The following is a 113,723-nucleotide window of genomic DNA, read 5'->3' on the forward strand; positions in this document are numbered from 1 at the left end:
AGTCGATGACGGCAGATTTACAGTCTGCTCCCTTTGGCCGCTCGGGAACCCCACCACGGGGTAATGCTTTTTACTGGCCTGCTCCCTTCTCGGGAAGCGGGGCGCATCATACCAAATGACGCGCCCCTGTAAAGCATTCCTTTGACAAAATTAAACTGGTTGCCTGATTTTTACGCGTAACGCCGTAAAGCTAACCAATTCATTTCGCTGTTGATTAAAGAATGATCGTCCGGTTGCCGTAAACAAAGACGCGCTGCGCCAGTACCTGATATAGCGCACGGCTTAAGACGTTTTTTTCAACGTCACGGCCCGCGCGCATCATATCTTCGGCGGTATAGGTATGATCGACGTGAATCACGTCCTGCATGATGATTGGGCCTTCATCCAGATTATCATTCACATAGTGGGCGGTGGCGCCAATGATCTTCACGCCGCGCTCATAGGCCTGGTGATACGGACGCGCGCCGATAAACGCCGGCAGGAACGAGTGGTGAATATTAATGATTTTGTTCGGGAAACGAGCGACAAACGCCGGAGTAAGCACGCGCATGTACTTTGCCAGTACCACGTAGTCCGGATCGTGGGCGGCTATCGCATCGCCCATCTGCTGGTCGTGCTCTTCGCGGCTCAATCCTTCATGGCTCACCAGCTCAAAGGGAATACCGAAACGTTCCACCAGCGTGCGCAGCGTTTCATGGTTGCCGATAACCGCGGCGATCTCGACATCCAGCCCGCCGTAGTTGGCTTTCATCAGCAGATCGCCGAGACAGTGCGCTTCTTTAGTGACCAGAATCACCACCCGGCGACGGCCGGCCGGGTTGAGTTCACGGATTGAACCTTCCGGCAGCGCGCTATCGAGGTCGGCCAGCAGAGTGGCGTCGTTAAAGATACCTTCGAGCTCGGTACGCATGAAGAAACGACCGGTACGGTGGTCGACAAACTCATTGTTCTGCACGATGTTTAACTCGTGCTTGTAGCAGATATTCGTGATACGCGCGATGAGGCCTTTCTGATCAGGGCAAATGGTGCGTAGTACTTTACGTTGTAATGAATGCATCGCGGGGGAAATCCTGTTGTGTTTGCAATTGCTGATGCCGGGCCTTATTGGCCGCAGCATTTTTTAAATTTTTTACCTGAACCGCAAGGGCAGGGGTCATTACGGCCAATTAATGGTCGGGTGCCGTCAATATAGTACCACTGTCCGTTTTCTTTTAAGAATCTGGAACGTTCAATAATCGCGCCGGGACGGTTATCTTCAGTAAAGCGAGCGATAAAGCTGACGAAGCCTTCATCGGGGCTACGCCCGTTATCGGTAGCGAAAACGGTTAAACCGAGCCACTGCGTGTTAGCAAAGCCTTTTTCGATATCGGCGCGAAAACGTGGTGCTTCACAGCCTGGATGCCAGGTTTTGATTAAATAATCGACATCTTTCATCACGAATGCGCTATAACGGGAACGCATCAGCTGTGACGGGCTCGGCGCAAGCTGACCGCCAGTCAGATATCGCTGGCAACATGAGCTATACTCGAGAGCGCTGCCACAGGGGCATAATTGCGACAAAATCGCCTCCATGGAAAAGAATAACGGCGCCAGAGCGCCAAAGTGCATTATGTTAACTGAGCGATGGCGCTAATGTCATGCTCGGAGTGGAAGGATATGTATCTGTACTAATGAGAAAGTTGAAGATTGGTTTAGCGCTAGGGGCTGGCGCCGCGCGCGGTTGGTCGCATATCGGCGTGATAAAAGCGCTGCATCGGGCAGGAATTGATGTCGATGTAGTGGCGGGATGTTCTATTGGTGCCTTAGTCGGTGCGGCATACGCCTGCAATCGTCTCCCTGCGTTGGAAAAGTGGGTTAGCTCCTTTAGCAACTGGGATGTGCTGCGATTGATGGATCTCTCCTGGCGGCGCGGCGGTTTGTTACGCGGCGAGCGGGTGTTCAATCAATACCGGCAAATTATGCCCGTTGCGCAAATTGAAGAGTGCGAACGTCGTTTTGCCGCCGTGGCGACTAACCTGAGTACCGGGCGAGAATTATGGTTTACGGAAGGTGACCTGCACATGGCGGTCCGCGCTTCTTGTAGTATGCCTGGCCTGATGTCGCCGGTGATGCATAACGGCTACTGGCTGGTAGATGGCGCGGTGGTCAATCCGGTTCCGGTCTCGCTAACGCGAGCCTTGGGGGCGGATATTGTGATTGCCGTTGACCTCCAGCATGACGCCCATCTTATGCAGCAGGACCTGTTATCAATCGAATCGCCGCGCCCGGAGCCGATAGAAGAGCTAAGTTGGCATTCCCGCCTGCGATCCCGGTTGGGGAGAATGAGCTCTCGCCGTACGACAATAACCCCCACGGCGATGGAGATTATGTCTACCTCGATTCAGGTGCTGGAAAACCGTCTGAAACGTAATCGTATGGCAGGCGATCCGCCAGATATCCTGCTACAGCCGTTTTGTCCGCAAATTTCCACTCTTGATTTTCATCGTGCTGGCGAAGCGATGGCCGCAGGACAGCTGGCCGTTGAGAAAAAAATGGATGAATTATTACCCTTGGTGCGCACTTCCGCGTAGCGCACTTGTCCAACACTTAAGTAAATTCTGACAGGCGATAGCGTGAATAGCGTGCCACTATTTAATTATCGTCAGCCAGGGGAGAGAACATGACGCAGCCATTGGCGGGAAAACAGATTCTGATAGTTGAAGACGAACCCGTTTTCCGCTCTCTTCTGGATAGCTGGCTCACTTCACTGGGGGCGACCATCCGCCAGGCGGAAGACGGCATTGAGGCGCTGCAGCAAATCGCGATTTCGAAACCGGATCTGATGATTTGTGATATCTCGATGCCGAGAATGAACGGCCTGGAGCTGGTTGAACAGGTTCGCAACCAGGGTGAACAACTTCCTATTTTGATGATTTCCGCGACCGAAAACATGGCGGACATTGCCAAAGCGCTGCGTCTTGGCGTGCAGGACGTCTTACTGAAGCCGGTAAAAGATTTTAATCGCCTGCGTGAAACGGTGTATGCATGTCTCTACCCGACAATGTTTAGTTCTCGAGTAGAAGAGGAAGAGCGATTATTTGAAGACTGGGATGCGTTAGTTAGCGATCCCCTGGCGGCGTCAAGGTTATTGCAGGAGCTTCAGCCGCCGGTACAGCAGGAGATATCTCATTGTCGCATTCATTACCGCCAGCTTATCTCTGCAGATAAACCGGGGCTGGTGCTGGATATTGCGCCGTTATCAGAAAACGATCTGGCGTTTTATTGCCTGGATGTTACCCGTGCCGGTGATAATGGCGTTCTGGCTGCATTATTATTACGCGCTTTGTTTAATGGCTTGCTGCAAGAACAGCTCGCTCATCAGGGGCAGCGCCTGCCGGAAATGGGCGCATTGTTAAAACAAGTTAACCAATTACTCCGTCAGGCCAATTTACCAGGTCAATTCCCATTGTTGGTTGGTTATTATCACAGCGGATTAAAAAATTTGATTCTGGTTTCTGCAGGTCTTAACGGCACGTTGAATACCGGTGAGCATAAAATACAAATTAGTAACGGCGTTCCGTTAGGAACGTTGGGCAACGCATACCTCAACCAAATTAGCCAGCGCTGTACTTCATGGCAGTGCCAAATTTGGGGCGCGGGGGGACGTTTACGACTGATGTTGTCTGCAGAATGAACAATTCTATCTATTTTTAGTAGGTGGGATTACCGGGCCTACATTTCCGGTGGTACTATCACTGCGTTTTATGCGTAAAAGTCCTAATTCGAGGGTATCCAAACCTTTTCAGACCAGGTTTAACTGATCAGACTGATATACTCGATGCGTTATTTATTGACGATTAAGTTCAAAAAACGAACAGTCCAGGAGATTTCAATGGCTGCCCTTAATTCTAAAGTAAGAAAAGCTGTTATCCCGGTAGCGGGATTAGGCACCAGGATGCTACCCGCCACCAAGGCTATTCCGAAAGAAATGCTGCCACTGGTAGATAAACCATTAATCCAATATGTTGTTAACGAATGTATCGCCGCTGGGATTACTGAAATTGTTCTGGTGACACACTCTTCGAAAAACTCTATTGAAAACCATTTCGATACCAGCTTCGAACTCGAAGCGATGCTGGAAAAACGTGTAAAACGTCAGCTTCTGGAAGAAGTTCAGTCTATTTGTCCGCCGCACGTTACCATCATGCAGGTACGTCAGGGGCTGGCTAAAGGTCTGGGTCATGCGGTGCTGTGCGCGCATCCCGTTGTCGGCGACGAGCCGGTTGCGGTTATTCTGCCGGACGTTATTCTGGACGAATATGAGTCCGATCTGACCCGTGATAACCTGGCGGAAATGATTGCTCGCTTTGACGAAACGGGCGCCAGCCAGATCATGGTTGAGCCAGTTGATGACGTTACGGCTTATGGTGTTGTTGATTGCAAAGGCGAAAGCCTGCAGCCTGGCGAAAGTGTGCCGATGGTTGGCGTTGTTGAGAAGCCGAAGGCAGACGTCGCGCCATCTAATCTGGCGGTTGTCGGCCGTTATGTACTGAGCGCCGATATTTGGCCGCTGCTGGCTAAAACCCCTCCGGGAGCCGGCGATGAAATTCAGCTGACTGATGCTATTGATATGCTGATCGAGAAAGAGACCGTGGAAGCCTACCACATGAAAGGCAAAAGCCATGACTGCGGTAATAAGCTCGGTTATATGCAGGCCTTCGTAGAATATGGCGTTCGCCATAAGACTTTGGGCGAAGACTTTAAAGCCTGGCTTGAGCAAGCTGTCGCGAAGTAATATTCGTCGCCAGAACAACCGGGTCGCCTGATAGCGATCCGGTTTTTTTATGCCTGATACTTTAGCGCGTAGCGATAAAAAAAATCCCGCCGAAGCGGGATTTTTATATCAAGCATAAAGCTAATTAGAGCAGGAAATCGTCCAGTGTTTTACCTTGCTCATCCATTGCTTTCTTGATGACTGCCGGAGTACGACCCTGGCCAGTCCAGGTTTTAGTTTCGCCGTTTTCATCAACGTAGCTGTATTTAGCCGGACGTGCAGCACGTTTAGTTTTGGTGCCAGCTTTAACTGCCGCCATGGTGCTCAGCAGTTCATTCGGATCAATACCGTCAGCGATCAGCATTTCGCGGTACTGTTGCAGTTTACGAGTACGCTCTTCAATTTCTGCAGCAGCGGCGCTTTCTTCTTCGCGACGTTCGTTAACAACAACTTCTAATTTTTCCAGCATCTCTTCAAGCGTTTCAAGGGTGCATTCTCTTGCCTGCGCACGAAGAGTACGGATGTTGTTCAAAATTTTAAGTGCTTCGCTCATTGTAGTAATCTCAAACTTATATTGTGGGGTGGTTTGTTGAAGTAATAATAGAGCGATAAAATCAGATGTGCAATAGGGGAGAATGTAAGGAATTCAAAATTACTTGTTATTTGTCTGGTTGATTAAATAATTTAAGTTAAATTTTCGCGCGACCTCACATCTTCTCGCTTATAGCTTAAGCATACGCACTGGCGCTAAAACCATGAGTCAGGATGATTTTCCCGCGTTTCGAGAGTAAATTTATACTTCACGTGGATAAATATCGCTCTTCAGTTTTAGCGCATTAGTTACGGTGATGCTTAATATAAATTGGCGGCCAAAACCCATTATAGTTGTCCGGAGAATGGCGGTTTAAGCACAAAACGACAATGATTTGTATCCGCTGGCGCGGCGACAGTGGTGCCTGACGCTATTCATTCGCTGGCCGTTTCATTTTTTGTAAAGCATTATCAGCCTGCCAGCAATACCCCCTGTGAAAGCACGGTCGGCTCGGTAATATATGATACAATTGCGCGGTAAAACACATTGATTGGGGTTACGCAGCCGATGGCACAACTTTATTTTTACTATTCTGCAATGAATGCCGGTAAGTCTACCGCGCTGTTGCAGTCTTCGTACAATTACCAGGAACGAGGGATGCGTACCGTCGTTTATACCGCTGAAATTGACGACCGTTTTGGTTCTGGCAAAGTGAGCTCGCGAATCGGGCTCTCTTCGCCGGCGCGGCTGTATAATCCTCAGACGTCGTTATATGCCGATATCGCGTCGGAGCATGCCCGCCAGCCCATTCATTGCGTGCTGGTGGACGAGAGCCAGTTCCTGACCCGTGAACAGGTCCACGAGCTCTCTGAAGTGGTGGATGAGCTCGATATCCCGGTATTGTGCTACGGATTGCGTACGGACTTTCGCGGTGAGTTATTTAGCGGTAGTCAGTATTTGTTAGCATGGTCAGATAAGCTGGTTGAATTAAAAACGATTTGCTTCTGTGGGCGAAAGGCAAGCATGGTTTTACGTCTTGATCAGGAAGGGCGCCCGTACAATGAGGGGGAGCAGGTAGTTATTGGCGGTAATGAGCGCTACGTTTCCGTCTGTCGTAAGCATTATAAAGAGGCGCTGAATATCGGTTCGTTAACCCAGGTGCAAAGTAAGCTGCGTCACTGCGAATAATTCTTTAATTTCATTACCTTCAGGCGCCTATATGGCGCCTGTTGTCTTTTATGGAATCGGTTCCTGTATTCAGATATTACCAGGTTTATTGTCTTTTGTAGTTCTGTAGGCAAACGTTAATAAAGTATGAAAATAAAAAAAAGCCCCATCAATAGATGGGGCTTCGTTCATATCAATGCCGTGAATTAAGCGGATTTTTTCGCTTTTTTCTCTGCTTTGACTGGAGCGGCTTCTTTTTTCACAGCCGCAGCTTCGCCTTCGACAAAGTCACGACCGTAGTAGGTATCCAGCAGAATCTGTTTCAGCTCGGCGATCAGAGGGTAGCGCGGGTTAGCGCCGGTGCACTGGTCATCAAAGGCGTCTTCAGACAGCTTATCAACGTGAGCCAGGAAGTCAGCTTCCTGAACGCCGGCTTCGCGGATAGATTTCGGAATACCCAGTTCAGCTTTCAGGCTTTCCAGCCATGCCAGCAGTTTCTCGATTTTCGCAGCAGTGCGGTCGCCCGGAGCGCTCAGACCCAGGTGGTCTGCGATCTCGGCGTAACGACGGCGCGCCTGCGGACGGTCATACTGACTGAATGCAGTCTGCTTGGTCGGGTTGTCATTCGCGTTATAGCGGATAACGTTGCAGATCAGCAGGGCGTTTGCCAGACCGTGCGGAATGTGGAACTGCGAGCCCAGTTTGTGAGCCATTGAGTGGCACACGCCCAGGAAGGCGTTAGCAAACGCGATACCAGCGATAGTGGCGGCACTGTGCACACGTTCGCGGGCTACCGGGTTTTTAGAACCTTCATGGTAAGAGGCCGGCAGATACTCTTTCAGCAGTTTCAGCGCCTGCAGAGCCTGACCATCGGAGAATTCAGAGGCCAGTACGGAAACGTAAGCTTCCAGGGCGTGAGTCACGGCATCCAGACCACCGAAGGCACAGAGAGACTTCGGCATATCCATGACGAGGTTGGCATCGACAATCGCCATATCCGGAGTCAGCGCGTAGTCGGCCAGCGGATATTTCTGTCCAGTTGCATCGTCGGTTACCACGGCGAACGGGGTAACTTCAGAACCGGTACCGGAAGTGGTGGTAATGGCAACCATCTTGGCTTTGACGCCCATTTTCGGGAACTTGTAGATACGTTTACGGATATCCATAAAGCGCAGCGCCAGTTCTTCGAAGTGGGTTTCCGGGTGCTCATACATGACCCACATGATTTTGGCAGCATCCATCGGGGAACCGCCGCCCAGCGCGATGATTACGTCTGGTTTGAAGGAGTTGGCCAGATCCGCGCCTTTACGCACGATGGTCAGCGTTGGGTCAGCTTCAACTTCAAAGAATACTTCGGTTTCTACGCCAGCCGCTTTCAATACGGAAGTGATCTGGTCTGCATAACCGTTGTTGAACAGGAAGCGGTCAGTCACAATCAGCGCGCGTTTGTGACCATCAGTAATCACTTCATCCAGTGCGATTGGCAGTGAGCCACGACGGAAGTAGATAGATTTCGGAAGTTTATGCCACAACATGTTTTCAGCTCGCTTAGCAACGGTTTTCTTGTTGATCAGGTGTTTCGGACCAACGTTTTCAGAGATGGAGTTACCACCCCAGGAACCACAACCCAGAGTCAGGGAAGGTGCGAGTTTGAAGTTATACAGGTCGCCGATACCACCCTGAGAAGCCGGGGTGTTGATCAGGATACGCGCGGTTTTCATCATCTGGCCGAAGTAGGCCACGCGAGTCGGCTGGTTGTCCTGGTCGGTGTACAGGCAGGAGGTATGGCCGATACCGCCCATGGCGACCAGTTTTTCTGCTTTATTGACCGCGTCTTCGAAATCTTTCGCACGGTACATTGCCAGCGTCGGGGACAGTTTTTCGTGAGCGAACGGTTCGCTTTCGTCAACGTCGGTAACTTCGCCGATCAGAATCTTAGTGGTGGCCGGCACGGTGAAGCCCGCCAGTTCGGCGATTTTTGCCGCTGGCTGACCAACGATAGCCGCGTTCAGCGCGCCATTTTTCAGGATAATGTCCTGAACGGCTTTCAGTTCTTTGCCCTGCAGCAGGTAGCCGCCGTGGCTGGCAAAGCGTTCGCGAACGGCATCGTATACAGAGTCAACGACGACGACAGACTGTTCAGAAGCACAGATAACGCCGTTATCGAAGGTTTTTGACATCAGTACGGACGCTACTGCGCGTTTAATATCGGCAGTTTCATCGATAACAACCGGCGTGTTGCCTGCGCCAACGCCGATAGCTGGTTTACCAGAACTATAAGCGGCTTTAACCATACCTGGGCCACCGGTGGCGAGGATCAGGTTGATGTCAGGGTGGTGCATCAATGCATTAGACAGTTCTACTGAAGGTTGGTCGATCCAACCAATCAAATCTTTCGGCGCGCCTGCGGCAATCGCCGCCTGCAATACAATATCCGCCGCCTTGTTAGTTGCGTCTTTAGCACGCGGGTGCGGAGAGAAGATGATGGCGTTACGCGTCTTCAGGCTGATCAGCGATTTGAAGATTGCCGTTGAGGTTGGGTTGGTAGTCGGGACGATACCGCAAATAATACCGATTGGTTCAGCAATGGTGATGGTACCGAAAGTGTCGTCTTCAGACAGGACGCCACAGGTTTTTTCATCTTTATAGGCGTTGTAGATATATTCGGAGGCGAAGTGGTTTTTGATCACTTTATCTTCAATAATACCCATGCCGGATTCGGCAACGGCCATTTTTGCGAGAGGGATTCGAGCATCTGCAGCGGCCAGAGCGGCGGCACGGAAGATCTTATCAACTTGTTCTTGAGTGAAACTGGCATATTCACGCTGGGCTTTTTTTACGCGCTCTACAAGTGCGTTAAGTTCAGCGACATTAGTAACAGCCATAATGCTCTCCTGATAATGTTAAACTTTTTTAGTAAAACAGTAGCTCGATTCGACATTATAGACAGGCTGTTAACAGCTTGCATGTAAATGTTAACGTAAAGATTTCTAACGCTTTGAACATACTGATTTACTAAAAAAGCTTTGTCTTACTACGCACTCAGGTACTTCGGCCTTTCACTCTGTTGGTGTAGCCAAGATTACTCACTTCTGAGTATGAATTACGTGATTTGGATCAATATTTGGCGATGCTGATACCTTTCAGCAGGGCAATAATTGACCAGTTAAATCATGAGGAGTGATAAGGTATGCATATTTAATGAATAAAGCGCATACATTAAACAAATATATAACAAATAAAATCAATCAGCCGCGGCTGCATATTTGAGATGAATTGTGGCTATGAAAAGGGTATCTTCTGCCAAATTAATTCGTACTGACGCTGTCAACAGCCTTTTTTAATGGTGCTGCGGAGTTCACTGTGACCCTACCGTTGTTTGATTTCGCTGTTTATTTTAAATTTTTTATCGGCCTGTTCGCGCTGGTCAATCCGGTCGGCATCATTCCGGTTTTCATTAGTATGACCAGTTATCAGACGGCGCTGGTACGTAATAAGACGAATCTGACGGCTAACCTGTCGGTGGCTATCATCCTCCTTACCTCGCTTTTCCTCGGTGATGGAATCTTGCAAATTTTCGGCATCTCAATTGATTCTTTCCGTATCGCGGGGGGGATCCTGGTGGTGACTATCGCCATGTCGATGATCAGCGGGAAACTCGGCGAGGATAAACAAAACAAACAGGAAAAGTCGGAGACGGCCATTCGTGAAAGCATCGGTGTCGTACCGTTAGCGCTGCCTTTAATGGCGGGGCCGGGGGCGATAAGTTCCACGATCGTGTGGGGCACGCGTTATCACTCAATTGCCCATCTGATCGGTTTTTCAATCGCCATTGCGCTGTTTGCCGCCTGTTGTTGGGGAATCTTTCGCATGGCCCCATGGTTGGTCAGATTGCTGGGGCAGACCGGAATTAACGTCATTACGCGTATAATGGGTCTGTTGCTGATGGCTTTAGGGATCGAGTTTATCGTCACCGGGATTAAAGCGCTGTTTCCTGGATTAACAGGGTGACTGACGCAGCAGACGCGGGGCGCTGAGCCTCGCGTTTGAAAGATTATTAGCAAAACTTATTCCTGTCGTTGCTATAAATGGTAAGCGATAACTTTTGCTGATAATGATTTTATTTTATATTTATCATATTGTTAGTTGTTTTTATTCTATCTCGTCAGACTGTTTTTCTCCCCTCATCACTGTTATTTTTGTCACATCATTCTCTGGCGCTTGCTGTCAGATCATCGAAATGATATTAGTAATTTCTTCGAGACAGCAGATTAATGTGCTAAAAATTAGACAATTGTTAAATTTTTGTGCAAAAAAGCAACTTTGCGTACAGAGCGGGAACGTAAAACGACAGGGCGTTCCTATCAGTTTGATTTTAAACGATATTTTTGCTTTTTAAACGTCATAAGTCTCAGGTTAAGCACGGTAAAAAAAACAATAAAAGAGAATCTGGTAACATATTTGCAAATTGCATTGGCGGACAAGAAACCGTTTTGGTACTTTCCGGCCTGATCGCTAACTAAATAATGTGCACAAATGAGAATTATTATTACATAACTCATTGTGCCGGCATTCCCCCTCTGGACAGGGGATAAAGAATCGACGTCAAGGCTGCCGTTTGAGCGGTCGTAATAAATAAGTCGGTGATAGCAAGCAGTAGAATCTGACAGCGGCAAAGACTCCTGCACTGTACAGAATCCCTATAAGGGAAAAATAACAGGCTGGTTAAATAACCAGTAATTATAATGAGTGGAGTAACAACACATGACCATCATCACTAAAAAAAGTCTGGTAGCGGCGGGAATTTTATCTGCGCTCATCACCGCAAATGTTGCTATGGCAGCTGATGTCCCTGCCGGGGTGCAACTGGCGGATAAACAAACGCTGGTACGTAATAACGGGGCAGAGGTGCAATCTCTGGATCCGCATAAAATTGAAGGTGTACCGGAGTCCAACGTTAACCGCGATCTGTTTGAAGGGTTAGTGATTGGCGATCTTAACGGCCATCCAGTTCCGGGCGTTGCCGAATCGTGGGATAACAAGGATTTTAAAGTCTGGACTTTCCATATTCGCAAAGATGCCAAATGGTCCGACGGTTCACCGGTTACCGCGCAAGATTTCGTTTATAGCTGGCAGCGTCTGGCCGACCCGAAAACGGCATCACCTTACGCCAGCTATCTCCAGTACGGCCATGTGGCTAACGTCGATGAGATTATTGCCGGCAAAAAACCGGCAACCGATCTCGGCGTCAAAGCAATCGATGACAAAACGTTTGAAGTCACGCTGAGCGAACCGGTCCCGTATTTCTATAAACTCCTCGTCCATCCATCCGTTTCTCCAGTACCAAAAGCCGCCATCGAAAAATATGGCGAGAAATGGACGCAGCCTGCGAATATCGTCACCAACGGCGCCTATAAATTAAAAGACTGGGTGGTGAACGAACGTATCGTGCTCGAGCGTAATACGAATTACTGGGACAACGCCAAAACCGTTATTAACCAGGTAACTTACCTGCCAATTTCTTCTGAAGTTACCGATGTCAACCGCTACCGCAGTGGCGAAATCGACATGACTTATAACAACATGCCGATTGAACTGTTCCAGAAGCTGAAAAAAGAGATCCCGAAAGAAGTTCACGTCGATCCTTATCTGTGTACTTATTATTACGAAATCAATAACCAGAAAGCGCCATTTACCGACGTACGCGTCCGTACCGCGCTTAAGCTGGCGCTGGATCGCGATATTATCGTTAATAAAGTGAAAAACCAGGGCGATCTGCCGGCTTACAGTTATACCCCGCCATACACCGATGGCATGAAACTTGTTGAACCGGAGTGGTTCAAATGGTCTCAGGACAAGCGTAATGAAGAAGCGAAAAAATTGCTGGCGGAAGCCGGCTATACCGCTGATAAGCCGCTGACCTTTAACCTGCTGTATAACACCTCTGATTTACATAAAAAACTGGCTATCGCCGTGGCGTCCATCTGGAAGAAAAACCTTGGCGCTAACGTTAAGCTGGAAAATCAGGAGTGGAAAACCTTCCTCGATAGCCGTCATCAGGGCACCTTTGACGTCGCGCGCGCCGGCTGGTGCGCTGATTACAATGAGCCGACATCGTTCCTGAACACCATGCTCAGCGACAGCTCTAACAACACGGCGCATTATAAGAGCCCGGCATTCGATAAGATCATCGGCGATACTCTGCAGGTCACCGATGAAGCGAAACGCGCCGAGCTGTACGCGCAGTCCGAACAACAGCTGGATAAAGATTCCGCGATTGTTCCTGTTTACTACTATGTGAACGCACGCCTGGTTAAACCGTGGGTTGGCGGTTATACCGGTAAAGACCCGTTGGATAATATTTACGTGAAGAACCTTTATATTATCAAACATTAATGGCAAGACGTGGGGCAGGCTGAGCTTGCCCCACCGTGTCTGAATTCATCGCACTCGATAGGCACAGGCCAGAAGGTACGGGCAATGTTAAAATTCATATTACGTCGCTGTCTGGAAGCGATTCCGACGCTATTTATTCTTATTACTATCTCTTTCTTCATGATGCGCCTCGCGCCGGGCAGTCCTTTTACCGGTGAACGCACGCTGCCGCCGGAAGTCATGGCGAACATTGAAGCGAAATATCATTTAAACGACCCCATCATGACCCAGTACTTCAATTATCTGAAGCAACTGGCGCACGGTGATTTCGGTCCTTCCTTCAAATATAAAGATTATTCGGTGAACGATCTGGTTGCATCAAGCTTCCCGGTTTCCGCCAAATTGGGCCTTGCAGCCTTCTTATTAGCCGTGATTCTTGGCGTTAGCGCCGGGGTTATTGCCGCTTTAAAACAGAATACCAAATGGGACTACGCGGTGATGGGGGTGGCAATGACCGGCGTCGTCATACCGAGTTTCGTGGTGGCGCCGCTGCTGGTGATGATTTTCGCCATCACGCTGCACTGGCTGCCTGGCGGCGGCTGGAACGGCGGGGCGCTGAAATTTATGATCCTGCCGATGGTGGCGTTATCGCTGGCCTATATTGCCAGTATCGCCCGTATCACCCGCGGTTCAATGATTGAAGTTTTGCACTCTAACTTCATCCGCACCGCGCGGGCGAAAGGCCTGCCGATGCGCAGAATTATCTTCCGCCACGCGCTGAAGCCTGCGTTGTTGCCGGTGCTTTCCTATATGGGCCCGGCGTTCGTTGGCATTATCACTGGCTCAATGGTTATCGAGACAATTTACGGCCTGCCGGGTATTGGCCAGTTATTCGTCAACGGCGCGCTTAACCGCGACTACTCGCTGGTGCTCAGCCTGACGATTCTGGTCGGCGCGCTGACCATTCTGTTTAACGCGATCGTCGACGTGCTGTACGCCGTCATCGATCCGAAAATTCGCTACTGAAGCCGGAGTTCGCCATGATGTTAAGTAAGAAAAATAGCGAGGCGCTGGAGAACTTCAGTGAGAAACTGGAAGTTGAAGGCCGTAGCCTGTGGCAGGACGCGCGTCGCCGCTTTATGCATAACCGCGCGGCGGTGGCCAGCCTGATTGTGCTGGTGATTATTGCGTTGTTTGTGACTATCGCTCCAATGCTGTCGCAGTTTTCCTATTTCGATACCGACTGGGGAATGATGTCTAACGCTCCGGATATGGAGTCTGGTCACTATTTTGGCACCGATTCATCCGGTCGCGACCTGCTGGTGCGCGTGGCGATTGGCGGACGCATATCGCTGATGGTTGGCGTGGCTGCGGCGCTGGTGGCGGTGATCCTCGGCACCCTCTATGGTTCGCTTTCCGGTTATCTCGGCGGCAAAGTGGACTCGGTGATGATGCGTTTACTGGAAATCCTCAACTCCTTCCCGTTCATGTTCTTCGTGATCCTGCTGGTGACCTTCTTTGGTCAGAACATCCTGCTGATCTTTGTGGCTATCGGGATGGTGTCGTGGCTGGATATGGCGCGTATCGTACGCGGTCAGACCCTGAGTCTGAAACGTAAAGAGTTCATCGAAGCCGCGCAGGTCGGCGGGGTCTCCACCGCGAATATCGTTATTCGTCATATTGTGCCGAACGTCCTGGGTGTGGTGGTGGTTTACGCTTCACTGCTGGTACCCAGCATGATTCTGTTCGAATCCTTCCTGAGCTTCCTCGGCCTTGGCACCCAGGAACCGCTGAGCAGTTGGGGCGCGTTACTCAGTGATGGCGCCAACTCAATGGAAGTCTCGCCGTGGCTGTTGTTGTTCCCTGCCGGTTTCCTGGTGGTAACGCTGTTTTGTTTTAATTTTATCGGCGATGGCCTGCGTGATGCCCTCGACCCGAAAGACCGCTAAGGAGCGCCGTCATGAGCACAATTGAAATGGCTAAAGCGCCGCAGGCCGCGCAGCAAAGCGGTCTGCTGCTGGATGTGAAGGATCTTCGGGTGACGTTTAAAACGCCGGACGGCGATGTCACCGCGGTTAACGATCTGAATTTTAACCTGCGGGCCGGCGAAACCTTAGGAATCGTCGGTGAGTCAGGTTCCGGGAAATCGCAAACGGCATTCGCGCTAATGGGGCTTTTGGCCGCGAATGGTCATATTAGCGGTTCCGCCACTTTTAACGGTCGCGAAATCCTTAATTTGCCCGAGCGCGATCTGAATAAGCTGCGTGCCGAACAGATTTCGATGATTTTCCAGGACCCGATGACGTCGTTGAACCCTTATATGCGGGTTGGCGAGCAGCTGATGGAAGTGCTGATGCTGCATAAAGGGCTGAGCAAAGCCGCGGCTTTTGAAGAGTCGGTAAGAATGCTCGATGCGGTGAAGATGCCGGAAGCGCGTAAGCGCATGAAGATGTTCCCGCACGAGTTCTCCGGCGGGATGCGCCAGCGCGTGATGATTGCCATGGCGCTGTTATGTCGGCCAAAACTGCTGATTGCCGATGAACCGACCACCGCGTTGGACGTTACCGTGCAGGCGCAGATCATGACCCTGCTTAACGAGCTGAAGCGCGAGTTTAACACCGCGATTATTATGATTACCCACGACCTCGGCGTGGTAGCGGGGATCTGCGATAAGGTTCTGGTGATGTATGCCGGGCGTACTATGGAATACGGTCAGGCGCGCGACGTCTTCTATCAACCGTCGCACCCGTACTCGATTGGTTTACTCAATGCGGTACCGCGTCTCGATGGCGAAGGCGATTCCTTGCTAACAATTCCTGGTAACCCGCCGAACCTGCTGCGTCTGCCGAAAGGCTGTCCGTTCCAGCCGCGCTGCCCGCATGCCATGGAAATCTGTAATAGCGCTCCGCCTCTGGAGTCGTTTGCGCCAGGCCGCCTGCGCGCTTGCTTTAAACCGGTAGGGGATCTGCTATGAACGCCGTGATCGAACAAAGAAAAGTGCTGCTCGAAATTGCCGATCTGAAAGTGCATTTTGATATTAAAGATGGCAAGCAATGGTTCTGGCAACCGTCAAAAACGCTCAAAGCGGTGGATGGCGTTACTCTGCGCCTGTATGAAGGCGAAACGCTGGGCGTGGTCGGCGAATCCGGCTGCGGTAAATCGACCTTCGCCCGCGCCATTATCGGTCTGGTGAAAGCTACTGACGGTAAAGTCGCCTGGCTGGGTAAAGACCTGCTGGGCATGAAACCGGAAGAGTGGCGCGATGTGCGCAGCGATATCCAGATGATCTTCCAGGATCCGCTGGCCTCACTGAATCCGCGTATGACCATTGGGGAAATTATCGCTGAACCGCTGCGGACCTATCATCCTAAGATGTCTCGTCAGGAAGTGCGCGATCGCGTGAAGGCGATGATGATGAAGGTCGGCCTGTTGCCGAACCTGATTAACCGCTATCCGCATGAATTCTCCGGCGGCCAATGTCAGCGCATTGGTATCGCTCGCGCGCTGATCCTTGAGCCTAAATTGATTATTTGCGATGAGCCAGTATCGGCGCTGGACGTTTCCATTCAGGCGCAGGTGGTGAACTTACTACAGCAGCTGCAGAGGGAGATGGGGCTATCGTTGATTTTTATCGCCCACGACCTGGCGGTAGTGAAACACATTTCCGACCGCGTGTTGGTCATGTATTTAGGCCATGCGGTGGAGTTGGGCACCTATGATGAGGTGTATCATAATCCGCTGCATCCTTATACCAAAGCGCTGATGTCGGCCGTACCGGTGCCGGATCCGGATCTGGAGAAGAATAAAACCATCCAACTATTGGAAGGGGAATTACCTTCACCGATTAATCCGCCTTCGGGTTGCGTATTTCGCACCCGATGTCCATTGGCCGGGCCCGAATGCGCCAAAACGCGGCCGGTGCTGGAGGGCAGTTTCCGCCATGCGGTTTCCTGCCTGAAGGTAGACCCGTTATAATCACTCGGGCTGACTGATGTCAGCCCTTTTTTATTGTGAGGTTAACGTGGCAGTTTCGCTCTCCGCCGCCCGTTTGCGGCTATACCATCTACTCTTCGATCAAACTCGTCGCTCTGGCCGTCGTTTTGAAGGGCTTTGCGGTTTATTCGCCCTGTTAAGCGTGGTCATTATTTTTGTTGAGTCCGGACTCGGCTCGCAATATCACCTGTCGCTTGATGAGTGGCATGTTTTTGTTTGGCTGGAGTTGGGGGTTACCGCGGTCTTCACCGCAGAATATATTCTACGCGTTCTAAGCTGGCCGAATCCGCTACGCTATATCTTCAGCTTCTGGGGATTTATCGATCTGGCGACCGTTTTACCGCTGTATGTGATGTGGTTATGGCCGGAAATGAGCCTCGAGTATGTCTTTGCCTGGCGGGCCATGCGGGTTATCCGCGCGCTGCGTATTCTTAAACTGCTGCGCTTTATGCCGTCGCTGAATATTTTTTGGCGGGCTATCGTCAGCGCCCGTCATCAGCTCATTCTGTTTTACTCGTTTATTGCTATTGTGATGGTGATTTTCGGCTCGCTGATGTATTTAATTGAAGGGCCGCAATACGGGTTTACCACCTTAAATGCTTCGGTCTATTGGGCAATCGTCACCATTACTACCGTGGGATACGGCGACATTACGCCACATACTCCATTAGGGCGGATACTCGCCTCTGTACTTATTCTCATCGGTTATTCTATCATCGCCATCCCAACCGGGCTGATAACGACACATATGACTACGGCGTTGCAAAACCGACGCGCTCGCCGCGTTTGCCCAAACTGCAATAACGCCGAGCATGATAAAAATGCCCGTTTCTGCCACGCTTGCGGAGCAGAATTACCGCAATAACGTATAAAACAAAAAGCCTGCCGATATTATTGTCGGCAGGCTTTTTTACAGGCGCATTAGCTTAATGCTTATTCGCGCCACAGAATATGGCACAGTTTGTGATCTTTTTCCCGGCACAGCAGAACGCGAGCGAAAATATCGTTGATCTCGCCGCCATCGGTATCGGCAAGGCCAATAACGACTTCGGCGAAGAAATCTGGATTGAGGTCGTAATCGACATGCTCTTGCCAGTCTTCCGCCGGGTCAAACAGTTCTGCGCCGCCGCGCTCCTCAAACTGCAGGTTGAAAAGGATGATATCTGCCGGGTCGAGGTTATCCGCCGCCAGCTCAAGAAAGATATCGTAGGCCTGTTCGAGCGTTTCGTCTTCGGTCAGGCGATTGTTTAAATCCATATCCATGATTGCTACCCGTTAAGCATCTGATGGGCACGTTTTACAGCAACGGGCTGAAGAAGTAAAACAGTCGCTCTGCGATCCGCTGCCATAGCGGTCGTTTGGCCCACAATTTTGCATCCAGCAGGCGTGAACGGGAGATGTAATCGTCCTGCACCGCCGCCAGGTCGCCGCCGAAGCCCACGTCGTCGATCGCCAGCGTGATCTCGAAATTAAGCCACAGGCTGCGCATATCGAGATTAACGGTACCGACCAGGCTCAATTCGCCATCCACCAGCACGCTTTTGGTATGTAGCAGGCCGCCTTCGAATTGGTAAATTTTCACGCCAGCGGCAAGCAGTTCAGTGAAGAAGGCGCGGCTGGCCCAGCCTACCAGCAGGGAGTCGTTTTTGCGCGGCATAATAATACTGACCTCGACGCCGCGCTGGGCTGCGGTACAGATGGCGTGCAGCAGGTCATCGCTGGGGACGAAGTAGGGGGTGGTCATAATCAGGTGTTCTTTCGCCGCATAGGCTGCGGTTAACAACGCTTGATGAATCAAATCTTCCGGGAAGCCGGGACCGGATGCAATGGTATGAATGGTATGCCCGTTAGCCTCTTCAAACGGCATGATGTTGACGTCCGGCGGCGGGGGCAAAATTCGCTTGCCGGTTTCAATTTCCCAGTCGCAGGAGTAGACGATACCCATCGCCGTCGCCACCGGGCCTTCCATTCGCGCCATCAGATCGACCCACTGACCGACGCCGGAATCCTGTTTGAAGTAGCGCGGATCGACCATATTCATGCTGCCGGTGTAGGCGATATAGTTGTCAATCATCACCATTTTACGGTGCTGACGCAGATCCATACGACGTAAGAATACACGCATCAGGTTAACTTTAAGCGCTTCAACCACCTCGATACCGGCGTTACGCATCATGGCCGCCCACGGGCTGCGGAAAAAGGCGACGCTACCGGCTGAATCGAGCATTAGTCGACAATGCACGCCGCGACGCGCGGCGGCCATCAACGATTCCGCCACCTGGTCGGCCATCCCGCCGGGCTGCCAGATGTAGAACACCATTTCGATGTTATGCCGCGCCAGCTGGATGTCTCGAATCAGCGCCTGCATCACATCATCAGATTCGGTCAGCAGCTGTAGCTGGTTACCTTTTACGCCAGCGATCCCCTGGCGACGTTCACAGAGTTTGAACAGTGATTCGGCAACCGGGCTATTTTCTTCAGCAAAGATATGTTTGCAGCTTTTTAGGTCCGTTAGCCATTTGGCGGTGGAGGGCCACATGGCGCGAGCGCGCTCGGCTCGACGCTTACCAAGATGCAGTTCGCCGAAGGAGAGGTAAGCGATAATTCCCACCAGCGGCAGGATATAAATAATCAGTAACCATGCCATGGCGGAAGGTACCGCGCGGCGTTTCATTAGAATGCGTAATGTAACACCGGCAATCAACAGCCAGTACCCCAGAATGACCAGCCAGTTTACGACCGTGTAAAAGGTTGTCATAGATGAAAAATCCTTTTGAATAGCCCGATGCCATGAGTTTACGCATCATCATCCATCTGGCAAATAAAAACGCAGCGAAAGCGATGGTCAGACAGATTCATCGGTTTATAATGAGGGCTGTTTTTCACTCGTAGAGTAGTAGCAATGAAGCGTAGTAGAACGGAAGTAGGGCGCTGGCGCATGCTTAGACAGGTAAGTCGCCGTAAATCGCGCTGGCTGGAAGCCCAATCTCGCCGCAACATGCGGATTCTTTCAATCAGGAAGTGCCTGGTCAAACGGCAACGTCATGCTTTGCTGTTCACCTTCTCTGAATTCTGAGAGTTAAAACGAAAGGCACCGCTTGCGGTGCCTCTGTGTTTTAAGCGCTTGATTAAAATACTTTTTTGTAAGGTTTTACCGAGACGTGCTGATAGACGCCCGCGGCGATATAGGGGTCATCGTTGGCCCAGGACTGCGCCGCTTCCAGCGATTCAAATTCTGCGATAACCGTTGAGCCGCTAAATCCTGCCGCGCCAGGTTCATTGCTATCTACCGCGGGCATCGGGCCTGCGGTCAGTAAACGGCCTTCATCATGTAATAGTTGTAGGCGCGCCAGATGGGCAGGGCGCACCGCCTGGCGTTTTTCCAGAGAATCGGCGATATCTTCTGCGTAGATGACGTAAAGCACGGCAAGGCTCCTTAATCAAAAAATAGGCAAATCACGTGACGTGAAAGCGTTATGAGCAGCAATGTAAGATGCGCACGCCTTTAGCATGCCACGGCACGCCGGTTTTTTTCCACAAAACGAGGCAAAATTTGATGCAGGATAACACGCCTTATTGAATATGATTGCTATTTGCATTTAAAATCAGGGCATCATTTTTCAACAGAAACGACTATGAGCGCAATGACCCTTGATTTACCTCGCCGCTTTCCGTGGCCAACGCTGCTGTCCGTGGCTATCCACGGTGCCGTTGTGGCGGGGTTGCTTTATACCTCGGTACATCAGGTTATTGAAAAGCCTTCGCCTTCACAGCCAATCGAAATAACAATGGTGGCGCCGGCGGATTTAGAGCCTCCGCAGGCGGCGCAGCCGGTCGTTGAACCCGTTGTTGAACCGGAGCCGGAACCGGAGCCTGAAGTGGTGCCTGAGCCGCCAAAAGAGGCGCCAGTGGTTATTCACAAACCGGAACCGAAGCCCAAACCTAAGCCGAAACCAAAGCCTAAACCAGAGAAAAAAGTCGAGCCGAAACGCGAGGTGAAACCCGCTGAGCCGCGCCCGGTCTCGCCGTTTGAGAACAGCAATACGGCGCCTGCGCGTACCGCGCCGAGTACGACGGCGGCAACGGCAAAACCGATGACTACCGCGCCGAGCGGTCCTAAAGCATTGAAACGCGGCGACCCTTCTTACCCGCAACGTGCCCAAGCGCTGCGTATTGAAGGTGACGTGCGCGTGAAATTTGATGTTACTGCCGATGGTCGCGTGGAGAATATTCAGATACTCTCTGCGAAGCCGGCCAATATGTTTGAGCGTGATGTCAAAACAGCGATGCGCAAATGGCGCTACGAGGCAGGCAAGCCGGGCACTGGTTTGACGATGAACATCAAATTCCGCTTAAACGGCGTAAAAATGGATTAAACTTGCTGAAGAAAAAGGCCCCTTTGAGGGCCTTTTTTTACGCTTATTGCAGGGCTTCATCGAGCGCTTTTTGTGCGGTGACCAGGTGCTGGCCGCCGAACAGAATCGCCCGATTAAGTAAGGTATAAAGCTGGTAAATCGGTTGTCGTTCAAGGAAGCCAGCAGGCAGCGGCGAGACCGACTGGTAGCCGTCGTAAATCTGCGGCGGCTGTTCCGGATGCAGAGGCAGCATTGCCAGATCGCATTCGCGATCGCCCCAATAACATGCCGGATCGAAAATATACGGCCCATTGGGCCCTAGCGCGCAGTTACCGGACCACAAGTCGCCATGTAATAAAGAGGGCTGCGGCTGATGGTTGCTGAGCCGCTGCTGTACGGTGTCGACAATGCTGTCGATATCGCCGAAGTGCAGTCCTTTTTCCGCCGCTAACTCCAGCTGCCAGCCAATGCGTTGTTCAGCGAAAAACGTTGACCAGCGGCGCTGCCAGGCATTCGGCTGCGGGGTCGTCGACAGATCGTTGTCAAAATCAAGGCCAAATTGCGGCTGGTCGCTCCACTGATGTAAATGGGCAATTTGCTGACCGAGCAGAAACGCGTTATGCGCGTCCAGCGGTCGCGGCGGTAAATATTCCATCACCAGAAAGCTGTAATCCCGATCGCTGCCGACGGCAAAGACCTGCGGAACGCTGACGGTTTTACAGCGCGAGAGCAGCTCCAGCTGATCCGCCTCCGCGGTAAAAATGGGGAGCAGCTCGCGTTCATCGCATTTGACGAAATAGTCTTTCCCGCCAAAACGTAAATGCCAGGCGGCATGGATTTCCCCGCCGGGTAGCTCGTTGCGCAGTTCGATTTCAGCGCCGTCAGTGTGCTGCTCGCTTAACAAATTGCTAATAGCTTGCCACATGCTGTCTCTCCCCATGTTTTCCACCATATCATAAGGTTAGCGTATAACCTGGCCGTAAAGTTCGAGCTAACGCACAACTGGCGCCTTCCACGATGGCGATCGCACTTATTGAGCTTTTAACCATTCGCTAAATGTGGTGATGGCTATCTCTGCTGGTCTGCCTAGAGCGGTTTCCGCGAGGCCTGCGCTTAAAGCCCGGACGTCGTCGGCGCTCTGCGCGCTCAGCAGGCCAAACGTGTTGGTGCCTAATTCATGCGTTTTGCCATCTTCGTCGTTGAGCGTCAGGACAAAACCTGCGCGGATGAAATGATTGCTGAGCTCATTTATCTCGGTCAGCGCCTGTTCCTGAAATTTAACGGTGATCACGTGCGCGGTAATATCGTTGCTCATTTTTCACTCTGTTGTTATGCATGGAATTTCTAGCATAGACTATGATAGCGAATTGACCCCCTTCACCGGAGCGAAGGGGGGCGAGACTAGCGGCCACACAGGTAATCGTAGATTTTTTGCGTATTGGCTAATGAACACAGGCGGGTGCCGTGGTTAATCGTGGCGGCGCTACCGGCGGCGACGCCAAAGCGGACCATATCTTCCAGCGAGGCGTGCTCGGCGAGACGCAAAGTCATCGCGCCGACCATACTGTCGCCGGCACCTACGGTGCTTTGGCTTTTCATCGGCGGCGGCACCACCTGTACGCTGCCGGAGGCATCAACTCCCAGCGCCCCCTGCGGGCCCAGCGAAACCACAACCCGGCGTACTTTTCCGGAGCGGATGAGCTCCAGCGCGGCATTGCGTACGTCGTCAGGCTGGCTGAGGTCGCGCTGTACCAGCGCGCTAAGCTCTTTCTGGTTCGGTTTGACCAGCTCAATGTTGCCGACGTCCAGCGCGGCGGCCAGCGCATCGCCGGAGCTGTCGATGATGCAACGTAGCCCGTGCTGCTGCGCGTTTTTTACCAGTTGGGTCAGATGCTCGACGCTGATACCGGGAGGCAGACTGCCGCTGATAACCAGTAGCGAACCGGGCTCAATCGCCAGCACTTTCTCTTCCAGGCGGCGGAACTCATCCTCGGTTAGCGCCGCGCCGGGCATGACAAAGCGATATTGTTCACCGCTGGCATCGACATGCACATGTAAGTTTTGCCGCGTCCAGTCGCGGGTTTCTATTGTTTCGACCGGAACCTGCTCGTCTGCCATCAGGGCGGTAAGATGCTCGCCGGTGGCGCCCCCAACCGGGAAAATCGCCGTCGCTTTACCACCCAGAAAGGTAATGGCCCGGGCGACGTTGATCCCGCCGCCTCCAGGTTCGAATACCGGTGCGCTACAGCGTAATTTGCCTTCGGGGTAAATTTGCGGCGTCAGCGTTGCGCTGTCGAGTGATGGGGCCAGCGTGAGCGTATAAATTTTGGTCATCCTGTTCCTCCTTAATACGAATAAAGCTGCTTTTTTAAGCATGGCACCGAAATGGAGTGAGGGGAAGCGGGGTGGGCGGCGGATTTGCAAAGATGTCTGTGTTTTTATCTTTATGAAATAAAGATTGTTTTGGGAACCGTCTTATTCAAAAAACGAAATAGCAATTGATTGCTAAGTTATTCGTGCCTTTTTATAATCAAGCGCCTTTCTTAGGACTCGCATTCAGCGCGCCTCGCGAAAGTTTCCGGGACCTGTCGGGTCTCCTTAAATGTTGTACGGACTCTAAATTCAATGAAGGGATCTCTGGTCCATTCATCATTTGTACTGTCCTGAAGATATGTATTTTAGAGAGTTATAATGAAGCTTTTGAAGACAGTACCCGCAGCGGCATTGCTGGCGGGGGGGCTTTTTGCGTCTGTAAACGCACTGGCCGATGATTCCGTTTTTACCGTCATGGATGACCCTTCCACTGCCAAAAAACCTTTCGAAGGTGCTGTGAATGCGGGTTATCTCGCTCAGTCCGGCAATACGAAAAGCTCCTCAATGACCGCTGACTCCACGCTGACCTGGTACGGCGACACGACGGCCTGGTCACTGTGGGGCAATGCGAGCAATACGTCCTCTAACGATCAACGCTCTTCGGAAAAATATGCCGTGGGCGGCCGTAGCCGTTATAACCTGACCGATATGAACTACGTATTTGGTCAGGCCAGCTGGCTGACCGACCGCTACAACGGTTATCAACAGCGCGACGTACTGACCGCCGGTTATGGTCGCCAGATCCTCAACGGCCCGGTTCACAGCCTGCGTTTTGAATTTGGTCCGGGCGTGCGCTATGACGAATATACCGATGGCGATAACGAAACTCAGCCGCTGGGGTACGCGTCCGGAACCTGGGCGTGGCAGATGACCGACAACGCTAAATTTACTCAAGGTGTTTCGGTATTCGGGGCTGAAGACACGACGCTGAATTCGGAAAGCGCATTAAACGTGGCCATCAACGCCCACTTTGCGCTGCGCGTCGCCTATAACCTGACGTGGAACTCGCAGCCGCCGGCCTCGGCGCCTGAGCATACCGACCGCCGCACCACCTTGTCGCTCGGTTATAAAATGTAATTTACAGGCCGGGCAACCGGCCTGATTCCTGTTATTTCCTGCCGGGTATGAATACTCACTATAACGGATGATTTTTTCATTCGTTTTTTAGCGGTGGGGGGATTTATTTATGTATGCAGGTAATTTATCGATTAATTAACCGCGTGGTATGAGCGGGAATTGCCACGATAAATTGTCAGTGCCCCTTGCTATTTAAAAGAAGAATAACCATTTAGTTATTACGTCTTTAATCGCGCACTAATGATGTGTACACTAACCCTCGGTGTTATCAACGAGCGGCTGCAGGTGAGGGCGGTTCAATAGATAGACGGGCGTACTCATATTTTCGCAGAGTGAAGCGGGAGCTGAGCCACAACTCGTTGATAATTATGATTATATTGTTTTGTATGTGCTCTTTCGTGTGGGGCACCACTGCAAATAAGGACATAAAATGCCTGTAATTACGCTTCCTGATGGCAGCCAACGCCATTTCGACCACGCAGTCAGCCCGATGGATGTGGCTCTGGATATCGGTCCAGGCCTGGCGAAAGCCACCATCGCCGGACGTGTAAACGGTGAGCTGGTTGACGCCTGCGACCCGATCGAAACTGACTCCACGCTTTCTATTATCACCGCAAAAGATGAAGACGGTCTGGAAATCATTCGTCACTCCTGCGCTCACCTGTTAGGTCATGCGATCAAACAGCTGTGGCCGAACACTAAAATGGCCATTGGCCCGGTTGTCGACAACGGTTTTTACTATGATGTCGATCTGGACCACACCCTGACTCAGGAAGACATCGACGCGCTCGAAAAACGTATGCACGAGCTCGCCGAGAAAAACTACGATGTCATCAAGAAGAAAGTCAGCTGGCACGAAGCGCGTGAAACCTTCGTGAAGCGTGGCGAAACCTATAAAGTTTCTATTCTTGACGAAAACATCGGCCATGATGACAAGCCAGGCTTGTATCATCACGAAGAATATATCGATATGTGCCGCGGCCCGCACGTACCGAATATGCGTTTCTGCCATCACTTCAAACTGATGAAAACCGCTGGTGCGTACTGGCGTGGCGACAGCAACAATAAAATGTTGCAGCGTATCTACGGTACCGCCTGGGCAGATAAAAAAGCGCTGAACGCCTACCTGCAGCGTCTGGAAGAAGCCGCTAAGCGTGACCATCGTAAAATCGGTAAACAGCTTGACCTGTATCATATGCAGGAAGAAGCGCCGGGTATGGTGTTCTGGCACAATGACGGCTGGACTATCTTCCGTGAACTGGAAACTTTCGTTCGTTCTAAACTGAAAGAGTACCAGTATCAGGAAGTCAAAGGCCCGTTCATGATGGACCGTGTGCTGTGGGAAAAAACCGGCCACTGGGACAACTACAAAGATGCGATGTTCACCACCTCTTCCGAGAACCGTGAATACTGCATTAAGCCGATGAACTGCCCGGGTCACGTGCAGATCTTCAACCAGGGGTTGAAATCTTACCGCGATCTGCCGCTGCGTATGGCTGAATTCGGTAGCTGCCACCGTAACGAGCCGTCGGGCGCGCTGCATGGCCTGATGCGCGTCCGTGGCTTTACTCAGGATGATGCGCATATCTTCTGTACTGAAGATCAGGTTCGCGATGAAGTGAACGCCTGTATTCGTATGGTTTATGATATGTACAGCACCTTTGGCTTCGAGAAAATCGTCGTCAAGCTGTCTACTCGCCCGGAAAAACGTATCGGTAGCGATGAGACCTGGGATCGCGCGGAAGCGGATCTGGCGGTGGCGCTGGAAGAAAACAACATCCCATTTGAATATCAACTGGGCGAAGGGGCGTTCTACGGCCCGAAAATTGAATTTACCCTGTATGACTGCCTCGATCGTGCATGGCAGTGCGGTACTGTACAGCTGGACTTCTCCCTGCCTCAGCGTTTAAGCGCCTCTTATGTTGGCGAAAACAACGAGCGTCAGGTACCGGTAATGATTCACCGCGCGATTCTCGGCTCGCTGGAGCGCTTCATCGGCATCCTGACCGAAGAGTTCGCTGGCTTCTTCCCAACCTGGCTTGCGCCAGTGCAGGTAGTGGTCATGAATATTACTGATTCTCAGTCTGAATACGTTAACGAATTGACGCGTAAACTACAAAATGCGGGCATTCGCGTAAAAGCGGACTTGAGAAATGAGAAGATTGGCTTTAAAATCCGCGAGCACACTTTACGTCGTGTCCCGTATATGTTGGTCTGTGGCGACAAAGAAGTCGAAGCCGGCAAAGTGGCCGTGCGTACCCGTCGCGGTAAAGACCTCGGCAGCATGGACGTAAATGAAGTGATCGAGAAGCTGCAACAAGAGATTCGCAGCCGCAGTCTTCAACAACTGGAGGAATAAGGTATTAAAGGCGGAAAACGAGTTCAAACGGCACGTCCGAATCGTATTAATGGCGAGATTCGCGCCCAGGAAGTTCGCTTAACTGGTCTGGAAGGTGAGCAGCTGGGTATTGTGAGTCTGAGAGAAGCTATCGAAAAGGCTGAAGAGGCTGGAGTAGATTTAGTTGAAATCAGCCCTAACGCCGAACCGCCAGTTTGTCGTATCATGGACTACGGCAAGTTCCTTTATGAAAAGAGTAAGTCTTCTAAGGAACAGAAGAAGAAGCAGAAAGTTATCCAGGTTAAGGAAATTAAATTCCGCCCTGGTACTGATGAAGGTGACTATCAGGTAAAACTCCGCAGCCTGATTCGCTTTCTCGAAGATGGCGATAAGGCCAAGATCACGCTGCGTTTCCGCGGTCGTGAGATGGCCCACCAGCAGATCGGTATGGAAGTGCTTAATCGCGTGAAAGACGATCTGGTTGAACTGGCAGTAGTCGAATCCTTCCCAACGAAGATCGAAGGCCGCCAGATGATCATGGTGCTCGCTCCGAAGAAGAAACAGTAAGGCCATCAAGTAACATTCCGGTGGGCTTCGGCTCACTGGTTTGTTCGCCTTTGTTTCGTTTATTAACAATGCGAAGTGGAAGTTATTAAAATGCCAAAAATTAAGACCGTACGCGGTGCTGCAAAGCGCTTCAAAAAAACCGGTAAAGGTGGTTTTAAGCACAAGCACGCTAACCTGCGTCACATTCTGACCAAAAAAGCTACCAAGCGTAAACGTCACCTGCGTCCGAAAGCCATGGTTTCCAAAGGCGATCTGGGCCTGGTAATCGCGTGCCTGCCGTACGCATAAGTCGTTAACCCTTTTAACTTTTTAATTAGAATAGATACAGGAGAGCACATATGGCTCGCGTAAAACGTGGTGTAGTTGCCCGTGCACGTCACAAGAAAATTTTGAAACAAGCTAAAGGTTACTACGGTGCGCGTTCTCGCGTATACCGCGTTGCCTTCCAGGCTGTTATCAAAGCTGGTCAGTACGCTTATCGTGACCGTCGTCAGAAAAAGCGTCAGTTCCGCCAGCTGTGGATTGCGCGTATCAACGCAGCAGCACGTCAGAACGGTATTTCTTACAGCAAATTCATCAACGGCCTGAAAAAAGCCTCTGTTGAAATCGACCGTAAGATCCTGGCTGACATCGCTGTATTCGACAAATTAGCGTTCACCGCTCTGGTCGAAAAAGCGAAAGCAGCTCTGGCATAAGCCAGTTGAAAGAGGGAGCTTGTCTCCCTCTTTTCGTTTCAACACTATCAATACATTGACTTTTATCCGTGCAGGCTTTTCAATACAGGTCTGACGTTTCTTACCAGACAAGGTAATGCAAGCATGAATGCTGCTATTTTCCGCTTCTTTTTTTACTTTAGCACCTGAACTCAGGAGGCTAGCGCGTGAAAGAAGAAACGGAAAACAGCGCCAGAAAGCCTCCCCTGTGGAGGCTTTTTTCGTATATAGATTCGGGATATTTGTTTCACTAAAACCGGTGTCTGCACCGACATAATGAGGAAAACCATGTCACATCTCGCAGAGCTGGTTGCCAGTGCCAAGGCAGCCATTAACGAGGCATCAGATGTTGCCGCGCTGGACAACGTCCGCGTTGAATATCTGGGTAAAAAAGGGCATCTGACCCTGCAAATGACCACCCTGCGTGAGTTGCCGCCGGAAGAGCGTCCGGCAGCGGGTGCGGTCATTAACGAAGCGAAAGAGCAGGTGCAGCAGGCGCTTAACGCGCGTAAGGCTGAGCTGGAAGGCGCCGCGCTCAATGCCCGTCTGGCCGCAGAGACTATCGATGTCTCCTTGCCGGGACGCCGCATTGAAAATGGCGGTTTGCATCCGGTTACCCGCACCATCGATCGTATCGAGAACTTCTTCGGCGAGCTTGGCTTCACCGTGGCGACTGGCCCCGAAATCGAAGATGATTATCATAACTTCGATGCGCTGAACATTCCGGGTCACCATCCGGCGCGCGCTGACCACGATACCTTCTGGTTCGATGCGACCCGTCTGCTGCGTACTCAGACTTCTGGCGTACAGATCCGCACCATGGAAAACCAGCAGCCGCCAATTCGTATTATCGCGCCGGGCCGCGTCTATCGTAACGATTACGATCAGACCCACACCCCGATGTTCCATCAGATGGAAGGTCTGATTGTTGATAAGAACATCAGCTTCACCAATCTGAAAGGTACCCTGCACGATTTCCTGAATAACTTCTTCGAAGAAGATCTGCAGGTACGATTCCGTCCGTCCTACTTCCCGTTCACCGAACCGTCTGCAGAAGTTGATGTGATGGGTAAAAACGGTAAATGGCTGGAAGTGCTGGGCTGCGGCATGGTGCACCCGAACGTGCTGCGTAACGTCGGTATCGACCCGGAAGTTTACTCCGGCTTCGCCTTCGGCATGGGCATGGAGCGTCTGACCATGCTGCGTTATGGCGTGACCGATTTGCGCGCATTCTTCGAAAACGATCTGCGTTTCCTCAAACAGTTTAAATAAGGGCAGGACAGAACAATGAAATTCAGTGAACTGTGGTTACGCGAATGGGTTAACCCGGCGATCGACAGCGACGCGCTGTCCGATCAGATTACCATGGCGGGCCTGGAAGTTGATGGCGTTGAGCCGGTGGCCGGTAGCTTCAACGGCGTGGTCGTCGGTGAAGTGGTCGAGTGCGGCCAGCATCCGAATGCTGACAAACTGCGCGTGACCAAAATCAATGTCGGCGGCGAGCGTCTGCTGGACATCGTCTGCGGTGCGCCGAACTGCCGTCAGGGCCTGAAGGTGGCCGTCGCGACCATTGGCGCCGTACTGCCGGGTGATTTTAAAATTAAAGCGGCGAAACTGCGCGGCGAACCGTCAGAAGGGATGCTGTGCTCTTTCTCCGAGCTGGGTATTTCCGACGACCATAGCGGTATCATCGAGCTGCCGGCCGATGCGCCGATCGGTACCGATATTCGCGAATACCTCAAGCTTGACGATAACACCATTGAAATCAGCGTCACGCCAAACCGCGCCGACTGCCTGGGTATCATCGGCGTGGCGCGCGATGTCGCTGTGCTGAACAAAGCGCCGCTGAACGCGCCGGAAATCACTCCAGTTGCCGCGACTATTGACGACGTGCTGCCGATTCAGGTTGACGCGCCGCAGGCGTGCCCGCGCTATCTGGGCCGGGTGGTGAAAGGCATCAACGTCAAAGCGCCCACTCCGCTGTGGATGAAAGAGAAGCTGCGTCGCTGCGGTATCCGTTCCATCGATGCGGTGGTTGACGTGACCAACTACGTGCTGCTCGAGCTCGGCCAGCCGATGCACGCCTTTGACCGTGACCGCATTGAAGGTGGTATCGTCGTGCGGATGGCAAAAGAGGGCGAAACGCTGGTACTGCTGGACGGCTCTGAAGCTAAGCTCGATAGCGATACGCTGGTCATTGCTGACCACAAGAAAGCGCTGGCGATGGGCGGTATCTTCGGCGGCGAACATTCCGGCGTTAACGATGAAACCCAGAACGTGCTGTTGGAATGTGCGTTCTTCAGCCCGCTGTCTATCACCGGTCGCGCGCGCCGTCATGGCCTGCACACCGATGCATCCCACCGCTACGAACGCGGCGTCGATCCGGCCCTGCAGTATAAAGCGCTGGAGCGTGCGACCCGTCTGCTGATCGACCTGTGCGGCGGGGAAGCCGGCCCAATTATCGATGTGACCAACGAAGAGACGCTGCCAAAACGCGCCACTATCACCCTGCGCCGTAGCAAGCTGGATCGCCTGATTGGCCATCATATCGATGACGCTCAGGTGAGCGACATTCTGCAACGCCTGGGTTGCGAAGTGACCGTTGGTCAGGACGAGTGGCAGGCCGTTGCGCCAAGCTGGCGTTTCGATATGGAGATCGAAGAAGATCTGGTTGAAGAAGTGGCCCGCGTCTACGGCTACAACAACATTCCTGACGAGCCGGTACAGGCGGGTCTCATCATGGGAACCCACCGTGAAGCGGACCTGTCGCTGAAGCGCGTGAAAACGCTGCTTAACGACAAAGGTTATCAGGAAGTGATTACCTACAGCTTCGTTGACCCGAAAGTACAGCAGCTAATCCACGCCGGTGAAGAGGCGCTGATTCTGCCAAGCCCTATCTCTAGCGAAATGTCGGCGATGCGTCTGTCGCTGTGGACCGGTCTGTTGGGCACCGTCGTCTACAACCAGAACCGTCAACAGAGCCGCGTGCGCATCTTTGAGAGCGGTCTGCGCTTCGTGCCGGATACGCAGGCGCCGCTGGGTATTCGTCAGGATGTGATGCTGGCCGGGGTGATTAGCGGTAACCGTTACGAAGAGCACTGGAACCTGGCAAAAGAAACCGTCGATTTCTATGATTTAAAAGGCGATCTGGAATCTGTTCTTGATCTGACCGGTAAATTAGCCGATATCGAATTCCGTGCAGAAGCGGCTACCGCACTGCATCCGGGACAATCCGCGGCGATTTATCTGAAAGGTGAACGCATTGGTTTCATTGGGGTTGTTCATCCGGAACTGGAACGTAAACTGGATCTTAACGGCCGCACTCTGGTGTTCGAAATCGAGTGGAACAAGCTTGCAGACCGCGTGGTGCCTCAGGCGCGCGAAATTTCTCGCTTCCCGGCGAACCGTCGCGATATCGCGGTACTGGTCGCGGAAAACGTCCCTGCAGCCGATGTTTTGGCCGAATGTAAGAAAGTTGGCGTAAATCAGGTAGTTGGCGTAAACTTATTTGACGTGTACCGTGGTAAGGGTGTGGCGGAAGGCTTTAAGAGCCTTGCGATTAGCCTGATCCTTCAGGATACCAGCCGTACACTCGAAGAAGAGGAGATTGCCGCTACCGTTGCCAAATGTGTAGAGGCATTAAGAGAGCGATTCCAGGCATCATTGAGGGATTGAACCTATGGCGCTTACAAAAGCTGAAATGTCAGAATATCTGTTTGATAAGCTTGGGCTTAGCAAGCGGGATGCCAAAGAACTGGTAGAGTTGTTTTTCGAAGAGATCCGTCGTGCTCTGGAAAACGGAGAACAGGTAAAACTCTCCGGGTTTGGCAACTTCGATTTGCGTGATAAGAACCAACGCCCGGGACGTAACCCGAAAACGGGGGAAGATATTCCCATTACAGCCCGGCGTGTGGTGACCTTCAGACCCGGACAGAAGTTAAAAAGCCGTGTCGAAAACGCTTCACCCAGAGAGAAATAATCTGGACTGACTAATTAAAAAGGCCGCTATGCGGCCTTTTTTCTTACCTGTTTTATCTTACGCTTTTACGGCGGTGACCATGATTTCCACCAGGATGTCGGGCCGCGCCATCTCGGCCTGAACGGCTGCCCGCGCCGGGCTATGACCTTCCGGCATCCACGCTACCCAGACCTCATTGAACGCGGCAAAATCGCGTGAGATATCTTTAAGCCAGATCTGTGCGGAAAGGATGTGCTGCTTGTCGCTACCGGCGGTAGCCAGCAGGGCGTCGATCTTCTCCAGAACTTCACGGGTTTGCAGCGCAATATCATCAGTACTGCTTTTCGGCGTTTGTCCGGAGAGAAACACCAGGTTGCCGTACTCGACGCTGGCGGAAAGTCGGGGTTGCGGATTATTACGAATAATTGTCATGCGGATTGTTTCCATGTCAGACCATCTAAAGAAATTGCCGGCGCTTCGCCATCGAGGAGCGCTCCCAGTACCACGGCGCTGCCGGCCGCGAGGGTAAAACCGAGGCTACCCTGGCCGAGATTCATCCACAGATTCTGGTATCCGGCACGCCCCAGCATCGGTGGGCCCGCGGGCGTCGACGGACGCATACCGGTCCAGGCTTCAGCCTCATCCAGTCCCTGCAGTTCGGGAAAGCTGCTAGCGACGATTTTCTTCAGCGCCTGAACGCGGCTATCACGTAGTTCATCGCCGTCGTAACCGATATCCACCATCGCCGCGATGCGTAACCGATCGCCCAGGCGGGCGTAAACGATTTTGTGTCCGTAGTCGGTCACGCTGATATCCGGCGCGATCCCGGATTGCTTAGGGTAGGGAAGGGTCAGGCTGTATCCCTTCAGCGCGCACAGCGGCACGCGCACGCCCAGATGACCCAGCAGCGGGCCGCTGCCGTTACCGGCGGCGACGACATAATCATCGCCGGTTATCGTACCGCAGCTGGTCTCAAGTGAACTGATGCGCCCGTCGCGCTTATTGAGCCGCAGCACCTCGCAGTGGGTGAGCAGGCTGAAGTTGCTGCTGGCATTGAGTTTGTCGAGCAGCGCGAGACAGAATTTATGGCAGTCTGCCGTTTCATCTCCTGGCGAATAAATCCCGCCCTGTAGCGAATGGCTGATGTGTTTCAGCGCCGGTTCAAGCTGCAGGCAGGCTTCGGCGCTCAGCGCATGCTGGTATTGGGGGTTAATCCCTTTTGCCGCTTTATGAAAATCATATTCCCGGCGATGGATGATGAGTTTGCCGCTACGCCGCCAGTGAAAATCAGCAAGATTATCTTCATCAAGCCACGACTGCATGACCTGACGGCTGAGCAGTGATAAACGTAAAATATGATCGCCGTTAATTTTGTTGCTTTGGCTATTGCAGGCGCGCAGAAACTGTAACAGCCAGCGCCACTGCTGGAAAGACATTTGCAGGCGCATATTCAGCGGTGAATCGGCTTTGCCCATCCATTTAATTCCCTGCAGGGGAACGCCGCGGTCGGCAAGCGGCGCCACGTAGCGGTAGCTTAATTGCCCGCCGTTGGCGAAACTGGTGGCGCTGCCCGGCTCGGCGTTGCGCTCCAGTAGCTGCACCTGGTGTCCGCTCTTAATTAATACCCAGGCGGTGGCCAGCCCCACCACGCCGCCGCCGATAATCACAATGCGTTTTTTCATAACCTGATATATCCACCGCTGATAAATATCTTGCGGTTATGTCAAAGCATTTACCCCAGCGGCGCAATTGACTTTTTATGGTCAGGGTATAACTGCAGGTTAATTTCTTTGAGCTGTTGGCGCAGCTGTTTACACAGAAAATCGACAAATTTCTGCGTGATTGGGCTGAGTGAAACATCGGCGCGACGCAGCAGGCAAAGGTTGATTTTCATTGGCGGCGTAATCGGGTGAATCATCTCCGGCGACAAATTATGCCGCGCCGAGAAGATATCGGTGATACTGCAGCCGATGCCGCGCTTCACGAACTCGGTGGCCATGTAGTAGGTCTGCACATTAAGCCGGGTAGTGGAAAAATCACGGCGGGTGGCGATGGCGGCAGAGAGCGAATGCGGCCCCGGCGAGATCCAGCGCTGCTGATCGATCTCTTTGATGTCTACCGCGCCTTGTCGGTAATCGCGGTCGATATAGACTAGCGGCACTTCGGCAATCAGGGTGGTGATGATCTCCCCCTGTTGGACCGGCTGCAGCGTCAGCGCTAAATCTATTTCGCGTAGATCCAATTTTTTGACCAACGTCTCAGTATGCTCGGTGGTTAAGGTCATCACCAGATTACTGTTTTGCTGATAAAAATCGGTCACCAGCTCCGGCACCAGGCTTAATCCGAGGCTTGGTAAACAGCCTAAGGTGATTTTGGCGCGCGGATCGCGGGCCAGATTATCCGCCAGCAGGCGCAGGTTATCGAGATCCTGATAAATGCTCTGCGCTTTTTCAAAAAGTGTGAGCGCTTCGCTACTTGGCAGCAGCTTGCCCCGTACCCGCTGAAACAGCTTAAAACCGAGCTTAAGCTCGGCGTTTTTTAACGCTTTACTGGCGGCCGGCTGGGAGATATTCAGCGATTCCGCCGCACGTGAAAGAGAGCCGCAAGTCATCACGGCGTAGAAGATTTCCAGATGGCGCAGTTTCATGAACAGTTAACTCAGGGTTATAGCTTGCCGATAAAAAGTCATTTTCTACTAACACTAAATTAACATAAATTTAATCGCCAATCAGCGCTCCGGTTACATATTGTGCTGCTGGTACCGTCTTCAGACGGACTTTTACGTTCTCAGAACCATTCCCTTTGTTCCCTACAAACCCTCAGGCCATCGAGCCAATAATGATAACGAGGGGGGGATATTTTCTGAGCAGGCCCGAATACGCCAACCTGCAAGTGCGGTCGGTTTTAATGGCTTTAAGGAGTTATATGAGTGACTCAACGCTCGCTGGCAATACCCTCGCCAGACGAAATATCACAAGAAAAAACGTTATTATTGGCCTGTTATTGGTGATTTTTGTGTTGACCGCGTGGTGGTGCCATGGCCGGCCGAGTAATGAACTCGGCCTGTTGGGTTTTACGCCATTAGTGGCGTTAGCGGTGCTGTCGCTGGTCGGCGTCGACATTGTTCTGGCGGTGATTTCTTCGATTATCATCGCCATGATTATGACCTCGACCGGGTTGCCGGAAATGGGCACCATGCTGGCGAAATCCACCGGTTCATTTATCGCCACCGTCGGGCTGATTATTATGCTCGGCGCCGGGGTGGGCGAAGTCGCCACCCGTACCGGCGCCGCAGTTGAGTTGGTGAAATTTGTCGTTCACCGCATCGGCCTGTCCAGCCAGACCCGAGTGAAGTTTGGCATTGTGGTGTCCTCGATTTTAATCTGCGGCTCGCTGGGGACGATGGCCGGTGGTAACGCGATTATTGTCGCGGTAATCATCCCGGTAGCGGCAGCGGTACGCCTCACTCCGCCAACGGTAGCCGCGCTGATGATGACCGCCGGCTCCGTGGGATTGTTTACCGGGCCGTTTACCCCCAGCACCGTGACTATCCTGAGCCTTGGTGGATTAAGCTATCCGGATTATCTGCTGTACGTGGGGCTGCCGATGAGCGCGGTGACGTTGCTGGCCGGCTGGGTGATGGCGGGACGGATCCAGAAGATGACCGAAGGCAAACTACGCTATGAAGTCGATCTCACGGAGAAGCCAACAGAAGCACTGAGCGCCGCGCAGCTGCGTCGGCGTAAGCTCAGCGCGCTGGCCTTCGCGGCAACGATTATTGTGATGGCGGTCATTGGCGTGGTGATTAAAGCCGGATTCAGCTTTGCGATTATCGTGATGCTGCTGGTGGCCCTGATTACCGGGCTGGTGGGCGGCCTGCGCCCGACGCAGATCCTGCAGGCGCTGTACCACGGTTGTGGCCGTCTGGTGTGGATGTTTATCCTCTACTGGCTGTATAACCCGATCCTGGAGCTGATGGATGGTCTTCATGCCTACCAAGGGCTGCTCGACTATACCCAGCCGCTGCTGGAAGGCATTTCGCCTGCCTGGTTGTGCTTTTGCATCTTCGCTTTCAATATTATTGGCCACGTACCGGGGGCGGCGGTGGCGCAGATGACCTTCACCCACAAAATATTCGGCCCGATGCTGATGGCCGCCGGCGTACCGCCGCAGGGAACGACTGCGGTGCTGCTGGCCTCTTCGCAGGTCGACTGGTTTGGCCCGTTCCCCTCTTCGGATATGTTTGGTCAGATGGGGCTGGCGCAATCTACCCATCTGAAATATATGCTTTATAACGGCTGGGCGATTGTGGTGGCGAATATCATTCTCTTCGCGTTACTGTTCCAGGTATTGGTGTAAATTCCATTCCCACGCTGGCGTCTCGAGGAGCGCCGGCGCCAGCGTGGTGATAACTCAGAGTTTTTCCTTTTCTCCCCGCCATCGCCACCGTAAAATCAATCACCTCGCTCACTTGTCTCCGGGACTTATGCAGACCTTCGCCGATATTCAACAGCGCCATAACCGTCGTTGGCTAACCGCCTTAACGCTGATCCTACTTGTCACATTGACAATTAGCCTGTGCGCCGGTGACCAATGGATCGCGCCGCAGGAGTGGTTTAGCGCTAAAGGCGAGCTGTTTATCTGGCAAATCCGTCTGCCGCGCACGCTGGCGGTGCTGTTAGTGGGGGCGGCGCTGGCGCTTTCCGGGGCGATCATGCAGGCGCTATTTGAAAACCCGCTGGCGGAACCGGGTCTGCTGGGTGTTTCTAACGGCGCGGGCGTTGGGCTGATTGCCGCCGTGCTGTTAGGTCACGGCGTGTTACCCATGTGGGCGCTGGGGCTGTGCGCCATCGCCGGCGCGCTGCTGATTACCTTTATTCTGCTCCGTTTCGCCCGGCGTCACCTGTCCACCAGCCGTCTGCTGCTGGCAGGGGTGGCGCTCGGCATTATTTGTAGCGCGTTGATGACCTGGGCGGTCTATTTCTCAACGTCTTTTGACCTGCGCCAGCTGATGTACTGGATGATGGGCGGTTTTGGCGGCGTCGACTGGCAGCAGCTGTGGCTGATGCTGGCGCTGCTACCGGTGCTGCTGTGGGTATGCTGGCAGTCGCAGCCGCTGAACTTACTGGCGTTGGGCGAAGTCTCGGCGCGTCAGCTCGGCCTGCCGCTGTGGCTATGGCGAAAACTACTGGTGGTGGCCACCGGCTGGCTGGTCGGCGTCAGCGTGGCGCTGGCGGGAGCGATTGGCTTTATTGGTCTGGTGATCCCGCATATTTTGCGCCTGTGCGGCCTGAGCGATCATCGGGTGCTGCTTCCCGCCTGCCTGTTAGCTGGCGCCAGCGCGCTGCTCGGCGCCGATATCATTGCCCGTCTGGCATTATCGGCGGCGGAATTACCGATCGGCGTGGTGACGGCGACGCTGGGGGCGCCGGTATTCATCTGGTTGCTGCTGCGTTCGGGACGGCGGGGGTAGGGAGACGCCGTCGTAATGGACGGCGTCGGGTGACGATTACCAGCCTTTGATGGCATCGCCTTTATAGACTTCCTGTGCTTTATCGGCGACTTCCTTGGTCTGGAAGGCCTCTTTCAGCTCCTGGATTTTCTTGCTGTCTTTATTGTCTTCGCGAGAGACAATCGCATTGACATAAGGTGAATCCGGGCCTTCCATAAACAGGCCATCGCGGGCGGCGGATAAACCGACCTGAGCCGAGAAATTAGTGTTGATGATGGCAAGCGTTACGTTCGGATCGTCGAGCGTACGGGTCAGCTGCGGAGTATCGACTTCAACAATCTTCAGGTGTTTTGGGTTATCAATGATATCCAGCGTAGTGGGCAGATAGCCTACACCATCTTTCAACTTGATTAATCCTTGCGCCTGTAACAGCAGCAGGCTGCGGCCAAGCGTGGTGGTTTCGTTAGAGATAGAGACGGTCGCGCCGTCAGGCAGTTCGCTGATATTTTTGATTTTGCGCGAATAGGCGGCAATCGGGAAGACGAATGTTTTACCGACGATGGCGAATTTATAGCCGCGCTCTTTCGACTGCGCTTCGAGATAGGGCAGCGTCTGGAAGGCGTTGGCGTCGACATCTTTATTATTTAACGCTTCATTCGGCAGGACGTAATCATTGAAAGAGATAACCTCAACGTCGAGGTTATATTTGTCTTTTGCTACCTGCTCCACGACTTTCCAGATAGCTTCATCCGGGCCGGTATTGATCGCGACTTTTACTTTATTGTTATCGTCCGGAGAGCAGGCGGATAACAGCGCCACCGATGTGGCGATTAATACCGAGCTTAATAACTTCTTCATCTATAAAAACTCTCATAAATTAACAAGTAACGAAACACTATTACATCTGTTTCACACTGTACACTGATTTGTCCATTGCTGATATTGAGAGGAATTCATGTTGCCGGTGGCAAACGCAGCGGTGTTACATCAAGCGACATTTGCCCACGAATCAAAGTAGAATCAGCCGCGTTGAATCCGCTACAGTAGATAGGGATCTCCTTAACCTGCATTATTGACTGAGGGAAGGCTATGCAACACGACATTCTAAATACCGAAGTGACGACTATCGATGGCGAGAAAACCACCCTGGCAGCGTATGCCGGAAAGGTGCTGCTGATCGTCAACGTGGCCTCAAAATGCGGCCTCACGCCGCAGTATGAGCAACTGGAAGCGCTACAAGAAGAGTTTGCTCCGCAGGGATTCAGCGTCCTTGGCTTTCCTTGTAATCAGTTTCTCGGCCAGGAGCCGGGCAGCGAAGAAGAGATTAAAACGTTCTGCAGCGTGACCTACGGCGTCACTTTCCCACTGTTCAGTAAAATTGACGTTAACGGCGAACATCGTGCGCCGCTGTATCAAAAACTGATTGCCGCCGCCCCGAAAGCCGTCGCGCCGGAAGGGAGCGGTTTTTATGAGCGGATGGCCAGTAAAGGCCGAGCGCCGCTGTACGTTGACGACATCCTGTGGAACTTTGAAAAATTCCTCGTGGGCCGCGATGGCCAGGTCATTCAGCGTTTCTCTCCGGACATGACGCCGGACGACCCGCAGCTACTGGCTGCGCTAAAAGGAGCATTAGCGCAATAATGCCGTTTTTGATGCAGCTACAGGATGTTGCGGAAGCGGGGCGGCTGTCGCCGTTTACCGCTGACGTTCGGCCCGGAGAGATAGTCCATCTGGTGGGGCCGAACGGCGCGGGCAAAAGTACCCTGCTGGCGCGGATGGCCGGGCTGACCACCGGCCCCGGCCTGATTACGCTTAACCAGCAGGCGCTGGATAAGTGGCCCGCGGCGGAGCTTGCCCGCCATCGCGCCTATCTGAGCCAGCAGCAGCTCCCGCCCTTCGCAATGCCGGTGTGGCACTATCTGTCGTTACATATGCAGGATAGCGCCCCGCAGGGGTTGCTCAACGAGATCGCCGGGCAACTGGGGTTAAGCGATAAGCTGGGGCGCCAGGTCAACCAGATCTCCGGCGGCGAGTGGCAGCGGGTGCGTCTGGCGGCGGTGATCCTGCAGATTCACCGCCGCGCGAATCCAGCCGGCCAGCTGTTATTATTGGATGAACCGATGAACAGCCTCGATGTCGCGCAACAGGCGGCGCTGGATAGCGTGTTGGCGTCGCTATGCGGGCTGGGGATCGCTATCGTGATGAGCAGCCACGATCTCAACCATACGTTGCGACATGCGCAGAGGGCGTGGCTCATTTGTGGTGGGCAGATGATTGCCAGCGGGGAAACGTATGAGGTGTTAAGTGAAGAGAATTTGACCGCCGCTTATCATATCGCTTTCCAGCGTGTGGAAGTCGCGGGTCATCTTATGCTCGTGGCGTCACAGTAGCAGGTAAGGATCTTGCCTGTACGCCGCTAAACAGGCTAAATTATTGCAATAACAGGACAGGGAACAGAGGAATCGTCTGAGATGCGTGTGTGGTTCATTTTTATTGCGGCGATGGTGCTGGCTGGCTGTAGCAGCCACCGGGCGCCGCCGCCGAATCCGCGGCTGGCTGATTCCATTACCGTGGTGGCGAATCTGAATGAGCAATTGCGCAACTGGCGTGGTGCGCCGTACCGTTATGGCGGCATGACGCCGCGCGGCGTTGACTGTTCGGGCTTTGTGGTACGCACGTTCCGCGACAAATTCGCCATGCAGTTGCCGCGGGAAACTCGCGAGCAGGCGGAAATCGGCACCCGCATTGATAAAAGCGATCTGTTGCCCGGCGACCTGGTATTCTTCAAAACCGGATCCGGCGAAAGCGGCCTGCACGTCGGTATCTATGATACCGACAATCAATTTATTCACGCCTCTACCAGCCAGGGCGTTACCCGCTCGTCGCTGGACAACGTCTACTGGAACAAAAAATTCTGGCAGGCGAGGCGCATTTAACCCGCATTCGGTGAAAAAGGGGAGCGATGGCTCCCTTTTTTAATTGCCATAACCCTGCAGTTCGCCCGTGTTAATACCCTGTTGAAGGCACTACACTGGCGGCAGGAGGAACCATGACCCTGTCTTTTACTACTCACTGGCGCGATCGGCTGCCGGGTTTTTACACTTCTCTGGCGCCCACGCCGCTGGAGAACGCGCGTCTCATCTGGCGCAACACCGCTCTGGCGCAAACGTTGGGCGTCCCGGAAACGTTATTCGAACCCGAGCGCGGAGCGGGCGTCTGGGGCGGCGAAGCGTTGCTGCCGGGGATGTCGCCGCTGGCGCAGGTCTATAGTGGCCATCAATTTGGCGCCTGGGCCGGTCAGCTTGGCGATGGGCGCGGCATTTTGCTTGGCGAGCAGCAGTTGCCGGATGGTCAACGTTTTGACTGGCATCTTAAAGGCGCTGGTCTGACGCCCTATTCGAGAATGGGCGATGGCCGGGCGGTACTGCGTTCAACTATCCGCGAAAGCCTTGCCAGCGAAGCAATGCATGCGCTTGGGATCCCAACCACCCGCGCGCTGGCGATGGTGACCAGCGACACGCCGGTTTACCGCGAACGCGAAGAACGCGGCACCATGCTGATGCGCATCGCCGAAAGTCATGTACGCTTTGGCCATTTCGAACATTTTTACTATCGTCGCGAAGCGGTAAAAGTGCAGCAGCTGGCCGATTATGTGATTGAACACCACTGGCCGCAGCTGCAGCAGGAGGCGGATAAGTATATTCTCTGGTTCCGTGACGTTGTCACGCGTACCGCGGAAATGATCGCCAGCTGGCAGACCGTTGGCTTTGCCCACGGGGTGATGAATACCGACAATATGTCGATTCTTGGCCTGACCATGGATTATGGTCCGTATGGCTTCCTCGATGATTTCCAGCCCGGTTTTATCTGTAACCACTCTGATTACCAGGGGCGCTACAGCTTTGATAACCAACCGGCGGTAGGGTTGTGGAACCTGCAGCGTCTGGCCCAGTCGCTCTCGCCGTTTATCAGTGCCGACGAGTTGAACGCGGCGCTGGATGACTATCAGCATGCCTTGTTGACCGCCTACGGCCGCCGCATGCGCGACAAACTCGGCTTCTATACTCAGCAAACCGGTGATAACACTCTGCTTGATGGACTGTTCAGCCTGATGGAGCGTGAAGGGAGTGACTACACTCGTACCTTCCGGATGCTGAGCCAAAGCGAGCAGCATAGCGCGGCATCGCCGCTGCGCGATGAGTTTATCGACCGCGCGGCGTTTGATAGCTGGTTTGCCGACTACCGGGCGCGGCTGCGCGATGAACAGATCGACGATAGCGAACGCCAGCAGCGGATGCAGGGCGTCAACCCGGCGGTGGTGCTACGCAACTGGCTGGCGCAGCGGGCAATAGAAAAAGCCGAAGATGGCGACATGCGCGAGCTGGAACGTCTGCATGAGGCCCTCGCGCAGCCGTTTGCCGATCGTTCAGATGATTATGCCAGCCGCCCGCCTGACTGGGGTAAACATCTGGAAGTCAGCTGCTCCAGCTAACCGTAAAGCCTCGCCATCGCGCGAGGTTTTATTTGGTCAAAATTAGCTTACCGGCGTGGGTCTGGCGCAGCAGATAGCGCTGGCCGTCATGTTCGATCACCACGCGGCCTTCCGCGCCCAACAGCGTCCGGCTGCTGATTTGGCGATCGCTGGCAATAGGATAGGGAGCATTGTCTTTCGTTTTCTCAGCTGTGGCAGTGTTATCCATACGCGTCATAGCACCAAAGTAAAAATAAAAGCAACAATGATAATCATTATCAGTAATGTTAATTTTCACGGCAAGCCTTTTTTGTCGTGGCTTACCATTTCAGGTAGCTATTGCGCAGAGGATGAACGGCGAGCGATGAATACCCGCCGCGAGCGCGGCGGGGGAAGGGTTACAGCCGTGTAGCGGTGGCAGCAGCCAGTTCGGCGAGCATTTTTTCGCTATCTTCCCAGCTCAGACACGGGTCGGTAATCGACTGGCCCCAGGTCAGCGGCTGACCGGGGATCACTTTTTGCGTCCCTTCGGCGAGGAAGCTCTCCGCCATAATCCCGGCAATAGCGGTGGATCCATCGCGGATCTGCTGGCAGATATTGGCGCACACTTCCAGTTGACGGCGATGCTGCTTCTGACAGTTGCCGTGGCTGAAGTCGACGACCAGTTGCTCAGGGAGATCGAATTCCCGTAGCGCTTCACCGGCGGCGGCGATATCCGCTGCATGATAATTTGGCCGTTTACCGCCGCGCATAATGATATGGCCGTACGGGTTACCGCTGGTCTGGTAGATGGTCATCTGGCCCTGTTTATCCGGCGACAGGAACATATGGCTGGCGCGCGAAGCGCGTATCGCGTCGACCGCGATACGGGTGTTGCCGTCGGTACCGTTTTTAAAACCAACCGGGCAGGAGAGCGCCGAGGCCATCTCGCGGTGGATTTGACTTTCGGTGGTGCGCGCGCCGATGGCGCCCCAGCTAATCAGATCGGCAATAAACTGCCCGGTCACCATATCCAGGAATTCGGTGGCGGTGGGGATACCCAGCTCGTTGACCTGCAGCAGCAGACGACGCGCCAGTTCGATACCGTGGTTGACCCGGTAGCTGCCGTTGAGGTCAGGGTCGGAAATGAGTCCTTTCCAGCCCACGACGGTGCGCGGTTTTTCGAAATAGGTGCGCATGACAATTTCCAGCTGCGGCTGGTAACGTTCGCGCATGCCCTGCAGGCGGCGCGCATATTCCAGCGCCGCTTCGGGGTCGTGAATGGAGCAGGGGCCGATAATCACCAGCAGGCGGCGGTCTTCGCCGTTGAGGATTTTTTCAATCCGCCGGCGGGAGGCGGAGACGTGGGCGGCAACCTCGGCCGTCACGGGATGGCGCTGCGCCAGTTCCGCGGGCGTTACCAGGCTTTCAATGCGCGCGGTACGCAATTCGTCTGTTTTATTCATTGGGGTCTCAAAAATCTGTTTCTTCCGCGGCGAAAATGCCGGGAAGTGATGCGCATCACGATAAACCAATCCCTGCTTATTGCAAGAGCAGGGCATGATCCTGTATAGGCCACGAGCGATAGCATAAACAAATTTTCAATAATGTACTAGTGTGTTAGTACATTCTGCGATTAAGCCCCATGATATCCATGATTTTGGTAGCAATTTCCTCTACCGAATAGTTGGTACTGTTAAGGCAGGGGATCTTGTTTTTGCGATACAGCGCTTCGACTTCGGTTACTTCCATACGGCACTGGCGCAGCGAGGCGTAACGGCTGTTTTCCCGGCGCTCTTCGCGGATTGCCGCCAGTCGCTCCGGGTTAATCGTCAGGCCGAACATCTTGTGCTGCAGCGGCTTTAACGAGGCCGGGAGAACCAGATTGTCCATATCGTCGGCGATAAAGGGGTAGTTAGCGGCGCGAATGCCATACTGCATTGCCAGATACAGGCTGGTCGGCGTTTTGCCGCAGCGCGATACGCCGAGCAGGATCACCTGCGCCTGATCGAGATTACGCAGCGAAATGCCGTCGTCATGGGCGAGCGTGTAATCGATGGCGGCGATACGCGCATCGTATTTAATCAGGTTACCGGGGTTCAGGCCGTGGGTGCGGTGAGCCACCGGCGTGGGATCCAGATGTAACTCTTGCTGCAGCGGGGCCACCAGCGCCTGCACGATATCCTGACAAAAACCCTCGCTTTGCAAAATAATGTCGCGAATTTCGGGGATAACGATGGAATAGAAGACCAGCGGGCGGATGCCGGTTTGTTGATAAATGGCATCGATTTGTTCTTTTACCGCCCGGGCGCGGCTGACGTTTTCAACAAACGGCAACGTCACGCTACTGATGGCCACCGGGAATTGCGACATTACCGCATGACCTAAAACTTCCGCCGTAATAGCGGTACCGTCAGAAATATAAAATACGTGGCGATCTACAGCACTGTCCATTTTGACCATCCGGTATAATTATCTAAAAGCAGAGTAAATTTAAGCACAGAGCTTTAACCTTTGTCTCACTTTAAAAAATGAAACGCTATTTTTGTTTTTAATGAAATGGCAGGTTCAGTTTCGGGTTTTGCACACTATTTGTATCAAATGTCAATAGAATCCATTTTAATCATATAGTTAGGGAATTCCGGAAAACAATCCTAAAAACAGAAAATTAATTTGCTTGAACGATTCACCGTTTTTTTCAGCGGCATAAATATGTCAGGATGAATACCGTAGTCGATCGTGTGTTTTCTATAATTTGTATTAAATCACAAAAGGATTGTCTCGATGTCCAACAATGGCTCGTCACCGCTGGTGCTTTGGTATAACCAACTCGGCATGAATGATGTAGACAGAGTTGGGGGCAAAAATGCCTCCCTTGGTGAAATGATTACTAACCTGTCCGGTATGGGTGTCTCCGTACCAAACGGGTTCGCCACCACCGCTGATGCTTTCGATCAGTTCCTGGACCAAAGCGGCGTTAACCAGCGCATTTATGCACTGCTGGATGAAACCGACATTGACGACGTTTCCGCATTAGCGAAAGCGGGCGCGCAGATCCGTCAATGGATCATCGACACCCCCTTCCAGAGCGAACTGGAAAACGCGATTCGCGAAGCTTATGACCTGCTGTCCGCCGATGACGCCGAGGCCTCGTTCGCCGTTCGCTCTTCGGCGACGGCGGAAGATATGCCGGATGCTTCCTTCGCCGGCCAGCAAGAGACATTCCTCAACGTGCAGGGCTTTGACGCCGTGCTCGTTGCCGTGAAGCACGTCTTTGCTTCACTGTTTAACGATCGCGCGATCTCCTATCGCGTGCATCAGGGTTACGATCACCGCGGCGTGGCGCTATCCGCCGGGGTGCAGAGGATGGTGCGCTCCGATCTGGCCTCCTCCGGCGTGATGTTCTCCATCGATACCGAGTCCGGTTTCGACCAGGTGGTGTTTATCACCTCGGCGTGGGGGCTTGGAGAGATGGTGGTGCAGGGCGCGGTGAACCCCGACGAATTTTACGTCCATAAACCGACCCTGGCGGCTAATCGCCCGGCTATCGTGCGCCGTACCATGGGGTCGAAAAAAATCCGCATGGTTTACGCGCCGACTCAGGAACACGGCAAGCAGGTGCGCATCGAAGATGTGCCGCAGGCGCAGCGCGATGTTTTCTCGTTAACCAACGAGGAAGTGGAAGAGCTGGCGAAGCAGGCGGTGCAGATCGAGAAGCACTATGGTCGCCCGATGGATATCGAGTGGGCGAAAGATGGCCACACCGGTAAGCTGTTTATCGTCCAGGCGCGTCCGGAAACGGTACGTTCGCGCGGTCAGGTGATGGAGCGTTATACCCTCCATGCCCAGGGGCAGATCATCGCCGAAGGGCGAGCTATCGGCCACCGCATCGGCGCCGGCCCGGTTAAGGTTATTCACGATATCAGTGAGATGAACCGCATTGAGCCCGGCGACGTGCTGGTCACCGACATGACCGACCCGGATTGGGAACCGATCATGAAGAAAGCCTCGGCGATCGTCACCAACCGCGGCGGACGTACCTGCCACGCGGCGATTATCGCCCGCGAGCTGGGGATCCCGGCGGTGGTCGGCTGCGGCGATGCAACCGATCGCATCCAGGAAAACCAGAACGTCACCGTCTCCTGCGCCGAAGGCGACACCGGCTACGTCTACGCAGAGCTACTGGACTTCAGCGTGAAGAGCTCCAGCGTCGGCGAGATGCCGAACCTGCCGCTGAAGGTGATGATGAACGTCGGCAACCCGGATCGCGCCTTTGACTTCGCCTGCCTGCCGAATGAAGGCGTGGGGCTGGCGCGGCTGGAATTTATCATTAACCGCATGATTGGCGTTCACCCGCGCGCGCTGCTGGAATTTGACGACCAGGAGCCGGGCCTGCAGAACGAAATCCGCGAGCTGATGAAAGGCTACGATTCGCCGAGAGAGTTCTACGTTGGCCGCCTGACCGAAGGGATCGCTACCCTTGGCGCCGCCTTCTACCCGAAACGCGTCATCGTGCGTTTGTCCGACTTTAAATCTAACGAATACGCCAACCTGGTGGGCGGCGAGCGTTACGAGCCGGAAGAAGAGAACCCGATGCTTGGCTTCCGCGGCGCCGGACGCTACGTTTCAGAAAGCTTCCGCGATTGCTTCGCGCTGGAGTGTGAAGCGATGAAACGCGTGCGTAACGACATGGGCCTGACCAACGTGGAAGTGATGGTGCCGTTCGTACGTACCGTCGCGCAGGCGAAAGCGGTGGTTGAAGAGCTGGAACGTCAGGGGCTCAAGCGCGGCGAGAACGGGCTGAAGATCATTATGATGTGCGAAATCCCGTCGAACGCGCTGCTGGCGGAGCAGTTCCTCGAGTATTTCGATGGCTTCTCGATCGGTTCGAACGACATGACGCAGCTGGCGCTGGGTCTCGATCGCGACTCCGGCGTTGTGTCTGAGCTGTTTGATGAACGCAACGACGCGGTGAAAGCGCTGCTGTCGATGGCCATCCGCGCGGCGAAAAAACAGGGCAAATACGTGGGCATCTGCGGCCAGGGGCCGTCCGACCACGAAGACTTTGCCGCCTGGCTGATGGAAGAGGGGATCGATAGCCTGTCCCTGAACCCGGATACCGTGGTGCAAACCTGGTTAGGTCTGGCTGAACTGAATAAATAAGTTCAACGCGGATAGCCCAATCCCTGGCAGAAATGCCGGGGATTTTTTTTGCCTTCAGCAACGTTGCGTTTTTTGATTTTGACGTAAAAAAAAGCCCATCGTGGGAGATGGGCAAAGACTACACACAGCAATTCGTTGTTTCACTCAGGGGATTTCCATGCTTATAAATCAATATCTTGATCTATAACCGTGGGCTAATAGTAGGCATCAGGGCTGTTGACGTCGATCGGATTCTTCTCAATAGTTAAATCAGTGTGAAGAATATGAGAGGTAAATATCGAGCTGGAACATGAATATGCCGGAAGTGGCGGGGGATTGATAAATTTAGCTTAAGTTTAAGGCGGGTTTCCCCGCCTTTCTGTTACTTTTCGCTTTTGTTATGGCTGGCATTAAGTTCGGCGAGCTCCGCCAGAACCAGATCCGGGTCCAGCGGCGGCGGCGGTACTTCTTGCACCCAGGCGTCGTAAAGGCGCCAGGAGACGGCCAGCAGCACCGGACCGATAAACAGGCCAATCATGCCGAAGGCGATCAGGCCGCCGATAACGCCGGAGAGGATCAGAATCATCGGCAGGTCGGCTCCCATGCGAATCAGCACCGGGCGAATCACGTTATCCATCGTACCCACCACGCAGCTCCATACCAGCAGCACCGTGCCCCAGGTCGTATCGCCGGTCCAGTACAGCCAGATAATCGACGGCACCAGCACGATAAGCGGCCCCAGCTGTACCAGACAGGTGAAAATCATCACCACGGTCAACAGCGCGGCGTAAGGTACGCCGCTTATCGCCAGCCCGATACCGCCAAGAACCGCCTGCGCCAGCGCGGTGACAACCACGCCCAGCGCCACGGCGCGTACCGCCTGTCCGGCTAGGACCACCGCAGCATCGCCACGCTTTGAGGCCAGACGGGTCGCGAAGTAGCGGAAACCATAGGCGACCCGCTCGCCGCGCCAGTAAAGCAGGGCGCTGAACAATAGCATCAGTCCGCAGTAAACCAGCAGTTTACCAATATGCGCCGCCTGGCCGACAAACCAGGTGGTGGTGGCGCCGATATAAGGGCGGACCTTGGCCATAATCGCCGCGCCGCCCATCTCCAGCAGGCTATGCCAGGCGGAATAGAGTTTATCGCCGATCAGCGGAATCGAGTTCAGCCAGGCGAAATCCGGCAGCGTTACCTGGCCGGTACTGACGATTTTAATCAGCGGGGCGCTATTATCGACCAGGCTATTCACCAGTAAGGCAATGGGAATGACGAATAGTAAAAACAGCAGTAGCGTCATCACCAGCACCGCCAGCGAGCGCTTGCCAAACAGCAGCTTTTGCAGACGCAGCAGCACCGGCCAGGTGGCGATGACCACGGTACCGGCCCAGGCAAAAGAGAGAATAAATGGTTGCACAACCCACAGGCAGGAAATAATTATCAGGGACAAAAACAGCACCGACAGCAGAATTTGCGGTATGTCCCGGGGCTGATGTTGGTTAATCATAGAGAAAATTTACCTTTCCAGTCGCGTCTCAATGCTGACGCAGCGTAATTCCATGTACAGATAATAATATCAATAATTTCGCGCGCCTGATTTTGCCCGTAAATCTCGTGGGCGGATATGAAAAAAATGTGATAAAAAGTTGAGTGCGCCACGCAAACGTTTAATTTGCGCATTATTACATCTTCTAAACACAACATATTCAGGCAGGGTCAAGCGTCATGATCCCACAGATTTCTCAAGCGCCGGGCGTCGTTCAGCTGGTGCTGAATTTTTTGCAAGTACTGGAGCAACAAGGTTTCACCGGCGATACCGCCACCAGCTATGCCGACCGGCTCACCATGGCGACAGATAACAGCGTCTATCAGCTGTTGCCGGACGCCATTCTGTTTCCCCGTTCCACCGCAGACGTCGCTTTACTGGCGCGGCTGGCGGCGGAGCCACGCTTTAAATCGCTGATTTTTACCCCACGCGGCGGTGGTACCGGCACCAATGGTCAAGCGCTGAACGCGGGGATTATCGTCGATATGTCGCGCTATATGAACCGTATTATCGAAATCAATCCTGAAGAGGGTTGGGTACGGGTCGAAGCCGGGGTAATCAAAGACCAGCTTAACCAGTTTCTTAAGCCCTACGGCTATTTCTTCGCCCCAGAGCTGTCGACCAGTAACCGCGCGACGCTCGGCGGAATGATCAATACCGATGCCTCCGGACAGGGGTCATTGGTCTACGGTAAAACCTCCGATCATGTGCTTGGTGTGCGATCGGTGCTCATGGGCGGCGATATCCTTGATACCTTACCCATTCCCGCCGCGCTGGCGGAAACGCTGGGGCGCGAGCAGTCAGCGATTGGCCGCATCTACCGTACCGTCTATCAGCGCTGCAAAGCGCAGCGTCAGCTGATCCTTGATAAATTCCCGAAACTGAACCGCTTCCTGACCGGCTACGATTTGCGTCATGTGTTCAATGATGAGATGAGCGAGTTCGACCTGACGCGCATTCTGACCGGCTCCGAAGGCACGCTGGCATTTATCACCGAAGCGCGGCTCGATATTACGCGTCTGCCGAAGGTGCGCCGCTTGGTTAACGTCAAGTATGACTCCTTTGATTCGGCGCTACGTAACGCGCCTTTCATGGTTGAAGCGAAGGCGCTGTCGGTGGAGACCGTCGACTCGAAGGTGCTTAATCTGGCGCGAGAAGATATCGTCTGGCACTCGGTAAGCGAATTGATCGCCGATGTGCCGGATAAAGAGATGCTGGGGCTCAATATCGTTGAGTTTGCCGGTGATGATGCTGAATTAATAGACGGTCAGGTTTCCACCCTGTGTCAGCGTCTTGATGAGCTCATGTCGCAGGGCGCCGCAGGAGTGATTGGCTGGCAGGTCTGTCATGAACTGGATGGCGTCGAGCGCATCTATGCCATGCGTAAAAAGGCGGTTGGTCTGCTGGGCAACGCCAAAGGCGCCGCTAAACCGATTCCTTTTGCTGAAGATACCTGCGTGCCGCCTGAGCATCTGGCGGATTACATCACCGAGTTTCGCGCTTTACTCGACGGACATGGCCTGAGCTACGGCATGTTTGGACACGTCGATGCCGGTGTGCTGCACGTTCGTCCGGCGTTGGACATGTGCGACCCGCAGCAGGAGGTGCTGATGAAGCAGATCTCCGATGAGGTGGTGGCGTTGACGGCCAAATATGGCGGCCTGCTGTGGGGCGAACACGGTAAAGGGTTCCGCGCCGAGTACAGTCCGGCCTTTTTTGGCGAGGAGTTATATAGCGAACTGCGTAAAGTGAAAGCGGCATTTGATCCGGATAACCGATTGAATCCGGGGAAAATTTGCCCACCGGAAGGCGTCGATGCGCCGATGATGAAAGTCGATGCGGTGAAACGCGGCACCTACGATCGCCAAATTCCCATTGCCGTGCGTAGCGCCTGGCGCGGCGCGATGGAGTGTAATGGTAACGGTCTGTGCTTTAACTTCGATGTAAAAAGCCCGATGTGTCCGTCAATGAAGGTCAGCAACCAGCGCATCCATTCGCCGAAAGGCCGCGCGACGCTGGTGCGTGAATGGTTACGCCTGCTGGCTGACCGTGGTATCGATCCGAACAAGCTGGAGCAAGAGCTTCCGGAAAAAGGCGTGAGCCTGCGCGCCCTGATCGAGCGTACTCGCAATAGCTGGCATGCGCGTAAAGGCGAATATGATTTCTCGCATGAAGTGAAAGAGGCGATGTCCGGCTGCCTGGCCTGTAAGGCCTGTTCAACCCAGTGTCCGATTAAGATCGACGTGCCGGAATTCCGTTCCCGCTTCCTGCAGCTATATCACAGCCGCTACCTACGACCGGTACGCGATCATCTGGTGGCGACGGTCGAGTCCTACGCGCCGCTGATGGCCCAGGCGCCGAAAACATTCAACTTCTTTATCAATCAGCCGTGGATGCGCAAGCTGTCGGAAAAACATATCGGCATGGTCGATCTGCCGCTGCTCTCCGTACCGTCGCTCAAGCAGCAGTTGGCAGGCCACCGCTCCGCCAATACCACGCTTGAGGATCTGGAAGCGATGAGCGTCGACCAGCGTGCGAAGAGGGTGCTGGTGGTACAGGATCCGTTTACCAGCTACTACGAAGCGCAGGTGGTAGCTGACTTTGTCCGCCTGATTGAAAAAGTCGGCTATCAGCCGGTGCTGTTGCCGTTCTCACCGAACGGTAAAGCGCAGCATATCAAAGGGTTCCTGACGCGCTTTGCGCGTACCGCGCAGAAAACTGCTGATTTTCTCAACCGCGTAGCGCGGCTGGATATACCAATGGTTGGCGTCGACCCGGCGCTGGTGCTTTGCTATCGCGATGAATATAACCAGACGCTGGGCGAGAAACGCGGCGATTTTCGCGTGATGTTGGTGCATGAATGGCTGACCCAGGCGATAGCGCCATCGGCCGGCCAGGACAACAGCGGCGAACCCTGGTATCTGTTTGGTCACTGTACGGAAGTGACGGCGCTACCGGCCGCGCCCAAACAGTGGGCAGAGATCTTTGCCCGTTTTGGGGCGAAAATGGAGTATATCAGTACGGGTTGCTGCGGCATGGCGGGTACCTACGGGCACGAAGTGAAAAACCATGCCAACTCGCTGGCGATTTACGCGCTTTCCTGGCAGCAGGCGATGGCGCGTTTACCGCGTCATCGCTGTCTGGCCACCGGCTATTCCTGCCGAAGCCAGGTGAAGCGTATCGAAGGTAGCGGGGTTCGCCACCCGCTGCAGGCACTGCTGGAGATTGTGGGATGATTTGGAAACGTCAGGCTTCGCTAGCGCAGCTTAACGCGATGGGCGAGGGGAACATGGTGGGTCTGCTGGATATTCAGTTTGTGGCCATCAACGATAACGCCATTGAAGCAACAATGCCGGTTGATCACCGTACGCATCAGCCATTTGGCCTGCTCCACGGTGGCGCATCGGTGGTTCTTGCGGAAACGCTGGGTTCGGTTGCGGGCTATTTGTGTACCGAAGGGGAACAGAAAGTGGTCGGCCTGGAAGTGAATGCCAACCATATTCGTTCAGTGCGCAGTGGGCGGGTGCGTGGGGTTTGTACCGCGCTGCATGTGGGGTCGCGCCATCAGGTGTGGCAAATCGATATCTCCGATGAGCAGGGGCGTTTGTGCTGCTCATCACGGCTGACCACCGCGGTGGTGTAACAGTATTTCAGGGGATGCATTAGCATCCCCTGATTGTTTATTGCGTGTCGTCCTTGATGACATCGCTGGCGCCGTTTTTCTGCACCGAGGCGATACCCTTTTTCGCCGCATCTTTCGATGAGTACATCTCGCTGGTGGCGATGGTCTCGTGGTTATCGGCCTTCAGCAGAAAATACCACGGCTGCGAGACGTTCTTATCAGACTTTTTCAGTACGTAATATCCCATTTCTCACTCCTTCGGCGTTGATGAGCACTGAATAATCTGTAGACCATGGCTAACGCTACGGCAAGCAATCATCCAATAAATATATATTTGTTAAATCATTCGTTGTAATTATGCTACTATTTTAATTACGAATTACATTCACGGTAACAAAGAGGACGGAGTTAACCATGGGTATCATTTCCTGGATCATTTTTGGTTTGATCGCTGGTATTTTGGCTAAGTGGATTATGCCGGGCAAAGACGGCGGTGGATTTATTGTCACCGTGATCCTCGGTATTATCGGTGCGGTAGTTGGTGGCTGGATCAGTACCTTATTCGGCTTTGGCAAAGTTGACGGTTTTAACTTCGGTAGCTTTGTCGTGGCGGTAATTGGCGCACTTGTTGTGCTGTTTATCTACCGTAAAGTGAGGAGTTAATACGCCAGGCGTACATTGACTCTGAGAAAGTAAGCCGCCGTGAACCACGGCGGTTTTTTTATGCCTGCGACACAAAAAAAGCCCGCAGGATACCCGCGGGCGAACCCATTTTGGCAAATTTTTTCGGCTGCCTCCTGACAAAGGGCGTAAACACCGTTTTGCCGGATGGTAAGGCGCAGCCTGACCGCTTCCCGGCTGGAGAAGCAGTGAGGTAATTTTATGTCCAATTCAGGGGGAAAATAAGCTGACAAAAACAGTAGGGGCCGCGCTTATTCCAGCAACACGCTCATCACCAATAGCACAACCATGCACATCGACATAATACTGATATCAATCATCCTGTACGACACTCGCTCACGAAAACGATAGCCCGGCCTTGCACCGGTAAGTATTCACAAAGGAGAGGGATTGTACATGAGTAAACGCTGTCTTAACCAACCCTGCTTTTAAGAATTAACCGATCACATCACAAAACGTGAACGTTCTATTACTCGTCAGCAGCACCGATTGGCACTTTGGCGAAAACCTGTAGTCGGGCTTCGGATGCGTAAAATGGAATCAGCAGAAAAGCTAAACCTGCGCCACCGGTTGCATACTGCACTGCCAGGTCGGCGCTGTGGGTGATAAATATTTGATGTCCACCCCAGCTACAGCCTACGCTCATATCCGGCGTACAGTTTTTCCATTTACTCAGTAACTCGCCACTTTTCGTCAGGTATAAGTACTTCGTGTCCGAACCCGATGGCGGCGTCGCGGATTCGGCTAACAAGATGAACGTTTGAGTGCTTACTACTTTCCCTTGCCCGTCTAACGATGAGGCTTGTAGCGTTGCGGTGGGGTAATTGAAGCGTAATTCAATGCTTGCGGCATTTTTGTCACTGACGTAAAAAACCTGCGTTAAATTATCCGCCCCCCAATATTTTCCACCGCTGGATTGCAGCGGTTTTATCTTAAATCGGTATACGTTCCGCTTGCGTATATCCTGGCGCTGGGAGTATTCGGCATTGTATTGCGCGCTTTGCGGCGCGTTAACCGAGCAGCCGGTAAGTAACCCTATTAATAGTAATGCTGAAAATTTACGCACTCTTTTTCCCGTCCATCATTCATATACTGCTGACGGTCGATTATGCCCGTTATGACAAACGATAAAAAATACAGAACGCTACCAAACCCGGTAGGTCGTTGCATCTCGCACTATCTGACATATGCTTAAAATAAGCATGTGCCATGCTTGTTATCAGATGCTGGGATAGAGGGGAAGATATGACGATTACGCTGTGCAAAGCTTGTGGTACCTCCTATGAATTTAGCGGAGGCCCTGCGCAACATTGCCCGATATGTGAAGACGAGCGTCAATTTGTTCCTGTGGGCGGGCAGCAGTGGATTGCGTTAAATAAGCTCACCGCATCGCATAACAATAAATGGCAGCAGCATAGCAGTGGGCTTTTTAGCATTCGCACCATCCCCAGTTTTGCCATTGATCAGCGCGCATTTCTGCTGCGTACGCCGCAGGGCAATATTCTGTGGGACTGTATCGCCAACCTCGATGAGGCGACCAAAACGCTGGTTTCCGCGCTAGGTGGGCTGAAGGCTATCGCCATCTCGCATCCGCATTATTACAGCTGTATGCAGGATTGGGCGGCGGAATTCAAGGCGCCAATCTATCTGCATGGGGATGACCGGCAGTGGATCATGCGTGATAGCCCGTGGATCAGCTTATGGGAGGGCGAAACTCTACAACTGACCGCTGGCGTCAGCTTGATTCGTCTGGGCGGGCACTTCGCCGGCGGCAGCGTGCTTCACTGGGCACAGGATGACGGTCTGTTATTATCCGGCGATATAGTTCAGGTGGCGCCCGGAGCTAACGCCGTTTCTTTCATGTGGAGCTACCCCAATATGCTGCCGCTGCCGGCTGCTACCGTGAGTGATATCATTCGACGTCTCGACGAGCTGAAGTTTAGCCAAATCTACGGCGCGTTTGAAGGACGGGAGATTCTGGTTAATGCGCAAGAAATCGTACGTCAATCGGGGAAAAAGTATGTGGCATGTTTGGCCCGAAATGGCGCCGATCTTTAATATTAAATCTTAACGTCATGGGAATCTATGCCTTAGAGATAGATATGTGCTGAAATTCGGTCCTTTTGGCCTAATTGGAATGGAAAAATAAACAACACTTATTAACCACTACATTTATATCGGTATATAATGAGGGGTTATTGAGGTTTTTAATGTTCAATGAATTCTTACGATATAAATAAGCTCTCAATTAGGAATTTACTTAACGACATAAAAAACAAAATGCCATATGAATAACTGTTTTGCTTATTTTAATTTCAGTTATCTTAAGGTGGCATTTATCGTGGTTAGGGAAAGAGATTTATCATTTGATAGCGTAAAAGGGGTGCTGATTATCCTTGTGATTATTGGGCATATTCTACCCGGTAGTGATAGCGAAGGAGTCAGAGGACTCATTTATTATTTTCACATGCCTCTATTTTTGGCAGTTACAGGTTATTTTATTAAAACTAAAGCTCTTGAGGTTAAATGGTCAGAGTTATTAAATCGCTATAAGTTCAGGATGATATTACCATACGTAGTGGCTTTTATAGTTTATACTTTGTGCCACTGTCTGTTTTCTATTGGTATAGAGAACCTGGAATTAAAAGATGTAATATGGCTAATACTTCACCCTTATTATCATTTATGGTATATACCTGCTGTGTTAATATTTATTGCGTATACTAGAATCATCAAGGGTAATATCATAGCTATTTATATCATTTTTGCTTTATCGTCAATAATATCAATTCTTTGGCACGGGGCCGATAACTTAGTTGATAATTTATTCCCATCGGTTAAATACCTTGGAGATAAGAGGTTTTATAACTATTACTCTTTCTTCTTACTAGGCTATATTATTGGAAGCATTAATGTAACTGTTAAATGGTATATATCAGTAATAATATGTCTGCTGATGGTGTTTATTAACAGGATGGTTGCTTTTTCACCAAGCATGGGGGCGGTAAATTGGTATATTTTCAATGTGTTCTTGATCTTTTTTGTTATCGCACTTTGTCAGCATAAATACTTCCTTGTAAACCGATTTTTGGTTAGTCTCGGTCAGACCTCGTTACCAGTTTATCTTTGGCACGTTGGTGGTATTTTTATCGCTGGAGAAATAATGAATGATTCAGGTGTTGCGTACTATGTAATGGCATTATTTTTTGTGCTTATGCTTATATGGATCTCAATCAGTCAGCGGGGCAAGTATCCTCTGTTGAATAAATATTTTTATGGAGAACCATCAAAAGCGAAGTGAGCAAGTTAAGCGAATAGTGCATCCCTTTTTATGTCAACATGCCCCTGTCATGGGGCATAACTGTTTTTTATGCAGGGTGACAATTTGATACAAATGAAGAAATATTATCTAGAGTATCAATATTTTTTTTTGAAAGTGTCTTTTTGTTTTTTCTGATCCTTTATATAGGAAATGAAAACAGCAATAGCAAGTAGCAAAAGAATTATCACAATAATAACGAAAAATAAATTTTCCATTTGAGATATCCTCAGGAATGAAGATCGGTAATTTTATTGTTATGAGGAAGAATCTACATCTACACCAGGAAAAATCCTAGTGAAAAACACACTTCAGATAACAAAAAGTATAACTGAATGATGGTTGTTAATTGAGGTGGCATATAATTCCGAAATCCAGCGGCAGAAGCGCTATTTTCTATAGCTAATTACTATTATTTTTCACTTTGATGACATCCTGATGGCGCAAGCGATGCTAATCCTGGCGCTGGCAAGGAAGCTGCCTGTTGCTACCACATAGACGGGTCATTTGCCTATCTAATAAATAGGTATTTTCGATACATCTTTTTTCATTGCCGCTTTGCCTAAATCTTTTCCCTGATAATTTATTATTTATCATTGAGTTAGATGAAGAAAATGCTGCCTGATAACCCCTCTGCCAGGGTCTATGCTTATAGAAAAGCCCAGGAATGGGCGAAATGGACGAATACCCCTGCTATGGCAGGGTTGAAGTGATAATCATTATCACTAACATGAGGGTATGGCCCGATAGCGGCAATCGATGAGGTAGAGCGATGGAACTACAAACAAACACCTTTAATCCCGACGATTTCAACTGGCAGGGGCTCACGATGACCCCCGCTGCGGCGGCCCATATCCGCGAACTGATGCATAAACAGCCGGATAAGCAGGGGCTGCGTCTGGGAATCAAAACCAGCGGTTGCGCCGGTTTTGGCTACGTGCTGGAAATGATTGCCGAACCGGCGGACGACGACCTGCTGTTTGAGCACGACGGCGCGAAGCTGTTTGCGCCGCTGCAGGCGATGCCGTTCATTGACGGTACCGAACTGGATTATGTTCGCGAAGGTTTAAATGAAATATTCAAATTTCATAACCCGAAAGCGCAGCACGAATGCGGCTGTGGCGAAAGCTTCGGGGTGCAGGCGGAGTAACTATGTCTCGAAATACTGAAGCAACTGACGATGTCAAAAGCTGGACCGGCGGCCCGCTCAACTATAAAGAAGGCTTTTTTACCCAGCTACAAACCGATGAGCTGGCCAAAGGCATCAACGAAGAGGTGGTGCGCGCGATCTCCGCTCGTCGTAATGAACCGGAGTGGATGCTCGAATTTCGTCTCAACGCCTTTAGGGCGTGGCAGGAGATGGAAGAACCGCACTGGCTGAAAGCGCATTACGATAAGCTTAATTATCAGGATTACAGCTACTACTCGGCGCCATCCTGCGGCAACTGCGACGAGACCTGCGCCTCGGAGCCCGGCGCGGTGCAACAGACCGGGGCAAACACCTTCCTGACAAATGAAGTCGAGGAAGCCTTTAACCTGCTCGGGGTACCGGTACGCGAAGGCAAAGAAGTCGCGGTGGACGCTATTTTCGACTCGGTATCGGTGGCAACCACCTATCGCGAGAAGCTAGCGGAGCAGGGGATCATCTTCTGCTCCTTTGGCGAAGCGATTCACGATCATCCGGAACTGGTGAAAAAGTATCTCGGTACCGTAGTGCCGGGCAACGACAACTTCTTCGCTGCGCTGAACGCCGCGGTCGCTTCCGATGGCACCTTTATCTACGTGCCGAAAGGTGTGCGCTGTCCGATGGAGCTGTCGACCTATTTCCGCATCAACGCCGAGAAAACCGGCCAGTTTGAACGTACGATTCTGGTCGCCGACGAGGGTAGCTACGTGAGCTATATTGAAGGCTGCTCGGCGCCGGTACGCGACAGCTATCAGCTGCATGCGGCGGTGGTTGAAGTCATCATTCATAAAGATGCGGAAGTGAAGTACTCCACCGTGCAGAACTGGTTCCCCGGCGACAACAATACCGGCGGTATCCTTAATTTCGTCACCAAGCGCGCGCTGTGCGAAGGCGAAAACAGCAAGATGTCGTGGACCCAATCGGAAACCGGCTCAGCCATTACCTGGAAATACCCGAGCTGTATTCTGCGCGGCGATAACTCGATCGGCGAATTCTTCTCGGTGGCGCTGACAAGCGGCCATCAGCAGGCGGATACCGGGACCAAAATGATTCATATCGGCAAGAACACCCGTTCGACCATTATCTCGAAAGGGATCTCCGCCGGCCACAGCCAGAATAGCTATCGCGGGCTGGTCAAAATTATGCCGACCGCGACGAACGCCCGGAACTTCACCCAGTGCGATTCGATGCTGATCGGCCCGGACTGCGGGGCGCATACCTTCCCGTACGTCGAATGCCGCAATAACAGCGCCCAGCTGGAACACGAAGCCACCACCTCGCGGATTGGTGAAGACCAGCTGTTCTACTGCCTGCAGCGGGGTATTAGTGAAGATGACGCGATCTCGATGATCGTCAATGGATTCTGTAAGGACGTGTTCTCAGAATTGCCGCTGGAGTTCGCCGTCGAAGCGCAAAAATTGCTGGCTATTAGCCTTGAACATAGCGTCGGCTGATAATTAAGGAAAAAAGATGTTAAGTATTAAAGATTTGCAAGTCGCCGTTGAAGACAAAGAGATCCTGCGCGGGCTGAACCTTGAGGTACGCCCCGGTGAAGTCCACGCGATCATGGGCCCTAACGGCTCAGGGAAAAGTACGCTCTCGGCGACGCTCGCCGGACGGGAGGATTACGAAGTCACCGGCGGCAGCGTCGAGTTTAAGGGAAAAGACCTGCTCGAACTCGCCCCGGAGGATCGCGCCGGGGAGGGCATTTTTATGGCTTTCCAGTATCCGGTGGAAATCCCAGGCGTCAGTAATCAGTTTTTCCTGCAAACCGCGCTCAACGCCGTACGCGGCTATCGCGGCCTGGAGGCGCTGGATCGTTTCGATTTCCAGGATTTAATGGAAGAGAAGATCAAACTGCTGAAGATGCCGGAAGATCTGCTGACCCGTTCGGTGAACGTCGGTTTCTCCGGCGGCGAGAAAAAACGCAACGATATTCTGCAAATGGCGGTGCTTGAGCCTGAGCTGTGTATTCTGGATGAATCGGATTCCGGACTGGATATTGATGCCCTGAAGATTGTTTCGGAGGGGGTTAACTCGCTGCGTGACGGTAAACGCGCCTTTATTATCGTCACCCACTATCAGCGTATCCTTGATTACATCAAACCGGATTATGTCCACGTGCTGTATCAGGGGCGAATCGTCAAGTCGGGCGATTTCACTCTGGTTAAACAACTGGAGGAGCAGGGCTATGGCTGGCTTAGCGAACAGCAGTAACGCGCTGCAGCAGTGGCATCATCTGTTTGAAGCTCACGGCGAAGAACGCACGCCGCAGGCCAATCAGCATCTGCAACAGCTGTTGCGTCTGGGGTTGCCGACGCGCAAACATGAAAACTGGAAATACACCCCGCTGGATACGCTGCTAAGCGGCACATTTGTTGCGAGTCCGGCGACGCTCAGCGTGGCGCAGCGCGACGCGCTGGCGCTTAATCTCGATGCCTGGCGGATGGTGTTTATCGACGGCCGCTTCAGCCCGGCGCTCAGCGACGATCTCGCCGCTAGCGGTTTTGACGTTAGCGTTGATAACCAGCGCCAGCATTTGCCGGATGCGGTACAGCCGGAAGTGTTTCTTCATCTCACGGAAAGCCTGGCGCAGACGGTGACCCGCATCGGCGTAAAGCGCAATCAGCGTCCGGAGAAACCGCTGCTGCTGATGCATATTACCAGCGGACTGGCAGGCGACGAGCTTAATACCGCTCACTATCGCCATCATCTGGCGTTGGAGAGCGGGGCGCAGGCGACCATCATCGAACACTATACTAGCCTTGATGAGCAGCGGCATTTCACCGGCGGACGCCTGACCATGTCTGTCGCCGACAATGCCCATCTGCAGCATATCAAGCTGGCATTTGAAAATGGGCAAAGCTATCACTTCGCCCATAACGATCTGCTGCTTGGCCGCGATGCGTCGGCCTTCAGCAGCAGCTTCCTGCTGGGCGGCGCGGTGTTACGACACCATACCAGCACCCGTCTGGCTGGTGAAAACAGCAATCTGCGCATTAACTCGCTGGCGATGCCGGTGAAAAATGAGGTCTGCGACAGCCGTACCTGGCTCGATCATCGCGTTGGCTACTGCAACAGCCGTCAACTCCACAAAACCATCGTCAGCGATAAGGGGCGGGCGGTGTTTAATGGCCTGATTAACGTCGCTAAACACGCGCTGAAAACCGATGGTCAGATGACCAATAACAATCTGTTGTTGGGAAGGCTGGCGGAAGTCGATACCAAACCGCAGCTGGAAATTTACGCCGACGACGTCAAATGTAGCCACGGCGCCACCGTCGGACGTATTGATGACGAACAGCTGTTCTATCTGCGCTCGCGTGGTATCGATCAACAGGCGGCGCAGCAGATGATCCTTTACGCCTTCGCCGCCGAGCTTACTGAAGCCATTAGCGATGATGCGCTGAAACAACAGGTGCTGGCGCGTATTGGCAAGCGCCTGCCGGGAGGAGATGCATGACATTTTCAGTGGAACGCCTGCGCGCCGATTTCCCGGTGCTGAGCCGTGAGGTTAATGGTCAGCCGCTGGTCTATCTCGATAGCGCCGCCAGCGCGCAGAAACCGGAAGCGGTGATTAACGCAGAAGCCGAGTTTTACCGCCACGGTTACGCTGCCGTCCATCGTGGTATCCACACGCTGAGCGCCGAAGCGACGGCGCGGATGGAGCAGGTACGCCAGCAGGCGGCCGTTTTTCTTAATGCCCGTTCGCCGGAAGAGCTGGTATTCGTACGGGGTACCACCGAAGGCATCAACCTGGTAGCCAATAGCTGGGGCGGGGCTAACGTCGGGGCCGGCGATAATATCATCGTCAGCGAAATGGAACATCACGCCAATATCGTGCCGTGGCAGATGCTCTGCGCCCGCGTCGGCGCCGAGCTACGAGTGATCCCGCTCAACCAGGACGGAACCCTACAGCTCGATGTTATCCCTGGCCTGTTTGACGACCGCACCCGGCTGCTGGCGATAACCCAGGTGTCGAACGTGCTGGGGACGGAAAACCCGCTATTGGCGCTGATCCCGCTGGCGCATCAGCATGGCGCGAAGGTGCTGGTGGATGGCGCGCAGGCGGTGATGCATCACCCGGTGGATGTGCAGGCGCTGGATTGTGATTTTTACGTCTTCTCGGCGCATAAGCTGTACGGGCCGACCGGTATTGGCGTGCTATATGCCAAAGAAGCGTTGCTGCAGGAGATGCCGCCGTGGGAAGGGGGCGGGTCGATGATTGCTACCGTCAGCCTGAAGGAGGGCACCACCTGGGCGAAGGCGCCGTGGCGCTTTGAAGCCGGTACGCCGAATACCGGGGGAATTATCGGCCTCGGCGCCGCGCTGGACTATGTTAGCCAGATTGGGCTTGAGCAGATTGGCGAATATGAGCAGACATTAATGCGTTATGCCCTGCAGGAGCTGAAAAAGGTGCCGGATTTGACGCTTTACGGCCCGCAACATCGGTTGGGCGTCATCGCTTTTAATCTCGGGAAACATCATGCCTACGATGTCGGCAGTTTTCTTGATAACTACGGCATAGCGGTGCGCACCGGTCACCACTGCGCGATGCCGCTGATGGCGTTTTATCAGGTGCCGGCGATGTGCCGGGCGTCGCTGGCGATGTACAATACGATGGAAGAGGTGGATCGGCTTGTGGCCGGGCTGCAGCGGATCCACAAATTACTGGGTTAAAGGACGCGAATATGGCGGCATTACCAGACAAAGACAAATTGCTGCGCAACTTTTCTCGCTGCGCTAACTGGGAAGAGAAGTATCTCTACATCATTGAACTCGGCCAGCGCCTGGCGCCGCTCAACGCGGAAGAACACATCGTGCAGAACATTATTCAGGGCTGCCAAAGCCAGGTGTGGATTGTGATGGAGCAGGAGCCATCCGGCGTGATTACCCTACGCGGCGATAGCGATGCGGCGATCGTCAAAGGGCTGATTGCGGTGGTATTTATCCTTTACGACCGCATGACCGCGCAGGATATTAGCGAATTCGATGTGCGCCCGTGGTTTGAAAAAATGGCGTTGACCCAGCATCTTACCCCCTCCCGCTCGCAGGGCCTTGAAGCGATGATCCGCGCAATTCGCGCGAAAGCCGCAAATCTTAGCTAGAATAAATAGGTAGATTTCATTCTGTTACGTGCGACGAAGGCGAACGCTTTCGTCGCCGCGCAGATCCTGGCGTTTTATCAGCGAAAGAAGGAATCTCAGTATGAAACGCGCGTCTCTCATCACGATGACCCTTCTCGCAGCTCTGAGCGCGCAGCACGGCGCCTGGGCTGTCGATTATCCACTTCCCCCTGCCAACAGCCGTTTGATTGGCCAAAACCAATACTGGACGGTACAGGAAGGGGATCGCAACCTGCAGGCTATCGCCCGCCACTTCGACACGGCGGCGATGCTGATTCTTGAAGCCAACGATACGATTGCGCCGGTGCAGCCGAAGCCGGGCACACGGGTCTTAATCCCATCGCAGATGCTGCTGCCGGATGTCCCGCGTGAAGGCATTGTCGTCAACCTGGCCGAGCTCCGGCTGTACTATTTCCCGCCGGGGCAAAATCAGGTGCAGGTTTATCCGCTCGGCATTGGCCAGTTAGGGCTGGAAACGCCGGAGATGACCACCCGCGTCGGGCAGAAAATCCCTAACCCGACCTGGACGCCGACTGCCGGTATTCGCGCGCGCTCGCTGGAGAAGGGTATTAAGCTGCCGCCGGTGATCCCCGCCGGGCCCAATAACCCATTAGGCCGCTACGCGCTGCGACTGGCCTACGGTAACGGCGAGTATCTGATCCACGGTACCAACGCGCCTGATAGCGTCGGGCTACGGGTGAGTTCCGGCTGTATGCGAATGAACGCTGACGACATTAAGGCGCTGTTCAGCCAGGTCCGCGCGGGCACGCCGGTACGGATTATCAATCAGCCGGTGAAGTTTGCGGTAGAACCCGATGGTAAACGCTATGTAGAGGTCCACAGGCCGCTTTCGCAAACTGAAGGGGAAAATACCCGGACAATCTCTTACACGCTTCCTGCCGCGTTTCAGGCCTTTTCTGACGATAAAGCGGTGGATGACCTGCAGCTGAAAAAAGCGCTGTCGCGAAGAGCGGGATATCCGGTGGTGGTTTCTGAAGGGGCGGGCAGCGCTACGACCGAGCTGTCAGCGCAGAATAGCCAGCAGAATGACACTAAACTGACGCAGTAGGGTAAAACAACAGGCAAAAAAAATGGCGCACAATGTGCGCCATTTTTATTACCAGAACTCTTACTTACGGTAAGAGTGAGCCTGGTTGTCCAGACGCTGGTTAGCGCGAGCTGCGTCGTCTTTAGCAGCCTGAACGTCAGAACGCATTGCGTTCACGTCGTTGCTCAGCTGGTCAACTTTAGCGTTCAGAGTCTGAACGTCAGAAGACAGCTGATCGATTTTAGCATTGCTGGAGCAACCAGCCAGCAGAGTAGAACCCAGGATTACCGCGCCCAGTACCAGTTTAGTACGATTCATTATTAATACCCTCTAGATTGAGTTAATCTCCATGTAGCGTTACAAGTATTACACAAACTTTTTTGGGATGAGAATATTTTTTTTATCCGAATGCACTTATTTTTGATCGTTCGCTCAAAGAAGCATCGAATTCGTCGATTTGGTTTAAAAAGCGCTGTGAAAACAGAAGGCTTCCATCGGATTCATCTTAGATAATCTCTTATTAAATAGTAAAATCCGATTTGCATTTTTATTAAGAACAGCTAGGGAATGAATAAAAAAAAGCGCCCCAGAGGAGCGCTTTAAAAAAAGATAAAATAACCTGTAAATTATTACAGCACGTGCACGGAGGCTGTGTTGGTGGTGCCGCTTGGAACCAGCGCGCCAGAAACCATCACAACCACGTCGCCTTTACGCGCCAGGCCGCTCTGCAGCGCCAGCTCTTTACCCAGGTGGTAGAAATCATCAGTAGAGGCGATCTCTTTCACCAGCTGCGGTACCACGCCTTTGCTCAGGACTAACTGACGAGCGGTGGTTTCGTTGGTGGTCAACGCAAGGATAGTGGCGTCCGGGAAGTATTTACGCACGGCGCGTGCGGATTTACCGCCTTGGGTGGCGACGACAATCAGCGGCGCTTCAAGTTTCTCAGCGGTTTCAACTGCGCCGCGGCAAACCGCTTCGGTGATGCGCAGTTTACGGTTGTCGTTGTTGTAATCCAGACGGCTGGTCATCACGCGGTCGGTACGCTCGCAGATGGTCGCCATAATGGTAACGGCTTCCAGCGGGTATTTACCTTTCGCGGATTCGCCGGACAGCATAACGGCATCGGTGCCGTCGAGGATGGCGTTAGCGACGTCGCCTGCTTCAGCGCGGGTCGGACGTGGGTTTTTGATCATGGAATCCAGCATCTGGGTCGCGGTGATAACGACTTTGCGCGCGCGGATACATTTTTCGATGATCATCTTCTGCGCGAAGATAACTTCTTCAACCGGGATTTCAACACCCATATCACCACGAGCAACCATGATGCCGTCGGATGCTTCGAGGATTTCGTCGAAGTTGTTCAGGCCTTCCTGGTTTTCGATTTTAGAGATGATCTGGATGTTTTCGCCGCCGTGCGCCTTCAGGTGCTCGCGGATTTCAACCACGTCAGAACGCTTACGGATAAAGGAAGCGGCTACGAAATCAACGCCTTGCTCACAACCGAAGATCAGGTCCTGCTTGTCTTTTTCAGCCAGCGCCGGCAGAGCGATAGAGACGCCCGGCAGGTTAACGCCTTTGTTCTCGCCGAGGTCGCCGTTGTTCAGCACTTTACAGATAACTTTGTTACCTTCGATCGCGGTCACTTCCATGCCGATCAGACCATCGTCGACCAGCACGGTGTTGCCGACGCTCAGGTCGGTGGTGAAGCCTTCGTAGGTCACCGCAACGATTTCATTGTTGCCGACCACGGACTTGTCAGTGGTGAAGGTAAAGGTCTGGCCCGCTTTCAGGGAGACGTCGTTACCGCCTTCCAGCTTGATGGTGCGGATTTCCGGCCCTTTGGTGTCCAGCAGGATTGCGGCTTTCTTACCGGTTTTGTTCATCACATTGCGCAGGTTCTGGATGCGCTGACCGTGTTCCGCATAGTCGCCGTGAGAGAAGTTCAGACGCATGACGTTCATGCCCGCGTCCAGCATTTTGGTCAACATCTCTTCGGATTCGGTTTTCGGACCGATGGTGCAAACAATTTTGGTCTTTTTCATGACAGTCTTAGTCTTTAAGTTGTGAAGGATATGGAAATCTCGCTCCGAGGGCGCACTGCCGCGGAGTCAAACCTGTGTTACGAAAGTTGCAATGCCACGCTCTAAGGATAGGTGACAACAAAAGAGCGTGCAGAAGAATGTGTGCTGGCGGTTCAGCCCATGAAAAGTGGCAATGTTTTGTACGTTTTTTTGTGCAGTCCAATGCGCTGAAACCATTCAAGAAAGAATCGAGGCGCATTATACGCTGCCGAAACGAAAAAGGAAAATAAAAACGGCGTTTCATTTTTAGTGTGATTAATGTAACAAAATTCACACGATTCGCTCGCGAAGCTGCAACACACTTTTGCCGCTGCGGATCAGATTAAACGGTGTTTTATCATATTTACAAACCTATTAAAGGCAGTAAAACGCTTCATTGAGTGGAAAAAAATAGCGCAGTTTGCTTTATTATAAAATCGTATCAATAATGAATTGATTGATAATGATAATTTACGAGTCTTAATAATGGGAAATAAAGCGAAAGACGACGAGCTCTATCAGGAAATGTGCCGCGTAGTGGGTAAGGTGGTATTGGAAATGCGCGATCTTGGCCAACAGCCAAAACATATTGTTATCGCCGGTGTCGTACGCACCGCGCTGGCAAATAACAAAATTGAACGTTCAGCGCTGACCCGCGAGGCGATGGAAAGGGTGATTCACGCGTTATCGGGGCACTAAACGTCGCGCCCCAACATAAGCCGCGCTTAAGAGATTACGAACCTAATCACCGCTTTTACCGCGATTTCGCAGTGGTGCGAGACCATCTCTTCGTCGTCGATTTCTGGCAGCGGATCGTCGAGATACAGGCTGCTGAAAGTATAAAAATTCGATACCTGATAGAAGCTAAAACTACTGATCAGCCTATGCACGTCGCGCGCTTGCAGACCAGCCTGGAAAATCCCCTGTTGCTGGCCGCGTTGCAGAATATCTTCGATAATCGACAGCGCGGTACGGTTAAGCGGCTTCAGCTCTTCTGAACCTTTCAACCACTTGCCGCGCTGCATGTTTTCCATGCAGATAACCCGCATGTAGTCGGCGTGAGTGGCGTGATAGCGCACGCTCCATTTCACCAATTGCACCAGCGCCTCAACCGGCGGCAGGTGCTCCAACCCCAGCTGTTGCTCCGTTTCACGGATCCGTGCATAGACATGTTGCAGTACCGCCTGGTACAGCTGCTCTTTGCTCTTGAAGTAGTAGACCACCATGCGTTTGGTGGTTTGCGCCTCGATGGCGATCTGCTCCATACGCGCGCCGGGAAGGCCATATTCGGCAAACACGGTAATGGCGGCGGCGAAGATGCGCTCCTTCAGGGATTGTGCTTCATCATGAGCAATGAGGGACATAACGACTCCTTTTTCTGTGGAGACAAAAAATACACATATTGATCACAATTCAGCAACCAAATCTGGCGCCTGTGAACCAAATGATACATAGTCAGTGCTCATGTCGATTGATGACCCGAGGACTCTTATGTTGCGTTCCATCGCTACCGTTTCGATATCCGGTACTTTACCCGAAAAGCTGCATGCTATTGCTGCGGCCGGTTATCAGGGCGTTGAAATCTTTGAAAACGATCTGCTCTATTATACGGGCACGCCGCGTGATATTCGCAACCTTGCCGCTGAATTAGGGCTAAAAATCACGCTTTTTCAGCCCTTTCGCGATTTCGAGGGCGCCAGCCGCGCGCAGTTTGCCGCTAACCTGCAGCGGGCTAAGCGGAAATTCGCTCTGATGCATGAATTAGGCTGCAATACCATGCTGCTCTGTAGCAATGTCCAGCCGGACTGTTCCGGCGATATCGAACTACAGGTCGCCGACCTGCGCATGCTGGCCGATCTTGCCGAGCAGGAAGGGATCGTCATTGGCTACGAAGCGCTGGCGTGGGGAACCCACGTTAACCGCTGGCGTCAGGCATGGGAACGGGTGCAGCGGGTGAACAGCCCGGCGATGGGCATCGTCCTTGATAGCTTCCATATTCTGTCGCTCGGGGATGATCTACAAGGACTTGCCGAGGTGCCGGTTGAGAAAATCACCTTCCTGCAGCTGGCTGACGCGCCGTTGATGAAGATGGATGTTCTCGAATGGAGCCGTCATTTCCGCTGCTTCCCGGGCCAGGGGCAACTGCCGCTGGTGGATTTCGCCCGTGAACTGACCCTCTGCGGCTATCGCGGACCCTGGTCGCTGGAGATATTCAATGACGGCTTTCGCGCCTCACCCAACGGCGCCACGGCAAAAGATGGCTACCGGTCGTTGCTGTGGCTCGAGGAGCAGACCCATCGGCAGCTTGCCGATTGCGATGCGGCGTTATTTTCACCACCTGCGCTACCGCGCTATGACGGTCTGGAATTTATTGAGTTCGCCGCCAGTCCGGCGGAGTCTATCGCGCTTGGCCAGCGCCTGACGCAGTTGGGTTTTAAGCTCCAGGGCAAGCATCGGTCTAAGCAGGTTGCGCTCTGGTGCAATGGTGAGGCGCGGGTGATTGTTAACGCGCAGCCGCACAGCTGGGCCGACCATTTTCATCAGCGCCACGGCATCTCGTTGTGCGCAATGGCGCTGCGGGTAAACCGCAGCGCGCCGGTTGTGGAGCGCGCCCGCGCCTACGGTTATGCCACCTGGCAGGGGGATGCCGGGCCTAATGAGAGTTCGATCCCGGCGGTTTGCGCCCCGGATGGCAGCCTGATCTACCTGGTTGAAACCGGTGACGACATCTACGCCCGCGATTTTCATTTACAGGCAGCAGCGCCGCGCGACGATTACAGCGGTATTGACCATCTGGCGTTAGGCATGGAGGCCGACAGCCGCGACAACTGGATTATCTTTTTCCGTACGGTTTTCGGCTTCAGTCTCGAACATGAACAGACGCTGCCCGATCCATACGGCCTGGTACGCAGCCTGGCGGTTCATAGTCCGCAGGGCGATATCCGTCTGGCGCTGAATATTTCACAAAGTCGAGCCACGCAGATTGCGCGGTCGGTCGCCTGTTATCAGGGCGCCGGGCTACAGCACGCCGCTTTCGCCTGTCGCGATTTACCCGCAACGCTCGAAAGTCTGCCGCAGGCCGCGCTGAGCGCGCTGCCGATCCCGGCGAATTACTATGAGGATCTGCTGGCGCGCTTCGGTGGAGAGTCGCAGGTAGAGACGCTGCAACGCCTGCAAATTCTCTATGACCGTGACGCCCACGGCGGCGAATTCCTGCATCTCTATACCCGGCCATTCGCGGCGGGGCGCTTCTTCTTCGAATTAACCGAACGGCGCGACGGTTACGCCCAGTACGGCGCGGTGAATGCCGCTGTCCGCCTTTCGGCCATGCAGTACAGCTAAACGTAGCAAATGGTTCACAACACAACATCGCAAACACAATAACAACATTCATCTGTACTCAAGACAGGAAACGACTATGAATTCTTATAGCCATAACCAGGCGACGGCGGCGGATACCGCGACCACCGCGCCTCGCTCCCGGCGGCGTATCGGGATCCTGGCGCTGCTGGCCGTCGGCACGATGATTAACTATCTCGACCGCACGGTGCTTGGCATCGCCGCGCCGAGACTGACCGCCGAGCTCGGCATTGATGCCGCCATTATGGGAATTGTTTTTTCGGCCTTTGCGTGGACCTACGCGCTGGCGCAAATTCCCGGCGGTATTTTCCTCGATCGTTTCGGCAATAAGGTGACCTATTTCCTCTCATTGGCGCTGTGGTCGCTGTTCACCTTATTTCACGGTATGGCGATTGGCTTAAAAACGCTATTGCTGTGCCGCTTCGGTCTTGGCGTCAGTGAAGCGCCCTGTTTTCCGGTCAACAGCAGGGTAGTGAGTACCTGGTTTCCGCAGCAGGAGCGCGCGAAGGCCACGGCGGTCTACACCGTTGGCGAATATCTCGGGCTGGCCTGTTTCTCGCCGCTGCTGTTCTGGATTATGGGCAGCTTCGGCTGGCGCGCGCTGTTTATCAGCGTCGGGGTTGTTGGCATCCTGTTCGCGCTGGTCTGGTGGCGTTGCTACCGCGAACCCCATCAGGACAGTCGCCTGAGCGACAGTGAACGCGAACATATTCTTCGCGGCGGCGGGCTGGCTAGCGCGCAGCGGCAAAAAATCGCTTTTAGCTGGCCGCTGGTGCGCCAACTGTTGGCAAAACGACAGGTGATTGGCGCCAGCGTGGGTCAATTCGCTGGTAATACCGTGCTGGTCTTCTTTCTGACCTGGTTTCCAACCTACCTGGCGACCGAGCGCCACATGGCATGGTTGAAAGTGGGCTTCTTCGCCATCCTGCCGTTCCTCGCCGCGGCGGGAGGCGTGCTGTTTGGCGGCTGGCTCTCCGACAAGCTATTGAAAGCCACCGGTTCGGCCAATCTGGCGCGTAAGCTGCCTATCGTCGTCGGGCTGATGATGGCCAGCAGCATTATTTCCGCCAACTGGCTGCCGAGCGACCTGGCGGTGATCCTGATGATGTCTTTTGCCTTTTTCGGTCAGGGTATGGTTGGCCTCGGCTGGACGCTAATCTCCGATATCGCGCCGCAGGGGCTTGGCGGGATAACCGCCGGCATCTTTAATTTCTGCACCAATCTGGCGGGGATCCTCACGCCGCTGATTATCGGTTTTATCGTTGCCGCTTCCGGTAGTTTTTTCTACGCGCTGGTCTATATCGGCGGCGCGGCGCTGCTTGGCGTAGTGGCCTATCTGTTTATTCTTGGCGATGTCAAACGCATCGAACTTTCGCAGTAACGACAGGAGTAAGGCATGATCATTAGTGGTCATACGCGGCTGATAGCGCATCTTGGTTATCCGACCGCTAGTTTTAAAGCGCCGATGATTTATAACCCATGGCTGTCACATTGTGAGGCGGATGTCAAAGTGGTGCCGATGGGGGTGAAACCAGCGGATTACGCGGCGCTGGTGCCAGCGCTGTTTTCCATGACGAATATCGTCGGCGCGCTGGTCACCATGCCGCATAAAATGGCTACCTGCGGGCTGGTAGACCAGCTGAGCCCGACGGCGACAATCGCTGGCGCCTGTAATGCCATCCGTCGCGAAGTCGATGGCAGCCTGCGCGGCGATATGTTCGACGGCGAAGGTTTTGTGCTGGGGATTAAGCGCAAGGGCTTTCAACCACAAGGGGCGAGAGCGCTGGTGATCGGCTGCGGCGGCGTCGGCTCGGCGATTGCCGCGTCGCTGGCGGCCGCAGGGGTCAGTACCTTGACGCTGTTCGACACCTGTGAAGCCGCCGCCGAGGCGCTGGCGCAGCGGCTGCATCAGCACTATCCACGTCTGGAGCTCGTCCTGATGCAGCGCGATCCCATCGCGCAGGATCTGGTGGTCAACGCCACGCCGCTGGGTATGAAAGCGGATGACCCGCTACCGCTGGACGTTTCGCGCCTGTCGCCGCGCACCTGGGTTGGCGAGGTGGTGATGAGCGTTGAATACACTCCGCTACTGCGGGCGGCGCAGACGCTGGGGTGCCCGATTCAGCGCGGTACCGATATGCTATTCGAGATGATCCCGGCCTATCTCGAGTTCTTCCAGCTCCCGGTGGCGACGCCGGAACAACTGCGCGAACGGGCTGAAATTCGCTACTGAATCAGCAAAAAAGGCGTTACCCTAGCGTTATGTTTTTGTCTTTATAGCGATTCGTGTGATGACCACTTCATTGACGCTACTGGCGGCGGGAAGCCTGAAAAGCGCTTTCCTCCCGCTGCTGGCGCGATTTCAGCAGCTTAGCGGCATTCCTGTCGAGGCGCAGTTCGGCCCGGCCGGTCTGCTGCGCGAACGCATTGAAGGCGGTGAACGCTGCTCGCTGTTCGCCTGCGCTAATACCGAACACCCTCAGGCGCTGCTGCAGGCCGGGCTTGCGAAAAATTGCTGTTCGTTTGCCGCCAACCGGCTGATGCTGACCGCGCGCCGCACGCCTGACACCGATCGCGCTGACTGGCTGGCGTTGCTTCGCGACGGGCGACTGCGGCTGGCGACCTCCACGCCGGGCTGCGATCCCTCCGGTGATTACACATGGCAGCTTTTCGCTCGCCTTGAGGCCAGCTTTCCGGGGCTCGGACGGGCGTTGATGGCCCGGGCGCAGCAGCTGGTCGGCGGCCGGGCGTCGCTGACTGTGCCGTCGGGCATTACCGCTGGGGCGTGGCTGATTGGCGAAGACTTTGCCGATCTGTTTATCGGTTACGCCCACTATGCGGTTCAGATGACGGAGAGCGCGCAGTTTCGCACGTTACTCATTCCCGAGCCGTGGAATATACGCTGCGAATATCAACTGGCGGAAATTGAGGAAAGCGCCGCCGCGCGGCAGCTACGGCGCTTTATCACCGCGGAAGAAGGGCAGAACTTTCTGCGCGCGGCAGGTTTTTTGGCCGTTAACGATGGATAGTAAACTGCGGCGCCAGTAACGGCACCGCGCTACCGGGATGATGGATTTTGTGGACCGGCAGGCCGTAGGCGCGGCGCAGGTTTGTCTCGCTGAGCACTGCGAATGACTCTCCCGCCAGCCATTCGCCGCCGGGCAACAGCAGCAGGGTATGGCTGGCGACCTGCAGGGCGTGAGTCGGATCATGGGTGGTGAACATCACCGTGCGTTTCTGCCGATGAGCAAGGTCGCTAATCAGCTGTAACACAATCTGTTGATTGGCCAGATCCAGCGCTGAGCAAGGTTCATCTAACAGGATGTTCTGGCTGGCGCTGACCAGCGCGCGGGCTATGAGCGCCAACTGCTGCTGACCGCCGGACAGGGCGCGAAAAAGCTGATTGGCCAGCGCGGCGATCCCCAACTGCGCCAGCGCCTGTTGAACCTCCCGTTCATCTTCCGGCCCCGGCTGCGCGAACAGATCGACGTGGCGGGCGCGCCCCATCAGCACCACATCGCGCACTTGCCAGCCAAACGCCGGACGAAACGACTGCGGCACGATGGCGATGCCGCCTTCCACGCTAAATTTCCCGCCGAGCGGCGGCAGAACGCCGGTCAGGGTATCCAGTAGCGTGCTTTTACCGCGACCGTTGGCGCCCAGAATTGCCCAGATTTGCCCGTGACGGCACTGCATTGATAGTGAGGCGAAGAGCGGCTGACGATGACCATAGCGCAGGGCGTCCAGTGATAAGGAAATGTTCATTGGATCACTCCGCGGCGTTGAGACTGAATCAGTAAAAGGGTAAACAGCGGCGCGCCGAGCAGGGCGGTAATAATGCCAATTGGAATCTCCGCCTGGGTTAAGGTGCGCGCCAGGTCGTCCACCACCACCATAAATGCGCCGCCGAGCCAGAATGCCGTTGGCAGCAGGCGGCGGTGATCGGCGCCGACCAGCAGTCGCGCCAGATGCGGAATCACCAGCCCGACCCAGGCGATGCTGCCGCTAACCGCGACCTGGGCGGCGACCAGCACCGCGCAGCAAACCAACACTCCGCGGCGCAATTTGGCCACCGAAAAGCCAAGACCGTGCGCATCTTTATCCTCCAGCGCCAGCAGGTTGATACGCCAGCGCAGCTTTAGCAGGATAACGGCGGCGACGGCGACCGGCAGCGCCATGGACAGCACTTTGTGCCAGTTGGCGGTGGCAAAGCTGCCGAGCAGCCAGAAAACGATATTCGGCAGGGTTTCTTCCGTATCGGCAAGGTACTGCATCAGGCTGACCAGCGCGGCAAAGAAACCGCTGAGAATAATGCCGGAAAGGATCAGCGCCAGCGTGTTTTCACGCCCTTGTAGCCTGGCAATCAGATAAACCAACATCAGCGCGGCGAGGCCGAAGAAGAAGGTGCAACCCATCATCGATATGATGTCAAAACCTAGCAGGATCGCCAGCGTGCCGCCGAAGGCGGAGCCGGAGGTCACACCGATGATATGCGGGTCGACCAGCGGGTTGTGGAATACGCCCTGTAAAGTCGAGCCGCATAGCCCCAGCGAGCCGCCGGCCAGCAGCGCCATCGCTACCCTGGGAAGTCTGACTGACCAGACTATCTGCCCGGCGACGGTGCTGGCGGACGCGCTATGCGTAAGCTCATGAAAGACCTCATTCAGGCTGAGGGGGTACTGCCCCAGGCATAGCGAAGCGATAGCGATAAATAACGTTGCCGCCACCAGCCCGCCGTGCAGCAGGGCCCAGTGAAGGTTACTGCGCATTCGGCGTCCATTTCACGCGGTAGAAGCGTTGATAGTAATCCTGCGCTTTGGCATCGACATCGTCGTTCCGGTAGCGGGAAGGATAGAGCTTTTTCGCCATCCACAGTTCGCCTATCGCCAGCGCTTCCGGCATTGGATAGCCCCAGGCCTTGGCGTATTCCGGCATCAGCCATACCCGGTGGTTTTTCACCGCGTCTATCGCTTGCCATTGCGGGTCGTTTTCAATCTGTTTGACCACCTGCGGATAGCGGTCCTGGACGAAGATCACCTCGGGGTTCCACTGCAGAACCTGTTCCAGCGAGACCTGACGCGCCCCCTTAACCGCCGCGGCCGCAACGTTCAGCGCCCCGGCATGCTTCATCATCAGACCGGTATATTTGCCGGAGCCGTAGGTGTTGAGATCCGGGTTGGCCATGTACACGCGCACCCGCTGATTCTCAGGGATACCGGCGACCGGGGCGTTAGCTTCTGCCCGCGCCGCGAAGGTGTAATCAATCAGCGCTTCGGCCTGGCTTTGGCGTTCGACGACTTCGCCAATCAGGCGGATCCCTTGTTTGAGCCCGTTGTTATAGGCCTGCTCTTCATTGGCCATCGTCGGGTTCATTTTGTTTTTCTCTCCCGCCGCGTCCTGGCGCAGAGAGATGGCGATAACCGGAATACCGGCATTTTGGATCTGCTGGATCATCGCCTGCGGCGCGTAATTAGCGACGAACACCACCTGCGGATGCAGCGCCAGCAGGCTTTCGATATTGACCTGCGTTAAATCGCCCGGCGTCGGTAGATTTTCAATAGCGGGCATAAAGCGGACAAACTGCGGCCCGAGCTGTTTTTTCCAGCTGCTTAACACGCCGACGATATCGTCGCCGGCATTCAACTGGACCAGCAGATTAAGCGTCTGGTGCTGCAGGACGACCGCGCGGGTGATGTGATCCGGAAGCGTAACCTTGCGGCCCAGCTGGTCGGTAACGGTGCGGTCGGCAAAGGCCTGGCTGGTGAACAGGCTGGCGCTACACAGCGCCAGGCCTAAAAGTAAACGGTGTGGTGACATGGATTAACCCGGTTGGATAAGAATAATCGATATATACTAAATTATATAACGATGCCGAAAACAAAGCATCAACATCTTGCGTAGCGAGCGGCCTTGGCCTACGGTAAATCCACCACCAATCCATTCATGCGACGTTATGTCTTATCCATCCCGCTTGTTAAGTGATATCCCCGGTATTCGCTACGCTTTTCTCGATGTGCACGAAACCGCCGCCTTTCCGTACAGCGAAATGGCCCCGGTTAAGCTGGTGCACGGCAATGTTGTTCATCATTATCAGGGGCCGCAGGCAGAGCGGCCGCATGCCGATGCTGTATTTACGGCTCTGCGTGAGCAAAAGGTCGGCGTCGTCACCGCCGACTGTTTACCGCTGTTAATGGCTTCGCGGGATGGGCGCTATGTTTGCAGCGTGCATGCCGGCTGGCGCGGAGCGGCGAGCGGCATTATTGAAAACAGCCTGGCGCTGTTTCACCAGCATCAGGTGGCGACAGAAGAGATTGTGGTGGTCTGCGGGCCGCATATTCACGCCTGCTGCTATGAGGTTTCGGCCGATTTTTATCAAACGCTGTTGACCATGCCGGCGGGCAAGCTGGCAAAACGGTACAGCGACGAGCTCTTTCATCAGCGCCTCGCCCCACCAGGAAACGGGCAAGCGCAGGCGACCGGTAGCGATAATCTGTGGTTCGATCTCCGCGCGCTGGCGCAACGGGTGCTGCAACAGGCCGGGGTGGCGGCGGAAAATACCGAATGGCTGGGAAGCTGTACCTACTGTACGCCGCAGGCGCTCGGCTCCTACCGTCGGCGCACCCATTTTCCGGCGGCCAAAACCTTCCAGTATTCATGGATTATGCGTGAATGAGATAAAATGATGTTTGCTGATGTGTAACATCGGCGCACGCTTGCTATCTCTACGGTCCTTCAAACAAGGAGGATCGTAAAATGAAAGCTAACTCAGTTGTACTGGCCCTGACCCCGCTGCTGGCCGCCAGCGCTTTTTCCGCCCATGCAGGACCGCAAGCCCAGGCGGTATGCGGCTACAGTCACACCCTTGGCGACGACGCGATTATGATGTTCGGCATGCCCAACCAGGCGATGTGGCATGATTTCTTCGGCAATACCCACACCGACGCGGTCTCAACCTATCAAACCCTGCGCGCGCAGCCGGAAACCACCTGTGATAACAAGGCCGATAGTTCCGCCTATTGGGCGCCGTCAATGAAGTTGCCGGATGGACAAATTGTCACTCCGGCTTATCAGAAAACCTATTATCAGGCGACCAAAGTCGAACAGTATCCGCTGCATCCTTTCCCGTCGGGGTTAGAGCTGCTGGCTGGCGACCACCACGGCTCCGCGCCGAGCTCACGGATAACCTTCCTGTGCGCCAACGGTAAAGGCTATAGCAACAAGGCAGGTGAGGTTTGCGGCCTACGTAAAGCGGGCGACGCGGTGCAGTTTAATATCGGTATTCAGTTCCCCAACTGCTGGGATGGCGTCAACCTGAAGCCGAGCCACGGTCACAGCAACGCCGCCTATGATGTCAACGGCGCCTGCCCAGCCGACTATCCGGTAAAAATCCCGACGGTTAATATGAATATCGCCTACGTGCTGCCGCAGATTAAATCACTGGACACGGCGAAAATTGAGCTGTCGATGGACCCGGTTATGAAGGGCGATAAACGTGAAGAGAAGTGGGGCAGCATCTATACTGCCCATGCGGATTTCATGAACGGCTGGACGGTCGAGGGCGCGCACTTCATGACCGAACACTGTATGAACGACGGTATGGATTGTGGAACCAACGTGCCTTATAGCTTCTCGCTGGCGGAAGAAAACGCGGTGGTCGAGAGCGCGCAGCCGAATGTTAACTTCGGGGCGCCTGAAGCGCTGCAGATTTCCGATAACTGGAAGAACGGCGGCCGTACCAGCAACCCGGAAACCCTGACCCTGGTGAAGTTTAAAATCCCGGCGCTGCCGAAAGATCAGGATGCGTCGCTGTTTAAGTATCGTCTGCGTCTGTACGGCGGCAAGGTTGAAACCAACGGCGCGGATCAGATTTTCTTCTATCCGGCCAGCAATAGCTGGAGTGCGTCAAGCGTGACCTGGAAGCATCGCCCGACCTGCAGCTACAATTCAGATGCTCAACTGTATCTCAATTCATCTCGTGAGTATCGGATGGTGGATATCGATAAAGCGGTGCGTAAGGCGCTGGCGGAAGGGAAAACCGAAATCTCCTGGTACATCGGCGGCGACCGTCAGGGCAACCACTATCAGTTTGACGCCGCAGCGGCGCAGAAGCAGCCGATCCTGATGCTGGTTGGTTTTAAAACCACCCCGGAAATTTAATTCGCAATAAAGGTAAGCTATTCCCGGTGGCCGTGTCGCCACCGGTTTTTTGACTTACAACACCTTAAAGCCGTGGGTACCATCACGCGCTAACTGTTCCACCAGACCAAACTCCCAGTCGAGATAAGCCTGCATCGCCTCAGCGGAGTTATCGGTTCCTTCATAAGGCCGTCGATAGCGATCGCTGCGCGCTGTTGCCAGATGCGTCTCGCCCTGTTCCAGGGGCAGCCCGGCATCAATCCACGCCAGCGTCCCGCCGCTTAACAGTTGCACAGGCTTACCGGTCAATGCCGCGACTTCAGGCACGGCGTAGCGGGCCAGCAGGCTGCTGCCACAGGTGACAACGTAACGTTTTGCGGCAGGGATGAGCTCAAGCGCCTGACGTAGCTGTGAACGCACCAGCCACCAGGCGCCGGGGATATGCCGTGCGACATAGTTCGCGCTGGTGGTGAAATCCAGTACCACGGTGCCGGGTTCGCGCAATTGTTCCGCTAACTGCGCTGGGGTTATCTCCTCAGCCTGCGGCGCCGGCGGTACGCTGACGGGCGGAACGCCGCGCTCGCTCAATTGCTCAACGCGGACATCGCGTAAAACCGCCACTTCCCAGCCCATCTGCGCCAGCCAGGACGCCGCGATCGGCGCGCGGATCTCATCATCGGCGACCAGCACAATCCGCGCTCCGCGTACGCTGGCGTAATGATCGGTTTCCTGCACCAGCTGGCCGCCAGGGGCATTCACGCTGTGCGGCAGATGGCCTGCGGCATACTCCTCGGGGCTGCGAACATCAAAGAGATAGGTGGTGCGGCTCGGCTGCTGTTGCCAGCGGGCTAAAGTCGGGGCATCAATGAAGGCCACGCCAGCGCGCTCGGCCAACTGCGTCACCGCAGCCACGCGTTGCGCTGAGGCGCGGAAATCGGCGTCGTAGCGCCGCTGTTGGCCGTGCTCGAGTTCCAGTCCGGCTAAGGTCCAGCCGATGGTACCGTTGCGCAGTGCGTATACCGGATTGGCTAAGCCGGCATTGCGCAGCGATTGACTGCCGATAATGCTGCGGGTACGGCCGGCGCAGTTAACGATCACTGTCGTTTGCGCCGACGGCAGCAGGCCTTCGATGCGTAACGCCAGCTCCCCGCCGGGCACGCTGATGCTGCCGGGAATATTCATCGTTTGATATTCATCGAAACGACGCGCGTCGACCACCACGACCGGCTGTGGACCCTCGATCAGCGCCTTCACTTCCTCGGCGCTCAACGAGGGAGTCTGGCGCTCGCTCTCTACCAGCTCGCCGAACGCTTTGCTCGGTGAGTTAACGTCCTGAAAGAGCTCGCCGCCGCTGCGCTGCCAGCCCGTCAGTCCGCCTGCCAGTAGCGCGACATCCTGATAGCCCCAGCGTTGCAGCCGTTCAAGGGCCTGCTCCGCGAGACCTTCGCCGTTATCGTAGAGGGTAATCGGCGTCGTCAGGCGCGGCACGCGGCGAAAAATCTCCAGCTCCAGCTTGCTGAGCGGCAAATTAGCGGCAAACAGCGGATGGTTAGTGGCAAATGCGGCCTCTTCGCGAACATCGATGAGCGCCACTTCCGCGCCATCGATTAGCGCCTGGCGCACCTCGGCTGGCTGGCGGTAATTGTAGTCAGGCATATTCATTATCCTTTGAGAGATCCCAGATATTGGGCAAGTGGCGGTTGGAGTAACCGGAGACGAAAGGTTTGGCGATCCCATCCGCGGTATAAACAGCACGCCGGACGCCGCCAATGTTAGCGCCGTAGACGTGAATACTGATTGAGACGTGGTCCGCGAGCGCATTACTCACCCGATGAATATCGCCATCGCGGGAAGAGACTTTTTCCACCTTGCCGGGTGAAAGCCGTTCAGCAGGACCAGTGGCGATCGGTAAACCGCGTTCGTCGAGTCGGTAGCGCTGGTTCTCCTCCGCGCCGCGCAACATACCGATGGCTCCCCAGACCCGATGGTCGTGGATCGGCGTCGATTGCCCCGGCCCCCAGACGAAGCTGACAATCGAAAAACGTTGGCCGGAATCGGCATGCAGCAAATATTGCTGATAATGGTGGGGATGCGGCAGGGTGTACTCTTCCGGCAACCAGTCATCTTTTTGCACAAGCGAAGCCAGGCGCACGGCGACGGCGTCGAGCAGGGGGGCCTCATCGGTAAACTGGCGATGCAGGGCATCAAGGTCTTGAATGAACTGGCGTAATTTTTCCACTCGCGGTGCGGTCATGGTTGTTTCCTGTTGTCGGGACTGGTCATTACGCTAGCAAAGGCGTTAATATAATTAAAATGCAATTTCCGCATATATTAATATGCAAAAATCACATTAAGGGTTGTATGCGTATCGACGACATTGATGCTCTGCTGGCTACCGTGCAGTTTTCCTCCCTAAACCAGGCTGCGGAATATCTTGGCATTACCCAATCGGCCATTACCCGTCGGCTTCAGCGCCTTGAGCAAACCCTCAATGTGACGCTGCTGGAGCGCCAGACCCGGCCCCTGACGCTCACCGCCGCCGGGCACCGGGTGTATGAACAATGTCTGAGCATCAAGCGGGAAACTAAAAAGCTGTACGGTCTGCTTGACCCGGAGGCGGAGCCGCAGGGCGTTCTTCGTCTTGGCGTGCCGCAGAGCGTGGCGGAAATCGCCCTCCAGCCGGCGCTGAGCGCGCTACGCCAGCAGTTCCCGGCTCTGGAGCCGCAGGTGACCTGCGGCTGGAGCGGGCTGTTGCAAAAACGGCTAGAGAGCGTCGAACTGGATGGCGTGCTGGCGATGGGACCGCAACAGCAGCGCTTTGCTGACGGCTACAGCGGGAGGCTGCTGTGCCCGCTGGATATCGTGGTCATCGCGGCGAAAAGCTGGCGACTGCACGCCGGAGCGCTGCGCGACTGTGCGCAGCGAGGCTGGATACTCAATCCCGACGGCTGCGGCCTGCGGGCCGGGCTAATCCGAGAACTACAATCGCAGGGGCTGCGGCTGGCGCTGAACGTCGAGACCGCCGGCGCCCAGTTGCAAATCAGCCTGGTGGCGCAGGGGCTGGGGCTTGGCCTGGTGCCTCGCGCCGCGCTGGCCGCCAGCCCGTGGCGCGATGAAGTGTCCACGCTTACGCTCGCGGATTTTCAGCCGCAAGTGCATCTGTGGCTGGTACAGGCGCTGAATCTGGCTAACCTCAGCCAGCCGCTGACTTTTTTCGCCGGAAAAGTGGTCCAGCAACTTAACACATCTTTCTGATACGTATATGTTATTTTAAGAAATGCTTATCTTGCATATTAAGTTATGATAAAAATGCATTTTGTTCATTAAGTGCCTGTGTATAGGGTAATGAAAACGCGCCGCCGCCGCGGCCCATTCATTACCTTGCTACCAGGAGTTCTGTATGAGCATTCAGTTTCTCGGCATGATCGGCCACCGCCTGTCTTCAGAAACCATCGCCCCGGTAGGGCCGATTTTTGACCGTGATTATATTGTGCGCTTCGCGCAAACACATGAAGCCGCGGGGTTTGACCGTCTGCTGGTGGGGCATTGGTCCGATCAACCCGATGGCTTTTTGGTGACCGCGCTGGCGGGGTTGTCGACACAAAAGATAGCTTTCCTGCTGGCGCACCGCCCCGGTTTTGTCTCGCCAACTCTCGCCGCGCGTAAATTTGCCACTCTTGAACATCTGCTTGGCGGCCGGCTGGCGGTACATATTATCAGCGGCGGCAATGATGCCGAGCAGCGCCGTGACGGCGATTATCTCGACCACGACCAGCGCTATGCGCGCACCGACGCCTTCCTCGATACCATCCGCAAAGTCTGGACCGCCGAACAGCCGGTGGACATCGACAATGATTTTTATCAGGCGCAACAGGCCTGGTCAGCCATTCGCCCGCTGCAGAAACCGCATATTCCCCTCTATTTCGGTGGCTCGTCGGAGGCGGCAATTACGGTTGCCGGTAAACACGCTAACGTCTTCGCGCTATGGGGGGAGTCGCTGGCGCAGACTGCGGAAACTATCCAGCGGGTACGTGCCGAAGCGGCAAAACATCAGCGCGAGATCGGTTTCAGCGTATCGTTCCGGCCGATTATCGCCGATAGCGAAGCGGAAGCCTGGGAGAAAGCCGAGCATATTTTGCATGTCGCCACCGAGCGGGCGGCGCAGAGTGAAGGGGGCTTTAAAGCCAAGCCCGATAGCGTTGGCGCGCAGCGTCTGCGGGCTACGGCGGCGCAGGGCAAGGTGGTGGATAAACGCCTGTGGACCGGCATCGCGCAGCTGGTGGGCGGCGGCCACAACTCCACCGCGCTGGTCGGTACGCCGGAGCAGGTTGCCGATGCGCTGCTCGACTACTACGACCTCGGCGTGCGTAACTTCCTGATCCGCGGATTCGATCCGCTGAACGATGCGCAGGAGTATGGCAAAGCGCTGCTGCCGATTACCCGCGAAAAAGCCGCGCTGCGCGCCGTGGCGGAGCGTGCATCGTGAGTCTTCGCCCAATCGCAGATTGGCCACGGCAGCTTGCCGAGATCCGCCAACTGATGGCGGAGGAGGCGGCCAGCCTTGATGCCAGCGGCGATTTTCCCCATCGCAATATTGACGTTCTGCGCCGACGCGGATTTTTAAGCCTTGCCGTACCATCGCAGTATGGCGGTGCAGGCGCCAGTTTAGCCGAGCTGCAACAGGCTATCGCCGCCATCGCCTGGGGCGAACCGGCGACCGCGCTGATTGTCTGCATGCAGTACCTACATCATCTGCGGCTGGCGGAAAATACGCATTGGGCTGAGCCGCTACGCCAGCGCGTGTTTGATGATGCGCTCACAAACGGCGGGTTGATGAATAGCCTGCGCGTCGAGCCGGATCTGGGCTCTCCGGCGCGCGGCGGCCTGCCGCAAACGATAGCCAGCCGTAACGGCCGGGGCTGGCTGATTAACGGTCACAAAATTTATACCACCGGTATCGAAGGGTTGAGCTGGCTGGCGCTGTGGGCGCGCAGCGACGACAACCCGCCGCTGGTCGGTAGCTGGCTGGTCCCTGCCGACAGCGAGGGCATCAGCGTAGTGAAAAGCTGGGATCACGTAGGCATGCGGGCCACCGGCAGTCACGAGGTGGTGCTGAAAAACGTGCAGGTATCCGCCGGGCACGCGGTAGACGTTTGGCCTGCCGACGAGCCGCCCGCGCCGGACGCCGAACAATTTCGTCTGTTTGCTAACCGTCATACGGCGTTGCTGGCGGCGATTTACGACAGTGTAGCCCGCGCGGCGCGCGACTGGCTTGTCGCGTGGCTTGGTGCGCGGGTTCCCGGCAATCTTGGACAACCGCTTTCCAGTCTGCCGCGGGTACAGGAAAAAGTGGGGCAGATAGAGGGGCTACTGCTGGTTAACCGCGCTCTGCTGGAGAATACCGCGGAGCTGGGCTTTTCCGCTATTGAGGCCAATCTGGCGAAAGTCACTATCACCGATAACGCCATTCTGGCGGTCAATCTGGCGCTTGAACTCACCGGCAATCATGGTTTAAGCCGGCAAAATCCTCTGGAACGCCACTATCGCAACGTCCTGTGCGGGCGGGTACATACGCCGCAGAACGACAGCGCGTGGCAGGCGGCGGGTAAACACGCTTTTCAACAACAAGGATAATTAAGATGCGCATACCTCATTTTACCCGCATAGCCGGGGCGCTAATGCTATTGACGCTGAGCAGCTATGTTGCAGCTCAGGAAAGAATCACACTAAGAATTGCCGATCAAAAAGGCGGCATGCGGTCACAACTGGAGGCCGCTAACGCCTTGCAAAACCTCGCTTACGATATTAAATGGGCCGAGTTTCCTGCCGCCGCGCCGCTGGCTGAAGCGCTCAACGCCGGCGCGGTTGACGTGGGGATTATCGGCGATGCGCCGCTGTTGTTCGCGCTGGCGAACGGCGCGCCGGTAAAAGCGATTGCCGTCGATAAGAGCAACCCGGCGGGGACCGCTGTATTGGTACCTCCCGGCAGCGCGTTAAAAAGCGCGGCGGATTTAAAAGGTAAACGCATTGCCACCGGGAAAGGATCGATTGGCCATTTTGTGGCGTTGAAAGCGCTGGAGCAAACGGGGGTCTCGCCGAAGGATGTCCAGTGGGTATTCCTTGGCCCGGTGGATGCAAAAGTCGCGCTGCTTAACGGTTCGGTAGATGCCTGGGCGACCTGGGAGCCCTATACCACGCAACTGGTGAAAACCGCCGAAGGGCAGATTCTGGTGAGCGGTAAAGGGCTGTTGCCGGGTAATACCTTCCTGGCCGCCACCGATAATGCGCTGAAGGATCCACAAAAGCGCGCGGCGCTTCAGGATTATCTCACCCGACTGGCCGGCGCCGAGCGTTGGGCATACGCCAATCTCGATAGCTATGGCAAAACGCTGGGGGAGATCATTCGCTTCCCGGCGGAGATCGCCCGCGCGCAGTTTGCCAACCGCCAGTCGCAGTGGCAGCGGCTGGACGCGCCGACGGTCGCCCAGCAGCAGTCGACGGCGGACTTTTATCTTGCCAACGGCCTCATTCGCGCAAAGCTCGATGTAACGCCGACATTTGATAACGGCTTTAACGTGCCGGTCGCGCCGGTTCATGCGGAGGCGGCGCCATGATGACCACACCTTTTACCCGTCGTCGTTTCTTACAATTTACCGGCGGTCTGGCGCTGGCCGGGGCGTCTGTGCCGCTATGGGCTCACGATATGGCGGAGATGGCGAGCGGCGATGAACATCCGGCGCTGCGTCTGGCGCAGCCTTACAAAATCAAGCTGGCGATCAACAAAAGCGCGGTGTGCCTGGCGCCGGTCGCCGTCGCGGAGCAGCAGAAGATTTTTAGTAAATATAATCTCGACGTTGAGTTTGTTAACTTTGGTAACTCGACGGATGTACTGCTGGAAGCGATTGCCACTGGCAAGGCCGACGCCGGGGTAGGCATGGCGTTACGTTGGCTGAAGGCGCTGGAGCAGGGGTTTGACGTCAAACTTACTGCCGGAACGCACGGCGGCTGCCTGAATTTGTTGACGGCCAAAAACTCGCCTTTTAGCGGTCTGGAGAGCCTGAAAGGGCAAACCATTGGCGTCACCGATATGGCCGGGCCGGATAAAAACTTCTTCGCCATCTTGCTGAAACGCCACGGTATCGACCCGATTAGCGATGTGCAGTGGAAAGTCTATCCGGCCGACCTGCTCAGCGTGGCGCTGGATAAACGCGAAATCGCCGCCATTAGCGGCAGCGAACCCTTTAGCTATCGCCTGCTGGAAACCGGGAAATATCAGCTAATCGCCAGCAATATGACCGGCGATTACGCCAATCTTAGCTGCTGCGTGCTGGGCGTCAGCGGCTCCCTTGCGCGCGATCATAAACCGGCGGCGGCTGCGCTTACCCAGGCGATTCTGGAAGCGCACAGTTATGCCGCCGCGCACCCGGAAAGCGTGGCGCAATCTTTTCTCGCTCATGCGCTAAATACTAACGAAGCGGAGGTTAGCGGCATTCTTCACGGCCAGGGGCACGGCCATCACGCGGTGGGCGAGGCTTTTGTTAAAGAGCTGACGCAGTATGCCGTGGATCTGCAGCGGGTACAGGTCATCAAACCGGGAACCGATCCTCATCAGTTTGCGGAGAGTATTTATGTCAACGTTTTCGCCTGACCGCGCGCTCGCCCGACCGGGGCTCGGCGCTCTGCTCTGGACGGAGGGCGGGCTTGCCGCCGCGTTATGGCTGCTGGGCGGCCTGTTCACGCAGGCCTGGCCCGATGCCGGTCGGCGCTGGCCGTTTAGCGAGGAGTGGGCGCTGGCGCAGTTCACTCTCGGCGGCGGACTGCTGTTACTGACGCTGAGTTACCGTTACTGGCGCCAGCGGGGCGCGCGTTTGCAGCGTGCCGGAAAATGGCTGGCGCTGCTGCCGGTGCTCTTCGCGCTATGGGAAGGGCTGACGGCCAAGACGGCGTTTTTGCCGGTGCCGTTTTTCGCTCCGCCGCAGGCGCTGATTGAAGTGCTGCATGATGACTGGCCGCGGTTGCTTGATAGCCTGCTGCATTCGCTGGGGCTGCTCGGGCTCGGAGTACTGCTCGGCACCAGCTGTGGGTTTATTAGCGGGCTGGCGATTGGCTGGTCTCAGCGTATTGGTTATTGGGTGCATCCGGTATTACGCCTGCTGGGGCCGGTGCCTTCCACCGCGCTGCTGCCGCTATGCCTGTTTATCTTTCCTTCAAGCTTCGGCGCCAGCGTTTTTTTAATCGCGCTCAGCACCTGGTTCCCGGTCACGGTATTAACCTGGTCCGGGGTCATCGGTATCGATAAAGCGTGGTATGACGTGGCGCGAACGCTGGGAGCCAGCCAACGGTTCCTGATCCTGCGCGTGGCGATCCCCGCCGCGCTGCCGAACGTGTTTGTCGGCTTATTTATGGGGCTTGGCGCGTCGTTTTCAGTGCTGATTGTCGCCGAAATGGTCGGCGTCAAATCCGGGATCGGTTTTTATCTGCAGTGGGCGCAGGGCTGGGCGGCCTATCCGAATATGTACGCGGCGCTATTCGTGATGGCGTTGTTATGTTCCGGCCTGATTAGCGGGCTATTTATGATTCGCGATCGGCTGCTGAGCTGGCAGCGCGGAGGAATGCAATGGTAAGTGCCCAGACAGTTTCGACCGGTGCGGCGGTGGCGGTACGTCATCTTCATCATGCTTTTACATTGGGCAAACAGACGGTGTCGGTGCTGGAAAATATCAGCCTGCAGTTGCGCCCAGGGGAGAGCGTCGCGCTGCTTGGCCCCTCAGGATGCGGTAAATCGACGCTGCTGCGTCTGCTGGCGGGGCTGGAGCCACAGCAAAGCGGGCATATTGAGATTGACGATGCGGCGATAGGCGGGCCGGGGCCGGAACGGATCCTGGTTTTCCAGGACCCAACGCTTTATCCGTGGCTGACGGTGCGGCAAAACGTGCTGCTGGGGCCGCAGGCGCAGGGGAAAAAGGGGCTGGAGCCGAAGGCCGACGCGCTGATTTCGCGCATCGGGCTGCAGGCGTTCAGCGAGGCGTGGCCGCGGCAGCTTTCCGGCGGGATGGCGCAGCGTGCGGCGCTGGCGCGCGCGTTGCTCAATGAACCGCGTCTACTGCTGCTTGATGAACCGCTGGGTAAGCTGGATTCGCTTACCCGTATCAGCATGCAGCGCGAACTGATTGCGCTGTGGCAGCGGCAGGGTTATACCAGCCTGCTGGTGACCCACGATATTGAAGAAGCGCTGCTGCTCTGCGAGCGGGTGCTGGTGATGTCGCCGCGGCCGGGGCGCATTATCGCTGAGTTTACGCTTCCGCTGGCGTTTCCCCGCCATCGCGATAACCCACTGCTATTGCAGCATCGGCAGGATATTTTGCGTATCCTCGGCCAGGAAGAGGATTGGTAAGCCAAATGCATCATCCGGTATTTCCCCGCAGCAGGGGCTGAGGGGAGGTAGCCCGGATAAGGCGCAGCGCGCCGCTATCCGGGGCAGGGTAAGGCTTAAAAATCCATTTTCACCGTAAACTGCACTTCACGCGGGTCGCCAATCTGGTTGCCGAGATTATTGGTGCCGATTGACGAGGTGTAATAGGTCTTATCAAACAGGTTCTTCACATTCACCTGTAGCGTTACCGGATACTGCAGCTTCATTTTGTAGGCCGCGAAGACGTCGGCCACCGCATAGCCCTGTAGATAATAATCCGCGCCGTTGGTGCCGGACCGTTTGCTGACCGCGTGGCCGCCGCCGCCAACGGTCAGGGTGTTGCTGTTATAGACGTTATGAATGTCATAGGTCAGGAACAGCGAACCGGTATGTTTTGGCACGTTCGGTAGCGGTTTACCGGCATAATCAGGATCTTCCAGCACTTTGGCATCGGTATAGCCGTAGCTGGCGATGATGCTGAGGTTATCGGTGAGCGAGCCCGCCAGATCCACCTCCACGCCGCGCGAGCGAACCTTACCCGCGGTCTTCGCCACCGTCTCGTCGCCGATACTTTCGGTATACAGCACGTTACGTTTATGAATATCAAATAACGCGATATTGGCGGTGATACCCTCTAACAGGTCGAATTTCGCGCCGACTTCGTAAGAGGTGGACTCTTCCGGCGGCAGTTCGCCGATGTAGCTGGCAATTGACGACTGCGGCATAAACGACTGGGCGACGTTAGCAAACAGCGACACGTTTGGCGTTACCTTGTAGACCAGGCCAGCCTTTGGCGTCCATTTCTCATCGCGGCTATCGGTATTGACGTTAAACGGACGGCCTTTACCGGCATACTGGGTGTAATACTGGTAGCGTACGCCGGCCACGGCAATCCAGTTATCGGTCAGGTACAGGGCGTCCTGCAGATAGGTCGCATAGCTCTCCTGCTTGATGCGCTGATCGCTATCGGCAGCGGAAACGGTATTACAGGTATCGAGAGTGCCGTAAACCGGATGATAAATATTAAAGCCTTTCACGTTCTTACAACGCAGCATATCGGTACGCAGCAGATCGTAATTCTCATAGGCGACGCCGGTCAGCAGTTCATTATAAAAGCCGCCGATCACCACGTTGCCTTGTAGATCGGCGCGGGTGGAATGCATCTTTTGCGTTGAGCCATGCGTGCCGTCGACCCGGCGGGTCAGGTTGCCGGTCGCAGAATCATAGGCCATTACCCTGGCCTGGTTATCGTTGTAGTGATCCTGGCTGTAGCTGTAATCAAAGCGCGCGGTCCAGGCGCTGTTAAGACGATACTCGGCGTTCAGTTGGGCAATATCGGAATAACCATCGGTGATATTAAAGGCTTCATCGAAACGGGTTTTACGGTCGACGTTGACCGCGTGGCCGGTATTGAGATCGAAAATCGTGCCGCGGTCAAAGGGGGCGCTGTAATCGCGATGTGAATACGAAGCGGTAATGGTCGCGCTATCGCCAAACCAGGTCAGGGAAGGGGCGATAAAGCTGCTTTTGTTCTTGCCGAAATTACGCCAGTAATCTTCATTTTGATATTCGCCGATCAGTCGATAGGCCAGATTTGTGCCTTCGATTGGCCCGGTCACGTCGAAGCTCCCCGTGCCGCCGCCAAAACTGCTGGAGGTGGCGGAAACCGAACCAGAGAACTGGCGCTCGGGGCGTTTGGTGACCACGTTAATCAGCCCGCCGGGGTCGAGAATGCCGTACAGCGTCGAGGCCGGGCCCTTCAGAACTTCAACCCGCTCGGTAGCGGCGTTAAAGCTGCGCGGTAAAACGGTACGCAGGCCGTTGGTCATGATAGAACCGTCGCGATTGGCGCCGAAGCCGCGGCGGGTAAAGGCATCCTGGGTACCGCCGAGGGTATTGGTCTGCACCACGTTGGCGACGTTATACAATGCTTCATCCAGCGAGGTAGCGTGCTGATCTTCCAGCACCCGGTCGCTGACGGTATTCACCACCTGCGGAATATCCAGCAGTGGCATTGAAGTCAATGTCGCCGTGGACGAACTTAGCGGCTGATAACCGCTGGTGGCGTTCTGCTGGCGGCCGTCAGCCACTACGGTAATGGTGTCCTCCGCGTCCTTGGTATTCTTTGCCGCGTTATTTTCTGCGGCTATTAATCCCGGTGAGGCTAAAAAAAGAAGCGAAAAAAGCGCGCGCCCTTGCAACGTCCTGCAGGCGACATGGGGTTGAGTCATTATCTGTTTCTCGTGAACGAATCTGCCTTTGCGGTCAGATAAAGCCAATTAAATCATTGCCCTGAAAATAAAACCTATCCGTTAAGCGTCTGAATGCGCCTTCAGATATGTAATTGAGAATCATTCAAACACGAAGAAATGTAGTAGTAAATGTTATGTAAGATAAAAAAGCTGCGCTGAAGAAAAGCGCGATTTAGCAGTCTGTACCAGGTGATGTGATGATCTTATTTTATTGATTATAAATAGTATTTATAAAATTCATTTTGTCTCCCTATGATGTGCTGAACGTGAAGGAAGCAACATGCAGCACAGTATTGACTACTACATTCATCCCCTTCATGATCAAAAGAGAATGAGATTTATTTTGATTTGACTGCAGAACGTTGAAGGCGGACGCCGGAACGCTGCGGCGCAGGAGCGAATTATGCCACAGCGGGTAAACCCTGCAGCGAAGGGGATCGTCCTGGAATCCCTGTCGGCCGGGTATGGCCAGACGCTTATCGTCGATGACATTAATCTGACGATCCCCAGCGGTAAAATGACGGTGCTTGCCGGGGCTAACGGGTCCGGCAAATCAACGCTGTTATCGACCATCGCCCGGATGCTAAAACCGCTTGGCGGCTGCGTCCGTCTGGATGGAAAGGCCATCCACGACATGCCGACCAAAACGGTTTCCCGCCAGTTGGGGATCCTGCCGCAATCGCCGCTGACGCCGGAAGGGCTTACGGTGTTCGAACTGGTATCGCGCGGGCGCTACCCGTGGCAGGGGCTGATGCGCCAGTGGTCTGAAGCCGATGAACAGGCGGTGGAAGAGGCGCTGCAATTAACCGGCACCGCCGAATTCGCCCATCTGCCGGTCGATAGCCTTTCCGGCGGTCAGCGTCAGCGCTGCTGGATAGCGATGGCGCTGGCGCAGCAGACGAAAACCATTTTACTGGATGAGCCCACCACCTGGCTCGACCTGCGCTATCAGGTCGATATTCTTGAACTTCTGCAGAGCCTGACCCGTCAGCATGGCCGCACGGTGGTAACGGTCCTTCACGACCTGAACTTTGCGGTGAACTACGCCGACCTGCTGGTATTTCTCAAAAAAGGGCGGATAGCCGGGACCATTTCAGAACACGAAATCTGCAGCCCTGAACTGATTAAAAACGTCTTTGATGTTGATGTGCAGATGTCAATCAATCCGCAAAACGGCAAACCTTTCTTTATGCCGTTTCGCGCAAGCCAGACCGTTGCCCTATGAGCGCCGCCGTGCTGTACGCCACACGGCGTCGTACTCGTCCGCGGCTGGCGATGCTGCTGTTAGCTCTGCTGCTTATCATCGGTTCGCTGATTCATCTTGGCTTAGGCGCCCGCTGGATCGCGCCGCAGACGGTCCTGCAGGCACTGCTCGAGTACGACCCGCGAAACTTCGATCACCGTATTATTGTTGATTTACGTCTGGTTCGGCTGGCAGCGGCGCTGTTGACCGGCGCGGCGCTTGGCGTTGCCGGGGTGCTGCTGCAGACGGTGATCCGCAACCCGCTTGGCGAGCCGCATATCCTTGGGCTCAACGCCGGGGCCTCGTTGGCGATGGTCGCGACCTCGGCGCTGGGCCTCTCTGTCGGCGATTTTCCGGCAGCTCGCCCGCTAACCGCCGCCTGTGGCGCGGCGCTACTGTTCGGCGGGGTAATGGCGCTGGCCTCTGCCGGGCGCGGCGGGGCGACGCCGCTGCGCATTACGCTATGCGGCGTGGCGATCTCGGCGTTTGCCTCGGCGGTGACGGCGGCGATATTAATTCTTGACGAACAAACGCTGCTGGCGATGCGCACCTGGCTTGCCGGCGATCTGGCCGGGTTGAACTGGGCTACTCTACAGGCGGCGCTGGTGCCGGCGCTTTCTGGCATGGGACTGGCGCTGCTCCTCGCGCCACGTCTGAACGTGCTGGCGCTGGGCGATAAAGCGGCGCTGGGGCTGGGGGTGAATCTGGTGCAGACCCGGCTGCTGGGGCTGGCCGCTATTGCGCTGCTGTGCGGCGCGGCGGTGGCGGTGGCCGGGCCTGTTGGGTTTGTCGGGCTGGTGGTGCCGCATGTGGTGCGCCGTCTGATAACGCAAGATATTCGCCTGGCGTTACCGCTGGCGGCGCCGGTAGGGGCGCTGGTGCTGGTGCTGGCGGATATCGCCGCCCGTACCCTCGTCGCCCCGCAGGAACTGGCGACCGGCGCGATGACCGCGCTGGTGGGGGCGCCGCTATTTATTTTTATCGCCGCGAGGTTTTTTAAATGATACGCGCCGTTCATCGCGCTGGATTTCGGCCTCTGGGGTTCGCTTCAAGGCATCTGTTGCTGCGTCCGGCAGCATTGAAAATTGCCGCCTTCATGCTGCTCTTTTTGCTGGCGCTGGGGCTCTATAGCCTCAGCCGCGGCAGCTTTCCGCTGCCATCTTCGACATTGGCGCGTGCGCTGCTGGCGGCGGAGAAGCTTGGCGAGCAGCAACGTTTCATTCTGTTTGACATCCGCCTACCGCGAATTTTGATGGCGCTGCTCTGCGGCGCCATGCTTGGCCTGGCGGGAGCGGCAATGCAGAGCATTACCCGTAACGGCCTGGCGGACCCCGGCCTTATTGGCGTCAAAGAAGGGGCCAGCATTGTGGTGCTGGCGCTAATTCTGTTTTTTCCGGCCGTAGGGCTGGCGTGGCGGCCGCTGGCGGGAATGCTCGGCGGCGTGCTGGTGGCGCTGTTGGTGCTGGCGCTGGCGCGCGATTGTTCACGTCCGCGCTTTATTTTGATTGGCATCGGGGTGTCGTGGACGCTGGCGGCGGCGGTTGGCATTTTTATGACTACCGCCGACGTACGCGACGTACAGACGGCGATGATCTGGCTCTCCGGTAGCCTGCACGCGGCGACCTGGCCGCTGCTGGCGGTCGCGTTTTGCTGGGCGCTACCTGGCGCACTGATTCTGTTCTGCACCGCCCGCGCGGCGGATGCGGCGCTGCTGGGCGACCGTACCGCCATCGGTCTTGGCGTGCGTTTGCCGCAGCTCACGCTACTGCGTTTCTTCGCCCCCGTGCTGCTGACCTCTGCCAGCGTTTCCTGCGTTGGCAGTCTGGGTTTTGTCGGCCTGATGGCGCCGCATATGGCGCGTTTCGTCCTGCGCGGCGGCCAGGTGGCGCTGCTCTGCGGCAGCGCGCTGATTGGCGCGTTGCTGGTGCTGGCAACCGATACGCTGGGGCGGCTGGCGTTTGCGCCGCTGCAGATCCCGGCGGGGATTGTCATTGCGCTGGTAGGGTGCCCATTTTTTATTGCTCTGCTTTGGCGTCGCCGTGACGCCCTGTAAATCAAAAAGGATTGTTATGCGTTGGTTCGTTTCTCTGCTGGTGCTGTGCGCGGGCGCTGCCGCGGCTGCCGATTCGCAAACCTTCACCGACGATTTAGGTCGTACGGTGACCGTACCGCTGCATCCGCAGCGAATCGTTTCGATGCACGATCTCGATATCACCATCCCGCTAATTGAGCTCGGAGTGCCGCCGGTGGCCAGCCATGGCCGCACGCGCCCGGACGGCAGCCACTACCTGCGCTCCAGCGCCCAGTTAACCGGCGTCGATTTTGACAATAGCGAGATCCGCTTTATTGGCACCGCCGATATCGACCTTGAAGCCGTGGCTGCGGCGAAGCCGGATCTGATTATTACCGAGCCCAGCCGCCATGTCTCGGTGGAGCAACTGGCGAAAATCGCGCCGACGGTCAGTATCGATCACCTGCAGGGCAGCGCGCCGCGGATTTACCGCAAACTGGTGCAGCTCACCGGCAGCCAGGCGCGGCTGGCGGTGCTTGAACGTCGTTATCAGGAACAAATTAAACAGCTAAAGGCCACGGTCGACCCGCAGCAGTACCGCGTGTCGGTGATTCAGGCGAATAACGGTAAGGTAACGGTACACCACTCCTATCACGCGCTGGGGCGGGTTCTGCGCGACGCCGGGTTCCGCTTCCCGCCGTTGATCGACAAGATCCCCGATGGCCAGCGGATCGACGTCAGCGCCGAACAGCTACCGGAGCTGGATGCCGATTTTGTTTTCGCGACCTGGCGTTCGGACACCGGCGGTAAGCCGCAGGATGAGCTAAAGGCCATGGAGGCGGTAATGCCCGGCTGGTGTGACTTCATGCGCGCCTGCCGAACTGGACGCTATATTTTGCTGCCGCGCGAAGAGGTTATTTCTAATTCGTATGCCGCATTGACGCTGATGGTTGCTCAGGTGCAGTCGCACATCGCCGGGCGGCCGATTCCGGCGGGGGCGAAATGAAAACGGGAGTGAAAAAAGAGAAGGGCAGAGTCGATCTGTTTGGCGAGCGTTTTCGCGCTCGCGCGCATCAGCTTTCGCCCCGTTTACGCGAGGTGGCAAACTACATCAATGATAATCGTGAAGTGGTACTGGAACGCACGGCGATGGAGATCGCCACCGCTACCCACACCTCCGATGCCACCGTGGTGAGGGCGATTCAGGCTTTAGGTTTTGCCGGGCTGCGCGAGTTAAAAGAGACCATGGCGCGCTGGTTCGGGCCGTCAGCGACCTCGTCGGAAAAGATGCGTTCGACGGTGGGGGCGCTCTCCTGTGATGTCAATTCCAGCATCGATTTTGTGCTGGATGGGCATCAACGCGCCTGTGAGGTGCTATCGCGTGCGGATAATCGCGCGGCGGTAGCCCAGGCGGTGGCGCTGCTGGGCGATGCGCGTCAGGTGGCGATATTTGGCATCGGGGCGTCGGGGATCCTCGCCGAGTACACCGCGCGTCTGTTTAATCGTATTGGCTTACCTGCCTGTACCCTCAACCGTACCGGCTTCAGTCTTGCTGAGCAGTTGATTAGCCTGCAGCGCGGCGACGTGCTGATTATGATGGGGCAAAAATCACCGCACCGGGAGGGCATGACCACATTGCGCGAGGCACAGCGGCTGGGGATCCCAACGATATTACTCACCCAGGCGCTGGATTCGCGCTTCAGTCAACTGGCACAGGTGGTGATTGATGTTCCGCGGGGCGGCGATAACGGGCGGGTGCCGCTGCACGGTACGGTGCTGATTTGCCTTGAGATGATCGTGCTGTCCGTCGCCTCGACCGCGCCGCAAAAGACGGTCAAATCAATGAAGCGAATCAATGAATTGCATCGAGCCATCGGCAAATCAGGTGGTCAACGCGGTTGAACAAAAGATAATTCACTCACCAGACGCTTTCCGGTTGCATGCTATGCTAAGTATGTGTATTTTTATGCAAAATAAATGCATAAAAAGGACATCTCATGGTCAAGAATTTGCTCAAAGCGTGTTTCATGATGGCCGCGCTGGCGGCAGCCGGACAGGCGGCTGCGGAAACCTATACCGTCGGTTCTGGCGGCACCTACCGTCCCTTTGAATTCGAAAATAGCCAAAAGCAGCTGGAAGGCTTTGATATCGATATCATTAAAGCCATCGCCAGGGCCGAAGGTTTTGACGTCAAACTGGTCAACACCCCCTGGGAGGGCATTTTCGCCACCCTGGGCACCGGCGATCGCGACATTATCATCTCGGGTATTACTATCACCGATAAACGCAAACAGATGGTGGATTTCTCCGCGCCGTACTTCCCGGCCGAACAGTCGATTGTGGTGCCGGAAGGTTCAAAAGTGAACTCGCTGGCGGCGTTGAAAAACGAAAAAGTCGGCGTGGTGAACTCCAGCACCGGCGATATTGTGGTTTCGCAGGAACTGGGTAAAAACAGTACCTCCATTAAGCGTTTTGACAATACGCCGCTGATGCTGCAGGAGCTGTTTGAGGACGGCGTCAGCGCCGCGGTAGGCGACGTTGGGGTGGTTAAATACTACATCAAGCAGCACCCGGAAAAGCAGTTCAAGCTGGTGCCTGACGCTAAATTTGAGCGCCAGTATTTCGGCATCGCCGTCGCTAAAGGTAACAGTGAACTGCTGGGCAAAATCAACGCCGGTTTGCAGAAAATCGTTGCCGACGGCACCTACGCCAAAATCTATAAAACCTGGTTCGATGACAACGTGCCGACGCTGCCTGCGCAATAACACCAATTTTCAGTGACCGCGGCTGTCGCTCAGGCGATGGCCGTATTTTTTAGGGAAGGACTATGACGGGATTCCGTTGGGAGATCATCGAGGAGTACGGCCCGCTGTTTATGGACGGCGCCTTGATGACGATTAAATGTACCATTATCTGCGTGATCCTCGGGACGCTGTGGGGGTTAACGCTTGGACTGGGGCGGATGGCGAAGGCCGAGCACGGGCCATGGAAATATATTCTGCGTTATCTGGTGCAGTTTCCGGTGCGCTTCTACGTCAGCGCCTTCCGCGGTACGCCGCTGTTTGTGCAGATCATGGTGGTCCACTTTGCGCTGGTGCCGCTGTTTATTAACCCGCGCGACGGCCTGCTGGTCACCAGCGGAATAATGAGCGCCGATTTCGCCCGCGAACTGCGTTCTAACTACGGCGCGTTCCTCTCCTGTATCGTGGCGATTACCCTCAACGCCGGGGCCTACGTGTCGGAGATCTTCCGCGCCGGGATCCAGTCTATCGACAAAGGGCAGATGGAAGCCTCGCGCGCGCTGGGTATGCCGTGGTGGAAAACCATGCGTAAAGTGATCCTGCCGCAGGCATTTCGCCGCATTCTGCCGCCGCTTGGCAACAACGCTATCGCTATTGTTAAAGACTCATCGCTGGCCTCGGCTATCGGGCTTGCCGATCTGGCCTACGCGGCGCGAACCGTCTCCGGCGCTTACGCCACCTACTGGGAACCCTACCTGACTATCTCGCTGGTCTATTGGGTGATTACCTTCCTGCTGGCGCAGCTGGTTAACCGTCTGGAAAAGAGGTTTGGCAAAAGTGATTCACATTAATAATTTACATAAGCGCTTTGGCGATAGCTACGTGCTGCGCGGCATCAGTTGCGATATTAAACCGCAGGAAGTGGTGTGCATTATCGGGCCCTCCGGCTCCGGCAAAAGCACTTTTCTGCGCTGCATGAATGCGCTGGAAACCGTGAGCGAAGGCGAAGTGGTGGTCAATGGTTTTGCCGCCCATGACCGGACGACCGACCTCAACAAGATGCGTGAAAGTGTTGGCATGGTGTTCCAGCGCTTTAACCTGTTTCCGCATATGACGGTGCTGGAAAACCTGCTGATGGCGCCGATGAATTTGCGCAACATGCCGCGTCAACAGGCGGTCGACCTGGCGGAAGGCTTGCTGGCGAAGGTGGGCCTCAGCGATAAGCGCGATGCCTGGCCTTCCAGCCTCTCCGGCGGTCAGCAGCAGCGGGTAGCGATTGCCCGCGCGCTGGCAATGAAGCCGTCGATCATGCTGTTTGATGAGCCCACCTCCGCGCTGGATCCGGAACTGGTCGGGGATGTGCTGGAAGTGATGAAAAATCTTGCCTGCGAAGGGATGACGATGGTTATCGTGACCCACGAAATGGGCTTTGCCCGCGAAGTGGCCGACCGGGTGATTTTCATCGATCAGGGCGTGATTCAGGAAGAGGGTAAACCGGCGCAGATCTTTAGCGCGCCGACCAATCCGCGCACCGCCGCCTTCCTCAGTAAGGTGCTGTAGCCATAAGCAAAACGGGCAGGTGGAGTCCTGCCTGCCCGTTATCAACAACCTCCGCTATTGCGCGGTCTCGGTAGCCTCTTCCATGTCCTCTTCCTGCTCATTGGCGAGCAGCGTTTTTTCATTCTTGCTAAGGCACTGGATTAACAGGAACAGCACGCCGCTGGCGAACAGGGTGATTATCAAGCCGTCATAGCCGGAGACGCCAATCAGCATGCCGCTGACAATCGGCCCGGCCACGCTACCGGCGGACCAGAAAAAGCCAAATAGGGCGTTGATCATGATGAGCTTTTGCCCGCTAAAGGTTTTGCCTGCCCGCACCAGCGACAGGGTATAAAGCGCGCCCGCCGCGGCGCCGAGCAGCAGGCAGATAGCCATCAGTTGTACGCGCGAGGCGAGCATAAACGGCAGCGCCAGTAGCGACAGGCTAAAGACAACCGCGCAGATAAGATGCACGCGACGGATGCCGAAGCGGTCGGCAACCCAGCCCAGCGGCGCCTGGAACATAGCGTCGCCGGTGAGGACGACGGTGACCAGCAGTACCGCCATCGTTTCATTTAAACCTTTATCGATGCCGTACAGCGGCAGTAGCGCGAGAATACTGGCGTCGAAGAAGGCAAAGCAGAATACCCCAGAGGCCAGAACTGGCAAGAACGCCCCCAGGCTACGCCAGCTGGCGCGCTCGGCAAGGCTTTCGCGACTGCCGCGCGGCAGATGACGCAGCATCAGCAGGCAAACGGCGGTAATGGCGACAATTGCCATCAGCGCCGCGTGTTGCCAGGCGGGGCCGACGGAGATAAGCAGCGGGCCGGCGAGCTGGCAGCCGGTAAAGGCCGAGGCATAGATGCCGGTGAGAGTGGCGCGATTACTGCCCGCCGCGCCGCCGGTTATCCAACTTTCCCCCAATACGATAATGACGCCGGAGGCGAGTCCGGTCAGCAGGCGCGGCACCAGCAACAGCGTCATGTCGGTGGTCATGCAGGAGGTGATGGTCGCCAACGCCAGCAGGATCAGGCTAACGCTGAGCAACGCGCCCATTTCAAAACGACGGCACAGCGCGGGAGAAAGGAAAGAAGAGAGCATCATTCCAGCGGGCGGCAGCGCGGCCAGCAGGCCGACATAAAGCGGAGCAACTTGCTGCTGCGCCAGCTCAAGGCTGATTAATGGCACCGTATAGCCGGTGATAAATCCCACAAGTGAAGCGGCCATGATCATCGCCAGCGTGGGGGCCAGGCGATTCTGGTCTGGGTTAAACATTGTATTCCCGATAACGGAAGGTTGCAGGTGGATAATCCGGCAAGACGCCGACCAGTCTGCATGATAATTAATCAGCTGACGGAAGTCACCGCTGAAATAGCTACTATTTTTGATATCGATAAAACGATCCGCTGGTGAATAGACAAAAATCATCATCGCTGAAGTTGTCAGCCGCGGGGGCGAAAGGATATAACGAAGGGTGCCGCCTGGAAGCAGCAGGACGGGGACTACTCATTCAGTAATGAAAGGAACAGGACATGGCGGTATCGTCTTCACTGATTGCCGAAGCTATCGGCTGGCGTCGCGATTTTCATGCTCATCCGGAGCTCGGGTACCAGGAGCAGGAGACCTCGCGTCGGGTTGCCGGGCTACTGGCTTCGTTCGGCCTGCAGGTGCATGTCGGGCTGGCAGGTACCGGGGTCGTCGCGACGCTTGAGAACGGCCCGGGGCCGGTGATTGGCCTGCGCGCCGATATGGATGCGCTGCCGATCGCTGAACAGGGGACGGTGGAATATCGTTCGCGTCGTGCTGGCGTGATGCATGCCTGCGGTCATGACGGCCACACCGCCATGCTGTTGGCTGCCGCCGCGCACCTTGCGCAGACCCGCAACTTTGGCGGCACCGTGCATTTTGTCTTTCAACCCGCGGAGGAGAACCTCGGCGGCGCGCGCAAAATGGTGGAAGAGGGGTTGTTCGAGCGCTTCCCGATGGACGCCATTTACGCATTGCACAACTGGCCAGGCTTGCCGCTGGGGCATGTGGCGGTGAATCCCGGGGCAATGATGGCCTCGCTTGACGCCTTTGAGATAACGCTCACCGGTAAAAGCTGCCATGCGGCGATGCCGGAGAGCGGCGCCGACCCTATCGTCGCCGCCGCACAGCTGATTATGGCGCTGCAGACGATTCCGTCGCGACGCCTGTCGCCTCAGGATTCCGCGGTGGTCAGCATTACCCAGATCAACGGCGGCGAGGCGATCAACGTGCTGCCGGACCGCGTGGTGCTGCGCGGGACTTTTCGCTGCCTGAGCAATACGGTGCGCGAGCGGGTAAAAAAACTGATTGAGCAATACGTGCATACGCAGCCGCAGGTTTCCGACGTTGACGGTCAGATTACGTGGTATCCAGGCTATCCGGTGACCAAAAATGATGAACAAGAGGCGCTGAAGGTGCGAGAAGTGGCGCAGGCCGAGCTCGGCGAAGCCGCGGTGCGCTGGCAGATCAATCCTTCCATGGCGTCGGAGGATTTTGCCTGCATGCTGGAAGTGTGTCCCGGCGCCTATTTCTGGATAGGCACAGATGGCGAGACGCCCTCCAGGCCGCTGCATAATGCCAGCTACGATTTTAACGACGATCTGCTGGCGCCCGGCGTGGCGCTGTGGACGGCGCTGGTGGAAAAGCTGCTGCCTGCCGGGCAGGGCTAAGTTATCGTGCGCCGCGGAAAGCGGGTCAAGGGTCTCCGGGCGCCAACATCTTGCAGTTAAAAAAGCCTCGATGGGAGTTCACTCAGCTAAATAACCCCCATCGATGGGATAAACGCCGCCGGTACAGAACGCCGCATTTTCTGACAGCAAAAACAGTATGAAGTCTGCTATTTCTTGCATTTTTGCCATCCTCTTCATTGGGTGGCTATTGGCGAAACTACGTACGATATTGTCAGGGAATTCACTCATTCGTGGCGTTTGGACGTAGCCCGGAGCGACGGCATTGATTCGAATACCTTGCGTTGCAAACTCTAATGCTGCGGTTTGGGTCAAACCGATGATACCGTGTTTAGCCACGGTGTAAGGCGCTAATCCTGGAATGCCAACCAGACCATTGACTGCAGATAAATTAACGATAGAGCCGCCAGACTTCATCATTGCAGGTATTTCGTATTTTAGGCAGTAAAAAACGCCGCTCAATGAAGTGGCAATAACTTTTTCCCAGTTTTCAACCGTCTGCTCTGTTATATTTTTACCATGCTCACCTGTTATGCCCGCATTATTTACAGCATAATCAAGTCTGCCGAAATGTTTGATAACATCAGCAATCATTTTCTCTACTTGTTCAGGTTGCGACACATCGCATCCGATCCCCAGCGCCTGTTGCTCCTGTGAAGATAATTGTTTCGCTTTTTGGATGGCCTGCTCTGGCGAGCGGGAGACAATAACGACCTTAGCACCATGTTGGTGTAATTGCTCTGCGACTGCCTCACCTATCCCTGTAGTACTTCCTGTGATGACAGCAACTTTATTCTGGAAATTCATCATTCCCCCTATGACGTAGAATTGAGTCTTTCATCTGGGGGAGTATACAAAATCGCTGTGACAGTTTTTGTCAGTACTCTTTCTCCTCGTCGATCCCTTCTTTTATTCTCCATTTTTTCAATAAAGCCATCCGGCTTTCCCTGTACATAGAGTCCAGTTGTGCCATCTCTGAAATTTTGTCAGTTCTAAAGTGACGAAAATCATTTCTCATTTCACACCATGCAACCAAAAGCCAACATGACTGCATATATGCCAATCCAATGGGCCATATCACGCGAGAAGAGTAAGCGCCTTTCTTGTCACAATATTTTATTTGGACCCTCCTTTGCTTTTTAATAGCATCGCGAATGTTTTTGAAAAATACCTCATTGCTCTCGGAAGGACCGAGCACATAGGATTGGCTTTCAATAAGATTTTTTAATTCGTCAGGAATGACGGCGTGTATTTTGGCAAGCGCATTCCTTGCTGCGTTTTTGAAATCATCATCCGTGCTATGAGATACCCAGTTTAGCCCAAGGGTAATGGCATTGATTTCTTCATGAGAAAGATTTAAGGGCGGCAAATGAAAATCGGACTTAACGATATAACCCATTCCGGCCCCACCTTCAATGCGAACCCCTTGATGCTGTAGCGTTTTTATATCTCTATAAAGCGAGCGCACGCTTATTCCTAATCTTTCTGAGAGCGTGGATGCCGTGATGGGATATCTTTGCGCCCTTAATATCTGTAGTAACTCGAGAAGCCTCTCTGTTCTGGTCATATTGATAAATCCATCCTGATACTGCGAAAAAATCTTAAACCTAAAGTTTCCCGTTCATGCGCAGCGCATCAACAACGAGTGAGAAGGCAGGGGAAGGCTGTTTGCGGCTGGGATAATAAAGATAGTAGCCCGGAAAAGGATGACACCAGGACTCAAGCACCCGCACGAGACGACCTTCTCTGATGTGTGAGCCGAATTCCTCTTCAGGTAAAAAGGCGATGCCTAACCCGGCCAGGGCGGCGTCGACAACATGATCCGACGTGTTAAACGTCAACTGTCCATTAACCCGGACCTTCAACTCTCCTCCCTCGCGATCGAATTCCCAGACATAAATCCCGCCGGAGCGGACCATGCGCATATTAATACACTGATGCTGCGTCAGATCATGAGGCGTTTTCGGCACCGGGTATCGCGCGAAATAATCTGGCGAGGCGGCTGCTGCCATGCGCAGTTTCGGGCCGATTGGCATCGCTATCATATCTTTATCAATCGTATCGCCAAGCCGCACGCCCGCATCAAACCGATCCGCCACGATATCCCGGAATCCGTGATTAGCATCGAACTCAATATGAATATCCGGATATTCGCGGAGCAGCGGCGCAAGCTTGGGCAGCAGGGTCGTTTTCAGCACGTTCGGCCCGCAGGTGATGCGGACGGTGCCTGCAGGTTTGTCCCGCAGTTCAGTCAGCATGTCCAGCTCAGCCTCTATCTCGTCAATACGATGGCCCACCGATTGCAACAGCCGCTCGCCGGCGGCCGTCGGGGATACACTGCGGGTGGTCCGCGTCAGCAGGCGGATTTGCATCCGCTCTTCCAGCCCGGAAATCGCCTGGCTCAGCGCAGGCTGGGTCACGCCAAGCTGCGCGGCGGCACGCGTGAAGCTGCCTTCCCGCGCCACGGTGACGAAAGAGAGTAAATCGTTGAGGTTGCGTCTTGCCATGTTGGTTTCCAGGCTATTTATAAATTTTACTTATAAAGCTATTAAGCATTCATTAGCTAGTTTCACCGCTGCCTATTGGTAACAATAATGCGATGAAAAAGTCAACGCTAAACGAGATGGAAAATGCTCACCGTAAAACGACACCGCTGATGCTCCTCTCTGCCGGGCTCAGGGCTGCGGATTGAGCCGTCGCGCCTTCCATATCCATCGTTCTCTTTAACTCACGCGCTTATCCCCCACGTCGCCGTTTCAGAAGGGGAAGGGCATCGCATTATCAACAGAAAAGAAAGGCTAAATGCGTAATCAGAAAACTGAAACCAAAAACCAGAACGGAGCAAGTGAAAAACAACAGGCGCACTGGGGCGGCGTGTTTGCTATGACGCTGTGCGTCTTCGCCCTGATCGCCTCCGAGTTTATGCCGGTCAGCCTTCTGACATCGATGGCGCAGTCCCTAAACGTCACCGAAGGCATGGCCGGGCAGGGGATCGCTATTTCCGGCGCGTTTGCGGTGGCGACCAGCCTGTTTATTTCCCGACTGGCAGGCACGCTTAACCGGAAAAAGCTGCTGCTTGGCCTGACGTGCATCATGGCACTTTCGGGGGGCGTCATTGCGATGGCACCTAATTACCTGACCTATATGACCGGCCGGGCCCTGATTGGCATTGTGGTCGGCGGGTTCTGGTCGATGTCGGCGGCAACAGCGATGCGTCTGGTGCCGGTGCACCGTGTTCCGTTGGCCCTGGCCATTTTTAACAGCGGCAACGCGCTGGCAACCGTTGTGGCCGCGCCTCTGGGCAGCTGGCTGGGTTCCGTCATCGGCTGGCGGGGAGCCTTTTTGTGCCTCTTACCCGTCGCCATCGTGGCGTTTATCTGGCAACTACTCAGCCTGCCCTCGATGCCGGTTACCCGCCAGCCAGCGGGGACCGGCAACGTCTTTGCACTGTTACGCCGTAGGGTGGTCACGCTGGGCATGCTGGGGGTGGGGATCTTCTTTATGGGGCAGTTCACGCTCTTTACCTATATCCGGCCTTTCCTTGAGACGGTCACGAAGGTGGACGCCTCAGCGGTGACTCTCATCCTGCTGGTCATCGGGAGCGCGGGTTTCATCGGCACCACGCTGATTGGCCGGGTACTGAAGCGCGGATTCTACCCGACGCTAATGGCTATTCCTGTGCTGATGGCGATCGTCGCGCTGGCCCTGATCGCGTTTGGCAGCCAGGCGGCCATCGTGACGGCCTTGCTCGGGCTGTGGGGGTTTATTTCAACTGCCGCGCCCGTGGGATGGTGGGCATGGGTTCCACGCACGTTCCCGCAGAATGCCGAAGCGGGCGGCGGGCTGATGGTGGCGATGGTGCAGTTGTCCATTGCGCTGGGATCCACCGTGGGGGGCGTGCTGTTCGACCATCATGGCTACCAGAGCACCTTCCTGGCCAGCGCCGCGATGTTGATTATCGCAACCGTACTGATTTTCCTGACCTCACGTGCAGACGCGTCTGCCGAGGGTTTTTCATCACACTCGTCCTGACAAGGAAACTATCATGAATAAATTTGCGTTAGCCCTGGGAATGTTCATCAACGCATTTGCCGCCTCGGCGGCGGATATGTCCAGAGGCGCTGATAACTTTTATAAAAGCGAAAAAGTGACGCAGCAGAAAGTCACCTTTAAAAATCAGTATCAAATGAACGTGGTCGGCAATCTGTTTATGCCGAAAACGATAAATCAGAACGCCAAAAACCCGGCGATCGTCGTTGGCCATCCAATGGGCGCAGTCAAGGAACAAAGCGCAAACCTATACGCGCAGAAGCTGGCGGAGCAGGGGTTTGTTACGCTGGCGATCGATCTCTCGTTCTGGGGAGAAAGCGAAGGCAAGCCGGGGCACCTGATTTCACCGGAAATCTACGCGGATGATTTCAGCGCGGCGGTGGATTACCTCAGTACACAATCGTTTATTGATCCAGAAAATATCGGCGTGCTGGGCATCTGCGGCAGCGGAAGTTTTGTCATCAGCGCCGCGAAAATTGACCCGCGTATGAAAGCTATCGCCACCGTCAGCATGTATGACATGGGAGCCGCCTTCCGTAATGGCCTTAACCACTCCCAGACGCTGGAACAGCGTAAGGCCTTTATCCAGTCGGCCATTGAGCAGCGGTTTGCCGAATTCAAAGGAGGAGAGAAAACTTATATTCCGGGCACTGTGAATAAGCTGGACGCTTCCACGCCGGAAATTCAGCGCGAGTTCTTTGATTTCTATCGCACCGAACGCGGCGGTTATACCCCGCAGGGCGAGAAAGAGGAACTGACGACAAAACCGATGCTGAGCAGTATCGGTAAGTTTATGAACTTCTACCCGTTCAATGATATTGAAACCATTTCGCCGCGTCCGATGCTCTTTATTACCGGTGACCAGGCCCATTCAAAAGAGTTCAGCGAGGACGCCTTTAAACGCGCCGGGCAGCCTAAAGAGCTGTATGTCGTTCCGGGGGCAGGGCACGTCGATCTGTATGACCGCACGGACGTGATCCCCTTCGACAAGCTGACGAACTTTTTCCGCAACAACCTGAAATAACGCGTGGAAATGGGTTGTATCAACAGCTACCGGCCCTCGGGTCGGTAGTGGGGCGTAATTTGCTCAAAAGGACAAAATGCTGCCGCATCACTGAGAGTTGAAATGTCTGTGTAGTGCCAAAGGCGAACAGTTTGGTTTTTGAGCATCCAGTATGCTGCATTATTGAGCAAGAAAATAAGCGCTCAAAATATTTGGCTGAGCGATATGGTTTTCAGTTCCAGATGCTTGTTAAATATCGCGATAAAAATGTACGCCTGCTAATTCGTCCGAAATTCGCTATTCAGTTTTAATAAACGTTTGCTCGTCCGCTCTATGCCAGGAGTGGAAATTGGCTGAGTAGAAAGCAGCCGTGATGTGTTTTCATTAACGCTGGTTACGTTAGAATAGCCTCGATAAAAACGAGAGAACTGGAGTAAAAATGTTTGCTGATTTTGGTATCGTGAATTTCTGGACGTATCTGCTTGGTGCGACACTGATAGTGCTTGCTCCTGGCCCTGAGACCATGTTCGTGATCAAAACAAGCATTACGAGCGGCGTCAAACGAGGCTTTGCTGCAATATTTTCCATTCTGATGAGTGACGTACTTCTGGTTCTGCTGGCATGGTGTGGGCTGGCCGCAGTCATAAGCTCAACTCCAGCCTTATTTAACGCCATCAAATACGCAGGTGCTGCCTATCTTTTCTATCTCGGTGTCCAGACGATACGCGCTATCTTTAAGCCCACTGTCGAAACGAATGAGGAAAAGAAATCTTCAGCTGATGCTAAGGGGATCATCGGGCGTGGAATGCTGGTTACGCTACTGAATCCAAAGACACTGCTGTTCTATATCTCTTTCTTCGCCCAGTTCATCAATGTTCAGGCTGAACATTCCTGGATGGCGTTTATCATTCTTGCTGCGGTGATGTTCGCGATTACTCTCGTCTATTTCGGTTTCCTTGTTTTCTGCGGCTCTTATCTGCTAAGCCGTTTGAAAGGCAACCGTAGATTATCAACCATTGGAAACGCGCTGGTGGGTATGTTCTTCATCGGATTTGCCGCACGACTCGCAAGCGCAACTTCCTAACTAGACAGCTAAACCGCCTCACCGCGGTTTTTTTACGTTCTTACGCCGGATGGGACGACCGCTGTTCGCTCACAGCAAACCTCGCAATGCTTCAGGCGGTCCGCTTAGTGCCAGAAGCGGACATTTTGAAAGCCATAAAGTCCTTAACTTGATGCCCATCGGAATTGTTTACTTTACAATATCAGCCACTAACAGCCTAAATAGAGCCAGGTGATCACGTGCACGCCAACATGATTGAATACCTAAATATTTTCATCCAGGTTGTTGAGCAGGGTAGTTTCTCCAAAGCCGCTGATGTGCTTCAAATCCATCGCCCCACCGTGAGCAAAGCGATACAGCAAATTGAGCATGATCTGGGTGTAAAACTGATTAATCGCACAACCCGCAAACTTAGCATTACTGCTGAAGGAGATGAGTTTTATCATCATGCCAGGCATGTGCTGGCCGAAGTGAATGACATGATGGCTAGTTTTTCACCGACCCTTCCCCCTCGGGGGCGGCTCAGACTTGATGTCCCGCTGGCGCTGGCTCACGCCATACTGATCCCTAATCTCAAACATTTCCAGTCTCTATATCCTGATATTGACGTCGTTCTGGTTTCATCGGACAAAAAAACCGATTTGATCGCTGAAGGTGTGGACTGTCTTGTCCGCCTGGGCGAGCTTCAGGATTCGAGTTTTATCTCCAGACGTCTTGGTGACATCAGAATGGTCACCTGTGCAGCTCCATCATACCTGCAACAACATGGACGACCGGAAACACTTGCGGATCTGGAGCAGCATCGGGCAATAAATTTTTTCAGCGATCACAGTCGTGATGTAATGGAATGGAAATTTATTAGGGACGGAAAGCTCGTTTCGTTGCGTCCCGTGGGCAGCATGCTGGTTGATAATTCAGATATTCTGCTCTCCTGTGGTCTGGCGGGCCTCGGCATAATCCAGGGCACCTTTAACGCCCTTGCCCCACATATTGCTTCCGGCGCTCTTGAAGAGATTCTGACGCAATACCCTTCTGTGTCTAAGCCCGTGTCGGTGATGTATCCGGACAGGCGCTACCTTTCTCCCAAAGTACGGGTCTTTATCGACTGGTTCAGTGAAGTTCTGACCATGCAGAACCGCTGAAACCAATGGATTGTTAACAGATAATTAATACTGAAGTTCTCTGTCAGCTATTTTTGGTACGTTTATAGCAGCGTAGATTGTCAGTAAATGAACCGGGCATGTCTTCAACAATATTCTAAAGATGTGCTGATAACTGACGAGAGCTGAATATGTCTAAAGTTGTTACCTTTAACCGCACCGGTGGTCCGGAAGTTTTGGAAGTTGTCGATGTGGAGGTGCCCGCACCAGCAGCGGGTGAAGTTAAGATTCGCGTACATGCTATTGGTCTTAACCGTGCAGAAATCATGTACCGCAACGGCCAATATGTTATTGAGCCGCAATTTCCGGCACGTCTTGGTTATGAAGCGGCTGGCGTTGTGCAGGCCGTAGGTGAGAATGTTGAGGCGTTTACCACTGGAGATCTGGTCAGCGTAATCCCTTCATTTATGTTTAATGAATACGGTATGTACGGCGAAGTGGTCAATGCACCTGTGCACGCAGTTGTGAAGCATCCTGAAAATCTTTCCTTTGAGGAAGCCGCTGCAAGCTGGATGATGTATGTCACTGCATATGGCGCGCTGGTTGAATATGGCAACCTTCAGGCTGGGCAGAATGTTGTGATCCGCGCGGCATCAAGCAGCGTAGGACTGGCTGCCATACAGATAGCCAACATGCTGGGCGCTAAAGCCATTGCGCTTACCCGGACTGCCGAAAAAAGAGACATGCTTCTTAAAGCGGGTGCCGCCACTGCTATAGCTACCGCTGAGCAGGATATGGTTGGGGAAATCAATCATGCGACAGATGGCATGGGCGCCCATATTGTTTTTGATCCTGTCGGTGGTCCGGACGTGGCAAAACTGACCCAGGTGATGGCACCGCAAGGTATGTTCTTCCAGTATGGGGCGCTCGACAGCCGCGACATGCTTGTGCCTGTCTTTGATATTCTCGGTAAGCATCTCACGCTCCGTGGATACGAGCTGTTTGAAATCACGACGGACCCTGAAAAAATGGCACGCGCAAAATCCTTCGTCACCGAAGGGTTACGTTCCGGCAAACTGAAACCTGTCATTGATAAAACATTCCCGCTTCAGGATATTGCGGATGCACAGCGCTATATGGAAGCAAATGGACAAGTTGGCAAAATCGTCGTGACCGTTGAGTAATCCTTACCGCAACATTTTATAAATGAGACTGGCGCAGCCTGGATATTTTCCAGGCTTTTTATTGTTCGTGACTTCGATGCAATGGCTCAGGCAGGTAATGGCTTCGATTTCCCTCACTTGAAAATTAAATGTCAGTTTCTCGCTCTCAGCGGACCTTCAGCTTCGTTAACACGTCCGCTTAGTGCCAGGAACGGACGTTTATGAAAAGGGTGATAGATAAACATCAGCAATTTTCTCTCCGATTACAGCACCTCAACCACTTCGAATTCTTCTGCGATCAACTCCATATCCTCAGAAAAATGACCTTCACGGATGAAAAATCGCTGATGCTCTTTCTTCCAGTATTCAAGACTTAAATCGCCTTCACCCTCTTTGCGAGCGAACTCCTCATTAATATCGCAAAAACGCACCAATTGTAGCGAAACCAGCCGGATCACGCATACCGGGACATTCTGTCCATCAAGAATTATGTTATAGCTGCCAATCCTCGGAGCAGATTCTTCCTGTTGGTAAGAGGCAAAAGATCCACAAGAGGCCGTTTTGATTCCTTTTTTAATAAGGTTAGCAAGCTCGCTTGCCAGTTCTGGACTGTCTCCCATTTGCCAGGCCCCTGCGCCTGGATACTTCATTTCTATTTCCTTAAGCTTAACCATTAATGCATCTGCCTAATCGTTGATGAAAAAAAAAGTAATAATAGTATTAGCATTAATGGGTTCACCATTAACAGTAATACGTTACCTCAGATAGTGTGGTTTGCTCTTCGCTCAGACTGGAGCTTAAACTCAGTTGGTTCATCCGCGCAGTGCCAAAAACTGTCCCTGACTGCTTGTTAACCGCTCCTTCTATAGTATGGATATTTTCTGTACATCAAGATACATTGAGATAGCTATTTAATGGCTTAAACAGTAATAGACACTAAGTTCAGGAAGGAAAAGTGCTGATGCCAATACCTATACTCTATACAGAACGCTTACTGTTAAAACCATTATCCTCAGAAGATGCCTCACAAATTCAGATACTTTATCCTCGCTGGGAGATTGTTCGGTACATGGTCTCATCAGTACCGTGGCCCTATCCGGATAATGGCGCCGAGAATTATGTCAATAACGTTGCCTTGCCTGATATAGCAAATGGAATCGCTTGGATCTGGACTATTAGGCATCGTGAAACACCTGACAACATGGTAGGTTTAATCTGCCTTTATGATGTTGAGGATAACAACCGAGGATTTTGGTTAGCACCGGAGCATCAGGGCAAAGGTTTTATGCGTGAGGCCTGTAACGCAGCTACAGATTATTGGTTCAATTCCTTAAATAAGACTATATTGCGTGCGCCGAAAGCGGCTCTCAATAACCGCTCCAAACGTATCTCACAAAGCAGTGGCATGCGGCTCATTAGGACTGAAAAGAAAGCATATGTCAGCGGTCTGCTGGATTCCGAGCTATGGGAAATCACACGTGACGAATGGAATGCTCGTAAAGGTGGCTGATAAGCTGATGGTATGTCCGCTAAGCGCTCCCAGCGGACCTTCAGCTTCGTTAACACGTCCGCTCCGTGCCAAAAGCGGAAGTTAACTACGGATAAAATTCAGCGCCCCACACCCAGAGCCGCTGCATAACGGCAATAAGCTACACTTGTTCATTATTTCCAAAACAGGAAAGCCTTCCGCTGCTTCAACGGTGTGTGTTTGACATCGCGCTGTTGGGGCATTTTGATCAACAACGAGCATGGCCCGCTAACGATGAAATTGCTACTTGTTCGACACGCAGAAACAGAGTGGAATTTGGAAGGAATTATTCAGGGGCACAGCGATAGCTCCTTGACCTGTCGGGGCTTGCGTGAAACATCCGTCCTACTAGCAGCGTTTAGTGCAAGTGAGTATCAAATAGAGCGTGTTTACGCTTCTCCGCTTGGGCGTGCCTGGCAAATGGGGCAAAGCCTGGCTGAACACTTTCACTGTTCACTGACGGCTGAACCGGCCCTTAAAGAGCAGGCCTTTGGTCAGTTTGAAGGTATGCCGTTAGAACTACTCAGACAAAAACATCCAAACTATGCAAATGCATTATTCAGGCTTGATGCAGAGTATTGTCCACCAGGGGGGGAGTCACTGGCGCATGCTTCTCAGCGAGTTATGCGTTTTTTACAAAACCTGGAAGATACCTCATCACATCAACAAACAATATGTATTGTGTCTCACGGGCATGTCAGTCAGGGCACTCTGGCAATTCTTAAAGAAGGGACTGTCAATAGTTTCCCTCGCTATGCTCATCCCAATGCAAGTTATTCTGTTATCGACCTGATTAATGGAAAATGTATTGGCCTAAAGTGGGGGATTGCTACACATTTACGTCACCTGAATTAGTGGCTACCTTCCAGACATTGAAAACCCATCCTGCCAGAGTCATCATTATTTAAGCACAATTTCCGCTCCTCGCTCATAGCGGACCTCCAGCTCATTAACTTACCCGCGTTGTGCCGGGAGTGCGCATCGCAAACTCATGCTCTTCTGATGACGTAGGTACTTAAAATGATTGTCCAGCTATTGAAACCTGACTTTTTCACACTGACACAATCAATGATTCCAGCCTAATTTAGCTAATGGCATAATCAGGCTGGCGAAAGTGAGGGTGAAATGGATAAAAAAGATAAAAATCAGATAGTAGATAGCGACATTGCACAGTTATTACTAAAGCACAGGAAAGCTCGTAACTGGACGGTAACGGAGCTTGCTCAACGCTCAGGCGTGAGCCAGGCGATGATTAGTAAGATTGAACGAGGCGTCTCCAGTCCCAGCGCGACTATCCTTAGTCGTTTAGCGAACGCCATGAATATTACGCTATCAAAACTTTTCGCCGAGCTTGAGGAACATCAGAATTCGCTGGTTCGTTTCGCTCACCAGCAGCAGCATTGGACTGATGGACAATCAGGCATTATCCGTTGGACATTGTCCCCGGCGGGCGCCAGTCCGGAACTGATAAAAGTTGAAATCCCTGCAATGGGTCAACTGACGATCCCCGCCTCGGCTATTGAGCATCTTTGCGGGCAAACACTTTGGATGCTGAGCGGCAACCTCGATTTTAGGGTCAATCATCAGACTCATCATTTGCAAGCGGGTGACTGTCTTGCTCTTACCTTTGCAGGCGAGTGCCAAATGACCAACCCGGATAGCGAACAGAGCTGTACATACATCGTTGCGTTTAGCCAAAAAAACAGATGATATTTTCCCTGGCAAACGGTTAGACGCCATTCCCTTTACTAAGGTGCAGCAGGGGATAAGGTCTTCCCTGACTATCCTGCCCGGAGCGCCCTGAAACCTGAAAGCCCATATGTTGATAAAACCCGACGGCCTGTTGGTTTTGTTCATTGACGTCGACGCTTAAATCAGGATGAAGAGCAAGGGCATGGGATATCAACTGTTTTCCGACGCCAAGCCCGCGAGCAGAGGCATCTACGAACAGCGCCTCCAGATGGCCATCATGTAAAAACATAAATCCGAGCGGAAGGTCTTTATCATTTGTCGCTACCCATACAGGGGTTTCTGAAAAAAAGCCGACCACCTCTTTTTCGATCTCTTGCCGGTCGTGAGCTGTCAGAAAATCGTGCGTAGCATCGACAGAACTTTTCCAAATTTGGATGATGTCTTCCGCTTCACAAGGTCGTGACATTCTGATTTTTATCATCTTTTCTGCCTTAAAGTGGACATGATTTTGGGTAATTACCTACAAAAAGAATCCACATAATTTACTATGGTGTAATTAAATTCACAATGGTGATGGCGTCGCCATGTCTATCGTTGCTAGCCTCACTTTCAGGTTCAGAATGCCACGACCGGCTCTGGCCTGATAGCGCTCGAACTGGCGTACAAGCTGTTCGAGCGTATGGAAAGCCGCGATGAGTTCCGATTTATTGTTGTGGAGCTCACCCTATGCATGTCCTCAAGGTCACATTCACTGCCCCGGCTATGAAGCAGACTCGCTACAACACAGTCGAGTAAGGGGCAGTTAGATAAGGCCTTTCAGGCCGATGTGTTGTACTGACTCAGAAATCTTTTTTACGGAAGCTATCGCGGATGGCGTCCCCCATCAGACAGGTCAGGTTCATCCAGGTAGGCTCGACTGCGAAATTCGCCATGTTTCCAGCCATATTGTCGAACGCTCGCTTGTTGGTGTAGAGCATGTGCCCTGGTGACATAAACTTTGCCTCCATGATCGATTTCTCAACGTTCTCGTAATTGAGTAGGTTGCCAAAGTTGCCGCGGCCAGAAACGAACGTCTTGCCTGCCTCATTTCCACCCCAGGTAAGATAGGGGTTGAGAAAAATGAAGGACGGCATGCTGTTGATGGCGACCGCACCATATTCCAGGTCAGACACCGCCTGCTCGAGTAATTTCTGATGGGCCTTTCTGGTGTCCTCATCGATAAGTATCGCGCTGGCGAGCGTGCCCAGGAGCTGGGTGTTGGCGAACTTGACGGCGCCGGGGAGAAAGTGCGCGGCATTGGCTGGCAGGTCAAGCGGCACCTCAGCGAGCACCAGGCTGAACGCTTCATGCGAAGTGGCGTAGCCACCGGGCTCAACGCCTGTTAGTAATATGACATCGGAATGCGGATACTTGCCGCCCTCGGGGCTCAGTACTTCCGCATCGGGATAGGCCTGGCGAAAACCATCCACGACCTTGTCGGCACCGGGGTAGTACATACCCATGGCTGGAGTAGTCTCCGAGATAGCGACACGCAGCGCGTCGAGGAATTCCATGCGCTGCGGCCAGTGCTTGCTTGTCACCAGAGTCTGGGGACGACCGCAGTTCGCGCCACCATTGAACTTTGCCATGGTGGCTATCTGCACTGCCTGATGCTCAATTTCCTTCTTTGTCCATGGCCGGTCGCCCGGCACGATGATGCATGGGTTATTGCCGCCGCATTCGGAGATAAGCGGCGTCTCTGTGGCTGACATAATAGCCTCGGCCGTTGCGGTTCCACCTGTAAAGTAAATCCGGGAGAGGCGGGGGTCTACTGTCAGGTCTTGTCCCCGATCGGCATCGCAGAAGCTCAGAACGCGCCGATCAATCAGCGGCTGCATGATCTTCGCCCAAATCCTGTCGGTTTCTTCGTTCAGGTGATGCGGTTTGTGTACGACCGCACAGTTCTCGAAGAAGATCGCCTTCAACACCTCGAGCGCTGAGCTGTAGTTACCGGCACCCAGCACGGCAATAATACCCGCGGGCTTTTCCATCGGATTGATTTGTTTCGGTGCGCCTTTCACACGGATGCGACTCTTCTGATCCGCGTACATCAACTTGTCCTTCCGCTCCTGCGGAAAGACATAAATGTCGTAGAGATCCTCACTCACTTTTTCCACGCTCAGCGGCTGTGGCATCTTGCCGTCGAGAATGGATTCATAAAGGATGATGGCTGCCGAGACGGTACTCGCCATAGGAACGACGGTAGCAACCTTAGACATTGGGTATGAAAAAAGAGGCGCACCGAGGATGCCATTCTTCATCTTGCTGTCGGCGAAGGCGAGGTCATCACCGTACTTCTTCAGGTTTGCACGGACTTCCTCCAGCAGACGCAAACGTTCTGCGGGAGATGTTGTGGTCCATTTTTGGGGATCCAGTTGGTCGATAGCTTCGGTAGCATTCATTGGAATTTCTCTATTGCTCAGATTGGACCGCCAGGACAGGTGGAACATGTCCAGACTGGTGCGATGTTTACATCTCACTATAGGAAGCAAGCCGCGACAACGCTCTGGCAATCCGCGCCAATTTTAATGCGAGAGATGCCAGCACAGGGAGTGAGTCGCGAATGTTACAGGTTGGCGCAACGTGCAGTCATTGTGGCGCGGTTTGAAGGGGGTTAAGCGCACGACTGCTCTATACTCTGAGCGTCGGTTGAATGAGCAATAGTGACGGAGTTCTGAAGGTGCAAAACAAAACTTTTCCCATGGATATTGGCTGGCTGGCAATACTGAAGGACTTAGGTGTTCAGCCTGGCCATGTATTGCGTCGGGCCGGCCTTCCAGACGATTTACTCTCCCGTACAAGACAGGGGCTTTCTGGCGAAGACTATTTTTGTTTCTGGCGCGC

The 113,723-nt window shown here is 54.2% G+C and carries 109 protein-coding genes, 1 other RNA gene, 2 pseudogenes and 1 other annotated feature (1 of these 113 running past the window's edge); of the genes and pseudogenes, 74 read left to right on the forward strand and 38 right to left on the reverse strand.

Annotated features, from left to right (window positions below; all coding sequences use genetic code 11):
- Window positions 1-214: 214 nt before the first annotated feature.
- Window positions 215-1,057 (reverse strand): formyltetrahydrofolate deformylase, encoded by an 843-nt coding sequence (gene purU, locus ABLV17_RS20550; protein WP_087857947.1) that lies wholly within the window; start codon window positions 1,055-1,057, stop codon window positions 215-217.
- A gap of 44 nt (window positions 1,058-1,101) precedes the next feature.
- Window positions 1,102-1,560 carry a YchJ family protein gene (locus ABLV17_RS20555; protein ID WP_113374297.1) on the reverse strand — a complete coding sequence of 153 codons (459 nt, stop codon included), beginning with the start codon at window positions 1,558-1,560 and terminating at the stop codon, window positions 1,102-1,104.
- A gap of 110 nt (window positions 1,561-1,670) precedes the next feature.
- Between ABLV17_RS20555 and rssA the strand changes: the two genes are divergently transcribed.
- From rssA to galU, 3 genes are all read left to right on the forward strand, one after another.
- Entirely contained in the window at window positions 1,671-2,570 is a 900-nt protein-coding gene (gene rssA / locus ABLV17_RS20560; RefSeq protein ID WP_113374163.1) for a patatin-like phospholipase RssA, read from the forward strand.
- 89 nt (window positions 2,571-2,659) lie between these two features.
- On the forward strand, window positions 2,660-3,673 hold the full coding sequence (gene rssB, locus ABLV17_RS20565; RefSeq protein ID WP_213316728.1) for a two-component system response regulator RssB: 1,014 nt from the start codon (window positions 2,660-2,662) through the stop codon (window positions 3,671-3,673).
- A gap of 198 nt (window positions 3,674-3,871) precedes the next feature.
- Window positions 3,872-4,774, forward strand: coding sequence for a UTP--glucose-1-phosphate uridylyltransferase GalU (galU, locus tag ABLV17_RS20570; protein ID WP_045397556.1), 903 nt, complete (start codon window positions 3,872-3,874; stop codon window positions 4,772-4,774).
- Between the two features lie 124 nt (window positions 4,775-4,898).
- Here galU and hns read toward each other — a convergent pair whose 3' ends face one another.
- Entirely contained in the window at window positions 4,899-5,306 is a 408-nt protein-coding gene (hns, locus tag ABLV17_RS20575; protein WP_004103116.1) for a histone-like nucleoid-structuring protein H-NS, read from the reverse strand.
- 546 nt (window positions 5,307-5,852) lie between these two features.
- On the opposite strand from hns, the gene tdk reads away from it, so the two are divergent.
- On the forward strand, window positions 5,853-6,473 hold the full coding sequence (gene tdk / locus ABLV17_RS20580; protein ID WP_045397553.1) for a thymidine kinase: 621 nt from the start codon (window positions 5,853-5,855) through the stop codon (window positions 6,471-6,473).
- Window positions 6,474-6,658: 185 nt separating this feature from the next.
- Here tdk and adhE read toward each other — a convergent pair whose 3' ends face one another.
- Window positions 6,659-9,337, reverse strand: coding sequence for a bifunctional acetaldehyde-CoA/alcohol dehydrogenase (gene adhE / locus ABLV17_RS20585; RefSeq protein ID WP_087857943.1), 2,679 nt, complete (start codon window positions 9,335-9,337; stop codon window positions 6,659-6,661).
- 478 nt (window positions 9,338-9,815) lie between these two features.
- Here adhE and ABLV17_RS20590 point away from each other — a divergent pair, with 478 nt between their 5' ends.
- The 7 genes from ABLV17_RS20590 (at window position 9,816) to ABLV17_RS20620 (ending at window position 17,685) form a co-directional block, all read left to right on the forward strand.
- Window positions 9,816-10,463, forward strand: a complete 648-nt coding sequence (locus tag ABLV17_RS20590; protein WP_045397549.1) for a YchE family NAAT transporter — start codon at window positions 9,816-9,818, stop codon at window positions 10,461-10,463.
- Between the two features lie 753 nt (window positions 10,464-11,216).
- Window positions 11,217-12,848 (forward strand): oligopeptide ABC transporter substrate-binding protein OppA, encoded by a 1,632-nt coding sequence (oppA, locus tag ABLV17_RS20595; RefSeq protein ID WP_045397547.1) that lies wholly within the window; start codon window positions 11,217-11,219, stop codon window positions 12,846-12,848.
- Window positions 12,849-12,932: 84 nt separating this feature from the next.
- The gene (gene oppB, locus ABLV17_RS20600; RefSeq protein WP_015367069.1) at window positions 12,933-13,853 is read left to right on the forward strand and encodes an oligopeptide ABC transporter permease OppB; all 921 of its coding nucleotides are present in this window, start codon (window positions 12,933-12,935) and stop codon (window positions 13,851-13,853) included.
- Window positions 13,854-13,867: 14 nt separating this feature from the next.
- Complete coding sequence (gene oppC / locus ABLV17_RS20605; RefSeq protein ID WP_087857941.1) at window positions 13,868-14,776, forward strand: oligopeptide ABC transporter permease OppC; 909 nt, start codon at window positions 13,868-13,870, stop codon at window positions 14,774-14,776.
- Between the two features lie 11 nt (window positions 14,777-14,787).
- Window positions 14,788-15,801, forward strand: coding sequence for an ABC transporter ATP-binding protein (locus ABLV17_RS20610; protein ID WP_113374162.1), 1,014 nt, complete (start codon window positions 14,788-14,790; stop codon window positions 15,799-15,801).
- A complete protein-coding gene (gene oppF / locus ABLV17_RS20615) occupies window positions 15,798-16,802 on the forward strand; it encodes a murein tripeptide/oligopeptide ABC transporter ATP-binding protein OppF (RefSeq protein WP_059304977.1) in 1,005 nt (334 codons plus the stop codon). The genes ABLV17_RS20610 and oppF overlap by 4 nt, the downstream gene beginning before the upstream one ends.
- 16 nt (window positions 16,803-16,818) lie before the next feature.
- Window positions 16,819-17,685 carry an ion transporter gene (locus ABLV17_RS20620; RefSeq protein ID WP_308958499.1) on the forward strand — a complete coding sequence of 289 codons (867 nt, stop codon included), beginning with the start codon at window positions 16,819-16,821 and terminating at the stop codon, window positions 17,683-17,685.
- A gap of 68 nt (window positions 17,686-17,753) precedes the next feature.
- On the opposite strand, the gene ABLV17_RS20625 is transcribed toward ABLV17_RS20620, so the two are convergent.
- Window positions 17,754-18,083 (reverse strand): HI1450 family dsDNA-mimic protein, encoded by a 330-nt coding sequence (locus ABLV17_RS20625; RefSeq protein ID WP_015367064.1) that lies wholly within the window; start codon window positions 18,081-18,083, stop codon window positions 17,754-17,756.
- Between the two features lie 34 nt (window positions 18,084-18,117).
- Complete coding sequence (gene cls, locus ABLV17_RS20630) at window positions 18,118-19,578, reverse strand: cardiolipin synthase (RefSeq protein WP_045397543.1); 1,461 nt, start codon at window positions 19,576-19,578, stop codon at window positions 18,118-18,120.
- 144 nt (window positions 19,579-19,722) lie between these two features.
- On the opposite strand from cls, the gene ABLV17_RS20635 reads away from it, so the two are divergent.
- Window positions 19,723-19,896, forward strand: a complete 174-nt coding sequence (locus tag ABLV17_RS20635) for a YciY family protein (RefSeq protein WP_086538044.1) — start codon at window positions 19,723-19,725, stop codon at window positions 19,894-19,896.
- A 52-nt stretch (window positions 19,897-19,948) separates the two neighbouring features.
- Here ABLV17_RS20635 and ABLV17_RS20640 read toward each other — a convergent pair whose 3' ends face one another.
- Window positions 19,949-20,245, reverse strand: coding sequence for a YciI family protein (locus ABLV17_RS20640; protein WP_015367051.1), 297 nt, complete (start codon window positions 20,243-20,245; stop codon window positions 19,949-19,951).
- Window positions 20,246-20,455: 210 nt separating this feature from the next.
- On the opposite strand from ABLV17_RS20640, the gene tonB reads away from it, so the two are divergent.
- Window positions 20,456-21,196 (forward strand): TonB system transport protein TonB, encoded by a 741-nt coding sequence (gene tonB / locus ABLV17_RS20645; RefSeq protein ID WP_087857939.1) that lies wholly within the window; start codon window positions 20,456-20,458, stop codon window positions 21,194-21,196.
- Window positions 21,197-21,239: 43 nt separating this feature from the next.
- Here the strand turns inward: tonB and ABLV17_RS20650 are convergent, their stop codons facing one another.
- The 3 genes from ABLV17_RS20650 to pfkB all read right to left on the reverse strand — a co-directional run bounded on the left by ABLV17_RS20650 (window position 21,240) and on the right by pfkB (window position 23,509).
- Window positions 21,240-22,100 (reverse strand): fructosamine kinase family protein, encoded by an 861-nt coding sequence (locus ABLV17_RS20650; protein WP_087857938.1) that lies wholly within the window; start codon window positions 22,098-22,100, stop codon window positions 21,240-21,242.
- Between the two features lie 105 nt (window positions 22,101-22,205).
- Window positions 22,206-22,490, reverse strand: coding sequence for a type V toxin-antitoxin system endoribonuclease antitoxin GhoS (gene ghoS / locus ABLV17_RS20655; protein ID WP_213316730.1), 285 nt, complete (start codon window positions 22,488-22,490; stop codon window positions 22,206-22,208).
- An 86-nt stretch (window positions 22,491-22,576) separates the two neighbouring features.
- Window positions 22,577-23,509: a 6-phosphofructokinase II gene (gene pfkB, locus ABLV17_RS20660; protein WP_213316731.1), complete on the reverse strand. Its 933-nt coding sequence runs from the start codon at window positions 23,507-23,509 to the stop codon at window positions 22,577-22,579.
- A 357-nt stretch (window positions 23,510-23,866) separates the two neighbouring features.
- On the opposite strand from pfkB, the gene ABLV17_RS20665 reads away from it, so the two are divergent.
- The 9 genes from ABLV17_RS20665 (at window position 23,867) to ihfA (ending at window position 32,222) form a co-directional block, all read left to right on the forward strand.
- Window positions 23,867-24,625 carry a YdiY family protein gene (locus ABLV17_RS20665; RefSeq protein ID WP_015705111.1) on the forward strand — a complete coding sequence of 253 codons (759 nt, stop codon included), beginning with the start codon at window positions 23,867-23,869 and terminating at the stop codon, window positions 24,623-24,625.
- 430 nt (window positions 24,626-25,055) lie between these two features.
- A complete protein-coding gene (gene thrS / locus ABLV17_RS20670; protein WP_045374332.1) occupies window positions 25,056-26,984 on the forward strand; it encodes a threonine--tRNA ligase in 1,929 nt (642 codons plus the stop codon).
- 3 nt (window positions 26,985-26,987) lie between these two features.
- Entirely contained in the window at window positions 26,988-27,530 is a 543-nt protein-coding gene (infC, locus tag ABLV17_RS20675; RefSeq protein ID WP_004189469.1) for a translation initiation factor IF-3, read from the forward strand.
- Between the two features lie 90 nt (window positions 27,531-27,620).
- Window positions 27,621-27,818 carry a 50S ribosomal protein L35 gene (gene rpmI, locus ABLV17_RS20680; protein ID WP_001124225.1) on the forward strand — a complete coding sequence of 66 codons (198 nt, stop codon included), beginning with the start codon at window positions 27,621-27,623 and terminating at the stop codon, window positions 27,816-27,818.
- 50 nt (window positions 27,819-27,868) lie between these two features.
- On the forward strand, window positions 27,869-28,225 hold the full coding sequence (rplT, locus tag ABLV17_RS20685; protein WP_004102963.1) for a 50S ribosomal protein L20: 357 nt from the start codon (window positions 27,869-27,871) through the stop codon (window positions 28,223-28,225).
- A gap of 118 nt (window positions 28,226-28,343) precedes the next feature.
- Window positions 28,344-28,468 (forward strand) — a sequence feature (Phe leader region).
- Window positions 28,349-28,393: a pheST operon leader peptide PheM gene (gene pheM, locus ABLV17_RS20690; RefSeq protein WP_001386830.1), complete on the forward strand. Its 45-nt coding sequence runs from the start codon at window positions 28,349-28,351 to the stop codon at window positions 28,391-28,393. Its footprint overlaps the feature before it by 45 nt.
- A gap of 63 nt (window positions 28,469-28,531) precedes the next feature.
- Entirely contained in the window at window positions 28,532-29,515 is a 984-nt protein-coding gene (gene pheS, locus ABLV17_RS20695; RefSeq protein WP_015367044.1) for a phenylalanine--tRNA ligase subunit alpha, read from the forward strand.
- A 15-nt stretch (window positions 29,516-29,530) separates the two neighbouring features.
- The gene (gene pheT, locus ABLV17_RS20700) at window positions 29,531-31,918 is read left to right on the forward strand and encodes a phenylalanine--tRNA ligase subunit beta (RefSeq protein WP_308958497.1); all 2,388 of its coding nucleotides are present in this window, start codon (window positions 29,531-29,533) and stop codon (window positions 31,916-31,918) included.
- A gap of 4 nt (window positions 31,919-31,922) precedes the next feature.
- Window positions 31,923-32,222, forward strand: a complete 300-nt coding sequence (gene ihfA / locus ABLV17_RS20705; RefSeq protein ID WP_015367042.1) for an integration host factor subunit alpha — start codon at window positions 31,923-31,925, stop codon at window positions 32,220-32,222.
- A 57-nt stretch (window positions 32,223-32,279) separates the two neighbouring features.
- Here ihfA and ABLV17_RS20710 read toward each other — a convergent pair whose 3' ends face one another.
- From ABLV17_RS20710 to ABLV17_RS20720, 3 genes are read right to left on the reverse strand one after another with little or no spacing between them, the layout of a single operon-like run.
- Entirely contained in the window at window positions 32,280-32,633 is a 354-nt protein-coding gene (locus ABLV17_RS20710; protein WP_081044938.1) for a RidA family protein, read from the reverse strand.
- Complete coding sequence (locus ABLV17_RS20715) at window positions 32,630-33,895, reverse strand: D-amino acid dehydrogenase (protein WP_348854780.1); 1,266 nt, start codon at window positions 33,893-33,895, stop codon at window positions 32,630-32,632. Before ABLV17_RS20715 ends, ABLV17_RS20710 begins: the two co-directional genes overlap by 4 nt.
- Window positions 33,896-33,933: 38 nt before the next feature.
- Entirely contained in the window at window positions 33,934-34,848 is a 915-nt protein-coding gene (locus tag ABLV17_RS20720) for a LysR family transcriptional regulator (RefSeq protein ID WP_015705115.1), read from the reverse strand.
- Window positions 34,849-35,126: 278 nt separating this feature from the next.
- Between ABLV17_RS20720 and ABLV17_RS20725 the strand changes: the two genes are divergently transcribed.
- Window positions 35,127-36,560, forward strand: coding sequence for a gluconate:proton symporter (locus ABLV17_RS20725; protein ID WP_113374157.1), 1,434 nt, complete (start codon window positions 35,127-35,129; stop codon window positions 36,558-36,560).
- A gap of 127 nt (window positions 36,561-36,687) precedes the next feature.
- A complete protein-coding gene (btuC, locus tag ABLV17_RS20730) occupies window positions 36,688-37,674 on the forward strand; it encodes a vitamin B12 ABC transporter permease BtuC (protein WP_213316735.1) in 987 nt (328 codons plus the stop codon).
- A gap of 36 nt (window positions 37,675-37,710) precedes the next feature.
- Here the strand turns inward: btuC and ABLV17_RS20735 are convergent, their stop codons facing one another.
- Window positions 37,711-38,511: a MetQ/NlpA family lipoprotein gene (locus tag ABLV17_RS20735; RefSeq protein ID WP_308959079.1), complete on the reverse strand. Its 801-nt coding sequence runs from the start codon at window positions 38,509-38,511 to the stop codon at window positions 37,711-37,713.
- Window positions 38,512-38,742: 231 nt separating this feature from the next.
- Here ABLV17_RS20735 and ABLV17_RS20740 point away from each other — a divergent pair, with 231 nt between their 5' ends.
- From ABLV17_RS20740 to selO, 4 genes are all read left to right on the forward strand, one after another.
- The gene (locus ABLV17_RS20740) at window positions 38,743-39,294 is read left to right on the forward strand and encodes a glutathione peroxidase (RefSeq protein WP_087857929.1); all 552 of its coding nucleotides are present in this window, start codon (window positions 38,743-38,745) and stop codon (window positions 39,292-39,294) included.
- Window positions 39,294-40,043, forward strand: a complete 750-nt coding sequence (btuD, locus tag ABLV17_RS20745) for a vitamin B12 ABC transporter ATP-binding protein BtuD (RefSeq protein ID WP_308959080.1) — start codon at window positions 39,294-39,296, stop codon at window positions 40,041-40,043. The genes ABLV17_RS20740 and btuD overlap by 1 nt, the downstream gene beginning before the upstream one ends.
- Window positions 40,044-40,124: 81 nt before the next feature.
- Window positions 40,125-40,589, forward strand: a complete 465-nt coding sequence (locus tag ABLV17_RS20750; RefSeq protein WP_045396070.1) for an NlpC/P60 family protein — start codon at window positions 40,125-40,127, stop codon at window positions 40,587-40,589.
- Between the two features lie 113 nt (window positions 40,590-40,702).
- Window positions 40,703-42,145 carry a protein adenylyltransferase SelO gene (gene selO, locus ABLV17_RS20755; RefSeq protein ID WP_308959081.1) on the forward strand — a complete coding sequence of 481 codons (1,443 nt, stop codon included), beginning with the start codon at window positions 40,703-40,705 and terminating at the stop codon, window positions 42,143-42,145.
- 28 nt (window positions 42,146-42,173) lie between these two features.
- On the opposite strand, the gene hemP is transcribed toward selO, so the two are convergent.
- From hemP to ABLV17_RS20770, 3 genes are all read right to left on the reverse strand, one after another.
- Complete coding sequence (gene hemP, locus ABLV17_RS20760) at window positions 42,174-42,353, reverse strand: hemin uptake protein HemP (RefSeq protein ID WP_162750204.1); 180 nt, start codon at window positions 42,351-42,353, stop codon at window positions 42,174-42,176.
- Window positions 42,354-42,522: 169 nt separating this feature from the next.
- A complete protein-coding gene (gene aroH, locus ABLV17_RS20765; protein ID WP_308958601.1) occupies window positions 42,523-43,569 on the reverse strand; it encodes a 3-deoxy-7-phosphoheptulonate synthase AroH in 1,047 nt (348 codons plus the stop codon).
- Between the two features lie 154 nt (window positions 43,570-43,723).
- Window positions 43,724-44,557 (reverse strand): pyruvate, water dikinase regulatory protein, encoded by an 834-nt coding sequence (locus ABLV17_RS20770; RefSeq protein ID WP_087857925.1) that lies wholly within the window; start codon window positions 44,555-44,557, stop codon window positions 43,724-43,726.
- A gap of 330 nt (window positions 44,558-44,887) precedes the next feature.
- On the opposite strand from ABLV17_RS20770, the gene ppsA reads away from it, so the two are divergent.
- Entirely contained in the window at window positions 44,888-47,266 is a 2,379-nt protein-coding gene (gene ppsA / locus ABLV17_RS20775; protein ID WP_015367026.1) for a phosphoenolpyruvate synthase, read from the forward strand.
- 83 nt (window positions 47,267-47,349) lie between these two features.
- Here the strand turns inward: ppsA and rprA are convergent.
- Both rprA and ydiK read right to left on the reverse strand, forming a co-directional pair.
- Window positions 47,350-47,457: antisense sRNA RprA (rprA, locus tag ABLV17_RS20780), an RNA gene on the reverse strand.
- A 170-nt stretch (window positions 47,458-47,627) separates the two neighbouring features.
- Entirely contained in the window at window positions 47,628-48,752 is a 1,125-nt protein-coding gene (gene ydiK, locus ABLV17_RS20785; RefSeq protein WP_015367025.1) for an AI-2E family transporter YdiK, read from the reverse strand.
- Window positions 48,753-48,970: 218 nt separating this feature from the next.
- Here ydiK and ABLV17_RS20790 point away from each other — a divergent pair, with 218 nt between their 5' ends.
- Window positions 48,971-52,027 carry an FAD-binding and (Fe-S)-binding domain-containing protein gene (locus ABLV17_RS20790; RefSeq protein ID WP_308958602.1) on the forward strand — a complete coding sequence of 1,019 codons (3,057 nt, stop codon included), beginning with the start codon at window positions 48,971-48,973 and terminating at the stop codon, window positions 52,025-52,027.
- Entirely contained in the window at window positions 52,024-52,434 is a 411-nt protein-coding gene (menI, locus tag ABLV17_RS20795; RefSeq protein ID WP_308958603.1) for a 1,4-dihydroxy-2-naphthoyl-CoA hydrolase, read from the forward strand. The genes ABLV17_RS20790 and menI overlap by 4 nt, the downstream gene beginning before the upstream one ends.
- 37 nt (window positions 52,435-52,471) lie before the next feature.
- Here the strand turns inward: menI and ABLV17_RS20800 are convergent, their stop codons facing one another.
- Complete coding sequence (locus ABLV17_RS20800) at window positions 52,472-52,660, reverse strand: YegP family protein (protein ID WP_087857922.1); 189 nt, start codon at window positions 52,658-52,660, stop codon at window positions 52,472-52,474.
- 167 nt (window positions 52,661-52,827) lie between these two features.
- Here ABLV17_RS20800 and ABLV17_RS20805 point away from each other — a divergent pair, with 167 nt between their 5' ends.
- Window positions 52,828-53,076, forward strand: coding sequence for a GlsB/YeaQ/YmgE family stress response membrane protein (locus ABLV17_RS20805; RefSeq protein ID WP_087857921.1), 249 nt, complete (start codon window positions 52,828-52,830; stop codon window positions 53,074-53,076).
- A 487-nt stretch (window positions 53,077-53,563) separates the two neighbouring features.
- Here the strand turns inward: ABLV17_RS20805 and ABLV17_RS20810 are convergent, their stop codons facing one another.
- Entirely contained in the window at window positions 53,564-54,160 is a 597-nt protein-coding gene (locus tag ABLV17_RS20810; RefSeq protein WP_308958604.1) for a hypothetical protein, read from the reverse strand.
- A gap of 179 nt (window positions 54,161-54,339) precedes the next feature.
- On the opposite strand from ABLV17_RS20810, the gene ABLV17_RS20815 reads away from it, so the two are divergent.
- A complete protein-coding gene (locus ABLV17_RS20815; RefSeq protein ID WP_308958605.1) occupies window positions 54,340-55,152 on the forward strand; it encodes an MBL fold metallo-hydrolase in 813 nt (270 codons plus the stop codon).
- 229 nt (window positions 55,153-55,381) lie between these two features.
- A complete protein-coding gene (locus ABLV17_RS20820) occupies window positions 55,382-56,395 on the forward strand; it encodes an acyltransferase family protein (RefSeq protein ID WP_308958606.1) in 1,014 nt (337 codons plus the stop codon).
- Window positions 56,396-56,511: 116 nt separating this feature from the next.
- Here the strand turns inward: ABLV17_RS20820 and ABLV17_RS20825 are convergent, their stop codons facing one another.
- A complete protein-coding gene (locus ABLV17_RS20825) occupies window positions 56,512-56,631 on the reverse strand; it encodes a small membrane protein (RefSeq protein ID WP_143115447.1) in 120 nt (39 codons plus the stop codon).
- Window positions 56,632-57,185: 554 nt separating this feature from the next.
- Here ABLV17_RS20825 and sufA point away from each other — a divergent pair.
- The 7 genes from sufA (at window position 57,186) to ABLV17_RS20860 (ending at window position 63,794) form a co-directional block, all read left to right on the forward strand.
- A complete protein-coding gene (gene sufA / locus ABLV17_RS20830) occupies window positions 57,186-57,563 on the forward strand; it encodes a Fe-S cluster assembly scaffold SufA (protein ID WP_348854575.1) in 378 nt (125 codons plus the stop codon).
- A gap of 2 nt (window positions 57,564-57,565) precedes the next feature.
- A complete protein-coding gene (sufB, locus tag ABLV17_RS20835; RefSeq protein ID WP_271031878.1) occupies window positions 57,566-59,053 on the forward strand; it encodes a Fe-S cluster assembly protein SufB in 1,488 nt (495 codons plus the stop codon).
- Between the two features lie 16 nt (window positions 59,054-59,069).
- Window positions 59,070-59,816: a Fe-S cluster assembly ATPase SufC gene (gene sufC / locus ABLV17_RS20840; protein WP_047050190.1), complete on the forward strand. Its 747-nt coding sequence runs from the start codon at window positions 59,070-59,072 to the stop codon at window positions 59,814-59,816.
- Window positions 59,791-61,062 (forward strand): Fe-S cluster assembly protein SufD, encoded by a 1,272-nt coding sequence (gene sufD / locus ABLV17_RS20845; RefSeq protein ID WP_348854576.1) that lies wholly within the window; start codon window positions 59,791-59,793, stop codon window positions 61,060-61,062. Before sufC ends, sufD begins: the two co-directional genes overlap by 26 nt.
- Window positions 61,059-62,279: a cysteine desulfurase SufS gene (gene sufS / locus ABLV17_RS20850; RefSeq protein WP_348854577.1), complete on the forward strand. Its 1,221-nt coding sequence runs from the start codon at window positions 61,059-61,061 to the stop codon at window positions 62,277-62,279. Before sufD ends, sufS begins: the two co-directional genes overlap by 4 nt.
- An 11-nt stretch (window positions 62,280-62,290) precedes the next feature.
- Window positions 62,291-62,707: a cysteine desulfuration protein SufE gene (sufE, locus tag ABLV17_RS20855; RefSeq protein WP_348854578.1), complete on the forward strand. Its 417-nt coding sequence runs from the start codon at window positions 62,291-62,293 to the stop codon at window positions 62,705-62,707.
- Window positions 62,708-62,807: 100 nt separating this feature from the next.
- Window positions 62,808-63,794 carry a L,D-transpeptidase family protein gene (locus ABLV17_RS20860; protein WP_087857911.1) on the forward strand — a complete coding sequence of 329 codons (987 nt, stop codon included), beginning with the start codon at window positions 62,808-62,810 and terminating at the stop codon, window positions 63,792-63,794.
- A 60-nt stretch (window positions 63,795-63,854) separates the two neighbouring features.
- Here ABLV17_RS20860 and ABLV17_RS20865 read toward each other — a convergent pair whose 3' ends face one another.
- Both ABLV17_RS20865 and pykF read right to left on the reverse strand, forming a co-directional pair.
- Window positions 63,855-64,091, reverse strand: coding sequence for a major outer membrane lipoprotein (locus tag ABLV17_RS20865; protein ID WP_002908860.1), 237 nt, complete (start codon window positions 64,089-64,091; stop codon window positions 63,855-63,857).
- Between the two features lie 311 nt (window positions 64,092-64,402).
- Window positions 64,403-65,815: a pyruvate kinase PykF gene (gene pykF / locus ABLV17_RS20870; protein WP_015705134.1), complete on the reverse strand. Its 1,413-nt coding sequence runs from the start codon at window positions 65,813-65,815 to the stop codon at window positions 64,403-64,405.
- A gap of 137 nt (window positions 65,816-65,952) precedes the next feature.
- On the opposite strand from pykF, the gene ABLV17_RS20875 reads away from it, so the two are divergent.
- On the forward strand, window positions 65,953-66,084 hold the full coding sequence (locus tag ABLV17_RS20875; RefSeq protein ID WP_161799851.1) for a hypothetical protein: 132 nt from the start codon (window positions 65,953-65,955) through the stop codon (window positions 66,082-66,084).
- A gap of 235 nt (window positions 66,085-66,319) precedes the next feature.
- The gene (gene fumD / locus ABLV17_RS20880; protein ID WP_087857910.1) at window positions 66,320-66,532 is read left to right on the forward strand and encodes a fumarate hydratase FumD; all 213 of its coding nucleotides are present in this window, start codon (window positions 66,320-66,322) and stop codon (window positions 66,530-66,532) included.
- Window positions 66,533-66,558: 26 nt separating this feature from the next.
- Here fumD and ABLV17_RS20885 read toward each other — a convergent pair whose 3' ends face one another.
- On the reverse strand, window positions 66,559-67,197 hold the full coding sequence (locus ABLV17_RS20885) for a TetR family transcriptional regulator (RefSeq protein WP_087857909.1): 639 nt from the start codon (window positions 67,195-67,197) through the stop codon (window positions 66,559-66,561).
- A gap of 127 nt (window positions 67,198-67,324) precedes the next feature.
- On the opposite strand from ABLV17_RS20885, the gene ABLV17_RS20890 reads away from it, so the two are divergent.
- From ABLV17_RS20890 to ABLV17_RS20905, 4 genes are all read left to right on the forward strand, one after another.
- Window positions 67,325-69,175, forward strand: coding sequence for a TIM barrel protein (locus tag ABLV17_RS20890; RefSeq protein WP_348854579.1), 1,851 nt, complete (start codon window positions 67,325-67,327; stop codon window positions 69,173-69,175).
- Between the two features lie 76 nt (window positions 69,176-69,251).
- Window positions 69,252-70,574 carry an MFS transporter gene (locus ABLV17_RS20895; RefSeq protein ID WP_348854582.1) on the forward strand — a complete coding sequence of 441 codons (1,323 nt, stop codon included), beginning with the start codon at window positions 69,252-69,254 and terminating at the stop codon, window positions 70,572-70,574.
- A 15-nt stretch (window positions 70,575-70,589) separates the two neighbouring features.
- Entirely contained in the window at window positions 70,590-71,426 is an 837-nt protein-coding gene (locus tag ABLV17_RS20900; protein WP_348854584.1) for a ThiF family adenylyltransferase, read from the forward strand.
- Window positions 71,427-71,484: 58 nt separating this feature from the next.
- Window positions 71,485-72,222, forward strand: coding sequence for a substrate-binding domain-containing protein (locus tag ABLV17_RS20905; protein WP_087857905.1), 738 nt, complete (start codon window positions 71,485-71,487; stop codon window positions 72,220-72,222).
- Here ABLV17_RS20905 and ABLV17_RS20910 read toward each other — a convergent pair.
- From ABLV17_RS20910 to ABLV17_RS20920, 3 genes are read right to left on the reverse strand one after another with little or no spacing between them, the layout of a single operon-like run.
- On the reverse strand, window positions 72,209-72,958 hold the full coding sequence (locus ABLV17_RS20910; RefSeq protein ID WP_271031871.1) for an ABC transporter ATP-binding protein: 750 nt from the start codon (window positions 72,956-72,958) through the stop codon (window positions 72,209-72,211). The genes ABLV17_RS20905 and ABLV17_RS20910 overlap by 14 nt on opposite strands.
- Entirely contained in the window at window positions 72,955-73,962 is a 1,008-nt protein-coding gene (locus tag ABLV17_RS20915; protein WP_271031870.1) for an iron ABC transporter permease, read from the reverse strand. The genes ABLV17_RS20910 and ABLV17_RS20915 overlap by 4 nt, the downstream gene beginning before the upstream one ends.
- Entirely contained in the window at window positions 73,952-75,010 is a 1,059-nt protein-coding gene (locus ABLV17_RS20920; protein ID WP_348854585.1) for an ABC transporter substrate-binding protein, read from the reverse strand. The genes ABLV17_RS20915 and ABLV17_RS20920 overlap by 11 nt, the downstream gene beginning before the upstream one ends.
- Before the next feature lie 136 nt (window positions 75,011-75,146).
- Between ABLV17_RS20920 and ABLV17_RS20925 the strand changes: the two genes are divergently transcribed.
- Window positions 75,147-75,866, forward strand: coding sequence for a polyphenol oxidase family protein (locus ABLV17_RS20925; RefSeq protein ID WP_348854587.1), 720 nt, complete (start codon window positions 75,147-75,149; stop codon window positions 75,864-75,866).
- Window positions 75,867-75,946: 80 nt separating this feature from the next.
- On the forward strand, window positions 75,947-77,350 hold the full coding sequence (locus ABLV17_RS20930; RefSeq protein ID WP_213793751.1) for a DUF1996 domain-containing protein: 1,404 nt from the start codon (window positions 75,947-75,949) through the stop codon (window positions 77,348-77,350).
- Window positions 77,351-77,404: 54 nt separating this feature from the next.
- Here the strand turns inward: ABLV17_RS20930 and ABLV17_RS20935 are convergent, their stop codons facing one another.
- Both ABLV17_RS20935 and ABLV17_RS20940 read right to left on the reverse strand, forming a co-directional pair.
- Window positions 77,405-78,985 (reverse strand): rhodanese homology domain-containing protein, encoded by a 1,581-nt coding sequence (locus tag ABLV17_RS20935; protein WP_271031866.1) that lies wholly within the window; start codon window positions 78,983-78,985, stop codon window positions 77,405-77,407.
- The gene (locus ABLV17_RS20940; RefSeq protein ID WP_113374131.1) at window positions 78,978-79,583 is read right to left on the reverse strand and encodes a cysteine dioxygenase; all 606 of its coding nucleotides are present in this window, start codon (window positions 79,581-79,583) and stop codon (window positions 78,978-78,980) included. Before ABLV17_RS20940 ends, ABLV17_RS20935 begins: the two co-directional genes overlap by 8 nt.
- A gap of 107 nt (window positions 79,584-79,690) precedes the next feature.
- On the opposite strand from ABLV17_RS20940, the gene ABLV17_RS20945 reads away from it, so the two are divergent.
- The 7 genes and pseudogenes from ABLV17_RS20945 (at window position 79,691) to ABLV17_RS20975 (ending at window position 86,723) form a co-directional block, all read left to right on the forward strand.
- A complete protein-coding gene (locus tag ABLV17_RS20945; protein WP_348854588.1) occupies window positions 79,691-80,584 on the forward strand; it encodes a LysR family transcriptional regulator in 894 nt (297 codons plus the stop codon).
- A gap of 145 nt (window positions 80,585-80,729) precedes the next feature.
- Window positions 80,730-81,783: pseudogene (locus tag ABLV17_RS20950) on the forward strand (LLM class flavin-dependent oxidoreductase); the annotation flags it as partial.
- Between the two features lie 85 nt (window positions 81,784-81,868).
- A complete protein-coding gene (locus ABLV17_RS20955; RefSeq protein WP_271031919.1) occupies window positions 81,869-82,963 on the forward strand; it encodes an acyl-CoA dehydrogenase family protein in 1,095 nt (364 codons plus the stop codon).
- Window positions 82,964-82,968: 5 nt separating this feature from the next.
- Window positions 82,969-83,943: an ABC transporter substrate-binding protein gene (locus tag ABLV17_RS20960; RefSeq protein WP_087857894.1), complete on the forward strand. Its 975-nt coding sequence runs from the start codon at window positions 82,969-82,971 to the stop codon at window positions 83,941-83,943.
- Complete coding sequence (locus tag ABLV17_RS20965; protein ID WP_271031864.1) at window positions 83,940-84,977, forward strand: ABC transporter substrate-binding protein; 1,038 nt, start codon at window positions 83,940-83,942, stop codon at window positions 84,975-84,977. Before ABLV17_RS20960 ends, ABLV17_RS20965 begins: the two co-directional genes overlap by 4 nt.
- Entirely contained in the window at window positions 84,958-85,953 is a 996-nt protein-coding gene (locus ABLV17_RS20970; protein ID WP_087857892.1) for an ABC transporter permease subunit, read from the forward strand. The genes ABLV17_RS20965 and ABLV17_RS20970 overlap by 20 nt, the downstream gene beginning before the upstream one ends.
- On the forward strand, window positions 85,947-86,723 hold the full coding sequence (locus ABLV17_RS20975; RefSeq protein ID WP_271031863.1) for an ATP-binding cassette domain-containing protein: 777 nt from the start codon (window positions 85,947-85,949) through the stop codon (window positions 86,721-86,723). The genes ABLV17_RS20970 and ABLV17_RS20975 overlap by 7 nt, the downstream gene beginning before the upstream one ends.
- Window positions 86,724-86,818: 95 nt before the next feature.
- On the opposite strand, the gene ABLV17_RS20980 is transcribed toward ABLV17_RS20975, so the two are convergent.
- Window positions 86,819-88,891 carry a TonB-dependent siderophore receptor gene (locus tag ABLV17_RS20980; RefSeq protein WP_113374294.1) on the reverse strand — a complete coding sequence of 691 codons (2,073 nt, stop codon included), beginning with the start codon at window positions 88,889-88,891 and terminating at the stop codon, window positions 86,819-86,821.
- 505 nt (window positions 88,892-89,396) lie between these two features.
- On the opposite strand from ABLV17_RS20980, the gene ABLV17_RS20985 reads away from it, so the two are divergent.
- The 8 genes and pseudogenes from ABLV17_RS20985 to ABLV17_RS21020 all read left to right on the forward strand — a co-directional run bounded on the left by ABLV17_RS20985 (window position 89,397) and on the right by ABLV17_RS21020 (window position 96,548).
- Window positions 89,397-90,218, forward strand: a complete 822-nt coding sequence (locus tag ABLV17_RS20985; RefSeq protein WP_348854589.1) for an ABC transporter ATP-binding protein — start codon at window positions 89,397-89,399, stop codon at window positions 90,216-90,218.
- Entirely contained in the window at window positions 90,215-91,240 is a 1,026-nt protein-coding gene (locus tag ABLV17_RS20990) for an iron ABC transporter permease (RefSeq protein ID WP_087857889.1), read from the forward strand. Before ABLV17_RS20985 ends, ABLV17_RS20990 begins: the two co-directional genes overlap by 4 nt.
- A complete protein-coding gene (locus tag ABLV17_RS20995; RefSeq protein ID WP_348854590.1) occupies window positions 91,237-92,289 on the forward strand; it encodes an iron ABC transporter permease in 1,053 nt (350 codons plus the stop codon). Before ABLV17_RS20990 ends, ABLV17_RS20995 begins: the two co-directional genes overlap by 4 nt.
- An 11-nt stretch (window positions 92,290-92,300) precedes the next feature.
- Window positions 92,301-93,253 (forward strand): annotated as a pseudogene (locus ABLV17_RS21000) (iron-siderophore ABC transporter substrate-binding protein).
- The gene (locus ABLV17_RS21005) at window positions 93,250-94,149 is read left to right on the forward strand and encodes a MurR/RpiR family transcriptional regulator (RefSeq protein ID WP_316424605.1); all 900 of its coding nucleotides are present in this window, start codon (window positions 93,250-93,252) and stop codon (window positions 94,147-94,149) included. Before ABLV17_RS21000 ends, ABLV17_RS21005 begins: the two are co-directional and overlap by 4 nt.
- Window positions 94,150-94,244: 95 nt before the next feature.
- The gene (locus tag ABLV17_RS21010) at window positions 94,245-95,012 is read left to right on the forward strand and encodes a basic amino acid ABC transporter substrate-binding protein (protein WP_020079063.1); all 768 of its coding nucleotides are present in this window, start codon (window positions 94,245-94,247) and stop codon (window positions 95,010-95,012) included.
- 62 nt (window positions 95,013-95,074) lie between these two features.
- Window positions 95,075-95,839, forward strand: a complete 765-nt coding sequence (locus tag ABLV17_RS21015; RefSeq protein ID WP_020079062.1) for an amino acid ABC transporter permease — start codon at window positions 95,075-95,077, stop codon at window positions 95,837-95,839.
- On the forward strand, window positions 95,826-96,548 hold the full coding sequence (locus tag ABLV17_RS21020; protein ID WP_348854781.1) for an amino acid ABC transporter ATP-binding protein: 723 nt from the start codon (window positions 95,826-95,828) through the stop codon (window positions 96,546-96,548). The genes ABLV17_RS21015 and ABLV17_RS21020 overlap by 14 nt, the downstream gene beginning before the upstream one ends.
- A 54-nt stretch (window positions 96,549-96,602) precedes the next feature.
- Here the strand turns inward: ABLV17_RS21020 and ABLV17_RS21025 are convergent, their stop codons facing one another.
- On the reverse strand, window positions 96,603-97,802 hold the full coding sequence (locus ABLV17_RS21025) for an MFS transporter (protein ID WP_348854591.1): 1,200 nt from the start codon (window positions 97,800-97,802) through the stop codon (window positions 96,603-96,605).
- A 257-nt stretch (window positions 97,803-98,059) separates the two neighbouring features.
- Here ABLV17_RS21025 and ABLV17_RS21030 point away from each other — a divergent pair, with 257 nt between their 5' ends.
- Complete coding sequence (locus ABLV17_RS21030) at window positions 98,060-99,223, forward strand: M20 aminoacylase family protein (RefSeq protein WP_348854592.1); 1,164 nt, start codon at window positions 98,060-98,062, stop codon at window positions 99,221-99,223.
- 78 nt (window positions 99,224-99,301) lie between these two features.
- Here the strand turns inward: ABLV17_RS21030 and ABLV17_RS21035 are convergent, their stop codons facing one another.
- From ABLV17_RS21035 to ABLV17_RS21045, 3 genes are all read right to left on the reverse strand, one after another.
- Window positions 99,302-100,048 carry an SDR family NAD(P)-dependent oxidoreductase gene (locus tag ABLV17_RS21035; RefSeq protein ID WP_308958743.1) on the reverse strand — a complete coding sequence of 249 codons (747 nt, stop codon included), beginning with the start codon at window positions 100,046-100,048 and terminating at the stop codon, window positions 99,302-99,304.
- Window positions 100,049-100,118: 70 nt separating this feature from the next.
- On the reverse strand, window positions 100,119-100,808 hold the full coding sequence (locus ABLV17_RS21040; RefSeq protein WP_308958739.1) for a YafY family protein: 690 nt from the start codon (window positions 100,806-100,808) through the stop codon (window positions 100,119-100,121).
- Between the two features lie 40 nt (window positions 100,809-100,848).
- Window positions 100,849-101,748, reverse strand: coding sequence for a LysR family transcriptional regulator (locus ABLV17_RS21045; RefSeq protein ID WP_101705696.1), 900 nt, complete (start codon window positions 101,746-101,748; stop codon window positions 100,849-100,851).
- 295 nt (window positions 101,749-102,043) lie between these two features.
- On the opposite strand from ABLV17_RS21045, the gene ABLV17_RS21050 reads away from it, so the two are divergent.
- The 5 genes from ABLV17_RS21050 (at window position 102,044) to ABLV17_RS21070 (ending at window position 107,641) form a co-directional block, all read left to right on the forward strand.
- Window positions 102,044-103,273 carry an MFS transporter gene (locus ABLV17_RS21050; RefSeq protein ID WP_308958738.1) on the forward strand — a complete coding sequence of 410 codons (1,230 nt, stop codon included), beginning with the start codon at window positions 102,044-102,046 and terminating at the stop codon, window positions 103,271-103,273.
- Between the two features lie 13 nt (window positions 103,274-103,286).
- Window positions 103,287-104,315, forward strand: a complete 1,029-nt coding sequence (locus tag ABLV17_RS21055; RefSeq protein ID WP_348854593.1) for an alpha/beta hydrolase — start codon at window positions 103,287-103,289, stop codon at window positions 104,313-104,315.
- 418 nt (window positions 104,316-104,733) lie between these two features.
- A complete protein-coding gene (gene leuE, locus ABLV17_RS21060) occupies window positions 104,734-105,378 on the forward strand; it encodes a leucine efflux protein LeuE (RefSeq protein WP_087857881.1) in 645 nt (214 codons plus the stop codon).
- Between the two features lie 230 nt (window positions 105,379-105,608).
- Window positions 105,609-106,499: a LysR family transcriptional regulator gene (locus ABLV17_RS21065; RefSeq protein ID WP_348854782.1), complete on the forward strand. Its 891-nt coding sequence runs from the start codon at window positions 105,609-105,611 to the stop codon at window positions 106,497-106,499.
- A gap of 149 nt (window positions 106,500-106,648) precedes the next feature.
- A complete protein-coding gene (locus ABLV17_RS21070; protein WP_316424614.1) occupies window positions 106,649-107,641 on the forward strand; it encodes a zinc-dependent alcohol dehydrogenase family protein in 993 nt (330 codons plus the stop codon).
- A 242-nt stretch (window positions 107,642-107,883) separates the two neighbouring features.
- Here ABLV17_RS21070 and ABLV17_RS21075 read toward each other — a convergent pair whose 3' ends face one another.
- On the reverse strand, window positions 107,884-108,240 hold the full coding sequence (locus tag ABLV17_RS21075; RefSeq protein WP_161798772.1) for an ASCH domain-containing protein: 357 nt from the start codon (window positions 108,238-108,240) through the stop codon (window positions 107,884-107,886).
- 341 nt (window positions 108,241-108,581) lie between these two features.
- Here ABLV17_RS21075 and ABLV17_RS21080 point away from each other — a divergent pair, with 341 nt between their 5' ends.
- From ABLV17_RS21080 to ABLV17_RS21090, 3 genes are all read left to right on the forward strand, one after another.
- Window positions 108,582-109,130 carry a GNAT family N-acetyltransferase gene (locus ABLV17_RS21080; RefSeq protein WP_015705173.1) on the forward strand — a complete coding sequence of 183 codons (549 nt, stop codon included), beginning with the start codon at window positions 108,582-108,584 and terminating at the stop codon, window positions 109,128-109,130.
- A gap of 252 nt (window positions 109,131-109,382) precedes the next feature.
- The gene (locus ABLV17_RS21085; RefSeq protein ID WP_113375037.1) at window positions 109,383-110,003 is read left to right on the forward strand and encodes a histidine phosphatase family protein; all 621 of its coding nucleotides are present in this window, start codon (window positions 109,383-109,385) and stop codon (window positions 110,001-110,003) included.
- Window positions 110,004-110,273: 270 nt separating this feature from the next.
- The gene (locus ABLV17_RS21090) at window positions 110,274-110,858 is read left to right on the forward strand and encodes a helix-turn-helix domain-containing protein (protein ID WP_308958735.1); all 585 of its coding nucleotides are present in this window, start codon (window positions 110,274-110,276) and stop codon (window positions 110,856-110,858) included.
- 19 nt (window positions 110,859-110,877) lie between these two features.
- Here the strand turns inward: ABLV17_RS21090 and ABLV17_RS21095 are convergent, their stop codons facing one another.
- Both ABLV17_RS21095 and ABLV17_RS21100 read right to left on the reverse strand, forming a co-directional pair.
- Complete coding sequence (locus ABLV17_RS21095; RefSeq protein ID WP_213793736.1) at window positions 110,878-111,321, reverse strand: acetyltransferase; 444 nt, start codon at window positions 111,319-111,321, stop codon at window positions 110,878-110,880.
- A 358-nt stretch (window positions 111,322-111,679) separates the two neighbouring features.
- The gene (locus tag ABLV17_RS21100) at window positions 111,680-113,281 is read right to left on the reverse strand and encodes an aldehyde dehydrogenase family protein (RefSeq protein WP_087857876.1); all 1,602 of its coding nucleotides are present in this window, start codon (window positions 113,279-113,281) and stop codon (window positions 111,680-111,682) included.
- Window positions 113,282-113,559: 278 nt separating this feature from the next.
- Here ABLV17_RS21100 and ABLV17_RS21105 point away from each other — a divergent pair, with 278 nt between their 5' ends.
- On the forward strand, window positions 113,560-113,723 hold the beginning of the coding sequence (locus ABLV17_RS21105; protein WP_348854594.1) for an AraC family transcriptional regulator ligand-binding domain-containing protein. 847 nt of this gene lie beyond the right edge of the window; 164 of the gene's 1,011 nt are visible here — the first part of the coding sequence; it begins with the start codon at window positions 113,560-113,562; the stop codon falls past the right edge of the window.

It is taken from the genome of Klebsiella sp. CN_Kp091, assembly GCF_040065095.1.
Lineage (GTDB): Bacteria > Pseudomonadota > Gammaproteobacteria > Enterobacterales > Enterobacteriaceae > Klebsiella > Klebsiella aerogenes.

Coding starts and splice junctions, on each gene's coding strand:
- ABLV17_RS20915 (WP_271031870.1), bottom strand. CDS start 73,962: ATGCGCAGTAACCTTCACTGGGCCCTGCTGCACGGCGGGCTGGTGGCG.
- galU (WP_045397556.1), top strand. CDS start 3,872: ATGGCTGCCCTTAATTCTAAAGTAAGAAAAGCTGTTATCCCGGTAGCG.
- ABLV17_RS20720 (WP_015705115.1), bottom strand. CDS start 34,848: ATGAAACTGCGCCATCTGGAAATCTTCTACGCCGTGATGACTTGCGGC.
- thrS (WP_045374332.1), top strand. CDS start 25,056: ATGCCTGTAATTACGCTTCCTGATGGCAGCCAACGCCATTTCGACCAC.
- ABLV17_RS21070 (WP_316424614.1), top strand. CDS start 106,649: ATGTCTAAAGTTGTTACCTTTAACCGCACCGGTGGTCCGGAAGTTTTG.
- pfkB (WP_213316731.1), bottom strand. CDS start 23,509: ATGACCAAAATTTATACGCTCACGCTGGCCCCATCACTCGACAGCGCA.
- ABLV17_RS20920 (WP_348854585.1), bottom strand. CDS start 75,010: ATGTCACCACACCGTTTACTTTTAGGCCTGGCGCTGTGTAGCGCCAGC.
- ABLV17_RS21015 (WP_020079062.1), top strand. CDS start 95,075: ATGACGGGATTCCGTTGGGAGATCATCGAGGAGTACGGCCCGCTGTTT.
- ABLV17_RS20610 (WP_113374162.1), top strand. CDS start 14,788: ATGAGCACAATTGAAATGGCTAAAGCGCCGCAGGCCGCGCAGCAAAGC.
- hemP (WP_162750204.1), bottom strand. CDS start 42,353: ATGGATAACACTGCCACAGCTGAGAAAACGAAAGACAATGCTCCCTAT.
- ABLV17_RS20725 (WP_113374157.1), top strand. CDS start 35,127: ATGAGTGACTCAACGCTCGCTGGCAATACCCTCGCCAGACGAAATATC.
- fumD (WP_087857910.1), top strand. CDS start 66,320: ATGGGAAATAAAGCGAAAGACGACGAGCTCTATCAGGAAATGTGCCGC.
- ABLV17_RS20900 (WP_348854584.1), top strand. CDS start 70,590: ATGATCATTAGTGGTCATACGCGGCTGATAGCGCATCTTGGTTATCCG.
- ydiK (WP_015367025.1), bottom strand. CDS start 48,752: ATGATTAACCAACATCAGCCCCGGGACATACCGCAAATTCTGCTGTCG.
- ABLV17_RS20710 (WP_081044938.1), bottom strand. CDS start 32,633: ATGACAATTATTCGTAATAATCCGCAACCCCGACTTTCCGCCAGCGTC.
- cls (WP_045397543.1), bottom strand. CDS start 19,578: ATGACAACCTTTTACACGGTCGTAAACTGGCTGGTCATTCTGGGGTAC.
- ABLV17_RS21080 (WP_015705173.1), top strand. CDS start 108,582: ATGCCAATACCTATACTCTATACAGAACGCTTACTGTTAAAACCATTA.
- ihfA (WP_015367042.1), top strand. CDS start 31,923: ATGGCGCTTACAAAAGCTGAAATGTCAGAATATCTGTTTGATAAGCTT.
- ABLV17_RS20825 (WP_143115447.1), bottom strand. CDS start 56,631: ATGGAAAATTTATTTTTCGTTATTATTGTGATAATTCTTTTGCTACTT.
- ppsA (WP_015367026.1), top strand. CDS start 44,888: ATGTCCAACAATGGCTCGTCACCGCTGGTGCTTTGGTATAACCAACTC.
- ABLV17_RS21040 (WP_308958739.1), bottom strand. CDS start 100,808: ATGACCAGAACAGAGAGGCTTCTCGAGTTACTACAGATATTAAGGGCG.
- menI (WP_308958603.1), top strand. CDS start 52,024: ATGATTTGGAAACGTCAGGCTTCGCTAGCGCAGCTTAACGCGATGGGC.
- ABLV17_RS21065 (WP_348854782.1), top strand. CDS start 105,609: ATGATTGAATACCTAAATATTTTCATCCAGGTTGTTGAGCAGGGTAGT.
- ABLV17_RS20875 (WP_161799851.1), top strand. CDS start 65,953: ATGTGTGCTGGCGGTTCAGCCCATGAAAAGTGGCAATGTTTTGTACGT.
- sufE (WP_348854578.1), top strand. CDS start 62,291: ATGGCGGCATTACCAGACAAAGACAAATTGCTGCGCAACTTTTCTCGC.
- ABLV17_RS20635 (WP_086538044.1), top strand. CDS start 19,723: ATGAAGCGTAGTAGAACGGAAGTAGGGCGCTGGCGCATGCTTAGACAG.
- ABLV17_RS21005 (WP_316424605.1), top strand. CDS start 93,250: ATGAAAACGGGAGTGAAAAAAGAGAAGGGCAGAGTCGATCTGTTTGGC.
- ABLV17_RS20940 (WP_113374131.1), bottom strand. CDS start 79,583: ATGACCGCACCGCGAGTGGAAAAATTACGCCAGTTCATTCAAGACCTT.
- ABLV17_RS20665 (WP_015705111.1), top strand. CDS start 23,867: ATGAAGCTTTTGAAGACAGTACCCGCAGCGGCATTGCTGGCGGGGGGG.
- ABLV17_RS21025 (WP_348854591.1), bottom strand. CDS start 97,802: ATGTTTAACCCAGACCAGAATCGCCTGGCCCCCACGCTGGCGATGATC.
- tdk (WP_045397553.1), top strand. CDS start 5,853: ATGGCACAACTTTATTTTTACTATTCTGCAATGAATGCCGGTAAGTCT.
- ABLV17_RS20945 (WP_348854588.1), top strand. CDS start 79,691: ATGCGTATCGACGACATTGATGCTCTGCTGGCTACCGTGCAGTTTTCC.
- ABLV17_RS21090 (WP_308958735.1), top strand. CDS start 110,274: ATGGATAAAAAAGATAAAAATCAGATAGTAGATAGCGACATTGCACAG.
- ABLV17_RS20800 (WP_087857922.1), bottom strand. CDS start 52,660: ATGGGATATTACGTACTGAAAAAGTCTGATAAGAACGTCTCGCAGCCG.
- ABLV17_RS20805 (WP_087857921.1), top strand. CDS start 52,828: ATGGGTATCATTTCCTGGATCATTTTTGGTTTGATCGCTGGTATTTTG.
- pykF (WP_015705134.1), bottom strand. CDS start 65,815: ATGAAAAAGACCAAAATTGTTTGCACCATCGGTCCGAAAACCGAATCC.
- ABLV17_RS20965 (WP_271031864.1), top strand. CDS start 83,940: ATGATGACCACACCTTTTACCCGTCGTCGTTTCTTACAATTTACCGGC.
- tonB (WP_087857939.1), top strand. CDS start 20,456: ATGAGCGCAATGACCCTTGATTTACCTCGCCGCTTTCCGTGGCCAACG.
- oppB (WP_015367069.1), top strand. CDS start 12,933: ATGTTAAAATTCATATTACGTCGCTGTCTGGAAGCGATTCCGACGCTA.
- oppA (WP_045397547.1), top strand. CDS start 11,217: ATGACCATCATCACTAAAAAAAGTCTGGTAGCGGCGGGAATTTTATCT.
- ABLV17_RS20905 (WP_087857905.1), top strand. CDS start 71,485: ATGACCACTTCATTGACGCTACTGGCGGCGGGAAGCCTGAAAAGCGCT.
- rplT (WP_004102963.1), top strand. CDS start 27,869: ATGGCTCGCGTAAAACGTGGTGTAGTTGCCCGTGCACGTCACAAGAAA.
- purU (WP_087857947.1), bottom strand. CDS start 1,057: ATGCATTCATTACAACGTAAAGTACTACGCACCATTTGCCCTGATCAG.
- ABLV17_RS20960 (WP_087857894.1), top strand. CDS start 82,969: ATGCGCATACCTCATTTTACCCGCATAGCCGGGGCGCTAATGCTATTG.
- selO (WP_308959081.1), top strand. CDS start 40,703: ATGACCCTGTCTTTTACTACTCACTGGCGCGATCGGCTGCCGGGTTTT.
- ABLV17_RS20930 (WP_213793751.1), top strand. CDS start 75,947: ATGAAAGCTAACTCAGTTGTACTGGCCCTGACCCCGCTGCTGGCCGCC.
- ABLV17_RS20740 (WP_087857929.1), top strand. CDS start 38,743: ATGCAACACGACATTCTAAATACCGAAGTGACGACTATCGATGGCGAG.
- btuC (WP_213316735.1), top strand. CDS start 36,688: ATGCAGACCTTCGCCGATATTCAACAGCGCCATAACCGTCGTTGGCTA.
- ABLV17_RS20955 (WP_271031919.1), top strand. CDS start 81,869: ATGGCGGAGGAGGCGGCCAGCCTTGATGCCAGCGGCGATTTTCCCCAT.
- oppC (WP_087857941.1), top strand. CDS start 13,868: ATGATGTTAAGTAAGAAAAATAGCGAGGCGCTGGAGAACTTCAGTGAG.
- ABLV17_RS21010 (WP_020079063.1), top strand. CDS start 94,245: ATGGTCAAGAATTTGCTCAAAGCGTGTTTCATGATGGCCGCGCTGGCG.
- ABLV17_RS20885 (WP_087857909.1), bottom strand. CDS start 67,197: ATGTCCCTCATTGCTCATGATGAAGCACAATCCCTGAAGGAGCGCATC.
- sufD (WP_348854576.1), top strand. CDS start 59,791: ATGGCTGGCTTAGCGAACAGCAGTAACGCGCTGCAGCAGTGGCATCAT.
- oppF (WP_059304977.1), top strand. CDS start 15,798: ATGAACGCCGTGATCGAACAAAGAAAAGTGCTGCTCGAAATTGCCGAT.
- ABLV17_RS20625 (WP_015367064.1), bottom strand. CDS start 18,083: ATGGATATGGATTTAAACAATCGCCTGACCGAAGACGAAACGCTCGAA.
- ABLV17_RS20620 (WP_308958499.1), top strand. CDS start 16,819: ATGTCAGCCCTTTTTTATTGTGAGGTTAACGTGGCAGTTTCGCTCTCC.
- hns (WP_004103116.1), bottom strand. CDS start 5,306: ATGAGCGAAGCACTTAAAATTTTGAACAACATCCGTACTCTTCGTGCG.
- ABLV17_RS20815 (WP_308958605.1), top strand. CDS start 54,340: ATGACGATTACGCTGTGCAAAGCTTGTGGTACCTCCTATGAATTTAGC.
- ABLV17_RS20985 (WP_348854589.1), top strand. CDS start 89,397: ATGCCACAGCGGGTAAACCCTGCAGCGAAGGGGATCGTCCTGGAATCC.
- ABLV17_RS21045 (WP_101705696.1), bottom strand. CDS start 101,748: ATGGCAAGACGCAACCTCAACGATTTACTCTCTTTCGTCACCGTGGCG.
- ABLV17_RS20865 (WP_002908860.1), bottom strand. CDS start 64,091: ATGAATCGTACTAAACTGGTACTGGGCGCGGTAATCCTGGGTTCTACT.
- ABLV17_RS21075 (WP_161798772.1), bottom strand. CDS start 108,240: ATGGGAGACAGTCCAGAACTGGCAAGCGAGCTTGCTAACCTTATTAAA.
- btuD (WP_308959080.1), top strand. CDS start 39,294: ATGCCGTTTTTGATGCAGCTACAGGATGTTGCGGAAGCGGGGCGGCTG.
- ABLV17_RS20975 (WP_271031863.1), top strand. CDS start 85,947: ATGGTAAGTGCCCAGACAGTTTCGACCGGTGCGGCGGTGGCGGTACGT.
- ABLV17_RS20770 (WP_087857925.1), bottom strand. CDS start 44,557: ATGGACAGTGCTGTAGATCGCCACGTATTTTATATTTCTGACGGTACC.
- rssB (WP_213316728.1), top strand. CDS start 2,660: ATGACGCAGCCATTGGCGGGAAAACAGATTCTGATAGTTGAAGACGAA.
- sufB (WP_271031878.1), top strand. CDS start 57,566: ATGTCTCGAAATACTGAAGCAACTGACGATGTCAAAAGCTGGACCGGC.
- ABLV17_RS20860 (WP_087857911.1), top strand. CDS start 62,808: ATGAAACGCGCGTCTCTCATCACGATGACCCTTCTCGCAGCTCTGAGC.
- ABLV17_RS20935 (WP_271031866.1), bottom strand. CDS start 78,985: ATGCCTGACTACAATTACCGCCAGCCAGCCGAGGTGCGCCAGGCGCTA.
- ABLV17_RS20735 (WP_308959079.1), bottom strand. CDS start 38,511: ATGAAGAAGTTATTAAGCTCGGTATTAATCGCCACATCGGTGGCGCTG.
- ABLV17_RS20990 (WP_087857889.1), top strand. CDS start 90,215: ATGAGCGCCGCCGTGCTGTACGCCACACGGCGTCGTACTCGTCCGCGG.
- sufC (WP_047050190.1), top strand. CDS start 59,070: ATGTTAAGTATTAAAGATTTGCAAGTCGCCGTTGAAGACAAAGAGATC.
- ABLV17_RS20970 (WP_087857892.1), top strand. CDS start 84,958: ATGTCAACGTTTTCGCCTGACCGCGCGCTCGCCCGACCGGGGCTCGGC.
- rssA (WP_113374163.1), top strand. CDS start 1,671: ATGAGAAAGTTGAAGATTGGTTTAGCGCTAGGGGCTGGCGCCGCGCGC.
- ABLV17_RS20895 (WP_348854582.1), top strand. CDS start 69,252: ATGAATTCTTATAGCCATAACCAGGCGACGGCGGCGGATACCGCGACC.
- ghoS (WP_213316730.1), bottom strand. CDS start 22,490: ATGAGCAACGATATTACCGCGCACGTGATCACCGTTAAATTTCAGGAA.
- ABLV17_RS20925 (WP_348854587.1), top strand. CDS start 75,147: ATGTCTTATCCATCCCGCTTGTTAAGTGATATCCCCGGTATTCGCTAC.
- sufA (WP_348854575.1), top strand. CDS start 57,186: ATGGAACTACAAACAAACACCTTTAATCCCGACGATTTCAACTGGCAG.
- ABLV17_RS21085 (WP_113375037.1), top strand. CDS start 109,383: ATGAAATTGCTACTTGTTCGACACGCAGAAACAGAGTGGAATTTGGAA.
- ABLV17_RS20890 (WP_348854579.1), top strand. CDS start 67,325: ATGTTGCGTTCCATCGCTACCGTTTCGATATCCGGTACTTTACCCGAA.
- ABLV17_RS21050 (WP_308958738.1), top strand. CDS start 102,044: ATGCGTAATCAGAAAACTGAAACCAAAAACCAGAACGGAGCAAGTGAA.
- ABLV17_RS20995 (WP_348854590.1), top strand. CDS start 91,237: ATGATACGCGCCGTTCATCGCGCTGGATTTCGGCCTCTGGGGTTCGCT.
- adhE (WP_087857943.1), bottom strand. CDS start 9,337: ATGGCTGTTACTAATGTCGCTGAACTTAACGCACTTGTAGAGCGCGTA.
- pheT (WP_308958497.1), top strand. CDS start 29,531: ATGAAATTCAGTGAACTGTGGTTACGCGAATGGGTTAACCCGGCGATC.
- ABLV17_RS21055 (WP_348854593.1), top strand. CDS start 103,287: ATGAATAAATTTGCGTTAGCCCTGGGAATGTTCATCAACGCATTTGCC.
- ABLV17_RS21100 (WP_087857876.1), bottom strand. CDS start 113,281: ATGAATGCTACCGAAGCTATCGACCAACTGGATCCCCAAAAATGGACC.
- ABLV17_RS21095 (WP_213793736.1), bottom strand. CDS start 111,321: ATGATAAAAATCAGAATGTCACGACCTTGTGAAGCGGAAGACATCATC.
- leuE (WP_087857881.1), top strand. CDS start 104,734: ATGTTTGCTGATTTTGGTATCGTGAATTTCTGGACGTATCTGCTTGGT.
- pheS (WP_015367044.1), top strand. CDS start 28,532: ATGTCACATCTCGCAGAGCTGGTTGCCAGTGCCAAGGCAGCCATTAAC.
- ABLV17_RS20910 (WP_271031871.1), bottom strand. CDS start 72,958: ATGAACATTTCCTTATCACTGGACGCCCTGCGCTATGGTCATCGTCAG.
- ABLV17_RS20790 (WP_308958602.1), top strand. CDS start 48,971: ATGATCCCACAGATTTCTCAAGCGCCGGGCGTCGTTCAGCTGGTGCTG.
- ABLV17_RS20650 (WP_087857938.1), bottom strand. CDS start 22,100: ATGTGGCAAGCTATTAGCAATTTGTTAAGCGAGCAGCACACTGACGGC.
- ABLV17_RS20820 (WP_308958606.1), top strand. CDS start 55,382: ATGAATAACTGTTTTGCTTATTTTAATTTCAGTTATCTTAAGGTGGCA.
- ABLV17_RS21030 (WP_348854592.1), top strand. CDS start 98,060: ATGGCGGTATCGTCTTCACTGATTGCCGAAGCTATCGGCTGGCGTCGC.
- ABLV17_RS21035 (WP_308958743.1), bottom strand. CDS start 100,048: ATGAATTTCCAGAATAAAGTTGCTGTCATCACAGGAAGTACTACAGGG.
- ABLV17_RS20750 (WP_045396070.1), top strand. CDS start 40,125: ATGCGTGTGTGGTTCATTTTTATTGCGGCGATGGTGCTGGCTGGCTGT.
- sufS (WP_348854577.1), top strand. CDS start 61,059: ATGACATTTTCAGTGGAACGCCTGCGCGCCGATTTCCCGGTGCTGAGC.
- aroH (WP_308958601.1), bottom strand. CDS start 43,569: ATGAATAAAACAGACGAATTGCGTACCGCGCGCATTGAAAGCCTGGTA.
- rpmI (WP_001124225.1), top strand. CDS start 27,621: ATGCCAAAAATTAAGACCGTACGCGGTGCTGCAAAGCGCTTCAAAAAA.